The 88,231-nt window shown below is 63.8% G+C and carries 75 protein-coding genes, 1 other RNA gene and 3 pseudogenes (1 of these 79 running past the window's edge); 54 read left to right on the top strand and 25 right to left on the bottom strand.

Features of this window, described 5'->3' with window-relative positions; translation table 11 throughout:
• The coding region (locus QMA10_RS03830) for a TPM domain-containing protein (protein WP_290166304.1) at nt 1-1,957 on the bottom strand (1,957 nt) is incomplete at its 3' end.
• 266 nt (nt 1,958-2,223) lie between these two features.
• Between QMA10_RS03830 and QMA10_RS03825 the strand changes: the two genes are divergently transcribed.
• The 4 genes from QMA10_RS03825 (at nt 2,224) to QMA10_RS03810 (ending at nt 6,597) form a co-directional block, all read left to right on the top strand.
• Nucleotides 2,224-3,795, top strand: coding sequence for a trypsin-like peptidase domain-containing protein (locus QMA10_RS03825; RefSeq protein ID WP_290166303.1), 1,572 nt, complete (start codon nt 2,224-2,226; stop codon nt 3,793-3,795).
• Between the two features lie 171 nt (nt 3,796-3,966).
• A complete protein-coding gene (locus tag QMA10_RS03820; RefSeq protein WP_290166302.1) occupies nt 3,967-4,815 on the top strand; it encodes an electron transfer flavoprotein subunit beta/FixA family protein in 849 nt (282 codons plus the stop codon).
• Between the two features lie 56 nt (nt 4,816-4,871).
• On the top strand, nt 4,872-5,816 hold the full coding sequence (locus tag QMA10_RS03815; RefSeq protein WP_290166301.1) for an electron transfer flavoprotein subunit alpha/FixB family protein: 945 nt from the start codon (nt 4,872-4,874) through the stop codon (nt 5,814-5,816).
• 4 nt (nt 5,817-5,820) lie between these two features.
• A complete protein-coding gene (locus tag QMA10_RS03810) occupies nt 5,821-6,597 on the top strand; it encodes a PIG-L deacetylase family protein (protein ID WP_290166300.1) in 777 nt (258 codons plus the stop codon).
• Between the two features lie 53 nt (nt 6,598-6,650).
• On the opposite strand, the gene QMA10_RS03805 is transcribed toward QMA10_RS03810, so the two are convergent.
• The 7 genes from QMA10_RS03805 to QMA10_RS03775 all read right to left on the bottom strand — a co-directional run bounded on the left by QMA10_RS03805 (nt 6,651) and on the right by QMA10_RS03775 (nt 11,947).
• Nucleotides 6,651-6,938 (bottom strand): TipAS antibiotic-recognition domain-containing protein, encoded by a 288-nt coding sequence (locus tag QMA10_RS03805; RefSeq protein WP_290166299.1) that lies wholly within the window; start codon nt 6,936-6,938, stop codon nt 6,651-6,653.
• 171 nt (nt 6,939-7,109) lie between these two features.
• A complete protein-coding gene (locus QMA10_RS03800) occupies nt 7,110-7,952 on the bottom strand; it encodes an anti-sigma factor (RefSeq protein ID WP_290166298.1) in 843 nt (280 codons plus the stop codon).
• Entirely contained in the window at nt 7,945-8,595 is a 651-nt protein-coding gene (gene sigK / locus QMA10_RS03795) for an ECF RNA polymerase sigma factor SigK (RefSeq protein ID WP_290166297.1), read from the bottom strand. The genes QMA10_RS03800 and sigK overlap by 8 nt, the downstream gene beginning before the upstream one ends.
• Nucleotides 8,596-8,771: 176 nt before the next feature.
• Nucleotides 8,772-9,572: a class I SAM-dependent methyltransferase gene (locus QMA10_RS03790; RefSeq protein WP_290166296.1), complete on the bottom strand. Its 801-nt coding sequence runs from the start codon at nt 9,570-9,572 to the stop codon at nt 8,772-8,774.
• An 8-nt stretch (nt 9,573-9,580) separates the two neighbouring features.
• A complete protein-coding gene (locus tag QMA10_RS03785) occupies nt 9,581-10,048 on the bottom strand; it encodes a tRNA (cytidine(34)-2'-O)-methyltransferase (protein WP_290166295.1) in 468 nt (155 codons plus the stop codon).
• A gap of 22 nt (nt 10,049-10,070) precedes the next feature.
• Entirely contained in the window at nt 10,071-11,033 is a 963-nt protein-coding gene (locus tag QMA10_RS03780) for a J domain-containing protein (RefSeq protein ID WP_290166294.1), read from the bottom strand.
• Between the two features lie 155 nt (nt 11,034-11,188).
• Complete coding sequence (locus QMA10_RS03775; protein ID WP_290166293.1) at nt 11,189-11,947, bottom strand: uridine kinase; 759 nt, start codon at nt 11,945-11,947, stop codon at nt 11,189-11,191.
• Nucleotides 11,948-12,004: 57 nt separating this feature from the next.
• Here QMA10_RS03775 and QMA10_RS03770 point away from each other — a divergent pair, with 57 nt between their 5' ends.
• From QMA10_RS03770 to QMA10_RS03755, 4 genes are read left to right on the top strand one after another with little or no spacing between them, the layout of a single operon-like run.
• Nucleotides 12,005-13,252: a cysteine desulfurase family protein gene (locus QMA10_RS03770; RefSeq protein WP_290166292.1), complete on the top strand. Its 1,248-nt coding sequence runs from the start codon at nt 12,005-12,007 to the stop codon at nt 13,250-13,252.
• Entirely contained in the window at nt 13,249-14,403 is a 1,155-nt protein-coding gene (gene mnmA, locus QMA10_RS03765) for a tRNA 2-thiouridine(34) synthase MnmA (protein ID WP_290166291.1), read from the top strand. Before QMA10_RS03770 ends, mnmA begins: the two co-directional genes overlap by 4 nt.
• A 59-nt stretch (nt 14,404-14,462) precedes the next feature.
• A complete protein-coding gene (locus QMA10_RS03760) occupies nt 14,463-14,843 on the top strand; it encodes a chorismate mutase (protein WP_290166290.1) in 381 nt (126 codons plus the stop codon).
• A complete protein-coding gene (locus QMA10_RS03755; RefSeq protein ID WP_290166289.1) occupies nt 14,827-15,921 on the top strand; it encodes a hypothetical protein in 1,095 nt (364 codons plus the stop codon). The genes QMA10_RS03760 and QMA10_RS03755 overlap by 17 nt, the downstream gene beginning before the upstream one ends.
• 16 nt (nt 15,922-15,937) lie before the next feature.
• Here QMA10_RS03755 and QMA10_RS03750 read toward each other — a convergent pair whose 3' ends face one another.
• The 6 genes from QMA10_RS03750 to QMA10_RS03725 form a co-directional block, all read right to left on the bottom strand.
• Nucleotides 15,938-16,639, bottom strand: coding sequence for a DUF4166 domain-containing protein (locus QMA10_RS03750; protein WP_290166288.1), 702 nt, complete (start codon nt 16,637-16,639; stop codon nt 15,938-15,940).
• A gap of 3 nt (nt 16,640-16,642) precedes the next feature.
• Complete coding sequence (locus QMA10_RS03745; RefSeq protein WP_290166287.1) at nt 16,643-17,935, bottom strand: DUF58 domain-containing protein; 1,293 nt, start codon at nt 17,933-17,935, stop codon at nt 16,643-16,645.
• A gap of 13 nt (nt 17,936-17,948) precedes the next feature.
• Nucleotides 17,949-19,058, bottom strand: coding sequence for a MoxR family ATPase (locus tag QMA10_RS03740; protein WP_290166286.1), 1,110 nt, complete (start codon nt 19,056-19,058; stop codon nt 17,949-17,951).
• Nucleotides 19,055-20,185 (bottom strand): DUF4350 domain-containing protein, encoded by a 1,131-nt coding sequence (locus tag QMA10_RS03735; protein ID WP_290166285.1) that lies wholly within the window; start codon nt 20,183-20,185, stop codon nt 19,055-19,057. The genes QMA10_RS03740 and QMA10_RS03735 overlap by 4 nt, the downstream gene beginning before the upstream one ends.
• Nucleotides 20,186-20,250: 65 nt before the next feature.
• Nucleotides 20,251-20,946 carry a DUF4129 domain-containing protein gene (locus QMA10_RS03730; protein WP_290166284.1) on the bottom strand — a complete coding sequence of 232 codons (696 nt, stop codon included), beginning with the start codon at nt 20,944-20,946 and terminating at the stop codon, nt 20,251-20,253.
• The gene (locus QMA10_RS03725; RefSeq protein ID WP_290166283.1) at nt 20,943-22,205 is read right to left on the bottom strand and encodes a glycerophosphoryl diester phosphodiesterase membrane domain-containing protein; all 1,263 of its coding nucleotides are present in this window, start codon (nt 22,203-22,205) and stop codon (nt 20,943-20,945) included. Before QMA10_RS03725 ends, QMA10_RS03730 begins: the two co-directional genes overlap by 4 nt.
• Nucleotides 22,206-22,466: 261 nt before the next feature.
• Here QMA10_RS03725 and mtrA point away from each other — a divergent pair, with 261 nt between their 5' ends.
• The 7 genes from mtrA to secA all read left to right on the top strand — a co-directional run bounded on the left by mtrA (nt 22,467) and on the right by secA (nt 32,694).
• Nucleotides 22,467-23,144, top strand: coding sequence for an MtrAB system response regulator MtrA (gene mtrA, locus QMA10_RS03720; protein WP_104052552.1), 678 nt, complete (start codon nt 22,467-22,469; stop codon nt 23,142-23,144).
• Nucleotides 23,145-23,184: 40 nt separating this feature from the next.
• Complete coding sequence (gene mtrB, locus QMA10_RS03715) at nt 23,185-24,852, top strand: MtrAB system histidine kinase MtrB (protein ID WP_290166282.1); 1,668 nt, start codon at nt 23,185-23,187, stop codon at nt 24,850-24,852.
• Nucleotides 24,842-26,602, top strand: a complete 1,761-nt coding sequence (locus tag QMA10_RS03710; RefSeq protein ID WP_290166281.1) for an LpqB family beta-propeller domain-containing protein — start codon at nt 24,842-24,844, stop codon at nt 26,600-26,602. Before mtrB ends, QMA10_RS03710 begins: the two co-directional genes overlap by 11 nt.
• 91 nt (nt 26,603-26,693) lie before the next feature.
• Nucleotides 26,694-27,647: a phosphoribosyltransferase family protein gene (locus QMA10_RS03705; RefSeq protein WP_290166280.1), complete on the top strand. Its 954-nt coding sequence runs from the start codon at nt 26,694-26,696 to the stop codon at nt 27,645-27,647.
• Nucleotides 27,648-27,775: 128 nt separating this feature from the next.
• Nucleotides 27,776-28,504 carry a ribosome-associated translation inhibitor RaiA gene (gene raiA, locus QMA10_RS03700; protein WP_290166279.1) on the top strand — a complete coding sequence of 243 codons (729 nt, stop codon included), beginning with the start codon at nt 27,776-27,778 and terminating at the stop codon, nt 28,502-28,504.
• A gap of 136 nt (nt 28,505-28,640) precedes the next feature.
• A complete protein-coding gene (locus QMA10_RS03695; protein WP_290166278.1) occupies nt 28,641-29,849 on the top strand; it encodes a crosslink repair DNA glycosylase YcaQ family protein in 1,209 nt (402 codons plus the stop codon).
• Nucleotides 29,850-29,940: 91 nt separating this feature from the next.
• Nucleotides 29,941-32,694: a preprotein translocase subunit SecA gene (secA, locus tag QMA10_RS03690; RefSeq protein ID WP_290166277.1), complete on the top strand. Its 2,754-nt coding sequence runs from the start codon at nt 29,941-29,943 to the stop codon at nt 32,692-32,694.
• Between the two features lie 24 nt (nt 32,695-32,718).
• On the opposite strand, the gene QMA10_RS03685 is transcribed toward secA, so the two are convergent.
• Together QMA10_RS03685 and QMA10_RS03680 are read right to left on the bottom strand one after the other, a co-directional pair.
• Nucleotides 32,719-33,324, bottom strand: a complete 606-nt coding sequence (locus tag QMA10_RS03685; protein ID WP_290166276.1) for an Rv3235 family protein — start codon at nt 33,322-33,324, stop codon at nt 32,719-32,721.
• A gap of 85 nt (nt 33,325-33,409) precedes the next feature.
• Entirely contained in the window at nt 33,410-34,135 is a 726-nt protein-coding gene (locus QMA10_RS03680; RefSeq protein ID WP_290166275.1) for a LysM peptidoglycan-binding domain-containing protein, read from the bottom strand.
• A 224-nt stretch (nt 34,136-34,359) separates the two neighbouring features.
• Between QMA10_RS03680 and QMA10_RS03675 the strand changes: the two genes are divergently transcribed.
• A complete protein-coding gene (locus tag QMA10_RS03675) occupies nt 34,360-34,911 on the top strand; it encodes a hypothetical protein (RefSeq protein WP_290166274.1) in 552 nt (183 codons plus the stop codon).
• Nucleotides 34,912-34,939: 28 nt separating this feature from the next.
• Here the strand turns inward: QMA10_RS03675 and QMA10_RS03670 are convergent, their stop codons facing one another.
• On the bottom strand, nt 34,940-35,173 hold the full coding sequence (locus QMA10_RS03670; protein WP_290166273.1) for a helix-turn-helix domain-containing protein: 234 nt from the start codon (nt 35,171-35,173) through the stop codon (nt 34,940-34,942).
• A gap of 219 nt (nt 35,174-35,392) precedes the next feature.
• Here QMA10_RS03670 and QMA10_RS03665 point away from each other — a divergent pair, with 219 nt between their 5' ends.
• From QMA10_RS03665 to QMA10_RS03650, 4 genes are all read left to right on the top strand, one after another.
• Entirely contained in the window at nt 35,393-36,040 is a 648-nt protein-coding gene (locus tag QMA10_RS03665) for an SAF domain-containing protein (protein ID WP_290166272.1), read from the top strand.
• Complete coding sequence (locus tag QMA10_RS03660; RefSeq protein ID WP_290166271.1) at nt 36,037-37,401, top strand: chromosome partitioning protein; 1,365 nt, start codon at nt 36,037-36,039, stop codon at nt 37,399-37,401. The genes QMA10_RS03665 and QMA10_RS03660 overlap by 4 nt, the downstream gene beginning before the upstream one ends.
• 85 nt (nt 37,402-37,486) lie before the next feature.
• Complete coding sequence (locus tag QMA10_RS03655) at nt 37,487-42,331, top strand: NAD-glutamate dehydrogenase (RefSeq protein ID WP_290166270.1); 4,845 nt, start codon at nt 37,487-37,489, stop codon at nt 42,329-42,331.
• A gap of 21 nt (nt 42,332-42,352) precedes the next feature.
• Nucleotides 42,353-43,834, top strand: a complete 1,482-nt coding sequence (locus QMA10_RS03650; RefSeq protein WP_290166269.1) for a PAS domain-containing sensor histidine kinase — start codon at nt 42,353-42,355, stop codon at nt 43,832-43,834.
• Nucleotides 43,835-43,965: 131 nt separating this feature from the next.
• Here the strand turns inward: QMA10_RS03650 and QMA10_RS03645 are convergent, their stop codons facing one another.
• Nucleotides 43,966-44,214 carry a WhiB family transcriptional regulator gene (locus tag QMA10_RS03645; RefSeq protein ID WP_104052537.1) on the bottom strand — a complete coding sequence of 83 codons (249 nt, stop codon included), beginning with the start codon at nt 44,212-44,214 and terminating at the stop codon, nt 43,966-43,968.
• A 247-nt stretch (nt 44,215-44,461) separates the two neighbouring features.
• Here QMA10_RS03645 and QMA10_RS03640 point away from each other — a divergent pair, with 247 nt between their 5' ends.
• The 6 genes and pseudogenes from QMA10_RS03640 (at nt 44,462) to QMA10_RS03615 (ending at nt 52,133) form a co-directional block, all read left to right on the top strand.
• Complete coding sequence (locus QMA10_RS03640; RefSeq protein WP_290166267.1) at nt 44,462-44,899, top strand: hypothetical protein; 438 nt, start codon at nt 44,462-44,464, stop codon at nt 44,897-44,899.
• 261 nt (nt 44,900-45,160) lie between these two features.
• Complete coding sequence (locus QMA10_RS03635; protein ID WP_290166266.1) at nt 45,161-47,221, top strand: acyltransferase family protein; 2,061 nt, start codon at nt 45,161-45,163, stop codon at nt 47,219-47,221.
• Nucleotides 47,222-47,314: 93 nt separating this feature from the next.
• Nucleotides 47,315-48,514: pseudogene (gene glf / locus QMA10_RS03630) on the top strand (UDP-galactopyranose mutase); the annotation flags it as partial.
• A gap of 92 nt (nt 48,515-48,606) precedes the next feature.
• Entirely contained in the window at nt 48,607-50,523 is a 1,917-nt protein-coding gene (locus QMA10_RS03625) for a glycosyltransferase (protein ID WP_290166312.1), read from the top strand.
• On the top strand, nt 50,520-51,398 hold the full coding sequence (locus tag QMA10_RS03620) for an ABC transporter permease (RefSeq protein ID WP_290166310.1): 879 nt from the start codon (nt 50,520-50,522) through the stop codon (nt 51,396-51,398). The genes QMA10_RS03625 and QMA10_RS03620 overlap by 4 nt, the downstream gene beginning before the upstream one ends.
• Nucleotides 51,399-51,401: 3 nt before the next feature.
• Nucleotides 51,402-52,133 carry an ABC transporter ATP-binding protein gene (locus QMA10_RS03615; protein ID WP_290166264.1) on the top strand — a complete coding sequence of 244 codons (732 nt, stop codon included), beginning with the start codon at nt 51,402-51,404 and terminating at the stop codon, nt 52,131-52,133.
• Between the two features lie 64 nt (nt 52,134-52,197).
• Here QMA10_RS03615 and rfbA read toward each other — a convergent pair whose 3' ends face one another.
• On the bottom strand, nt 52,198-53,070 hold the full coding sequence (gene rfbA, locus QMA10_RS03610; RefSeq protein WP_290166263.1) for a glucose-1-phosphate thymidylyltransferase RfbA: 873 nt from the start codon (nt 53,068-53,070) through the stop codon (nt 52,198-52,200).
• A 301-nt stretch (nt 53,071-53,371) separates the two neighbouring features.
• Between rfbA and QMA10_RS03605 the strand changes: the two genes are divergently transcribed.
• The 4 genes from QMA10_RS03605 (at nt 53,372) to QMA10_RS03590 (ending at nt 58,056) form a co-directional block, all read left to right on the top strand.
• Nucleotides 53,372-54,658, top strand: a complete 1,287-nt coding sequence (locus QMA10_RS03605) for a hypothetical protein (protein ID WP_290166262.1) — start codon at nt 53,372-53,374, stop codon at nt 54,656-54,658.
• A gap of 65 nt (nt 54,659-54,723) precedes the next feature.
• A complete protein-coding gene (rfbB, locus tag QMA10_RS03600; protein WP_290166261.1) occupies nt 54,724-55,722 on the top strand; it encodes a dTDP-glucose 4,6-dehydratase in 999 nt (332 codons plus the stop codon).
• A 4-nt stretch (nt 55,723-55,726) separates the two neighbouring features.
• The gene (locus tag QMA10_RS03595; protein WP_290166260.1) at nt 55,727-57,154 is read left to right on the top strand and encodes a bifunctional dTDP-4-dehydrorhamnose 3,5-epimerase family protein/NAD(P)-dependent oxidoreductase; all 1,428 of its coding nucleotides are present in this window, start codon (nt 55,727-55,729) and stop codon (nt 57,152-57,154) included.
• Nucleotides 57,151-58,056: a glycosyltransferase gene (locus QMA10_RS03590; RefSeq protein WP_290166259.1), complete on the top strand. Its 906-nt coding sequence runs from the start codon at nt 57,151-57,153 to the stop codon at nt 58,054-58,056. Before QMA10_RS03595 ends, QMA10_RS03590 begins: the two co-directional genes overlap by 4 nt.
• Nucleotides 58,057-58,157: 101 nt before the next feature.
• On the opposite strand, the gene QMA10_RS03585 is transcribed toward QMA10_RS03590, so the two are convergent.
• On the bottom strand, nt 58,158-60,176 hold the full coding sequence (locus QMA10_RS03585; protein ID WP_290166258.1) for a DUF6541 family protein: 2,019 nt from the start codon (nt 60,174-60,176) through the stop codon (nt 58,158-58,160).
• A gap of 308 nt (nt 60,177-60,484) precedes the next feature.
• Here QMA10_RS03585 and QMA10_RS03580 point away from each other — a divergent pair, with 308 nt between their 5' ends.
• Genes QMA10_RS03580 through QMA10_RS03570 form a run of 3 tightly spaced genes read left to right on the top strand, consistent with a single transcriptional unit; the run spans nt 60,485 to nt 62,677 of the window.
• Complete coding sequence (locus QMA10_RS03580; protein ID WP_290166308.1) at nt 60,485-61,204, top strand: glycosyltransferase family 2 protein; 720 nt, start codon at nt 60,485-60,487, stop codon at nt 61,202-61,204.
• On the top strand, nt 61,201-61,644 hold the full coding sequence (locus QMA10_RS03575) for a DUF2304 domain-containing protein (protein ID WP_290166257.1): 444 nt from the start codon (nt 61,201-61,203) through the stop codon (nt 61,642-61,644). The genes QMA10_RS03580 and QMA10_RS03575 overlap by 4 nt, the downstream gene beginning before the upstream one ends.
• The gene (locus tag QMA10_RS03570; protein ID WP_290166256.1) at nt 61,613-62,677 is read left to right on the top strand and encodes a D-alanyl-D-alanine carboxypeptidase family protein; all 1,065 of its coding nucleotides are present in this window, start codon (nt 61,613-61,615) and stop codon (nt 62,675-62,677) included. Before QMA10_RS03575 ends, QMA10_RS03570 begins: the two co-directional genes overlap by 32 nt.
• Nucleotides 62,678-62,704: 27 nt before the next feature.
• On the opposite strand, the gene QMA10_RS03565 is transcribed toward QMA10_RS03570, so the two are convergent.
• Nucleotides 62,705-63,589, bottom strand: a complete 885-nt coding sequence (locus tag QMA10_RS03565) for a glycosyltransferase family 2 protein (protein WP_290166255.1) — start codon at nt 63,587-63,589, stop codon at nt 62,705-62,707.
• 256 nt (nt 63,590-63,845) lie between these two features.
• Here QMA10_RS03565 and QMA10_RS03560 point away from each other — a divergent pair.
• The 10 genes and pseudogenes from QMA10_RS03560 to QMA10_RS03515 form a co-directional block, all read left to right on the top strand.
• A pseudogene (locus QMA10_RS03560) lies at nt 63,846-64,346 on the top strand (CpaF family protein); the annotation flags it as partial.
• 68 nt (nt 64,347-64,414) lie between these two features.
• A complete protein-coding gene (locus QMA10_RS03555; protein ID WP_290166254.1) occupies nt 64,415-66,736 on the top strand; it encodes a restriction endonuclease in 2,322 nt (773 codons plus the stop codon).
• A gap of 232 nt (nt 66,737-66,968) precedes the next feature.
• The gene (locus QMA10_RS03550; protein ID WP_290166253.1) at nt 66,969-67,823 is read left to right on the top strand and encodes a hypothetical protein; all 855 of its coding nucleotides are present in this window, start codon (nt 66,969-66,971) and stop codon (nt 67,821-67,823) included.
• Between the two features lie 856 nt (nt 67,824-68,679).
• Nucleotides 68,680-70,596: a hypothetical protein gene (locus QMA10_RS03545; RefSeq protein WP_290166252.1), complete on the top strand. Its 1,917-nt coding sequence runs from the start codon at nt 68,680-68,682 to the stop codon at nt 70,594-70,596.
• 1,052 nt (nt 70,597-71,648) lie between these two features.
• The gene (locus QMA10_RS03540; protein ID WP_290166251.1) at nt 71,649-71,831 is read left to right on the top strand and encodes a hypothetical protein; all 183 of its coding nucleotides are present in this window, start codon (nt 71,649-71,651) and stop codon (nt 71,829-71,831) included.
• A 180-nt stretch (nt 71,832-72,011) separates the two neighbouring features.
• Nucleotides 72,012-72,515 (top strand): annotated as a pseudogene (locus QMA10_RS03535) (type II secretion system F family protein); the annotation flags it as partial.
• Between the two features lie 26 nt (nt 72,516-72,541).
• On the top strand, nt 72,542-72,763 hold the full coding sequence (locus tag QMA10_RS03530) for a hypothetical protein (protein WP_290166250.1): 222 nt from the start codon (nt 72,542-72,544) through the stop codon (nt 72,761-72,763).
• Entirely contained in the window at nt 72,760-73,173 is a 414-nt protein-coding gene (locus QMA10_RS03525) for a TadE family protein (protein ID WP_290166307.1), read from the top strand. The genes QMA10_RS03530 and QMA10_RS03525 overlap by 4 nt, the downstream gene beginning before the upstream one ends.
• Nucleotides 73,136-73,597 (top strand): hypothetical protein, encoded by a 462-nt coding sequence (locus QMA10_RS03520; protein ID WP_290166249.1) that lies wholly within the window; start codon nt 73,136-73,138, stop codon nt 73,595-73,597. The genes QMA10_RS03525 and QMA10_RS03520 overlap by 38 nt, the downstream gene beginning before the upstream one ends.
• On the top strand, nt 73,594-74,082 hold the full coding sequence (locus tag QMA10_RS03515) for a pilus assembly protein TadG-related protein (RefSeq protein WP_290166247.1): 489 nt from the start codon (nt 73,594-73,596) through the stop codon (nt 74,080-74,082). Before QMA10_RS03520 ends, QMA10_RS03515 begins: the two co-directional genes overlap by 4 nt.
• A gap of 35 nt (nt 74,083-74,117) precedes the next feature.
• On the opposite strand, the gene QMA10_RS03510 is transcribed toward QMA10_RS03515, so the two are convergent.
• Complete coding sequence (locus QMA10_RS03510; RefSeq protein WP_290166245.1) at nt 74,118-74,450, bottom strand: hypothetical protein; 333 nt, start codon at nt 74,448-74,450, stop codon at nt 74,118-74,120.
• 304 nt (nt 74,451-74,754) lie between these two features.
• Between QMA10_RS03510 and QMA10_RS03505 the strand changes: the two genes are divergently transcribed.
• The 9 genes from QMA10_RS03505 to QMA10_RS03465 all read left to right on the top strand — a co-directional run bounded on the left by QMA10_RS03505 (nt 74,755) and on the right by QMA10_RS03465 (nt 83,824).
• Nucleotides 74,755-76,413, top strand: a complete 1,659-nt coding sequence (locus tag QMA10_RS03505; RefSeq protein ID WP_290166243.1) for a DUF2142 domain-containing protein — start codon at nt 74,755-74,757, stop codon at nt 76,411-76,413.
• A 56-nt stretch (nt 76,414-76,469) separates the two neighbouring features.
• Nucleotides 76,470-77,588, top strand: coding sequence for a peptide chain release factor 2 (gene prfB / locus QMA10_RS03500; protein WP_290166239.1), 1,119 nt, complete (start codon nt 76,470-76,472; stop codon nt 77,586-77,588).
• A 155-nt stretch (nt 77,589-77,743) separates the two neighbouring features.
• Nucleotides 77,744-78,511, top strand: a complete 768-nt coding sequence (locus tag QMA10_RS03495) for an SDR family NAD(P)-dependent oxidoreductase (protein ID WP_290166237.1) — start codon at nt 77,744-77,746, stop codon at nt 78,509-78,511.
• A gap of 179 nt (nt 78,512-78,690) precedes the next feature.
• A complete protein-coding gene (gene ftsE, locus QMA10_RS03490; protein ID WP_290166235.1) occupies nt 78,691-79,500 on the top strand; it encodes a cell division ATP-binding protein FtsE in 810 nt (269 codons plus the stop codon).
• Nucleotides 79,497-80,408, top strand: coding sequence for a permease-like cell division protein FtsX (gene ftsX / locus QMA10_RS03485; protein WP_290166233.1), 912 nt, complete (start codon nt 79,497-79,499; stop codon nt 80,406-80,408). Before ftsE ends, ftsX begins: the two co-directional genes overlap by 4 nt.
• Before the next feature lie 53 nt (nt 80,409-80,461).
• Complete coding sequence (locus QMA10_RS03480) at nt 80,462-81,862, top strand: M23 family metallopeptidase (protein WP_290166231.1); 1,401 nt, start codon at nt 80,462-80,464, stop codon at nt 81,860-81,862.
• A gap of 42 nt (nt 81,863-81,904) precedes the next feature.
• On the top strand, nt 81,905-82,378 hold the full coding sequence (gene smpB, locus QMA10_RS03475; RefSeq protein ID WP_290166229.1) for an SsrA-binding protein SmpB: 474 nt from the start codon (nt 81,905-81,907) through the stop codon (nt 82,376-82,378).
• A gap of 86 nt (nt 82,379-82,464) precedes the next feature.
• Nucleotides 82,465-82,834: a transfer-messenger RNA gene (gene ssrA / locus QMA10_RS03470) on the top strand.
• A gap of 354 nt (nt 82,835-83,188) precedes the next feature.
• Nucleotides 83,189-83,824 (top strand): uracil-DNA glycosylase, encoded by a 636-nt coding sequence (locus QMA10_RS03465; protein WP_290166226.1) that lies wholly within the window; start codon nt 83,189-83,191, stop codon nt 83,822-83,824.
• A gap of 87 nt (nt 83,825-83,911) precedes the next feature.
• Here QMA10_RS03465 and QMA10_RS03460 read toward each other — a convergent pair whose 3' ends face one another.
• Entirely contained in the window at nt 83,912-84,313 is a 402-nt protein-coding gene (locus tag QMA10_RS03460; protein WP_290166224.1) for a hypothetical protein, read from the bottom strand.
• Between the two features lie 118 nt (nt 84,314-84,431).
• On the bottom strand, nt 84,432-84,923 hold the full coding sequence (locus QMA10_RS03455) for a DUF1269 domain-containing protein (RefSeq protein ID WP_290166222.1): 492 nt from the start codon (nt 84,921-84,923) through the stop codon (nt 84,432-84,434).
• A 263-nt stretch (nt 84,924-85,186) separates the two neighbouring features.
• Between QMA10_RS03455 and QMA10_RS03450 the strand changes: the two genes are divergently transcribed.
• On the top strand, nt 85,187-86,896 hold the full coding sequence (locus QMA10_RS03450; RefSeq protein ID WP_290166220.1) for an alpha-glucosidase: 1,710 nt from the start codon (nt 85,187-85,189) through the stop codon (nt 86,894-86,896).
• 36 nt (nt 86,897-86,932) lie between these two features.
• Nucleotides 86,933-87,379, top strand: a complete 447-nt coding sequence (locus QMA10_RS03445) for a DUF2568 domain-containing protein (protein ID WP_290166217.1) — start codon at nt 86,933-86,935, stop codon at nt 87,377-87,379.
• A gap of 3 nt (nt 87,380-87,382) precedes the next feature.
• Here QMA10_RS03445 and QMA10_RS03440 read toward each other — a convergent pair whose 3' ends face one another.
• On the bottom strand, nt 87,383-88,231 hold the 3' portion of the coding sequence (locus QMA10_RS03440; protein ID WP_290166215.1) for a glutamate--cysteine ligase. The gene runs 303 nt beyond the window's last position; the window shows 849 of its 1,152 coding nt (coding positions 304-1,152); its start codon lies beyond the right edge, outside the window — the gene reads right to left on this strand; its stop codon occupies nt 87,383-87,385.

The following is an 88,231-nucleotide window of genomic DNA, read 5'->3' as shown; positions in this document are numbered from 1 at the left end:
CCTGCGCGCCGAAGCCGCCGCCTCCGCCGCGCAGGATGGAGTCGATCAGGATACCGCCCAGGATCGCTCCGCCGAGTCCGGAGCCGCCGCCACGTCCACCGTACATGCCGCCCCCGCCGCCAAAGCCGCCGCCGAATCCGTCGACATCCTGCTGAGCCATATCGGCTGCCTGTGCCGCCAGTGCGTTGGCCTGCTGGGCGTAGGCCAAGGCGCTGACCGGATCCGAGGACTGCAGGGCAATGGCCTGCTGGAGGTTGCGTTCAGCCTCGGCCAGCCGGGTGCGGGCCTCACTGCCCACACCGCCGCGCCGGGCGCGGATGTAATCAGAGGTACCGGAGATTTGCGCCTGGGCGGACATCACGGCGTGCTGAAGCGCATCCCGTGCCCGGCGTTCCTGTTCCTGCCGGTCCCGGATGCCTTCCAGTGCACTGTCGAGCTGGGAGTTGGCTGTTTCCAGGCGGCGCAGCAGATCCACGGGATTGTTCCGCGCCGATGACTCGCGCTCAATGGCAGTCAGAGCAGCCTCCACACCGGCCATCGGTCCAGCCAGCCCGGCATTGGCGCCGTTGGCCGAGAAGGCCCTGGCCTGGGCCAGATCCTGCCGGGCATCCGCAACGGCACGCTGCAACTCGCTGCGCGCTGCGTCGAGTTCGCGTCCGGTCTTCTCAATGGCGTCCAGCAGGACGTTCGCCTGGTGCACGCTTTCTTCTGCCGCGCGGACGGCGACGACGGCGGAGGCCGTGTCACCTTCGTCGAGCTTAGCCTGGGCCGTTTCTTCGGCGCTGTCGACAAACTCTAGCCGCTGGCGTGCCTGTTCGATGTTGTCCGCGATCTGGGTCAGGGCGGAATCGGCATAACGCTGGCGCAGTCCGCTGAGGGAGGCCTCTGCCGCATCCAGGCGTCCGCCGGCCGACTGGGCGGTGCTTCGAGCCGCGCTCAGGGCAGCAGGAGCATTTTTCTCCAGCTCGCGGAGCGCATCAAAGTCTTCCTTGTGCGCCTGGAGGGACTCATTCACGGCTTGGCAGCGGCGGATGATGTCCTTGAGCCAGGTCCGCTGCTGCGCTTCAGTATCCGGAATATGGTCATCCAGCTGCTGCTGCATCTTGAAGGACTCGCTCATGTGGTTTTTGGCTGCTGCGAGATCCTCGGTGAAGGTCTTGACGGCGTCGTCCCCGTAGGAAGCCATGGCGAAGGCCAATTCCTGCTCGCTGGACTTGATGGCGTCGTCGGCGGCTATCAGGAGGCTGCCGGCGCGCTTGCGCAGGTCTTCCACACTCATTTGGTCCAGCGGATCCGCCGGCTCCTGCGGTTCTGACCTGCGCGGCCCGGCAGGGAGGGCACCCTTGCGCTTGCTGCGGACGAAGAGGAAGGCAGCTCCGCCGCCCAGCAGAATAATTCCGCCGATAAGAATGACCGGAGCAAGGCTTGCGCCCGAGGACGCTGACGAGCCGGTGGAAGAGCCGGTACGGCCCGATTCGAGCGTGTCCGCGGCGCTGACGGCTGCTGCGGCCCAGTCCTCGGAGGTGAAGCTCTCCTTGCCAACCAGCGGATCGGCTGCTGCATCAATTACGGCGTCGCCCTGCTCCCGGGTCAGCGGGCTGTTATCGGAGACCGAGACGTTGATCTGCCGGCTTTCCGTGGCAATGCTCAGCAGCACGTCCTGGGAGTTCATGCCCTTCTGCTCGACAACCTGGTCTCCCCAGGCAGCCGGGTCTGAGGGGTTCGTGAACTCATCCACGTACACGACAAAAAGGGTGTAGCGGCTGTTTTCCCGCACTTCGGAAATGGCTGAGCGGACCTCGCCGGCGTCCGAGCCCAGAACGCCGGCGTCGTCGACCAGGAACTGTCCGGGCGGGATGGTGACCGGCGGGACCGCGGACGCGGCTGCAGCCGGAACCAGAAGCGCCGAGACACTCAAACCGAGCACGGCAGCTAGCCGCATGGTCTTCAACCGCATAAATTTGTCCTCAGGATTGTGTGGTGCGTGGCATCTGCGCTTCGTTCCGCCGGATTCGGTTCCCTCCGCGGAGGAAGGCCGATTCCTGGTTCGATTCTATGGTTCGCCAATATATCGAGTCCACCATGGAGAAGGCTGTATGTCTTTCGGGAAGTTTTCAGGAACCGTTCAGGAACCTCCATCAATCGTCACAGAAAGTACTGTCATAGTTGAGGAAGCCTCACACACTTCCACGGCACCGGCACATGATTTGGAAAGGACAGCACATGTCTGAGCAATATGGGGGCACCGAGGGTCCGCAGCGTCCGCTTCCTCCCCGTCCGCCTGCCCCGCCTGCTTCCTCCGAGCATGCAGCGGCTGGTGAGGCCCGCGGGGACCAGACCCAGCAGCTTCCCGATGCCGCGGCCCAGCAGCCGCGCGCTTCCGCATACGGCGCTGCAGCTTCAGATGCTGACGGTGCCGCCCGGAATGCCCAGCCGCAGCCGCCCCGGCAGCCCCCTGCCCACGCGCCGTCGGCGTCCGGCAGCTACAGTGCCGGCAGCTACGGTGCCGGCAGTAATGGAGGCGCGGGCTCAGCGGGCGGTTATTCCGGGGGCGGCTACGGGCAGGATCCCTACGGCTCTTCCCATCAGCCGGTGCCGGCTCGGTCGCCGCGCAGGTACGGAGCCGGCGCCCTGATCACAGGCATGGTGCTGGCCGGACTGCTGGGCGGCGGTGTTGCGGTGGGAGCCGATGCACTGATGGACAACGATTCCTCGCCCCAAAGCACGGGCCAGGCACAGACTGTCGTGGTGAATAACGATGACAGCGTCAATGCGGTGACTGCGGCCGCCGTGAAAGCCTCCCCGAGCGTTGTCACCATCGATGTCTCCGCCAGCGGCAGTTCCGGCACCGGCTCCGGGATCATCCTGGACGATGATGGCCATATCCTGACCAACACGCACGTCGTCACCCTCGGCGGGACTGCCTCCTCGCCGTCCGTGGAAGTCCAGACCCATGACGGCAGGGTCTTCTCCGCCACAGTGGTGGGAACCGACCCGGTGTCCGACCTGGCTGTTATTAAAGTGGACGCCTCCGACCTGACCCCGGCGGACCTGGGCAATTCCGACGATCTCAACGTAGGGGACACGGTCATCGCCATCGGTGCTCCACTGGGACTCGCGGGCACCGTAACGGACGGCATCGTGTCCACGCTGAACCGCACCATCAGCGTGCAGTCTTCAGCGGCCCCGGAATCCCCCACCGACGGTGGGACGGGCCAGGAGAATGACGGCAACGGATTCCGTTTTGCTCCGCCGGACGGTTCCAGCCAAAGCCAGAGTACGGCTCAGGGCTCCATTTATCTGGACGTCATCCAGACGGATGCAGCCATCAACCACGGAAATTCCGGCGGGGCACTGGTCAACACTGACGGCGACGTTATCGGAGTCAATGTGGCCATTGCCTCGGCCAGCGAGGACAGCGGAAGCATCGGCGTCGGTTTTGCTGTGCCGATGAGCTACGCCGAACGGGTGGCCAACGAGATCATCGACAACGGTTCAGCGACCCACGGGTTCCTGGGCGTATCGGTCACTCCGGCAGTGGCCTCCAGCTCCTCGGCCTTTACCGTTGGTGCCGAGGTGGCCGAGAACCCGGCCAGCGGAACCCCTGCCGCCCGGGCAGGACTGAAAAAGGGAGACGTCATCACGGCGGTGAACGGCATTCCGGTCACCGATGCCCAGTCCCTGACCGCTGCCATTCGGATGCAGGCAGCGGACTCCAAGGTCACCATCGACTACACCAGCGGCGGCCGCGCCGACAGCACGGATGTGACGCTCGGCGACTCCGCGGATCAGTAACACCATGCACCACGGACCCGCTCTTCTTGGAGAAGGGCGGGTCCGTCCGTGTCCGGTGCCGGGCACGGGGCTGCCCCGCAGTGTGATTAGCTTAAGTTTGCCGCCCCGGCGGCTGGTCCCGGACCCGGCAAAGCCAGCCCCGGAAGGATCTCCCACGCAGAAAGGTTCCGCATGCAGGAATCAGCCGACAGGCCGCTGAACATTGTTGTCCTGGTAAAGCACGTGCCCGATGCCCAGTTTGACCGGCACCTTTCCGGTCCCGCCCACACGCTCGACCGCTCCGAGAGCATCCTCTCCGAGTTGGACGAGTATGCCCTGGAAACGGCGCTGCAGCTGGCCGAGGCACGCGGGGGCCAGGCGGCCGGGAACATGGTGACCGCGCTGACCATGGGCCCGGATGCCGCGGTTAATGCCGTGAAAAAATCCCTGCAGATGGGTGCCTATCAGGGCGTCCACGTGAACGACGCCGCACTGGCCGGTTCCGATGCGGCAGCAACGTCGCTGGTGCTTGCCGCTGCCGTGCAGCACGCGGCAGGCACGCCGGGTGCCCCGGCGATGCCGGACCTGGTACTGACGGGCATGGCGTCCACGGACGGAGAAACGTCCCTGGTCCCGGCGCAGCTGGCGGAGCGGCTCCAGCTGGCCCAGATTACCTTCGCCGCCGAGATTAACGTGCTGGATGTTGACGGCGCTGCTACGGTCCGTGCCCGCAGGGACGGCGATTCATTTTCCGAGACGCTCGAAGCGCCGCTGCCGGCACTGGTATCAGTCACTGATCAGGCCAACGAGCCGCGGTACCCCAACTTCAAGGGCATCATGGCCGCCAAGAAAAAGACCATCACAGTTCTCTCCCTCCAGGATTTGGGCATCGAACCGGAGCACACCGGTGTGGCCGGTTCCTGGACCTCAGTAGCTGCCTCCGCGCCCCGTCCGCCGCGTTCAGCCGGAACCATCATCACCGACGACGGCAACGCCGGGGTAGCGCTGGTGGACTTCCTGGCCGCCTCCAAACTGATCTGACAATCCTTTCACCGGCGTTGCCCCGGCGGCGCCCGAAGCACTAAGGAGAGCCCACCATGGCCTCTGTCCTCGTCTTTATTGATGTCCCGGGCCTGCCGCTGCCGCGGGCGAGCCGCGAATTGCTGACCATCGCCAGTGAGCTGGGGCAGCCGGCGGTAGCCAGCCCCCGCGCCCTCAGCGATGAGGTGCTGCAGGCTCTGGGAGACTATGGCGTCGCGTCCGTCTACGAGCCGGAGGAAGAACTGCCGGACGTCCTGATTGCCGCCAAGTCCGCTTTCCTGGCGGAGACCGCGCAGGCGGCGGAGGCCGCTGCGGTGCTGCTGGGTAATTCCTTTGAGGACCGCGAGGTGGCGGCGCGCACCGGCATCAAGCTGGGTTCCGGCGTGATTACGGACGCGGTGGCCGTTGCCCCGGACTTTTCAGTGACGAAGTCCGTGCTGGCCGGGTCCTACACCTCCACCTGCCGGGTGCAGACCGGGATTCCCGTCATTACGGTGAAGGCCAACAGTGTTGAACCGGTTCCGGCGCAGGCTTCCGCGGTCCCGGAACGCCACCGGGTTGCCGTCCCCGACGCCGGTCCCGCGGCACGGGTCACGGGCCGCACCGAGAAGCGGGTCAGCGGCCGTCCCGAACTCTCCGAAGCCCGGGTCATTGTGGCGGGCGGACGCGGGATGGATGGTGACTTCACTCCGGTGGAAAACCTCGCGGACGCCCTGGGAGGTGCCGTGGGTGCCTCGCGGGCAGCCACCGACGCCGGGTGGATTGAACATTCCGCCCAGGTAGGCCAGACCGGTAAGACAGTCTCACCGCAGCTCTACATTTCGGCGGGCATCTCCGGCGCCATTCAGCAGAAAGCCGGGATGCAGACAGCAAAGGTGATCGTGGCGGTCAATAAGGACGCTGACGCACCCGTCTTCGAGATTGCGGACTTCGGCATCGTGGGGGACGTGTTCTCGGTCCTGCCCCAGGCCACCGAGGAAATCAAGAAGCGCAGGTCCTGATTCCATGACCCAGCTACAGGGGCAGACACCCCTCCAGACGCCGGCCGCTTCCCGGGTGCAGCGTGTGCTGGCTTTCGCCGCCCATCCGGATGACATTGATTTTGGTGCAGCCGGAACAGTGGCGGGCTGGACGGCAGCAGGGGCTGAGGTCACGTATTGCATCATGACCGCCGGAGACGCCGGGGGCTTCGAGCCCGGGGACCGGAGCAAGGTAACGGAGCTGCGCAGCAGTGAACAGCAGGCAGCCGCGAAGCTCGCCGGTGTATGGGACATCCGTTTCCTGGGCGAACGCGACGGTTTCCTGGCGGTGACCCACGAAGTGGTGGAGCAGGTTGTTGCGCTCATCCGCGAAGTCCGCCCCGACGTCGTGCTGTCCATGCACCCCGAACGCAACTGGAACCGGATCCAGGCCAGCCATCCTGATCATCTGGCCTGCGGCGAGATTGTCACGCGGGCTGTCTATCCGGCCGCGGAGAATCCTTTTGCTTTTCCGCGGCTGGCGGAACAGGGCCTGGAAGCATTCAAGGTCCCCTGGCTGTGGTTTTACGGTGCTCCGCGGGAACGCGAAAATCATGCCGTGGATATCAGCGCCCTGGTGGAGACCAAGCTGGCGGCAATCCGGGTACATGCCAGCCAGCATCCGGACATCGCCGGGATGGAGGCTGCGGTGCAGTCGATGCTGCGCGACAACGCCCGCCGCTTTGGGCTTCCGGACGGTGCCAGTGCTGAAGTGTTCCACGTCGTGGGGATCAATACCGAGCAGACCATCGCCGGGTTCTGAGGCCCTGATTGGCCCCCGGTCCGCCGCTTCCGCAGCGGATCGGCAGGGATTTCCTAGAGGTTTGCTTCCGCCCGGGAGCCGCTGGCTTCGGCAAGGTAGGCCACCGGGCCCGGCGCTTCACTGTTGTAGAAGGCCGTGAAGCGGCTGTCCTGCACATACAGCTCGCCCAGACCCTTGTAAGCCGCCCGGTCGGGAGTCCAACCCGCGCAGACCCACGGGTAATAGCGGGCCACAGCGGCGCCAAGCCGAGGATCCGACGGCGCCAGTCCGGCAGGGTATCCAGTGTTGCCCGGACCGCCGCTGCCATCTGTGCCAGGCGCCTGCTCTGCTCCTGCAGCCACCGGTGGTAGTACCGGTACCCGTTGGGCCCGGTAAAGGCAGGCGGGAGAAAACCGCGGTGCTCCTAATGGCGCAGAGTCCGGGACGAAACCCCGGCCATGCGGGCTACGCCGGAGACGGCCCGGGCGTCCTGCTGCCGGAACGGTTCGGACGGGGATGCCCGGCAGCGGCTCTCAGGCTGCGAAGGGAATGACCGCCAGAATCGGCATGGTGGGGGTCGGCGAACCGCCGTCGGGTTCCACGGTGAGGGCCACGGCACTGTACGGGTCAATATCGGTGAGTTCCGTGGCCTTGGCGCCGGAAACTTCCTCACCCGTCATGACGCCTGCGGACACCGGATTGGATCCGTCCGCCGGGACACGCCACATCTGGTAGACGGATCCTTCCGGCGGGGCCGGCAGTCCGTTGAGAGTGACGACGGCGGCGTCCCTGCCCCTGGACGTGGCAACTTCCGCAGTCCCGCCGGCGGGCAGGTCAACGGTGTGCTGCTGGAGGTCAGAGGCCTCAAGTACTTCCTCGCGCACCGTATCCGGTCCGAGGTTGCTGCCGATGGCAACTCCGCCCACAACGATCGCTGCTGCCGCGGCACCGGCGAGAATCCAACGGCCGGCGCGGCCCAGGGGGGAGCGGCGGCTGCGGCGGGCGGCCAACTCGTCGCCGGGCTGCAGGGTGGGAGCAGAATCATCCCGCTCATGCGGCGGATCCTGTGGCTGAGGGGCCCGTGCAGGGGAGTTCTCCTGCTGCGGCAGCCGGGACATGATCCGCTCCAGCAGATCCGCGGGAGGAACAGCCTCGGCCCGGTAACCGCCGGCCAGGGCTTCGCGTGTGGCCCAGACACGGCGGAGGAAGGACGCACGCAGGTCCGGGTCTGCCTGCTCGAGGGCAGCATCCATGATCCGGCGGTCATCGTCCGAAAGGGCGTCCAGGGCATAAACCTCGGCCCATTCCAGCAGCCGGCCTTCGGCCGCATCGGTGCTGAGCGCATCCGAGGAGGCTTCAAAGTTGTTGTCAGGCATCTGCAGCCACCCCCAAACAATTCTTCAGTCGTATCAGTCCGTCACGGATCCTTGATTTGATGGTCGGCACCGCGGCATTCAGCTTTTCAGCGACCTCACGGTAGGTCAGCCCGCCGTAATAGGCTAACCGCACCGATTCCCGCTGTGTTTCGGTCAGGGAATCCAGGCACTGCACCACAGCCTCGGCATCGAGGCGCTGGGCGACGGTGTCCGCAACATTGTCATAGTCCGGTTCCTGCATGGCGGCGCCGAAGCGGGCCTCCCGGTTGGCTGAACTCTGTTCGGAGCGGACCCGGTCCACGGCACGGCGGTGCGCGAGGGTCAGCAGCCACGCCAGGGGGGAACCGACGGCGGGATCGAAACGGGAGGCGTTGGTCCACACCTGCAGGTAAACCTCCTGGGTGGTGTCTTCACTGAGCTCGGCATCAATGAGGACCCGGCGGGCCAATCCGTACACACGCCGTGACGTCAGTGCATAGAAGCGCTCAAAATCGTCCCGGCTGCCGCCGGCAATCCCCGAAAGGAGAGCTTCCAGCGAAGCGGAGGAAACGGGCTGCTGCCCGCTGTTATGGGCGGTCTCGGCGGCAGGCTCCGGAACGGAGGACTGCGAGGCGGGAGGCCGTCCCTGGTTGGGCGTTTCCATAGGTTTCCAGCATAGGGGGAAACCCTGTTGCACAGGTGCAGGAGCCCGCGGCAAGTCGCCCGCCTGCCGCGCTGCGGCGGGCGGGCGACGATCCGCCGCCACAAGTCCCTCAACTCCCATGCCCTGTATTCGCTGCCGCCGGGGCAACGGATGGGACGGGCTTCGGTAAACGGTGCTTAGGGACGCCGGGCGGAAGCAATCAGCGTGTCGGCATTCAGGCGGTATTCCTCACCCACCACCGCCAGGAACGCCGCTTTGACCCGGTCCGCAGCCTCCGGATCAGCGGGCAGGAGGAACCGAAGTCCGCTGCCCGCGACCAGCGACCAGGCCAGGGACTGGCTGAGCTGGACCTGGACAGGTGTGGACAGGACCTTGATGTCGTGAAGCCCCAGGCCTTCGAGCCACGCGGTGAGTTTTTCCGGCGTGTTAAGGCGCTCGGTGTTTTCCCGTGCTGCGGAAAAGTGTTCGGTCAGCTCCGGCCGCTCGCGCCGGCACTCCTGCAGTAAGAGCTCAGTGAACGGGGCCAGGGCGCCCTCCGCCCAGGTGCTCAGGGCCAGGCGGCCGCCCGGGCGCAGGTTCGAGACCAGGTTTGCTGCTCCCTGGTCCATGTCCGGGAGGAAGAAGATCGAGTAGGCGGACAGCACGACGTCGAAGGGTTCGTCGCTGCTCCACCCGGAGACATCGCCGACATGCAGTGCGACGTTCTCCAAGGACAGGGTGGTGGCTTTGGCCTGGGCGAGGGCGAGCATCTGTGCCGAAAGATCCACGCCGTCCACACGGCCGTCAGGACCGGCGTACTGCGCCGCCGGGATGGTGGTGGCTCCGGTGCCGCAGCCCGCATCCAGGATGCGGTTGCCAACCTCTATTTCCGCGGCTGCAACCAGCGCATTGCCCATCGGGTTCCACAGGGAAGGCGCCAGGCGTTCAAAGTCGGCGGCTCCGCCGTCGAACGCGGCGCCAATATTGGATTCGGGCATGGGAGTCCTTAGAGCTGGGCACCTGCGAAGCCGTGTTGGCGCCAGGCTTCGTAGACGGCGATGGAGGCGGAGTTGGCAAGGTTCAGGGAACGCAGGGAGGGCAGCATGGGCAGGCGGACGCGGGCGGTGACGTGCGGGTCCTGCTTTACCTCCTCCGGGAGGCCTACGGACTCGCGGCCGAAAAGCAGCACGTCGCCGGGCTGGTACGCGATGTCCGTGTAGGACGTGTCGCCGTCGGAGGTGAAGGCATAGACGCGTTCCGGTGCCAGCGCTTCCCAGGCAGCTTCTAGGTTGGGGTGCACGTGAAGCACGGCCAGGTCATGGTAGTCCAGGCCGGCGCGGCGCAGCTTGGAGTCCTCCAGTTCAAAGCCCAGGGGCTCAACAAGGTGGAGCTCAGCTCCCGTGATGGCGGCAAGACGAATGGCGTTGCCGGTATTGCCGGGGATTTCAGGGGCGTGGAAGAGAATGCGGAACACAACCCCATCCTAAGCCCGGCAGCTAGCGGACCGTTGCATCGAGGAGGCCGCCCAGCACGGGAAGCTGGACGGTATTGGGCTGCGGTCCGTCGCTGAAGAACCGCTTGAGTTCGCGCTGGAGGGTCCCGGCGTTGACGATGTGGACCATGGCCGGCGCGCTGCGGCTCAGCGACGGCGGATAGTCGATCACCGGTTCAAAGGGATTCCCGTTGGGGCTGTGCAGCACCACCCAGCCGCTGACGTTGCACTCAGGGAAACGGTCCTGAAGGGTGCGGACGGCATCCGGCAGCCGGCCGATGGACACTTCTTTGCCGCGGTAGCGCAGATGTCTGCCGTCCCAGCTGTAATTGCCGGGAGACGCCACCTGGGATTCGAGGACGGCCATCCGGTAGCCGCCCAGGAGCACATGGCCCACATTGAGGTTGCCGCCCCGGGGAGAGCGGTCCGGCAGGTGCAGGCCGTTGACCAGCCGTCCGGCCGGATAGTCCGGCAGGAAAGTGCGCTCGAGCAGGCGTACGGTGAGGCACTCGCCGTCGTACCGGGCGCCCGCGCCGGAGCCCAGGCGGGCCATGAACCCGGGCCTGCGGGGGGTCCCGTGGACCTGCTGTCCGGCCAGCGCCAGCGGCAGCACCGGCGGGGAGCCGGGGGAGAAGTCCGGGACAAAGCGCGGTGTCCTGGCCAGGACCTCGTCCGGGGACACTGATCCTCCGCCCGTGTAGCCGGTGCGGGCGGAGGACGCCGGTTTGGCGGCGCTTCCGGGCCGTCCGCCCGAACCGCGGCCCAGGCTGAGGTCATAGGCGGCCTTCTGCTCCGGGTTGGACAGGACCTCATACGCCTCGGCGATGACATGGAATGTTTCGGCGCTGCCGCCGTGGTCCGGGTGCGTGGCGCGGGCGGCTTTGCGGTAGGCCGTCTTGATCTGGTCCGATGTGGCCGAGGGGGCAAGACCCAAAACCTCATACAGCGTCTTGGGTGACGGGCTCACAGCGGGTCCTCTCATTGGGCCCGAAGGCCCCGGCAGTCAACAGCGCACGGATGGCGCCGCAGGTTTAACAGCGGTTGCATTCTCTCAGGTTGGCAGCAACACCTGCCACACCGGCAGCAACAAGGCTGCACCAGCTATAACGCTGGAACGGCGGACTATGTTTCCGGCCGGGTGCGGGCAGCGTTCCGGCCAGGGCGATAGCTGGCCGCGGCGGCAGGGATGAACCGCGGGCGGTCCGGGTCCGTGTTGTCCACCACCACCGTGGCCCGGCCCGCAGGATCCGTGTCAGCGAAATAGAGGCGCTGGCCGCCCACGTAGCGGCGCATGGCCGGATCATCCGGATCCGGCGGTGTACCGTCGCGCAGCGCCATGCGGGCTGCGGTCACGGCAAACGGCACGTCAAGGAACACCGAGAAATCCCATTCCGCCGCCAGCTCGCCGCGGTGCAGGAAGAGCCCGTCCACCAGGAGGACGGCGTTGGCAGGGGCGGGCAGCGCGGGTGGGGACAGGACGGCGTCGGTGAGGAGGCTGTGCCCGGCGCGCCGGTAGCGTCCGCCGCCTCCCGGCTTCAGCGGATCAAGGACATAGGCCCGAAACTGGTCCACATTGTAGGAATCATGGCGGAAGCCGGCTGCCGAATTCCGGCCGCGCCGGTACCGCATGCTTTGACGGTGATGAAAGTCATCCAGTGACACCCGGATCACCGGGCGCGGGTTCCCGGCAGCGGCCAGTTCGGCAGCCAGGGCGTCGGCAAAGGTTGTCTTGCCGGAGCCGTCAACGCCGTCCACCGCCGCGAATATCCGGCGGGCGGGGGACTTGCCGGACACGTTCGACGCCAGTGCCTGAAGGAGCACAGCCCGGGGGACAGAAGCCGGGCAGGCCGGGAGCGGCGGCAGGGGAGGCAGAGGAGTCACAACGGCATTGTGCCAGCACCGATCGGCATTGGTTGCGATCCCCGTTAGAATAATCAAGTGCCCGTGTACCTAGATCACGCGGCGACCACGCCTCTCTCGGCCTCGGCCCTCGCCGCACTCACGTCAGAACTTAGCCGCAGCGGTAATCCGTCCTCGCTGCACGGCTCCGGCCGCCGCGCCCGGATGGTGGTGGAGGACTCCCGCGAAGCGCTCGCCGCCGCCGCCGGCTGCCACCCCTCGGAGATCATCTTCACCTCCGGCGGAACCGAGGCGGACAATTTGGCCGTCAAGGGACTTTACTGGTCCCGGCGCGATGCCGACCCGCGCCGCACCCGCATTCTCTGTTCCCCGATTGAACACCATGCCGTTCTGGACACCGTCCAGTGGCTGGAGAAGCATGAGGGCGCCACGGTGGTGTGGCTGCCGGTGGACCATGAGGGAGTGGTCTCCGAAGAGGCCATCCGTGCCGAGCTTGCCGCCCACGCGGACAGCACCGCGCTGCTGACCGTCATGTGGGCCAACAATGAAGTGGGCACCGTTCAGGACATTCCCGCGATTACGGCGCTGGCGCACGAGTACGGGGTGCCGGTTCACACCGACGCCGTGCAGGCGTTCGGTTCGTTGCCGGTGAACTTCCGCGCAGCCGGCGTGGACACCATGGCCATCAGCGGCCACAAGATCGGCGGACCGGTGGGAGTGGGAGCGCTCGTCGTCGGACGGGCCGTCAAACTCACGCCCGTGATGCACGGCGGCGGACAGGAGCGGGACATCCGCTCCGGCACCCTGGACACCCCCGGCATTGCGGCCTTCGCCGCTGCAGCCCGGGAGGCCACGGAAAACCTTCCCGCTGAGTCCGCCCGCCTGCGGCAGCTGCGAGACACACTGATCGCCGGGGTCGAACGGGAGATTCCGGACGCCGTGCTCCGGGGTGCCCGGGAGGAACAAAGCGGGGACACCGATCGTCAGGGCATGCCCCGCCGGCTGCCGGGCAACGCCCATTTCACGTTCCCGGGCTGCGAAGGCGATTCGCTGCTGTTCCTGCTGGATCTGGCCGGAGTGGAATCCTCCACCGGTTCGGCATGCACGGCGGGAGTTCCCCGGCCCTCCCACGTTTTGCTGGCCATGGGGCTGAGCGAGACCGAGGCCCGCGGCGCCCAGCGTTTCAGCCTCGGGCATACAACCACGTCCGCGGACGTTGACACTTTGTTGAACGCACTTCCGGGAGCCTACGAACGGGCCAAAAAGGCCGGTATGGCTTCCCACGTCAGCAGCATCCAAACAGCAGGAACAGGTTTTACTTCATGAAGGTTTTGGCAGCAATGAGCGGCGGAGTGGACTCCGCGGTAGCCGCAGCACGCGCAGTGGAAGCCGGGCACGACGTCGTTGGCGTCCACCTGGCACTGTCCCGCATGCCGGGCACCCTGCGTACCGGCAGCCGGGGCTGCTGCACCATTGAGGATTCGCGCGACGCCTGGCGGGCGTGTGACATCCTGGGCATCCCCTACTACGTCTGGGACTTCTCCGAGCGGTTCAAGGAGGACGTGGTGGATGACTTCATCGCCGAATACGCCGCCGGCCGCACCCCCAACCCCTGTATGCGCTGCAACGAGCGGATCAAGTTCGCCGCCCTGCTGGAAAAGGCCCTGGCCCTGGGGTTCGACGCCGTCTGCACCGGCCACTACGCAAAGGTGATCACCGACGCCGACGGGAATCCGGAACTGCACCGTGCCGCGGACTGGGCCAAGGACCAGTCCTACGTGCTGGGTGTGCTCACCCATGAACAGCTCAAGCACTCCATGTTCCCGCTGGCGGAAACTCCGTCCAAGGCCGAGGTCCGGGCCGAAGCCGAACGGCGCGGCCTGTCCGTGGCCAACAAGCCGGACAGCCACGACATCTGTTTCATCCCCGACGGCGACACCCGCGGCTGGCTCGAAGAGCGCATCGACCTGACGGAGGGCGACATTGTCGATTCTTCCGGGGAGAAGATCGGCACGCATCCCGGTGCCAACGCCTTCACTGTAGGTCAGCGAAAGGGCCTGAAGCTGGGCCGCCCGGCCGACGACGGCAAGCCCCGCTTCGTGCTGGAAATCCGGCCCAAGGAAAACAAGGTGGTTGTGGGGCCGGAGAAGCTGCTGAACATTGACCAGATGCGCGGCATCAAGATCTCCTGGGCCGGTCTGCCGATCCCCGAGATTGCTGCCCGCACGCAGTTTGACTGCATGGTGCAGGTCCGTGCCCACGGCGACCCCGTTGCGGCGCGCGGCTGGATGGAGGATGTTGCCTCCGAGGAGGCCGAGGGCGGCATCCGCGAGGAGCTCGTGGTCCGGCTGAACGAACCGATGCGCGGCGTTGCTCCCGGCCAGTCCATGGTGGTTTACCAGGGCACCCGCGTTCTGGGGCAGGCCACGATTGACTCGGCACGTTCGCTGGAATGGGATCCCGCCGCCGTGTCCTGATCCGGGCAGGCCGGCGTAACGTGCTCTGCGGCACGCGGGCCGGACTCTAGACTGGAGCCATGACTGATACATCCGCAGATGAGTTTGACCCCGCTGCCAGTTCCCTCGCCGGGAAAGTCTCCGACGAGGTGATGCAGGAACTGCTGGCAGTCCGCAGCAGCATCGACAACATCGATGCAACGCTGGTGTATCTCCTCGCGGAACGTTTCAAGGCCACCCAGCGGGTGGGGTATCTAAAGGCGGAGCACGATCTTCCGCCGGCTGACCCGGGACGGGAAGTGGCCCAGATCGCGCGGCTGCGCAGGCTGGCCGAGGACGCCAACCTGGATCCGGCCTTCGCCGAGAAATTCCTGAACTTCATCATCAGCGAGGTCATCCGGCATCACCAGGCGATCTCCGACAACCATAACGGCGGCAACAGCAATGCAGCAGGACTCTAAGCAGGCGGACGCCCAGCAGCGGGAATCCGCCACTGTCACGGCCACCGCCCCGGGTCCCTGGCCCGGTCATGACCCGGTGGAAGCCACCCGGATCATCCGCGGTGAGCTCGGTGCGCCGCATCTTCCGTTCCTGGTGGAACTGCCGCACCGCGGTCCGGGCGCTGATGCCCTGGGCCGCACCGCGGCACTGCTCGTGGATCTCTCCGTGGACCTCCAGCCGCACGGGTGGCGGCTGGTGCCCCGGCCCGGAAAAGACCACCGCAGGGCAGTTTCGCTGCTGGGACAGGACCTCAACGCCCTGGCTGACGTTGCCGGCGGCGAGGAATCTCCGGGCAGCCAGCTGAAGATTTCGCTGCGCGGCCCGCTGTCCCTGGCCGCCGGGCTCTATCTGCACAACGGGGAACGTGCCCTCTCCGACTCCGGTGCCCGCCGGGAACTGCTGCAGTCGCTCACGGCCGGCGCGGTGGAGTTTATGGCGCGTGCCCGCACGGCCGCGCCGGATGCCGGCATCACGGTTCAGCTCGATGAGCCGGACATTGCCGAAGTTCTTGGCGGTGCCATTCCCACGGCCAGCGGTTACCGGACGCTGCGCTCCGTTCCGGCCACGGAGGTCTCCTCCGCCTGGGCACAGCTCATAGAAGCGCTGACCGGTGCCGGTGCTGAGCAGGTCATTGTGCGCCTGCCGGAGACCGGACGCTCCGCAGTGCTGCGGCCCGGAGCCCAGAGCCCCTTTGCACTCGCGCTGGGGGCGGGCGCAGACGGCGCGGCCCTGCCCGCTGCCGGGCTGACCGGTGCGGATTGGGAATCCATCGCGGAAGCGGTCGAAAGCGGAAAAGCACTGTGGCTGGGGATACTGCCGGAGCCGGCCCGGGACGCTGAGCCCCGCCAGGTGAAAGCACTGGTGGAGGATGTGCTGCGGCCGTGGGCCAAGATCGGCCTGTCACCGGACAGGCTCCCGGCGCTTCGCCTGATGCCGGCCGCTGATCTGGCGGCGGTGTCGCCGTCGTCCGCCCGGAAGATCCTCACCCGGCTCACGCAGACTGCGGAAGCACTGTCCCAGGTCGCCGCGGAGGGCTAGGCATACCCGCCGGAGTCTAGACCCGCCGCTCCCAGCGGGCCGGCACGGCCTCCGGCGGAAGGTTGCCGTCCCAGGGCTGCTGCCGGTACGTGAAGCGTCCGTCGTAGACGAAGACCGTGCCCACCTGCCTCTGCACCACCCGGGTGCGGATGCGGAAGACTCCCTCGCCGTCGTCGTACCACTGCTCCACATGTGCATCCGCAGCCGCAAAGCCGGGAAGCGGAAGCCGCAGCGGGCCAAGGAACAGCCGGCTGCGCGGGGAATCCATGAGCAGATGCCCCTCCCCGGTCACGGACAGCACCAAATCCGTGGCCAGATTTCTTTTCCGGCCCAGATAATCCGTCAGCTGCCGCGGACCGGTCAGCGTGGTGGTGTCCTCGAAGACCCGATTGCCGCCGGGGAACCGGAACGTCCGCACCGCGGTCAGCGAGGGCCTGCCCGCCGGGTCCTGATGCGGATAGTTGCGGATGGTGAAGGGTATGCCGGTGCCGTAATCAGGGAAGAACGCGTTGGATACCGGTATCAGCTTCAGCAGCGGCCGCAGCCAGGGACGGGGACAGCCGGCGGTTTCAAAGACACCCTCTCCCTCGCCGTACACGCCGCCGCCGGGGACCGCCGAGAAGTATTCCTGCAGTGCGGGCTGGAGCCGCTCGAAGTCGGCTCCGAGGACCTGGCGGTAGACGGAGCGGGGAACTGCTGCCGGTTCTGCAGAATCCATGATCTAGAGCCTTCCGGACGCTTTGAGTCGGATATAGAGGTCCGCGAGTTTGGGCGGCAGCTCCTGCGGGGTCTCATCAACCACCTCGGCACCCATGGACCGCAGCTGGGCGCTGACCGCCGCCCGGTCCAGCAGGGCACGCTCCGCGGCCGCTGCCCGGAAGACTTCGGCGGCTGTTGTCCGTTGCCGCCGAAGTTCCTCCAGCTCCGGGTCCCGGACCGAGGCAACCACCACCACATGCTTGGCCAGCAGCTGCGGCAGCACCGGCAGCAGCCCTTCTTCGAGTGCACCGGAATCCAGGGCAGTGATCAGCACCACCAGCGAACGGCGCGTGGAGACTGATTGGACGGCGCCGGGTACCAGGGAAAAGTCGGCTTCGATCAGCTCGGCGTCCAGCGGGGCAACCGCCGAAACGAGCCGGTGCAGCAGGTTGCCCTTTCCGCGGGACTGGACACGCGCCCGGATCCGCCGGTCAAAGGCCAGGAAGTCCACCCGGTCGGCGCCGCCGGATGCCAGCATGGCCAGCAGCAGGGCGGCTTCGATGCCGGTGTCCAGCCGGGGCTCATCAGCAATCCGGGCTGCTGACGTGCGGGAGGTGTCCAGCAGCAGCACCACGCGCCGGTCACGCTCGGGACGCCAGGTCCGCACCACGGTGTCCCGCCGGCGGGCAGTGGCACGCCAATCAATGGACCGGACATCGTCCCCGCGTACGTAGTCACGCAGGGAATCGAATTCGGTGCCTGCACCCCGCATCTGGACTGTGGTGTTGCCGTCCAGCTCACGCAGCCGCCTCAGTTTCGAGGGCAGGTGCCGTTTGGCGTGGAAGGGCGGAAGCACCCGCAGCGTTGCGGGGCACGGCAGGGTGCGCTGCCGGGCGGCCAGGCCCAGCGGGCCAAAGCTGCGCACCGTGACGGATTCACTGTGCAGATCGCCGCGGCGTTCGGGGCGGAGCTGCACGTCGAACCGGCGGGCTTCGTGCCCGGGGATCTGCACCCGCTGCACCGGGTTCAGGGCGCCGGCCGAGGGCTGCCAGCCGTCCCGGAAGCTGCCGCGAAGGGGACGGGAACCGGTGTTGCGGACAGTCAGGACTGCGGCGGCAGGCTCGGTCAGGCGAACGCTGCCCGGAACGGTGCGCTCCAGGGTGAGTGAACGCGGCGAGGCCGCCGCCAACAGATCAACGCCGGCAGCAGCGCATAAAAAGACGAGCCACAGCGTGATCGTGGCAGCGCCCGGAAAGAGCAGAACAGCCACGGAGCCCGCTGCGGCAAGGAGTACCAGCCGTCCGGAGATCGCCATCAGAGCCGGCGGCCTAGCGCGGTACCGGAACGGTGGCCAGGATGCTGCCCAGCACGCCGTCAACAACGACACCGTCCATCTGCGCCTCCGGGCGAAGCGACACCCGGTGCCGCAGCGCCGGGAGCGTGAGTGCCTGGACATCATCCGGCGTGACGAAGGACCGTCCTGAAAGCCAGGCCCAGGCGCGGGAAGTGTTCAGCAGGGCCGTGGCGCCGCGCGGGGAGACGCCCAGCTGGAACGACGGCGCGTTCCGGGTGGCCCGGACCAGGTCCACGATGTAGCCAAGGACCTCGGGGGAAACTTCCACCCCGGCGACGGCGCGCCTCGCAGACTCCAGATCGGCTGCCGAGGCAACGGGGCGGACCCCGGCGGCACCGAGGTTCCGGGGATCAAAACCTCCGCTGTGCCGGCGGATGATCTCGATTTCGTCGTCGCGTCCGGGCAGGTCCATGGTCAGCTTCAGCAGGAACCGGTCCAACTGGGCCTCCGGCAGGGAATACGTCCCTTCATACTCCACGGGGTTGGAGGTTGCCGCCACAATGAACGGATCAGGCAGCGGACGCGACACGCCGTCCACTGACACCTGCCGCTCTTCCATGGCTTCCAGCAGCGAAGCCTGGGTTTTGGGCGGGGTGCGGTTGATCTCATCGGCGAGGAGGATGTTGGTGAAAACGGGCCCTTCCCGGAAGGAGAATTCCGAGGTGCGGCCGTCGTAGATCAGCGAGCCGGTGACGTCTCCGGGCATGAGATCGGGGGTGAACTGCACCCGCTTGGTGTCCAGCGACAGGGCAGCGGACAGCGAGCGCACCAGCAGTGTCTTGGCGACGCCGGGAACCCCTTCCAGCAGCACATGCCCCCGTGCCAGCAGGGCAATGATCAGCCCGGTCACTGCTGCATCCTGGCCTACGACGGCCTTGGCCACTTCCCGGCGGACATCCAGCAGGGCCTGGCGGACCGGGTCTCCGCCCGGCTCGCCGCCGCGGCCGGCGTCCGGTCCGGAGAGACCGGCCCGCTCCGCACTTCGGGCGCCTGCTGCTTCCTCGGCAGTGAGGCCTTCTCGGCCGGCCGGGGCTTTTTGTGCCGGCGGGGGACCCGGGGGCTGCGGCTGGTACTGCTGGCTCATGATGCGGTGACCTCTTCCTCTAGGACTTGCAAATCCTGTGACCATTGAACAAATGCGGCATCGCCGGCAGGCAGGGCTCCGGTCAACAGCTCCTCGACCTCACCCTTCGGCCGGCCGGCGGCCGCGGCGGCTGCCCGCACCACCGTATCGGTGCTGCTGCCGGGACCCAGCCGCAGCCGGACAGCCAGGCGGGTGAGCGCGGCGGCGCGAAGCGTTTGGACCGCGCGGTCCGTTGCACGGGCATTCTGGTACAGCCGGGCACGGCCTTCCGCCGTCTCCGCGGACCGGACCACCACGGGCAGCGGTTCGGCAGCCAGGGGCCCCAGCCGGCGTCCGCGCCAAAGCATTGCCAGTGCCGCCACGACGAGCAGCCACAACAGCAGCGGATCCACCCACGGCGGCAACAGCGTGCGGAAGTCGGCAGGTGCCTCTGCCTGCGGGATATCCGAGGCAGTGGGCAAAAACCAGACCAGCGTCTGTGTGGAACCCAGGGTGCGCAGCGCCAGTGCCGCATTGCCCCGGCCGGCGAGCGACTCGTTGGCCAGCAGTCCTGAATTACCCAGAACAATGACAGAGCCGTCATCGTTGGCCGCATACGAACCTGGTCCGTTACCGCGGTCGGAGGCGGGAAAACAGGTGACCGGACCGCGGTAGGCCAGACCGCCGGCGTCGATGCTCCGGGCGGCGGATGGGTCCGCAGCTGAGCATTCAGCTTCCAGCCCGGCATCCTGCTCCGGAAGTACCCCGGCGGAGCGGATCTCCCGTGCCAGCTCGGTGAGCTGGGCAAAGCCCGGTTCCGCCAGCACCTGCCGGCGGGCAAGCCCGTTCAGTTCCGCCAGCTGGTCCGCTCCCAGGAAGCCGTTGGGGTCATACAGAAACAGCGTTGACTGCCCGCCGCGGTCTTCAAGGATGGCGAGGGCTTCCTGATAGGAATCCGGAGCCTGCACGTCCACACCGTGCTCACCCAGGATGGTTGCCGCTGCCATGGCGCCGGCAGGGGCGGGGTTTGCGGGGGAGAGGGCAGCATCGTCATCACCGGATTGTCCGAGGACAGCCAGGAGGACAACGAGGCAGAGCACCAGAGCCAAAATAATCCACAGGCGCCACGCCCGCAGCTTGGTACGCACGTTTTCCCGTAGCGCCGGACCGCGCTGCGGACCTGCCGCGGGATCCGCTCCAGCGTGTGCCGGGCTCACCGCGGGACCGCCGGTGCGTCGCGGACTAGCGGGGAAACGGCGGGAGACAGGCCTCCCAGCAGCGTGTCCAGGACACCTGCCCGTTCGGCGTCATCTGCGGTGGCGGGCAGATGGCCGTACCGGACGTCGTCGAACCGCCGGACCAGCCAGATGATGTCATCTGAGGCCGCAGGAAAAGACCCCGCCAGGACATGCCCTGCCTCGGCTGCGGTGCGACCCGGGCGGGGCTCGAGGATAACCCGTTCTTCCGCCGAACGGATGATGGCACGCAGGCGTTCGGTCACTGCCGTGTCCCATTCGGCGCGGGCAGCTGCCTCCTCGGCAAGCCTCCGGTGATCCACGGCAACGCGGACTTCCCCGGAGTCGAAGACCTCGCGGCGGTGCCGCGCATTCAGCCGCGGGCGGACCAGGAACACAGCTGCAGCCAGCACGGCCGCCGCACCGACGGCCAGGAGCACCACCCCAAGAGTGGGGTCAACTCCGGCAATGCCGTTGAGAAGTTCAGTAAAAAAGTTGCCCACCCACTGCCAAAAGCGCTCCAGCAGCGTGGGTTCAGCAGCCTGGTACACCGGCCGGGACAGTTCCTGCTCGGCCCACCGGCGGGCTTGATCCGCGTCGGGAAGCACCGGGACGTCCCCCGCCGGGAACACCTGCACCGGGATCACCTGCACCGGAGCTGCCGGCACCGTCATCCGCCGTAGCCGGGGCCGGGCGTGCCGCTGTGCCGTCCGGGTACCAGATCCGGTGTGGTCCCGGTGATCTCCTGTTCCTTCATCAGCGTGAGGTCAAAGCCCTCGCGCCGGATCCGGAGGTCAACGTACAGCAGCGAAGTCACCGCCGCCTGAAAGGCATAACCAATGGCGCTGAAGAAAGTGGTGATGGCGGCGTTCAGGGCAAACAGCGCCACCGCGGTTCCGGCATCCGTGCCGGAGCCGCTGCCGAATGCTCCAACAAGGCTGGTGATGAGGAGCACCGGAACACTGATGACTGACGAAATGATGGACACGAGGATGGCCGTCAGTGCAAGGATCCCGAAAGAGCGCCAGAAGTTGCGGTTGGTCAGCTGCCAGGACCGGCGAAGCGATGCGAAGATCCCTGCAGGTTCCAGGACCAGTGCCGCCGGTGCAAAAGCGAGCTTTACCCCCAGCCAGACAAACAGGGCAATCAGAGCCAGGAAACCCAGAATCAGGACAGGGAGGCCCGCTGCGCCCAGGATGCTTACCAGCAGTCCCAACAGCACACCGAAAACCGCGAGCCCGATCACGAAGGCAACTGTCAGCAGCAGCCCCATTCCTGCCAGCGCAAGCAGCCGGGAGCGGCAAAGCCGCCATGTCTGCGCAAAGCCGGTCTTGAGATTCAGGATGGACCGCGCAAGGGGCACCACCAGCACGCCCTGCAGCAGCAGGACTCCCACTACGGAAAGGACGCCCAAAAGGGACAACCCGGTCACGGACCAGCCGGCGTTTGACTCGACGGACTCAAAGTCCGTTTCGTCGAAGTTGGAACTGAACAGAGCATCAGGCACCAGGGTGCCGATGAACAGGTAGGTTAGCAGCGAGATGACGGCCTGGATCAGCAGTGCCGTTCCGAACGTTGCGGCAGGGTTCTTCCGGCAGGCCTGGAAAGCACCGTCCAGAAGCTCGCCCAGCCCGAGAGGCCGCAGGGGAATGATGCCGGGCTTGGGCGGAGGCGTCCAGCCGCCCTGCGGCAGGCTGCCGGGGAACCCCCAGGGCTGCTGGGGCTGCCGGGGCGCAAACGCGCCCGGCTGGTTCCACGGATTCTGCGGCTGCGGGGGCTGGTTCCACGGATTCTGCGGCTGCGGGGGCTGATTCCACTGCGGCGCATGCCATCCCGGGGAGCCGTCCGAACGCGGGGCCGGCGGGATGCCGGGGATCCCGCCGTCGTCATTTGGCTCCCGCGGATCGCCGCCGCTGTGATTGTCCTGACCCAAGGTGTCTCCCCAAAAGAGTTGTTTGCCCTTATCCCACCATAGTTCCAGAGCAATCCGGACAGGCCCTGCAGAAATGGCCGGAAACTCCGTCCCTTAGGATGATAGGGATATTGCCAGCTGTCGCGGTGTCCCGGGACACAACCGGGGACCCGCCTTTTCCGGACAGCGGGCTGAAGCGCGGTGCAGGCACCGGGCAGCCGGAAATTCGTCCGGCACCGCAACGATGGACCGGTGTGAGCAGTCATCCGGGGACAGGGAGTTATGAAGGCACGCATACTGGTCGTGGATGACGACGAAGCACTGGCCGAGATGATCGGCATTGTGCTCCGCAACGACGGGTTTGAACCTGTCTTCTGCGCGGACGGCTCGAAGGCCCTTGAGGTCTTCCGCAGTTCCAAGCCGGACCTGGTCCTGCTGGACCTCATGCTGCCCGGCATCGACGGCATCGAGGTGTGCCGTCAGATCCGCGGTGAATCCGATGTTCCCATCGTCATGCTCACCGCTAAGTCTGACACGTCCGATGTTGTGCGCGGCCTGGAATCGGGTGCGGACGACTACGTGCCGAAGCCGTTCAAGCCGGCAGAGCTCGTGGCCCGCGTGCGTGCCCGCCTGCGGCCCGGCGACACGAAGTCCCCTGAAACGCTCAGCATCGGGGAAGTCACCATCGACGTCGCCGGACACGTGGTGACACGCGGAACCGACATCATTTCGCTGACCCCGCTGGAATTCGACCTTCTGGTGGCACTGGCCCGGAAACCCTGGCAGGTTTTCACCCGCGAAATGCTGCTGGAGCAGGTGTGGGGTTACCGTCACGCGGCGGATACCCGGCTGGTCAACGTCCATGTGCAGCGGCTTCGTTCCAAGATTGAGCGCGACCCCGAAGCACCCGAGATTGTTCTGACGGTGCGTGGTGTCGGTTACAAAGCCGGTCAGAGCTAGGCGCTCGCGGACTGCGGTCCTAAAAAATGACATCCTGCCGGTGGTACTGCGGACGCTCCGGCGTCTTCGCGGCGGTCTGCGGAAAGCGACGTTCCACCGGGTTGCACGCCTCTGGCGGCGTTCCCTGCTGTTCAAGACCGTGGTCTCCACGCTGCTGCTGGTGACCCTTGCCTGCGGCGGCGTGGGTGCGTTTCTTTCCCACCAGATTGCCGGTGCGCTCTATGAAGAGCGGCAGAACCAGTTCCAGTCCGAAGCCACGGCCGGATTGATTTCGGCGAAGGAGAATTTCCGGACCACCGCCGCAACGGATCGTGAAGGCACTGAACGCCTGGTCTCAAACACCCTGTCGCTGCTGGAAGGACAGGGCGCCGATGCCCGGCGGCTGTACCTCCTGACGCCCATGCCGGACCAGGAACAGAACCTGTTCGTCTCGCAAACCCTCGGTGAAGGGATCACCGCCGGCAGCATTCCGCTGGCCCTGACCGAATCCGTGCGCAGCATCAACGTCAACGAGGACCTTGACACCATCCACTGGTCCCCGCTTGCACTCTCCCACGGGGAACCCGGCCTGGCCTTCGGCACCAAAGTCACGCTGCCGCCGGACAGCGCCGAGTATGCCCTGTACCTGATTTACGATCTGTCGTCCATGCAGCAGACCCTCGATGACATCCACCGCATCATGTGGATTGCCGGCGGGCTGCTCATGGTCATCATCGGAACCATCGCGTGGCTGGTCACCAAAGCCGGTGTGGGTGCCGTCAGCGACGCCGCGGCCGTGTCCGAAAAACTGGCAAACGGCGAGCTGCAGGAACGCATGGTGGTCAAGGGCGAGGATGACGTGGCGCGGCTGGCGGCGTCGTTCAACCGCATGGCTGCCACCCTCCAGGACCAGATCACCCAGCTGGCCCAGCTCTCACGCATGCAGCAGGTCTTCGTTTCCGATGTTTCCCACGAACTGCGCACCCCGCTGACCACGGTCCGGATGGCCGCCGAAGTGCTCTACGACGCCCGGGACGGCTTCGACCCGATCAGCAAGCGGTCCACGGAACTGCTGTATCACCAGGTGGAACGCTTCCAGGCCCTGCTGGCGGACCTGCTGGAGATCTCCCGGTTCGACGCCGGTGCGGCGTCACCGGATCTGGAACCCACCGACATTTTCACCGTGGTCCGCGACGTCATAGACGCCACGGAACCGCTGGCCCTGAACATTGGGTCCGAGATCACCGTGGTCTCGAAGGAAACCAGCTGCATGGTGGACGCGGATCCGCGGCGGATCGAGCGAATCCTCCGCAACCTGGTGGTCAATGCCCTGGAACACGGCGAGGGGCAGCCCATCGAGATCGCCATTGGCTCCAATGTCGACGCCGTTGCTGTCGCCGTCCGTGACCATGGCATAGGCATGACCGAGGACGAGGCTTCCCGGGTGTTCGACCGTTTCTGGCGTGCCGACCCGGCCCGCGCACGGACCACGGGCGGCAGCGGACTTGGCCTCTCGATCGCCGTCGAGGACGCGCTGCTGCACGGCGGCCTGCTGCAGGCGTGGGGGCGGCCCGGAGACGGGGCCTGTTTCCGCCTCACGCTGCCCCGCCGGCACGGCGTTCCGTTCTCTGATTTCCCGGTGCCGCTGTCACCCTACGACGGCGCAACCGTGCCGAGGGCACTGGACGCGCCTGCATCTGTGACACAGGAGATACCCGATGACCGGTAACAGTCCGGCCGCCCAGCGGCCGTTCACCCGCCTGATCCTGATGGCCGCACTGGTACTGGCTGTGCTCTCCGGATGCTCATCCATTCCCACCACGGGACCGGTGGGCACTGCCTCCGCGGACAGCGTCGGGAGCTCGCTGGTGGACACCTTTGCGGTGGCGCCGCGCGGCCCGAGCCAAAGCGGGGGAGAGACGCCGGAAGACATCCTTCAGGGCTTTATTACGGCTGGAACGGGAGCCGCTGACGATTACAGTGTGGCCCGCGAGTTCCTGACCGACAGCCTTGCCGACACCTGGGCACCCACCGAACGGGTGCTTATCTACGGCGCGGATCCCAATATCGTGGCCGCGCGGGATGGCGAAACCTACTCCATCCAGCTGGAAGTCGTGGGAGCGCTGGATACCAGAGGGATCCGGACCGACAAGGCCTCGGGGACTACGGAGACCGTTTCCGCTTCCATGGAGCAGGTGGACGGCCAGTGGCGGATCAGTGCCGTTCCCAACGGCATCATGATCTCCGAGGTCAATTTCTCCCTGCTGTTCCTCTCCCACAATTTGTACTTCTACTCCAGCAATTTTGAATTCTGGGTTCCTGACACCCGCTGGTTCGTGCAGAAATCCGGCATTGCCGCCAATGTTGTCAAGGCAATGCTCGAGGGCCCCGCCCCCTACCTGCAGGGTGCTGTGAGCAGTGCATTCCCCGCAGGCACGGCGCTGGCCCGGGACGCCGTCCCGGTGGTCTCCGGCGTGGCAACAGTGGATCTGTCAGCAGAGGTCCTGCAGGATTCCAGTGACCTGAACCGGCAGCAAATGGCGCTTCAGCTGCAGCAGAATCTGACCCACCTCAACAACGTGAATTCGGTCAGCATGACCGTCAACCAGCGTGAGGTGGATTTGGGCAAGGAAAGCGGCGCCCTGGTGGAGGCCGTTGCCGACCCCGAAGCGGGCGGCACGCAGATTGCCGTCTTCCAGAATGAGCTGGCGTACTTCAAGGGAGTGGAACCGCAGGCGATCGAGGGAATCCCCAGCGTTGCGGAGTACGCGCCCCGCGATCCGGCCCTGTCACTGGATCTGGCGACCATCGCCTTCCTCAACGGAGACCGGACGTCGCTGTTCCTGACCGGGCCCAACCAGGAGGTTCGAAAAGTGGCCGACGGAGCGTCCCTGACCGCACCCAGCATCGATCCCGAAAAATGGACCTGGACGGCCTCGAATGTCGGAACGGCCAGCCGAATCCTGGCCCTGCCGCCGGGCGGCGGGCCAGACCAAATCATGACGCTCCCCGTTCCCTGGCTGGACGAGGCAACTATCTCCGAGCTCCGGATCTCACGGGACGGTGCACGGGCGCTGCTGGTGACATACTCCGGCGGCCGCAGCCATGTCCTGGTGGCCGGCGTTGTCCGGGATGCGGACGGAGTTCCGAAAACCCTCACTACCCCGCTGGAACTGGCTGCCACAACCGAGTCAGGATCAGGAATTCCGGCAACACAGCCGGTGGACCGGGCAAAGTGGGTTTCCGAGGATGCCATCGCCGTCCTGAATACCTCAGCCGAGGGACAGGTGACTCCGTTGATTCTCCGGCTCGGCGCAGATCCCGAGCCGCTGGCCGGGCTGACCGGTATCACCGGCCTGAGCGTCGGCAAGGGTGAGCAGGAAATCTACGTGCAAACCCAATCCGCCATGTACAAACGCATGGGTAACAGCTGGTACGAGGTGGGGGAGGGGCTGCTGGATCCCGCATTCCCGGGGTAGGCACTCCTGCACAGGCCCGCGTGCGCGCGGCCTGTCCACCGACTGTTGTTTGCGCCCGGATTCGGCGCAAAAGTTGCCCAATGCTGGGCGGATGAACGTGTTTTCCCGCCTTCCGAATCTGGCCCGCAGCGCCGACCGGTGGCGGCTTCACCCCTGGGCAGCCGCGGCCGGGACTGCATGGGCAGACCTGCTGGCGGTGCTCCTGCCGACGGCGTGCGTGGTGTGCGGGACTGCGGACTGCTCGCTCTGCCCCGGCTGCCGCCGCACCGTTCGGCGCAGCGGCACACGCCCCTACTATGCGCAGGACGGTGCAGAGATGCTTCCCGGCGTTGAAAACGCCGCGGACGGCGTCTGCTGGCTCGACGCCGACGCCCCGGAGCTGCTCCCGGTCACCGCGGCCGGCCGCTACGCGGGCAGCCTGGCGAGGGTACTCCTTGCCTACAAGAACCACGGTCACACTGACCTCGCCGGTGTGCTGCGTCCAATGCTTGCCGGTGCGCTCCACCAAGCCGTAGCTGACGCCGGCGGCTTGACGGGTTCCGGCAACACCGGGCTGGTCCTGGTCCCGGTCCCCGCCACGGGCCGTGCCCGGCGCCGGCGGGGCTATAACCCGCTGGGCATGCTCCTCTCCGCGCTCCGGTCCGGAAGCCTCCTGCCGGCGGGTACGGCAGTGGAACCGCTGGTCACATTCACTGTCCGGCGTCCCCGGCAGCTTCTGCGCCCCTCCGCCCCGTCCGCCGCGGCAGCCGGTGCGCGAAGCCAGAAATCTCTGGGCAGAAGCGGGCGCCGCAGGAATGTTTACGGAACTATGACGGCCGGGGAGAGTGGTTCGCTGGCCGGAATTCGGTGCCTGGTCATCGATGATGTCCTCACTACGGGGGCCACCATCGCAGAAACCACCCGTGCCCTCAGGGCTGCAGGAGCGCGCGTCGAGGGCGCCGTTGTGCTGGCCGCAACCACAGCGCCCTCATGTGACGCATCTAACACACGGGAGGAGTGTAATCCAGATCCGGACACCTCGCGTAATCGGAATGTCCGGAGGTGAATAACGACCGGCAGTGATCTAACGTGTTGGTATGGACAGCTTCAAGAAGCGGAGCTGTCCTGCGGCAGCGGTCGCAAGGGTTTTGGCAGCGGCCGTTGCTGTGTCACCGAAATCTATTGGAGGGCACCATGGAATTCATGATCAGCGGACGCAACGTTGCAGTATCCGACCGGTTCCGGGAGTATGCCGAAGAACGCATCGCCAAGGTGGAAAACCTGGCGAACAAGGTCCAGCGTGTGGATGCGCGCGTGACCAAGCAACCCAACGTCCGTGAGGCCGACAGCTCTCTTACCGTGGAATTGACCGTTGTGGGGCGCGGACCCGTGGTCCGGGCAGAAGCCACCTCCGGGGACAAATTCGCAGCCTTTGACCTTGCCTATGCCAAGCTCCTTGAACGCCTGCGCAGGGCCAGTGACCGCCGCAAGGTCCATCATGGCCGTCATACCCCGGTAGCTGTCAGGATTGCCACCGCGGACCTGGACACTGTCAACACCAGCGAGCCGCTCCATGTGCAGCTGGAGAAAACCGCCGCTGAGGCTGAAGCCTTGGCCGATGCGGTGAACGAAGAGAACGAGGCCGCGGAAACTGCGGATGACTGCCCTGTATTGATCCGGCGCAAGGTTTTCCCGGGTGCCCCCATGAGCCTTGACGATGCCGTGGACAATATGGAGCTGGTCGGCCACGATTTCTACCTTTTCGTGGATTCCGCCACCGGAGCACCGTCGGTTGTGTACCGGCGCCGGGGCTGGACCTACGGCGTGATTACCCTCGACTCCCGGTGCGCGGAGGGCACGGAGGACATCAAGGAGGAAATCCGGCCTTACCGCGCGTCGGAAGGAACCGCAAAGACCGCATGATGAGCGGCGCGCCTGACAGGCGCCCGGCACCTTGACGCGGAAAAGGCCTCCGGAGCAGATGAACGCTATGACTGTCCATCGCCCGGAGGCCTTTTGGTGCCCGGAGCCGCCGCCCCCATGGACCTAGGATGAGCGTATGACAACAACCCTCACGCTCAGGCAGGCGCGGCTGGCAGCGCTGGGGGCGCAGGGGCTGGCCCGGGGACGGCCGGCAAAACCTGCCGCCGGATCAGTTGAGCGGACGCTGCAGAGGCTGCAGCTGCTCCAGATCGACTCCGTGAATGTTCTTGCCCGAAGCCACTATCTGCCCCTTTTCTCACGGCTTGGACGCTATGACACCGCCGTACCGGACCGGCTTTCTTCGCAGGCGCCCCGGCGGATGACGGAGTACTGGGCCCACGAGGCCAGTTACATCCGCCCCGAACTTTTCGCTGACCTTCGCGCGGTCCAGCGGCGGGTGTGGATGACGGCGCACTCCCTGCCGGCAGAGGTCCGGGACCGGCTGAGTCATGACATCATGGCAGTCCTTGACGGCGGCCCGCCGCTGACGGCCCGGGAAACCGCACGCAGGCTTGGCGGGGAAAAGACCGGGGACTCCGGCAACTGGGGCTGGAACTGGAGCGCGTCCAAGCGCGTGCTGGAGGACCTCTTTGCTGCCGGGACCCTCAGCTCAGCCGGGCGCACGCAGCAGTTCGAGCGGCTGTACGCGCCCACTGCCCGCGTCCATCCCGCCGGAGAAGCTGCACTGGAAGCCTCGGATCCCCGGGAAGCGGTGCTGCGCCTGACGGAGCTGGCAGCCCGGGCACACGGCGTGGGTTCCGTGCGCTGCCTGGCCGATTATTTTCGGCTTCCGCAGCGGGAAACGGCCACCGCCGTCGCAGACCTGGTGCGTTCCGGGACGCTGCGCCGGGTGGATGTGGCGGGGTGGAACACACCGGCGTACCTGCACACTGACGCCGTCATTCCGCGCCGCTCCGCGGCCCGTGCCCTCCTGAGTCCTTTCGATTCCCTGGTGTTTGAGCGGAACCGGCTCGAGGCCCTCTTCGGTTTCCGCTATCGCCTGGAAATCTATACCCCGCCGCCGAAGCGCCGGTATGGCTACTACGTGCTGCCGTTCCTGCTGGGAGAACAGATAGCTGCCCGCGTGGATCTTAAAGCGGACCGCTCCGGCAGGGCCCTGCTGGTGCAGGCCGCCCACCGTGAACCGGAAGCACCTGCCGGCACAGCCGTTGAGCTTGCCGCAGAACTACGTATGATGGCAGATTGGCTGGGGCTTGAGGACGTTATTGTAAAACCGTTGGGGAACCTCGCAGAGGAACTGAAACTGGCAGTATGCCGGGAATAGCCCCGCTGCGGGAATTCCGGCACCTCGCCAAACGTCTCTCACGTAGACTGGGGACGCCAGAATTAGGCAACACTAGATTGGGAGCAAATCAGTGGCATCACTACTCGAACGGGTTCTTCGTACAGGCGATAAGAAGACGCTGAAGACGCTGCGCAACTACGCCGATGCGATCAACGTGCTCGAGGACGAGTACAGGGGCATGTCCGACGCAGAACTCCGCGGGGAGACGGAACGCTTCAAGGAGCGGTACGCCGACGGCGAGAGCCTGGACGATCTGCTGCCGGAGGCCTTTGCCGCTGTGCGCGAGGCCGCGGGCCGTACCTTGGGAATGCGCCACTTCGATGTCCAGATGATGGGCGGGGCTGCCCTGCATCTGGGCAACATTGCCGAAATGAAGACCGGTGAGGGTAAAACCCTTGTGGCAACGGCACCTGCCTACCTGAACGCCCTGACCGGCCGCGGCGTCCACATTGTGACCGTCAACGATTACCTGGCCGAATACCAGTCGGACCTGATGGGCCGTGTCTTCCGCTTCCTGGGCATGACCAGCGGCTGCATCCTGTCCAACCAGGACCCCGCCACCCGCCGCGAGCAGTACAACGCGGACATCACCTACGGAACCAACAACGAGTTTGGCTTCGACTATCTCCGCGACAACATGGCCTGGAGCGCCGCCGAGCTGGTCCAGCGCGGCCACCACTTCGCGATCGTCGATGAAGTGGACTCCATCCTGATCGATGAGGCCCGCACACCGCTGATCATCTCCGGTGCAGCGAGCGGAGACGTCAACCGCTGGTACACCGAGTTCTCCAAGGTGGTGCAGCGGCTCACCCTGGACACCGACTATGAGGTGGACGAGAAAAAGCGAACCGTTGGTGTGCTGGAGTCCGGCATCGAGAAGGTCGAGGATTACCTCGGGATTTCCAACCTCTACGAGTCCGCGAACACGCCTCTGATCGGTTTCCTGAACAACGCCATCAAGGCGAAGGAACTCTTCAAGCGGGACAAGGACTACGTGGTCCTCAACGGTGAGGTCATGATCGTTGATGAGCACACCGGCCGCATCCTCGCAGGCCGGCGCTACAACGAGGGCATGCACCAGGCCATCGAGGCCAAAGAAGGCGTGACCATCAAGGCCGAGAACCAGACGCTGGCAACGGTCACGCTGCAGAACTACTTCCGGCTTTACGAAAAGCTTGCAGGCATGACCGGCACGGCCGAAACCGAAGCCGCCGAATTCATGAGCACCTACAAGCTGGGCGTGGTGCCGATCCCCACAAACAAGCCCATGGCGCGCATTGATCAGTCGGACCTGATCTACAAGAACGAAATTGCCAAGTTCGACGCCGTTGTCCAGGACATCGCCGAGCGCCATGCCGCGGGCCAGCCGGTGCTGGTGGGTACCACGAGCGTGGAAAAGAGCGAATACCTCTCCAAGCAGCTGGCCAAGGCCGGCATCCGGCACGAGGTCCTCAACGCCAAGAACCATGCGCGTGAAGCCGCAATTGTGGCGCAGGCAGGCCGCAAGGGTGCCGTCACGGTAGCCACCAACATGGCAGGCCGAGGCACCGACATCATGCTTGGCGGAAACGCCGAGTTCAATGCCATCGCCGAGCTGGAACGGCGCGGCCTGGATCCGAACGAGAATCCGGAAGAGTACGAGGCAGCCTGGCCCGATGCCCTCGAAACGGCACGCGAAGCCGTGGCTGCCGAGCAGCAGGAAGTCATCGAGCTGGGCGGCCTGTATGTGTTGGGCACCGAACGGCACGAGTCCCGGCGCATCGACAACCAGCTGCGCGGACGGTCCGGCCGCCAGGGCGACCCGGGGGAGTCGCGCTTCTACCTCTCGCTCACCGATGACCTGATGCGCCTGTTCAACTCCGGTGCCGCGGAACGCATCATGAACAGTTCCTCGATGCCCGACGACGTCGCCCTCGAGTCCAAGCTGGTTTCCAAAGCCATCCAGAACGCACAGGGACAGGTGGAGGGACGGAACGCCGAGCAGCGCAAGAACGTCCTGAAATACGACGACGTCCTGAACCGCCAGCGTGAAGCCATTTACGGCGACCGCCGCCGGATCCTGGAAGGCGATGACCTGCAGGAGAAAATCGGGTTCTTCCTTGAGGACGTCGTCACCTCGATCGTCAATGAAGCAACCGCCGAGGGGCACGGGGACGATTGGGACTACGAGCAGCTGTGGACCAACCTCAAGACCCTGTACCCGGTGGGACTGACCATTGACGAGGTCATCGAGGAAGCCGGCGGACGGTCCAAGGTCACCCGAGAGTTCCTGCAGGAAGAGATTCTCTCCGACGCGAGGCTTGCCTACCAGGCACGCGAAGAGGCGCTGGGCGCACCCGCGATGCGTGAACTGGAACGCCGGGTGGTTCTGTCGGTGATTGGGCGCAAGTGGCAGGAGCATCTCTACGAGATGGATTACCTGAAGGAAGGCATTGGCCTGCGGGCCATGGCTCAGCGTGATCCCCTGGTGGAATACCAGCGCGAAGGGTTTGTCATGTTCCAGACGATGACCGAAGCGATCCGGGAGGAGAGCATCGGTTACCTGTTCAACGCCGAAGTGAAGGTCAACCAGCCGTCAACAGAGGTCCCGGCCGCGCTGGCCGGCCTCAAGGACGGCCGCGGCGTCGTCGGACAGCCCACCATTACGGCAGCCGGCCTGGAGGAACCGCAGCGCCCGGCCAGCCTCCAGTTCTCAGCTCCGAACAGCGAAGGCGGAGTGGAAACCCGTGTGGAGCGGGCAACCTCTGACAAGCCTGCGAAGCCGGAAAACCAGTCACGGAAGGGCGGAACCTCCGCTCCGAAGAAGAACAAGCGCCGCAAGTAGGTCCTGAAGCTCTCCGGGGGCCGGTCAGCCGATCTCCAGGGCCGTGATCTTCCAGAGTCCGCGCCGCAGCTCTATTCGCAGAGCGGCCGCGCGGACTCTGTTTTGTTCTGCCGCCACGACAGCGGCTTCGTAGATCCCCTCCGATACGGGGCAGAGCCGGCAGCCGCGGATCACCACCTGCCGGTGCAGGCGCACCGGAACGGTGGCGGGAGTTCCTCCCCGGGGGTTCCTGCGGTTCGCAGCGGCAGCTTCCCTGCTGCGCACCAGGTTTGCCCGCAGCTGGAGCCTTTCGAAACTCTCCGGATCCAGCCACCGAACCATTTGCTGCAGCGGACGGGTTCCGCCGAGCACTTCCAATGCGGCCTGCGTGACGGATCTTGCGATCGCGTCCACCCGCGCGTCATCAACCGGGTCGCTGTGCCAGTGATCCTGCTCCGGGGGATCCGGAGGCGGCACCGACCCGGAAAGCTCAGGCTGCACGGGCCGCGGACGCAGCTTGACCGGCGGCGCGCCCAGCGGCGCATGGCCGGTTACCGGAATCCGGTGCACCGTGAGCGGACGGGGTGCTCCGGAGGCGGCGGCCAGGTGGCCGGCTTCTTCCTGGACGGGAAACGTGATCACGGTGGTCATGGGACTGTCCTTTCCTGCAGGCTGCTCCGGGGAGCGGCAGTGGCTGGATGTACGTCGAAACTGGCGGGTCGCTCAACCGTGCTTGTTACTGCCCGGGATCTTCCGGGACTTCCGGGACTTCCAAAACCTGGCCGGGGAGAATCAGGTCAGGGCGATCGCCGATGACCGTCCGGTTGACCTCATACCACCGGGGCCAGTGGGCAGCGATCCGGGCATCAGCCGCGAGTGGTCCGAGCTGGGCCGCAGCCAGGCTCCAGAGGGAGTCGCCGGCCTGGACCGTGGTCTGCGCCGGGGTGTCAGCCCGGCCCGGGCGGATGAAAACGTTCTCCGCGGACGGCACTTTTCGCGGCTTCCAGTGCGGGGAGGGCGGCTCGCCGTCCTGTCCTGCGTCCGCTGCGGCACTGGAACCGGCAGCCGGTGCCGAGATGCTCTGTGCCGGGCTGTCCGGTGCGAAGGATTCGGCTGCAGAAGCCGCTCCCATTCCGGAAACCAGGTTCAACCCGATCGCGGCTGCGGCCAGCCGTTTCATGAACGAGGGGGCCAAGGCCCCGGCGGCTGCGGCAGCTGCCGCATGCCCGGCCTTCTGCAGAGCTGTGGAAACAACAGCCAGGATTAGTCCAAGACTCCACCACAGCGCGACGGCCAGGCCGGCGGCGGCGGCAGCGAATCCGGCGGCCTCCTGCAGGGAGGACACGGAACCCCTGAAGAGGGTTGCCGGGTCCGGCCGGGTTGCCAGGCCAGCCCAGATCAAGATGGCTGCTGCAATGCCGACGGCCGCAAAAGTCATCAGGTCCTTTCCATGGTTACGCAACGTGCTGCCTTCCTTCCGCCGGTTCTAACCCTGGAGCACCCGGTTCTTGGGTGCTTTTGGAGCGATGTGATGCTTTTTGATGCAGTTTGACGTTGTTTGATGTCAATAACTTCGTTTGGTGGGACTTGTCTACATGTCGGGAGGCAGCGTGTCTAGGGTGATTTGGAGAATGTTTGTTGAGCTCTTCGCTGGGTGACACTGATGGGAGCCGTTAGCCTGTGCCAATGCGATGGGATGCTCTTTTTGCCGATATGGAGGCCCAGCTGGCCTCCGCCCGCGATGCTGTCCGTGATTCCGAGGTGGCAGAGCGTCTTCGGACGGACTTCGCCGCAATGGAGATGTCGGGGCGCCTGCAAAGCCAAATGGGAAGGCCGCTGAAGGTGGATGTTGGACTTCCCGGGTCTTTTCAGGGGGTACTGAGCCATGTGGGCCGCGGGTGGATGGTCCTGGAAACAGGCGGACAGTCGTCCGTGATTGCCCTGAACCACGTGGTGTTTATCGCCGGAATGGACCGTTTCTCCGCTTCCGGGACACCGGCGCCCCGGTTAGGTCTCGCATCCGCGCTCCGGGGGCTCTCCCGGGACCGTGCGTCGGTACGGGTTTATCCCGCTGGACAGCAGCCGGCCGCAGCCCTGGAAGGCAGCGTTGATCGGGTCGGCAAGGACTTCTTTGAGCTGTCGCTCATACCCCGCGGAGAAGCGCGCAGGCCGGAAAACGTGCGGGGCGTTTACGTTCTTGCCCTGCAATCGGTTGCCGTGGTCTCGTCACTGCTGTAGCCGGCCGCAGGCGGCGGGGCCAGGCGGGTTACTGCTTGGCAGCGTGGACCTGGGACGCGTCCTCGCGAATGGCGGAGGCCGAACGGCGGTATGCATCGGCAATGAACTCTTCGAGCACGCGCGATTCCACCCGCCACTGGCCCCGTCCTCCAATTTGGATGGCCGGCAGCTCTCCGGAACGCACCAGGGCGTACGTCTGTGACGAGGATATGTTCAGCACCTCACCGACATCAGCCAGTGTCAGGAACCTCTTTTCATCCACGTTTCTACCTCTGTGTTTCTCTGTATTCCTCGGGCGCATGTTCCTTTTTCAGAACGCTGCCATTAGTCTCCCATCTCCGGTATCGGGATGGGCGGGTTATCCACACTTTGAACATTTCCCGCAAACACCGTGTTCTTCCGCAGATTTGTGGTTAACAATGACACCGATTGCCAATCCGGAGCTTTTGCGGCCCGGATTCCGGTGCCACCAGGGGGAAGAATGAGTCTCGCAGCAAACACGCAGGCGTCCGCGCCGCGCCTGAAAAAACCGTCATGGAAAGATCCCCGGCTGCTTCTGGGGATACTGTTGGTCCTTGCCTCAACGGCAGGTGTTGTCGGGCTGGTCGGTGCGGCGGACGAAACCACCGACGTGTTCGCCGTCGAGGACGCCATCCCGCTGGGAACCCGGGTCACCGCTGAGGACTTCGCGGTGGTGCCGGTTCGCCTCGGGGAGGTTTCAGGGGCTTATCTTCCGGCGGCCGAGGGCATTCCGGACAACATGGTGGCTTCGTCCCTGCTGAGGAAGGGTGAGCTGCTGTCCCGGGCTGATCTGGGCAAAGCGGATGAACTGGACCGGAAGCCGGTTGGTCTTCGCGTTGATGACCCGCTGCCGGCCGGAACCGAAGCCGGGTCCAGGGTTGACGTGTGGGTGTCCCTGCCGGATGAACGCAACGGATTCAAAGAGCCTCAGCAGATTCTGACGGCAGCCGAAATCTCTGAGATCAGCATTGATGAATCCGTGCTGGGGGCAAACCGCGCCACGCAGATACTGATTCTGGTCGGGGATGACGATCTCCCGTCGCTGCTCAGCGCCCAGTCCAACGGTGCCCGGATTTCGGTGGTCCTCAACCCGGCGGCCGGGTCATGAGTATTCCTGTCGTCACGGTGGGCAGCGGTGTGGGGAACCTCGTGCAGGATCTGGAACGGCTGCACGGTCCGGTCACCGTTGTGCGCCGCTGTGCTGAGCTGCCCGAGCTGATTGCGGCGTGCCAGAGCGGGATAGCACGGGCAGCCATTGTGTCCGACGACGCCGGGGAAGTCACCGCGGCCCTGGCAGAGCGGCTGGCGGCATCGGGCGTGGCGCTGCTGGTGCTTGCGGATGAGGAAGGAGCTCTTCGCCGCCTTGACGCACTGAACATTGTCCATGCGCCCCGGGGATCGGCCCCTGAAGCGCTCTCCGACCTCGTCGCGGCTGCAGTGGAAGGCCTGAAGGCCGGAGACGGCCCGGCCTATCCGGCAGATCCGGCGGCAGCCCTGGATACCTGGGCAGCGGGGGCCCACAGCGGGCACGGTTTCCCGGGGGCGGCGGGACGGGCTCCGGGACAGCGGGCGGACGGGGACAACTCGGAGCAGGCACAGGAAACCGGGGCCGGCGGCAGCCGCGTGGACGGTTCGGTGGTGGCAGTCTGGGGACCGGCGGGAGCGCCGGGCAGGACCACGCTCGCCGTCAACCTGGCAGCCGAGGCCGCGGCTGCAGGCAAAACCGTTCTCCTGATTGATGCTGATACCTACGGTTCCTCCGTTGCCGCGCATCTGGGACTCCTTGATGAATCAGCAGGAGTGGCCCAGGCCTGCCGTTTGGCGGATCAGGGACTGCTGGACGCAGACTCCCTGATCCGCAGCACCCTCAGCGTGTCGCTGAAGGGGGAGCGGCTGCTGGTGTTGACGGGCATCACCCGCTCGGACCGATGGATCGAGCTGCGTCCCACGGCACTGGGCCTGGTGGTGGAGCAGGCACGGAAGGCCATGGAACTGATCGTCATTGACTGCGGGTTCAGTCTGGAGACGGATGAAGAGCTCAGCTTCGACACCATGGCCCCGCGGAGAAACGGTGCCACGCTGCGGGCACTTGAACTGGCGGACACCATCTTTGCCGTCGGCTCAGCGGATTCAGTGGGGGTGCCCCGGCTCGTCCGGGCCCTCACCGAATTGGAATCCGCTGTACCAGGCTCGGCGCCGAAAGTTGTGCTGAACAAGGTTCGCGCCTCATCCGTGGGGCGTTCCCCCGAGCGGCAGCTGCGGGATGCGTGGGAACGCTTCGGCCCGGGAAACCCCGTGACCGCTTTCCTTCCGGCAGAGTTCGCCGCGGTTGATGCGGCGCTGCTGGCGGGGTCGGCGCTGCTGGAAACGGCGCCCTCATCGCCGCTGCGACACGCGATAGCAGCGCTCGCGAATGTGCGGGTCTCCACCAGGCGGCGTGCCGGCCGGGCGGCAGCAGCTGCAAAGTGACCTTTTCATTCTTGCGGGATAGGCTCGGGTAAGGCCATCCGCAAAGAAGCGGGTTGCAAAGAAGGCTATAACGGAGGCGTATTACATGTCGTCTGGATCCCGTATTCCGGATCTACCAGGTACCGACGATTCCCTGGATGAATTCATAGGGAACTACTACGAACATCTGGCGGGGGAAGACGCAGCCGGATATCCGCCGTCGGCACTGCAGGAAAGGGCCCGGCGCCACAGAGCGCTGGGCGCTGTTCGGCCGGAAGGCCAGGCATCCGTGGAGATGTTCGATCAGGATGATGCCAGCATCATCCTGATCGTTACTGATGACATGCCGTTCCTGGTGGATTCGGTGACCGCCGAAGTGGTGCGCCGCAATGCTGCGATCCGGCTGGTGGTGCACCCGACGTTCCTGGCCAGCCGCGACCGCGGGACCGGCGAACTGCAGTCAGTCCACCGCGTTCCTTCCGCGGCCGGTGTCTCCAGCGGAGACACCGCAGCCCTGCCCAATCTTTCCAGCCTGCTGGGCAGCCAGGACGAGACCACCCGGGTGGAGTCATGGATTGCCGTCGAAATTGGACGCGTGGGCGACGAAGCCCAGCGCACCGAGCTGGTCGAGGGGCTGCGTAAGGTCCTCGAGGATGTACGGCTGGCTGTCACCGATTGGCCGGCAATGCGAGCGAAGGTCCATGAAGTTTCCCGTTCCCTGGAAGCTGCCGGCAACGCAGGCAGCATTCCCGATATCCAGCAGGCCCGTGAGCTTCTTTCCTGGCTGGACAACGGAAACTTCACCTTCCTCGGCTACCGGGAATATGACCTCATCACCGAAAACGGCGAAGATCTGCTGCAGGTCAGCGAGGACAAAGGCCTGGGGCTGCTGAGCCGCGCCTCGGGTGCCCGCCGTGTCCAGCACCTGACCAGCGCCGGCCGGGCCAAGGCACGCGAGAAGCGTGCGCTGGTGATTACCAAAGCCAATTCGCGTTCCACCGTTCACCGTGCCGCTTATCTGGACTACATCGGCGTCAAGCGATTCGACGCGCAGGGGAACGTCAACGGTGAGCGCAGGTTCATTGGGCTTTTCTCCACCGGCGCCTATACCGGTTCGGTGCGCAACGTGCCGATCGTTCGGGACAAGGTCCGTGAAGTCATGCGCCGGGCAGGCTTTCCCGCGGATTCGCATTCAGGAAAAGACCTGCTGTCCATCCTGGAGACCTATCCGCGGGACGAGCTTTTCCAGATTGATGTGGAAACACTGCTGGAGACTGCCCGGAGCATCCTGCGGCTGCAGGAACGACGCCGTACCCGCCTGTTCCTCCGCCCCGATGTCTACGGCCGGTTCATGTCCGCGCTGGTCTTCCTGCCGCGGGACCGGTACAACACCTCGGTCCGCCTGCGCATCCAGGATGAACTGCGTTCAAGCTTCAATGCCGAATCCATCGATTTCGAAGCGAGGCTGACCGAGTCCGCCCTGGCCCGCCTCTTCTTCCGTATCCGCCTGCCGCGCGGCGTCGAGATGAAGGATCTGGACCCGGCTGCCCTGGAGCAGCGGCTGGTTAAGGCTGCGCGTTCCTGGAGCGAAGGGATCAGCGAAGTTGTCCGGGCAGAGTACGGCAGCGATGCCGAAAGGCTGGCAGGCCTGTGGGTTGAAGCCTTCCCCGAGAATTACCGGGTGGGTTATGAAGTCGAAGACGCCCTGGAAGACATTGCACGCTTTGAGGCGCGGCTGGCAGCCCCTGACTCCGCCCCCGAACTGTTTGTCTATGTCCCGGAGCGCACCGGTGTTACCGGTGATGAAGACGCACGGCTGAAGCTGTACCTTCTCGAGCCGCGCTCCCTGACGCAGCTGCTGCCCACCCTGCACAACCTGGGACTGGAAGTGCTGGACGAACGCCCCTACGAAATCCGCCGGGGAGACGGCACCACAGTGTTCCTGTACGACCTGGGACTGAAGTACCCGGCAGGGATGGATCCGGTGAAGACCGGTTCGCTGCTGGCCGAGGCCTTCCGCGCCGGCATGTCGGGAGCAAGCGAGTCCGATTACTTCGACCGGCTCATTCTCGAACAGGGACTCTCCTGGCGCCAGGTAGTCATCCTGCGCAGCTACGCCAAGTACATGCGCCAGCTGGGCAACACCAATTCCTACGGTTTCGTTGCGGGCACGCTGCGCCGAAATCCGGACGTGGCCCGGGCGCTGGTGGCCCTGTTTGAGGCCAGGTTTGATCCGGACCTGTCCGGGGAAGAGCGCCCTGCCGCCGAGGAATCGGCCCGTGCCGCGCTGGACTCGGGCCTGGAGCAGGTGCCCACGCTGGACGCAGACCGCGTCCTGCGCACCATAGCGAACCTGATCAACTCGACCCTGCGCACCAACTTCTACCAGGACAAGCCGTACGTCAGTTTCAAGCTGAACACGGCCGCCATTGAAGGCGCTCCGTTCCCGCGGCCCAAGTACGAAGTGTGGGTTTACTCCCCGCGGGTCGAAGGCGTGCATCTGCGCTTCGGCGAAGTGGCCCGCGGCGGGCTGCGCTGGTCGGACCGGCGCGAAGACTTCCGCACCGAAATCCTTGGTCTGGTCAAGGCACAGACAGTAAAGAACGCGGTGATCGTTCCCACCGGCGCCAAGGGCGGGTTCTACGCCAAGCAGCTGCCGGATCCGGCAGCGGACCGCGCGGCCTGGATGGAAGAGGGCAAGGAAAGCTACCGCACCTTCATCCGCGCACTGCTGGACATTACCGACAACCTGGTGCTGTCCGAAGACGGCGAAGAACGCGTGGTCCCGCCGCAGCGCGTGGTGCGCCACGACGGCGATGACAGCTACCTCGTGGTGGCAGCGGACAAGGGCACTGCTTCCTTCTCCGACATCGCCAATGCCCTGTCGGCCGAATACGGTTTCTGGCTCGGCGACGCCTTCGCCTCGGGCGGCTCCGTTGGCTACGACCACAAGGCCATGGGCATCACTGCCCGCGGTGCCTGGGAATCCGTCAAGCGGCACTTCAGTGAGCTGGGTGTGGACACGCAGACCGAGCCCTTCACCGCCGTCGGCGTGGGGGACATGAGCGGCGACGTCTTCGGCAACGGCATGCTCCTGTCGGACCAGACCAAACTGGTGGCGGCCTTCGACCACCGGCACATCTTCCTGGATCCGAACCCGGATCCGGCGGCATCCCATGCGGAACGCCGGCGGCTCTTTGAGCTTCCGCGTTCCTCCTGGGCGGATTACGACGCGTCGCTGATCAGCGAGGGCGGGGGAGTCTTCCCGCGCCAGTCCAAGAGCATTCCGCTGAGTCCCCAGATCCGCAAGGTGCTGGGCCTGGATGACCACGTCACCAAAATGAGCCCGCCGGACCTGCTCCGCGCGATTCTCAAGGCGCCCGTGGACCTGCTGTACAACGGCGGTATCGGCACCTATGTGAAGGCCTCCACGGAGACCAACACCGAGGTGGGGGACAAGGCGAACGACGCGATCCGTGTGGACGGCTGCGACCTGCGGGTAAAGGTGGTTGGTGAAGGCGGAAACCTGGGGATGACCCAGCGCGGCCGCATTGAAGCCGCCCGTGCCGGAGTCATTCTCAACACTGATGCGATCGACAACTCCGCCGGCGTCGACTGCTCCGACCACGAAGTCAACATCAAGATCTTTGTGGACCGGATGGTGGCTGCCGGCCGGCTGGACCCGGAAGAGCGAGCCGAGTTCCTGCATTCCATGACGGATGAAGTGGGGCGCCTGGTTCTGCAGGACAACAAGGACCAGAACATGCTCCTGCTCAACGACCGCCGCCATGTCGTTGAATGGAGCCCGAGCTTCGAGCGGCTGATGGACTGGCTCGAAAAGCATGCGGACCTGAACCGCGAGCTCGAAGCCCTGCCCTCCAATGAAGAGCTGCACGCCCGGGTGGCTGCAGGCGAGGGGCTCACCTCGCCCGAGCTGTCGGTGCTGGCTGCCTACGCCAAAATCGAGCTGACCAAGGCACTGACCAACTCGGACCTGGCCGATGACCCTTACTTCAGCGGCACGCTGCGCCGGTACTTCCCGAAGCAGCTCGTGGAGCGGTTCGAGGATCAGCTGGACACCCACCCGCTGCGCCGGGAAATTATCTCCACCGTGGTGGCCAACGACATCATCAATATCGGCGGCATCACGTTTGCGTTCCGGGTCATTGAAGAAACCTCGGCCACCGAATCCATGGTGGCCCGGGCCTTCACCGCGCTGCGGGAAATCTACGAGATCGACGGCGTCGTGGAGGAGCTGAACCATCTGCCGGCCAGCTTCCCCACGGAGAACTGGACCACCATCCATCTGGACATGCGCAGGCTGCTGGACCGTGCCGTGCGCTGGTTCATCAACCATGTGGGACGCGGAAGCTCCATCGATGAGGACATCGAAGCGTTCAAACCCGTCATGACCCCGCTTCGGGCGGACCTGCTCGAGTACCTGCAGGGAGAGGACCTGGAGCGCTTCCGGAGCGCCCTCGACCGGTCCCGCCAGTGGGAGCTCCCCGAGGATCTGGGTACGTACTGGGCTGAGCTGTTCGAAAGCTTCGGCCTGCTGGACATCGCGCTGCTGGCTGCCAACCGGGTGGACGAACCGGCCGCCAACGTCGCGGGCGTGTACTTCGCCCTCTATGAGCGCTTCGGCGTGGATGACCTGCTGGAACGGATCACCAAGCTGCCGCGCGGTGACCGCTGGCAGGCTCTGGCCCGCGCTGCGCTGCGGGATGACCTGTACTCGACGGTGGCTGACATGACGGTGGCTGCGTTGACGGCAACAGCCGGCCAGGCGGGGGATGACCCGCTGAAGCGGGTGGAATTGTGGGAAGAGCAGAATGCCGACAATTTGGAACGCGCCCGTGTCATGTTCGAAGATGTGAACAAGCTGGAGCACGAAGACATGGCATCCCTCTCGGTTGCCCTGCGTCTGCTGCGCTCCATCGTTCGACGCTAGAAACGAAAAGAAGACGAGACTGTGGCCATATTCACCGACCCCATCAAGGATCACGCCGATTTTGGACCGGGAGACGCGGAATGGCTGCACCTCTTGGTCGGCGACTGGCAGCTGGTCGCCGACCTGGCCTTCTCTGACCTGGCGCTCTGGTTTCCGGTTCCGGACGGAAGCTACGTGGCGCTGGCACACGCCCGCCCCTCGACGTCGCACACTGTTTTCCACAGTGACTTCGTCGGGGAGCGGATCCGTGCCGACCTGCAGCCGCTGGTCGACAGGGCCTGGACCAGCCAAGTCATTGAGCGTTCACCCGAAACCAACTGGACTGCTGAAACGGCCATGCGGGTGGAAGCCATCCCCTTTGTCCGCAACGGGCGGACGCTTGCCGTGGTCACCAGCCACATGGATCTTTCGTCTTCGCGGATGCCGTCACGGCTGGAGCTGACCTACCGGCAGTGCGCCTACGACCTGCTGCGGATGGGCACCCTGGGCCTCTGGCCGGACTTTGCCACACCCACCGGTTCCCGCCGCGGAGCTCCGCGGGTGGGGGACGGGCTCATCCGCATGGATGCTGACGGCGTTGTGCAGTATGCCTCGCCCAACGGCGTCTCCGCCTTCCGCCGGCTGGGGGAGATGGAGAGCCTGGAGGGGCGCGCCCTCGCGGAGATTACGACGGCGCTGCTCAAGGACCGCCGGATGGTGGACGAGACCCTGCCGCTGGTGGTGACCGGCCGGATGCCGTGGCGCACCGAGATTGAGTCCCGCGGAGTAAGCCTCTCCCTGCGGGCGATCCCGCTGCGCGACGAGAAGGAGCGCTTCGGGGCCCTGGTCCTGTGCCGAGATGTCTCCGAACTGCGCCGCCGGGAAATGGAACTGGTGTCCAAGGACGCCACTATCCGTGAAATCCACCACCGGGTAAAGAACAACCTGCAAACCGTGGCAGCCCTGCTGCGGATGCAGTCGCGGCGGATGGAGAGCGAAGAAGGCAAGCAGGGGCTGGCGCAGGCCATGCGCCGGGTCGCCACGATTGCGCTGGTGCATGAAACGCTGTCCCAGGGCCTGACCCAGAACGTGAACTTTGATGAGCTGATCGACCGCCAGTTCCGGCTTGCCGCGGAGGTCGCTTCGCCCACGCAGCAGGTGAGCACCGAGAAGGAAGGCTCTTTCGGAGAACTGCCCAGCGATTTTGCCACCCCGCTGGCCCTGGTCATCAATGAACTGGTGACGAACGCCGTCGAACACGGTCTGTCGGACCGCAAGGGGACGGTATGGCTTAGTGCCGCCCGGCAGCGGGGCGCCTATGCCGAGGAAATCCTCACGGTTACAGTGGCCGACGACGGCGCCGGGCTGCCTCCGGAGCCGCGGCGGGAAGGGCTGGGACTGCAGATTGTGCGCACCCTTGTGCAGAGTGAACTGGACGGCACCATTGAATGGTCTGCCCGTCCGGGCGGGGGAACCGAGGTCCGGATTGAAATGGGACTGGACAACGAATCGCGCAGGAGCTGAAGCCCCGGCGATCCGTGCCGGGACGGGGGAACGCCAGAGGAAAACAAGAACGGCCGCTGCTCAGGCAGCGGCCGTTCTGAAGTCTTTTGGACAATTCCGGTCCTGCGGGACCGGCAAACGTCCGTGCTGAATTACGAAGCGCGGCGTGCTCGTGCGGCACGACGCTTCAGTGCGCGGCGTTCGTCTTCGCTCATGCCGCCCCAGACGCCAGCGTCCTGACCGGTTTCGATGGCCCACTGGAGGCAGGTGTCCATCACCGGGCACCGCCGGCACACACTCTTGGCTTCTTCGATCTGAAGAAGAGCCGGGCCGGTGTTGCCCACAGGGAAGAACAGCTCCGGATCTTTGTCCAGACACGCTGCGCGGCTCCGCCAATCCATGTTAATCACAATCTCCTCTAAATAGTTGACTCCCACGTGTTTGTGAAAACATTCACGAGCAACTCCAAACGAAAGGGGCCGGCTCCGGCCCCTGATTTCCCCAGCTACTAGGATTCCACGTTACGGAAACTCAAACAAGGGTTAACCTGCCCTCAATCTGGCCAAAGGCGTGAGGGATGCGTCACAGCATCCGCTATCCGGGCCCATGGGCCGGACGCTCTCCGACTATGTCCGGTAGGGTGCCAATGTGTCAAGACCCCAAGAACCACAGCCCCCGGCCGGTCACCCGGCGTCCGTTCCGGCGGCAGTCATTGTCATTTCCGCAGTCCTCGTCCTTGAAGCAGCGGCCCTCCTGGCGCTGGCAGGCTGGTTTGTCTACAACCTCTTCACCACGGCAGCGACGTCCCTGGGCGGAGCCGTGTTCACGGCAGTCGTCCTGGCGGCCGCCGGGGTGTGGCTGCTGGTCCTCGGCCATTTCTTCTTCCGCGGCTTCCGCTGGACCCGTGCCGGAGCACTGGTTTTCCAGTTGTTCGCGATAGTCCTTGCGGTTCCCACTCTTCAGGGCGGAGTAGTCCTGACGGGCCTGCTCCTGCTGCTGCCGGCAGCCGTTGTGCTGCTGCTGCTCTTCACCCGCCCGGTGCTCGATCACACCAGCCGGGTCTCGGGCGAGCCGAAGGCCTTCTAGGAGGAGCGCCGGCAGCATCAAAGAAGCAGGTCCGGCTGTCTAGTTGGACACACGCGCAGGTGCTCCGCGGAGAGCCTGCCACAGTCCCTGATGATGTGAATACTCGCGTGTTGGTCGCCGGAACCGGGCCGGCAAGCCACTTAAAATAAAAATGGCGTGGACTGCGGACGGTCCCGCACCCGAAGTCCATGCTCAGGGCCGCCAGGCTTAGCGGGTAAGGTCTATGGCTGGAATGAATGCCTTTACTGACGAGAGGACTACGTGTCTAGGCTAGAAACGGAAACACCGCCGGTCTCCCCTGACACCCGAACTCCGTCGGCAGTCAAATCCACCTTCCGCCCCGAGGTGCAGGGACTCAGGGCCCTCGCCGTGCTGATGGTCGTCACCTACCACATTTGGTTTGGGCGTGTCTCCGGCGGCGTGGATGTCTTCCTCCTGATCTCCGCCTTCCTGCTGACCCTCTCCTTTATCCGCAAGGCGGAGGGCGGGCGGGCCTTCCAGCTGGGAAAGTACTGGCTGCACCAGTTCAAGCGGCTGCTGCCTCCCGTGGTGGTGGTGCTGCTCGGAACACTGACCGCAACGGCGCTGTTTGTTCCGCAAAGCAGATGGACCGAAATTCTGTCCCAGAGCTGGGCGTCGCTGCTCTACTTCCAGAACTGGCTGCTGGCAGCAGAATCCGTGGACTACTATGCCGCGGACCACAGCACGGCGAGCCCGCTGCAGCATTTCTGGTCACTGTCCATTCAGGGCCAGGTTTTCATCCTCTGGCCGCTGCTGCTCGCAGGTGCGGCACTATTGGCCAAAGCCTTCCGGCTCCGTTTCCGTGCCGTGGTGCTGTGGATTTTCGGTGTTGTCTTTCTCGCGTCACTGAGCTTCTCGATTGTGGAAACCTACGGGAACCAGGCGCATGCCTACTTCGACACCCGCACCCGGCTGTGGGAATTCGCGTTCGGAACGCTGCTCGCCCTGGCCCTGCCGTACCTGAAACTGCCCCGGGGCCTTCGTGTTGTCGCCGGATGGCTGGGGCTGGCAACGATGCTGAGCGTCGGCTTCCTGCTGGACGTCCAGGGCCAGTTCCCCGGCTATGTTGCGTTGATGCCGCTGCTGGCGGCTTCGCTCGTGATCGTCGCCGGGCAGACCGGCAGCCGCATTGGCGCGGACCGGTTCCTGTCCTGGAAGCCGCTGATGCGTCTTGGCGACATGTCCTACGCCTTATACCTGTGGCACTGGCCCGTGCTGGTGATCTACCTGATCTGGCGGGACCGCCAGGAAGTAGGCCCGGTTGGCGGAACGGCGATCATCGGTCTGTCCCTTATCCTGGCCTACCTGACCACCAGGCTCGTCGAACGCCCGCTTCGTTCTTCAGCCTGGGTGAACCGCAACTCGGCGCGGGCCGCTGTCGTGATTGGTTTGTGCGTCGCCCTGGTGGCGGCCCCGGTAGCAGGCTGGCAGTACGGCTTGAAGGTCCAGGCCGAGAAGCTGGAGGCCGAAGCGGTCAGGGACAACCCGGGTGCGCGTGCGCTGCTGGCGGATTTCACGGATCTCAGCGACCCGGATGCACAGCCGATTCCCCTGCTCAGCGCCCTTTCCAAGGAATGGGGTGTCCTGGAAACAGATTGCTCGGACCTCGAAATCCAGCCCTCCGACCCCGTACTGATGGAATCCTGCAATGCCTCGGTTCCACCGGCTGCCCCGGAAAAAACCATTCTGGTAATTGGCGATTCCCATGCGGAACAGTGGCTGGGCGTGCTGGAGCCTATGGCCGAGGAGCACAACTACCAAGTGGTTTCACTGCTGCTGGGTGCTTGTTCCTTCGGGGCGAGCTCTGAAAGCAGGGGCGCAGGATGCAACGACTTCAACGCTGCGGCGCTCGAGTACGCCCTGGAACTGAAACCCGACGCCGTTTTCACTGTGGCGACGGCTGCTCACCCGGTCAACGCGCTTGATACACCCGTCGACGGGCTTCCGGAGGCGTCAGCTGCCCTGCAGCAGGCGGGAATCACGGTCGTGGGTGTCCGGGACAATCCGCGGTATGCCTTCAATATGATCAGCTGCGCCGAGGCCAACGGATTGGACTCGGAAGCATGCACCGCGGATGTAAGCGAAAAGCTTTCCGACCCCCGCGACATCGCATCCTTCTTTGCGGCGGTGCCTGGCGTGGAACTCATGGACATGACGGATGTGATCTGCCCGAACGGTACCTGTGGGCCTGTGGTGGGCAACGTTTATGTCTACATGGACGACAACCATTTGACGACCACTTATACGTCTTCCATGCTCGAACAATTTGAGCAGCGGTTCCACGCAGCCGTGAACTGGTAGCCGGCAGGCCGTGTTGCCAAAAGTGCCGGTGCAGCGATTCTCGGATAACCTAGACCGTCGGGTGCGTGCACGCATGGGCCGTACCGAAACAAACAGGAGAAACAAGTGAACGTTGACCTCGTCGTCGTCGGGTCGGGATTTTTCGGTCTGACCGTAGCCGAGCGTGCTGCAAAGGAACTGGGCCTGAAGGTCGCTGTCCTGGACCGCCGCCACCACATTGGCGGCAACGCCTACAGTGAAAAGGAAGCGCAGACGGGCATCGAGGTGCACCGCTACGGGGCGCACCTCTTCCACACCTCCAATGAGCGCGTGTGGGAATACGTCAACCGGTTCACTGAGTTCACGAACTACGTTCATAAGGTCTACACCAGCCACAAGGGCGAGGTGTACTCCATGCCCATCAACCTGGGCACGATCAACCAGTTCTTCCGTTCCTCCATGGGGCCCGCCGAGGCGAAGGCCCTGATCCAGGAGCAGGCCGGCGAACTTGCCGGAACTGATCCGGCCAACCTGAATGACAAGGGTATTTCCCTGATCGGCCGCCCGCTCTACGAGGCATTCATCAAGCATTACACCGGCAAGCAGTGGCAGACGGATCCCAAGGACCTGCCGGCTGAGATCATCAGCCGCCTGCCCGTGCGGTACAACTATGACAACCGGTACTTCAACGACAAGTACGAGGGCCTGCCGGTTGACGGCTACACCGCCTGGATCGAGCGGATGGCAGACCATCCCAACATTCAGGTGCATCTGAAGACGGACTTCTTCGATGACGGCCACGAGTTCTCCCGCGACGCCACCCGCGGCCAGGTTCCCGTTGTCTATACCGGCGCAGTGGACCGCTACTTCGACTACGCCGAGGGCGACCTCTCCTGGCGGACCATCGACCTCGAAGAAGAGGTCCTGCCGATGGAGGATTTCCAGGGAACCTCGGTCATGAACTACCCGGACGAGGACGTCCCGTACACCCGCATCCATGAGTTCCGCCATTTCCACCCCGAGCGGGACTACACCAAGGATGCCACGGTCATCATGCGGGAGTTCTCCCGTTTCGCCGAAAAGGGCGACGAGCCGTACTACCCCGTCAACACGGCCGAAGACCGGGCCAAGCTCCTGGCCTACCGCGACCTCGCCAAGGGTGAGAAGGAAGTGCTCTTCGGCGGACGCCTGGGCACGTACAAGTACCTGGACATGCACATGGCCATCGGATCGGCATTGTCGATGTACGACAATAAGATCAAACCCCACTTCACCGGCGGGGCAAAGCTCGAAAGCGGAGGAGTTGACGCGTGAGCCAGCTGAAGACTGAAGAAAAGCAGGTCACCACCGGGGAGTCGGAGCAGTGGCATACGCTGCAGCGCATTATTTTCCCCGACCAGAGCCAGATGGACACGGCACTGCTGTATGTCGACAGCGGCTCCGCCATGGGTGCGCAGTTCAACACCATGGACGGCTCCATGATGAAGTCCACCAGGATGCAGAGCACCGAGGCCGCTGCAACCGGCGGTGAAGTGCACGTTGAGGACTTCCTCTCCCGCACGGGCACCATTGCCCGGCCCGGGCAGCGGCTGTCCTTCGGCACCTATTTCAACGCCTTCCCCGCCAGCTACTGGCGCCGCTGGACTGACGTCGAAAGTGTTCGCCTGCACGTGGAAACCAAGGGTGCCGGCGCCGTCAGCGTCTATAAGTCCAATGCGCGCGGCTCCCTGCAGCACGTCGAGACCCGGCGGGTTGACGGTGACACGGTCTCCGACTTCGACCTCACGCTGAAGCCCTTCGGCGACGGCGGCTGGTACTGGTTTGACCTGGTGGCGGGCGCCGAGCCCATGGCCCTGATTGAGGCGAACTGGATGGCCGCGGGCGAGGCGAAGAAACCCGGTTCCATCACGCTGGAAATCACCACACTGAACAAAAACGAGTTCTGCCTGAACAACCTCAAGATTCTGGCGGACAACCCCGAGGCACTGGAAAACGTTGCCGAGGTGCTGATTGTTGACCAGGGAACAAAGAAACTGGTTGATGCGGAGGGCTTCGCGGAAGCCGAAGCCGCGCTCGGCGGCAAGCTGCGGATGATCCACCAGGGCAACCTCGGCGGCTCCGGCGGCTTTGCCCGCGGCATGTATGAAGCCGTGGAGAACGGCAGCGACTACGCTCTGCTCCTGGACGACGACATCGTCATGGAGCCGGAGAGCATCACGCGGATGCTGACCTTCGCTGACCACTGCAAAACTCCCACCATCGTCGGTGCGCACATGTTCGACCTGTACAACCGATCGGTCCTGCACACCTTCGGCGAGACGGTGAACGTCTTCCGTTTCCAGCCCGACCATCCCTTCAAGGAGCAGGTGCTCGGCCACGACTTCGCGCGCACCAACCTGCGCACCACCTCGTGGATGCACCGCCGGGTGGACGTGGACTACAACGGCTGGTGGATGTGTATGATCCCCACCGAGGTTATCCGCAACATCGGGCTTTCCCTGCCGGTATTCATCAAATGGGACGACGCCGAGTACGGCCTCCGCGCCAAGGCTGCCGGTTACAACACCGTCTCGCTGCCCGGTGCCGCCGTCTGGCACATCACCTGGGCTGACAAAGACGATGCCGTGGACTGGCAGGCGTACTTCCACAGCCGGAACCGCATCATCACTGCCCTGCTGCACAGCCCCTATCCGCGGGGCGGACGGGTGGTGCGTGAAGGTAGTTTCATCGATATCAAGCACCTGATTTCCATGCAGTACTTCACCGCGCAGGGGCGCGTCATGGCGCTGAAGGACCTGATCGCCGGTCCGGAGCAGCTCCACGACATTCTGCCCAGCCGGCTTCCTGCCATCCAGGCGATGCGCAAGGAATACTCCGAAGCACAGTTCAAAGCGGACCCCGAAGCGTTCCCCCGTCCGGGCATGGTCAAGCCGCCGCGCCACGGACAGGGCTTCAAGGCGCCGTCCTACGTCACGCTCGTGCCCTGGGCAGCCAAGACCATTGTCCGGCAGCTGACCAAGCCGGTGGCGAAGTCCAGCATGGAGCGGCCGCAGGCCCAGGTTGCCCACATTGACAATCGGTGGTGGCGCATGTCCCAGTACGACAGTGCAGTGGTCACCAACGCAGACGGCACTGCGGCCTCCTGGTACCAGCGCGACCCGAAGAAGCTGCGGGCGCTGCTGGCCGAGGGCGCGCGCCTCAATGCGGAAATCCTGCGGGACTGGCACAAGCTGAGCCAGAAATACCGCAAGGCGCTCCCGGAAATAACGTCCATGGAGGCCTGGAAAGCGACCTTTGAAAAGCACTCGGAAGAGAGTAAATAAGCTTGTCCACCGGCGCGCTTGAAACCCCGGGGCGGGGAGCGGGACTGGCTGATATTTTTCGGTCCCGCTTCCTGCTCAAATTGCTGGTTTCGAAGGAACTGAAGGTCAGGTACCGGGGATCGGTGCTGGGTCTGCTCTGGTCTTATGTGAAGCCCGGCGTCCAGTTTGTGGTCTTCTACATTGCCCTGGGAGTCTTCCTCGGACTGGAACAAAGCGACCGGAACCCCAACGGCCTGCCGAACTATGCGATCTATCTCTTCTCCGGAATTGTCCTGATCAACTTCTTCACCGAAGCCCTTGGCAACGCGTCCCGGTCCATCGTCGGCAACGGAGGCCTGATCAAGAAGATCTACCTTCCCCGGCAACTGTTCCCGATGGCCTCCGTATGGGTGTCCGGCGTGCACTTTGTGCCGCAGATTGTCATCCTAGTGGTCGCCTGCCTTTTCAACGGCTGGCGGCCCTCGCTCCTGCAGCTGGCAGCTGCCGTAGCGGGATTCATCATCGTGACCCTGCTGGCCACCGGCCTGGGCCTGCTCTTTGGGGCGGTGAATGTCTACTTCCGCGATGCGGAGAACCTCGTGGACATGCTGCTGATGATTGCCACCTGGGCCTCTCCGGTGCTTTATTCCTGGATCATGGTCCGGGACAAACTGGGGGAGACGTACTTCAACATCTACCAGCTGAACCCCATCACAGTAGGCGTGGAAACTTTCCACTACGCGTTCTGGCTTCCCACCACGGACGGCGCGGAGGCAATTCCACCGCATCTGCTGTCCATGTGGATCCCCGTTGCACTGGCTATTTCGGCAGCCGTGCTGCTGCTCGGCCAGCTCGTCTTCCGTCGCCTTGAAGGCCGTTTCGCGCAGGAGCTGTAAACCGTGGTAAATGCCATTGAAGTTCGCAATATCAACAAGCAGTTCGTGCTGCGGCACACCCGCTCCATGAAAGAAGCGTTTGTCTGGCTCGTCAAAGGACGCAAAGGCGACCTCTCGGAGAAGTTCCACGCGCTCAAGGGCGTAACGCTGGATATAGAGCAGGGCGAGACGGTGGCGCTGCTGGGCCTGAACGGATCCGGCAAGTCGACGCTGCTCAAGCACATCTCCGGGGTCATGCGCCCCGACAGCGGAACCGTGGGAACCAGGGGGCGGGTAGCCGGGCTCATTGAGGTGGGAGCGGGTTTCCACCATGACCTCAGCGGCCGGGACAATGTGTACCTGAATGGTGCCATCCTGGGGATGACCGAGCAGGAGATCGACGAGAAGTTCGACTCGATTGTGGAGTTTTCGGAAATTGGCCAGTTCATTGATACCGAAGTGAAGTTCTACTCCTCGGGAATGTATCTGCGGCTGGCCTTCTCCGTGGCGGTGCACACCGACCCCGAGGTTTTTCTCGTCGATGAAATCCTCGCGGTGGGAGACGAACCGTTCCAGAAGAAGTGCATTGCCAAGATCCGCGAGCTGGCCGATGAGGGCAAGACCCTTGTTGTAGTGAGCCACGACCTGGACCTGGTGTCCAAGATCTGTGAACGCGGCGTACTGCTTGAACACGGTCAGGTGGTCATGGACGGACCGGTAATCGACGTCGTCGCCCGCCTGCGCGGCCAGGGCTAGGGAAACCAGACAGCAAAGGGCGGACCTGCCGGGTCCGCCCTTTTTGCTGCCCTGTGGAAGCGCCCTAGTTCTGACCCGAATGAAGCAGGGAAAGCAGGTAGTCTCCATAGCCGCTCTTTACCAGCGGTTCGGCCCGTTTGCGCAGGTCATCGTCCGAGAGGAATCCCTGCCGCCAGGCAACCTCCTCCGGGGAACCAATTTTGAGACCCTGCCGGCTCTCCACTGTGCGGATGAAGTTGGAAGCGTCATTGAGCGAATCGAACGTACCGGTATCCAGCCAGGCGGTGCCGCGGGGAAGGATGTCCACACTCAGCTTCCCGCGTTCCAGATAGACCCGGTTGACGTCGGTGATTTCCAGTTCCCCGCGGGGGGAGGGCTTCAGGGACTTGGCGATCTCCACAACATCATTGTCGTAGAAGTACAGGCCCGGGACTGCGTAGTTGCTCTTGGGATGTGCAGGCTTTTCTTCCAGGGACAGTGCCTTGCCGGCGGCGTCGAACTCCACCACACCGTAGGCGCTGGGGTCCTGGACCCAGTAGCCGAAAATAGCTCCGCCGTCCACGTTTTCGAACCTGCGCAGCTGGGTTCCCATGCCGTGGCCGTAGAAAATGTTGTCTCCGAGGACCAGAGCCACGGATTCTTCGCCGATGTGTTCTTCGCCAAGGATGAAAGCCTGGGCCAGACCATCGGGGGAGGCCTGCTGGGCATAAGTGATGCTGATCCCGAATTGGCTGCCGTCTCCGAGCAGCCGCTCAAACTGATCCGCATCGTACGGGGTGGTGATGATGAGGATGTCGCGGATGCCGCTGAGGATAAGGGTGGAGAGCGGGTAATAGATCATGGGCTTGTCGTAGACAGGTACAAGCTGCTTGCTGATGCCGTGGGTGATGGGGTGCAGCCGGGATCCCGTGCCGCCGGCCAGTATTATTCCGCGCATGGAATCATCTTCTCCCAGCCCGCGGCACCGGCAAAATTGCCCGGCGCCCTTTGAGCCGCGGGAGCTTGGGGCTGGCGGCGGGTGGTGGAGGCGCCCGGTCCGGTGCCTCCGGCGTGATGCTGGCGGTAAGGTTGACCGGGGAGTTACGAGTCCGTGGCTGATCCCCGCCCGGAGGCATCCGGATAGTTGCCGCCCTCCCGCCCGGGATGGCAGGTTCCGCTGACAACGAGGTGAGAAGCACATCAGGTTCAAGTTGGGTAAACCGGTCAAAGCCTCTGAATCGGAAACCGCTGAAAAGGGTATGGGTCAGGCTTCGGCCGCAGGAGTGGGCGCAGCTTCGCTGGCTTCCGCAGCCGTAGGTTATGTCGTAATCGTGGTGGCGGCCCGCACGCTGGACAAACAGGACAACGCCGCCTTCCTGACCTTTTGGTCTGTGGTCTTCCTGGTCATTGGAGTGCTGGGCGGCATCGCCGTCGAGACAACCCGCGCCGCCAGGACCGCACGCAGCCTTGAGGCTTCCGGTTCCGCGTCCGTGGAAGCGTCTGACGGGAGGCGCCGGCCGCGCATGGGCCCGGTTGCTCTGGCAGTGGGCCTGGGGACAGGCCTTGTCCTGGCTGCGGCTTCCCCTCTGTGGGCGCCGCCGATCTTCGGCAGCTACGCCCCGGCACTTGTTCCGGCGGTTTGCGTCACTGCTGTCTTCTACTCCGGTCACGCGGTGATGATGGGGCAGTTCGGCGGGCTGGGACGCTGGGGGACGTACTCGCGAATGATTGCCTCCGAGTCGGCGGTTCGTCTCGCCGTCCTGGTCGCGGTGGTCCTCATCGGCGCAACGGTAACGGGTCTGGCATGGGCAACCGCCGCGGGCACAGCAGCCTGGCTGCTGTTTGTGCTTTTCTCTTCCCAAAGCCGCAGGGCCTTTCTGCAGCGGTCCGATGCAAGCCTTCGGCCCTACCTGCGGACTGTCTGGCATGCCTGCATGGCCGCGGCGGCCAGTGCATCACTGGTGGTTGGTTTTCCTGTCCTGCTGCGCCTGACCACAACGGATTCCGTGTATCTGGAATCTGCCGCCCTTCTCATGGCGCTGTCGCTGACTCGTGCGCCCCTGATGATCCCTCTGCAGGCGTACCAGGGCGTTGCCATCACCCACTTCATGTCCCGGCGGTCCGAGGGGCTGAAGGCAGTGGCTCCCATTTTCGGTCTGGTGACTGGAGTGGCAGTGGCGGGCGCCGCCGCGGCATGGCTTCTTGGCCCCTGGCTCATGGTGGCCTTCTTTGGCGAACACTATGAAATGTCGCCGGCGGTGCTGGCTGCACTAACGTTCGACGCCGGATTCCTGGCGCTGCTCACCCTGACCGGCGCGCTGACCATTGCCTCCAACCGGCACCGGGCCTACTCGCTGGGCTGGGTCACCGCCTGCGTGGTGTCCTTCGCCATGCTCTGGCTGCCGCTGGACATCGAGACCCGGACCATCATCAGCCTCGCGGCAGGTCCGCTCTGCGGCATCGCGGTGCACCTGTGGGTCATTGTCCGCTCAGGGCCGGCGTCACCGGCCTCCGGCGGGACCAAGCGCAGCACCACGGCCCCCTGAACGCGGGGCTGTCAGCGGGGAAACCCCCGGACAACGGTGCCCTGACGGGCAGGTAGGGTTAAATTATGCAGAAACTTCTGGTGACCGGCGGTGCCGGTTTTATTGGGTCAAACTTCGTCCATTACGTCCTCGAGCACACCGATGCGCAGGTTACGGTGCTGGACAAGCTCACCTATGCCGGCAACCGTGCCTCCCTGCAGGGCCTGGACCCGGCCCGTTTCACCCTGGTGGTGGGGGACATCTGCGATGCCGCCCTGGTGGACCGGCTGGTGGGCGGGGCCGACGTTGTGGTGCATTATGCCGCGGAGTCCCACAATGACAATTCGCTGCATGACCCGCGTCCGTTCCTGGACACGAACATCATCGGCACCTACACGCTGATCGAAGCGGCCCGGAAGCACGGCACCCGCTTCCACCACATCTCCACGGACGAGGTCTACGGCGACCTGGAACTGGATGACCCGGAACGGTTCACCGAAGCCACCCCGTACAACCCTTCCAGCCCGTATTCCTCCACGAAGGCCGGTTCGGACCTGTTGGTGCGTGCCTGGGTGCGGTCCTTCGGGCTGCAGGCCACCATCAGCAACTGCTCCAACAACTACGGGCCGTACCAACACGTGGAAAAGTTCATTCCCCGCCAGATCACCAACGTGATCGACGGCGTCCGGCCCAAGCTCTACGGGGCCGGGGAGAACGTGCGGGACTGGATCCACGCCAATGACCATTCCTCCGCGGTGCTGACCATCATCGAAAAGGGTGAGATTGGTCAGACCTACCTGATCGGTGCTGACGGGGAGAAGAACAACAAAGACGTCGTGGAGCTGATCCTCACGCAGATGGGCCAGCCGGCGGATGCCTATGACCAGGTCATTGACCGTCCAGGGCATGACCTGCGCTACGCCATTGATTCTGCCAAGCTGCGTTCCGAGCTGGGCTGGGAGCCGCAGTTCTCCAACTTCGAGCAGGGACTGGCCGACACCATTGCCTGGTACCGGGACAACGAGGACTGGTGGCGGCCGCAAAAGGATGCCACCGAAGCCAAATACAAGGTCCAGGGCCAGTAACGCCATGACCGTCGAATTCTCCAAGCCCCTGGCCGCCCGTTCCACGCCCATTCCCGGGGTTGTGCTCTATGACCTGCCCGTCCACGGGGACAACCGGGGCTGGTTCAAGGAAAACTGGCAGCGGTCCAAGATGACCGCGCTGGGGCTGCCGGACTTCGGACCGGTGCAGAACAATATTTCCTTCAATGAGTTGGCCGGCACGACCCGCGGCATCCACGCCGAACCGTGGGACAAGTACATTTCCGTGGCCACCGGACGGATTTTCGGCGCCTGGGTGGACCTGCGCGAAGGCCCGTCCTTCGGCACGGTCTTCACCGCGGAGATGGGCCCGGACACGGCGATCTTCATTCCCCGCGGGGTGGGCAACGCTTTCCAGACCCTGGAAGACAACACCGCCTACACGTACCTGGTGAACGACCACTGGAGCGCTGATGCCCAGGGCCAGTACACGTTCCTGAACCTCGCGGACGAGACCGCGGCCATCCGGTGGCCGATCCCGCTGGAGCAGGCGGAGCTCTCGGACAAGGACAGGGCCCATCCCCGGCTGGCCGATGTGGTGCCGATGCCGCCGAAGAAGATCCTGGTCCTGGGGGCGGACGGTCAGCTGGGCCGTGCCCTGCGCGCTGAGTACGACGGCGCGGGGAACGTTGAGTTCGCTGCCCGCACCGACTTTGACCTCACCGATCCCGAGTCCTTCGCGTCCCGGAACTGGAAGAACTACTCGGCGGTCATCAACGCCGCCGCGTACACGGCCGTGGACGCCGCTGAAACAGCCGAGGGCCGGGTTGCGGCCTGGGCGATTAACGCGGCTGCAGCGGCCCGGCTGGCCCGGGTTGCCGCCCAGCACCGGATCACGCTGGTGCAGGTGTCCTCAGATTATGTTTTTGACGGCACCGTACCGCTGCACGGCGAGGACGAGCCGTTCTCTCCGCTGGGCGTGTACGGGCAGTCCAAGGCTGCCGGTGACGCGGCGGTCTCAGCGGTGCCGGCGCACTACATTGTGCGCACGTCCTGGGTGATCGGGGACGGGAGCAACTTCGTGAAGACCATGGCCTCGCTGGCCGCCCGGGGAATCTCGCCGTCGGTGGTCAATGACCAGATCGGCCGGCTGACGTTCACCGGGGACCTGGCCGCCGGTATCCGGTATCTGCTGGAGTCCGGTGCCCCGTACGGTACGTACAACCTGACGAACAGCGGGCCCGAGGCTTCCTGGGCTGAGATCGCCGCCGAGGTTTTCGAGCTTGCGGGACGAAGCCGAACCGACGTCACGGGTGTGACCACCGCGGAGTACTTCGCGGGCAAGGAGGGCGTGGCTCCGCGGCCGCTGCGCTCCACCCTGGACCTGGGCAAGCTAGAGGCGGCCGGGTTCGTGCCCGAGGCCGCGTCCAAGCGCCTGGAGAGCTACGTACGGAATCTGGGAGAAAATTCATGACCGCCGAGCCGGAAGTGCTGGGCATCTACATTCCGTTCTGGGGAGATCTTGGCTATTTGCGGACTGCAGTGGAAAGCGTCCTCAGCCAGACGAGTCCCCATTGGCGCCTGACCGTTGTCAACGATGCTCATCCGGACCTCGCCGTTGATGACTACTTTGCCGGGCTGGCGGGGGAACCGCGGATCCGGTATATCCGCAACCCGGAAAACTGCGGCATTACGGAGAACTTCCGCCGCTGTGCACAGATGGCCACCGAGCCGCGGGTGGTGATCATGGGCTGCGACGATTTCATGCTTCCGGGCTACGTCGAGGCGGTTATGGCCGCCCACCGCGCGGCTCCCCGGGTTGGGATCATCCAGCCGGGAGTCCAAGTGGTGGATGAGCACGGCAACAGATCCGTCACGCTGGCGGACAGCGTGAAGCAAAAGGTGCTTCGTCCGAGGACGCCGCCTGTCCGCACGCTCCACGGAGACCGCCTGATGGCAGGCCTGATGCACGGAAACTGGCTCTACTGGCCGTCTCTGGCCTTCCGCCGGGACGCCATCCAGACCCATGACTTCCGCAACGACTTCTCGGTCATCCAGGACCTGGCCCTGATTCTGGACCTGATCCTGGACGGCGAAGACCTGATGGTGCTTCCGGACACAGTGTTCTGCTACCGCCGCCACAGCTCCAGTGCGTCTTCGCTGGAACTGGTGGACGGCAGCCGGTTCGAGGGGGAGCGCCGCTTCTTCTCTCTCGCTGCCCGTTTGACGGCAGACAAGGGGTGGTCGCGCACCCGGCGGGCCGCGGGGCTGCACCTGACCTCCCGTGCGCATGCTCTGGTCCTGGTTCCCGGTGCCCTCCGCTCGGGGAACACCCGTGCTGTGCCGATCCTGCTGCGGCACGCGTTCGGCAGCTGACCCGTCGAGTCCAAAGACATTAAAGAACGGCGGCCGCCCCCAGGGGGACGGCCGCCGTCGTCGTTCTGCGCAGGTGCCGGCTCAGTGCTGCCGGGACGGCGTCAGCACCCGATGAATTCGTAGAGCCGGACGTCGCCGACACTGCTGATCAGCTTGAAGTCTGCGTCGGTTTCCAGATCGTCCAGTCCGGGATAGGGGTGGTCACCGCCGTGGACCTCCTGGTCACCGAAGTCCAGAACATACCCCACGCCGGTTGCTTCAACCGCTTCGCAGACGCCCGGGGCATCTTCGGCCTCCCTGAGGCTGGTATCGATAATGTCCAGCTCCGGCGTACTGGTGGAGAAGATGTGCTTGTGGGTGGTTTCGCGGTCGCCAAGCGCATACGCAAGTGCTCCGCCCGTCCAGGGATTGACGGCGATGACCGCGTCATCGGGAGTAAGCTCGTCCAGCCTGTCAATCATTTCCAGCTCATCATTGGTCAGCAGGGACGCAGTGTCGGTGGGGATGTAATTGACGCGCGCCTTGGCAACTGCCGTGTCCATGCTGTTGCCCTGGGTCAGGGGGAAAAGCACCAGGGCCGGAACCACGGTAAGGACCACGGATGCTGCCGCGGCGGTGGTGCCGTTCATCCGGCTGCGGGCGATGGCAGTTCCGGCGAACGCAGTCAGCGGCTTGAGAATAAAGTTCAGTCCCAGTACCGCCAGGGGAGCAGCGGCCAGCGGGAGGACCGCAGCGAGCCGCTGGGAGTCGTTATACCAAACCCCGGTCAGGAACATGCGGGTGTCCGAGATGGGAGTTCCGGATGACACCGCGAAGAGGGCAACGGCAACGGCAAGCGAGCCGGCAACCCACAGCAGGCGCGGCTGCCGGAAGCAGGCAACGATACCCACGATCACGAGGATGCTGGCAGTCCAGGCAGCCGGTGCGCCAAGGGGGCCGAGCAGGAGAGCCTCACCTACGGCGCGGGGAACTGTTTGTACATTGCCCCAGAAAGCATCCTCCGGAGCGGGACGGACAAGGTTCCACAACACGATAATGATGCCCCAGGCCGCGGCAAACAGAACGGTCGGAAGAACATAGCGGACTGGTGCGGCCTTGGAGGCCGCCAGGTCCCGGAGACGGAAAACGTAGGCGGAGATCAGGACGGGCAGCGCCAGGGCGATCAGCGTCATGATGCCGTTGGGGTGGGCCACGGCAATGCCGGGAAGGGTCAGCGCAGCCAGCAGCCAGGCGCGCGGGGCATCCAGGACTGCTGCCGGGGCCTGCTTTAGCACGATGGCACCCAACGCCAGACCCGCCGGGACCATCGCCAATGACAGGAGGTTGGGATAAAGGACGCCGAAATCCAGCAGGAGAAGGGGGAACGCCGCGAAGCTGCCGGCAAGGATCCCGGCACCCAGAACCGCAGCCGGAACCAGCCGGACGAGCTGACGGACTGCGAAGAGAAGGCTCAGCGGCCAGACGGCAGCGGCTATGGCAATGCTCACGGCGCTGACTCCCACCGTGAGGTGTGCACCCGACAGTTGGATGACAAGTGCAGTCAGCCCGTGCCAGGCAGCAGGGTAGAACGTTGCAGGCTGATCACCGGAAGTCATCGAATTCAGGGTCAGCGAGGAGGCGTCGGCGGTTTCCAGCACATAGCGCACTGCGTTCAAATGGAAGTTGTTGTCAAAGGTCTGGGAGAAGTTGTCCGGCACACCAATGACGCGGGCAACCTGCCAGCCAATGAGCAGGAAGGCTATCAGGGCACCGCCGGCATACAGGAGCTCACGGGAAAACGGGGTTTGCTTCCGGGGCAGTGGCTTCGTCCGCAGCCGGCCTTCTGCCAGCCGGAACAGGAAAGCGATCACGAGGGCGGCCAAGGTGGCCGCAGCAACCACGCCGATGTTCCATGGAAGGCCAATAACGGACGCTACAATGGCCGAGACGCTGATGAGGGTCACCGTGATCAGGGGCGCCAGCGCAATCGCGTCGAAGATCCGGATGCGAAGCACCAGCCCGACGGCAAAACCGGGGATAATCAGGATGAGCAGGGCGATCATCAGGGCGGGTGCGGCGCTAAGCCAGTCCATGTAGGGAGCCTCCGGGGCGTAGACGGTGAGCCATAGGGCCGCGACCAATTCTAGCCTTTGGTGCGGTGAATCCCGGCATTACGGGTGAGCGGGACCGGTTGCCGGTACGTTCCGGCTGTGGCACGCGGCAGGTTCCGGGGACACCCGATGTGCACGGTACAGCGCCCTGAGATACGTTATCGATCTGCACGATGCAGCGCCCTGAGATACTTTAGTAGGGGACGCCGTTATTTTCCCGGAACACAGCGGGGAAGCACCACGCTTTCATCACTATGTAGGAGTTGGAACCACTGAGCGGGCAGAATAATCACGAGACAGCCACGGACAGGCGTACTTCCCCGGCCGTTGAAGACCGCATTTTGGTCATCATGCCGGCATGGAACGAGTCGGAGTCCGTCGGCAACACGGTGACGGAAGTCCTGGGTGCCGTCCCCAACGCCGACGTCCTCGTCGTTGATGACGGGTCCTCCGACGGCACAGCCGACATAGCAGAAGCCGCCGGTGCCACCGTGCTGCGCCTGCCGTTCAACCTTGGCGTGGGCGGAGCCATGCGGGCCGGCTTCAAATATGCCAGGAGGCACGGTTACGGGCGGGTCATTCAGGTAGATGCAGACGGCCAGCATGATCCCAAAGACCTGATCAGCGTTGTTGACGGCCTGCAGCACGCAGACATCTCCATTGGAGCGCGGTTTGCGGACAAGGGCAGCTACGAAGTGCGCGGCCCGCGGAAGTGGGCCATGTCCTTCCTGGGGTGGTCCATCTCCAGGATCGCCAAAACCCGCCTGACCGACGTGACGTCCGGATTCCGTGCCGGCAACGCCCGTGCCATTGAACAGTACTGTGAGCATTATCCGGCCGAGTACCTGGGTGACACGATCGATTCACTGGTTGTCGCCGTCCGGTCCGGACTGACCGTAACCCAGGTGCCGGTGGAAATGCGGCCACGCCAGGGCGGGCAGCCCAGCCACAACCCGGCCAAGGCGGCCATCTACCTGGCACGCAGCGGCTTCGCCCTGCTCATTGCCATGTCACGCAAGAAGACCAGCGTGGTAACCGACCGGAGCGCAGCGAAATGACCACCACCCTCGTACCGTTCATCCTTGCCCTGGCAGTGGTCTGCTGGGTGGTCCTGCTGCTGCGCCAGCGCAAGCTGAAGGAAAAGTACGCTGTCCTGTGGGTCATTGTCGGCCTGCTGATCATCGTCCTGGCAGGCTTCCCGCAGCTCCTGGGCTGGGCCTCCGATCTGGCAGGGTTCGCTATTCCTGCCAACCTCCTCTTTACTTTGGCGATCTTCCTGGTCCTGGGCGTGTGCCTGCACCTGTCTCTGGAGATATCGGTGGTAGAGGACGAAACGAGAGCGCTGGCCGAAGAGGCAGCCATTCTCCGAGCGGCTCTGGACAAGCTCACCGCCCGTGTCGAAGCACTGTCTCCGCCGTCCGGCCAGGGCGGGACTGAGAACGAAAGCTCACCGGCGACTCACCACGGTGACGGACTGCAGGGGCCGCGCCACGGTTAAGACACCAGCGGCCGCCCGGACAGGACAGAGGTTCCCGGTCCTGTCCGCGGCGGCCTGTGCCCTGACCCTGATTGTGGGGGGAGCCACTGCCGCCGTCGCCTCTCCGGCAGCCCTAACAGGCGTCGAGCGGGCAGAAACAGCCATTGACCGGGAGTATGAGCGGCTTGGCGGAACGGACAGCGGGCTCGGCAGGCCTGCGGGCGCAGAGACCTGCGGACTGCGCGACGGCGGTTGTTACCGCAGCTATGAACACGGCGGAATTGTGTGGTCCCCGGCCACGGGAGCCCAGCCCTCGTGGGGTGCCATCCGCGACGCCTGGGCTGCACACTCCTTCGAGAACGGGCCGCTGGGTTACCCGGTCGCCGGCCCGGCCTGCAGCGACGGTATCTGTTCGCAAAACTTCCAGCGCGGCACCATTTCGTGGCGTCCCGCCGCGCCGGCCACAGCGGACCTGGACATCGACAACCCGGAGAACACCGCCGTCGTCGTCAACAAAGAACGCCCGCTGAACCCGGAAGATTATGCTCCTGAGGACCTCCTGAGTGTCGACGGACAGCTTCTGCGTGCTGAAACGGCGGAAGCGCTGAAGCTCATGCAGGAGGCGGCTGCCGCCGACGGCGTGACGGTCCGGGCCATCAGCGGGTACCGTCCCTTCGAGACACAGTCGGCGCTGTACAGCGGGTACACCTCGCAGTACGGGCAGGAACAGGCAGATGCCATCTCAGCCCGGCCCGGCTACAGCGAGCACCAAACCGGGCTGGCCGTGGACATAGCCGCCGCGGACGGCGCCTGTTCTTTGCAGGCCTGCTTTGCAGACACTCCGGCCGGAGTCTGGGCAGCAGAAAACGCCCACCGGTTCGGGTTTATTGTCCGGTATCCGGCCGGGTCCTCTGCCGTGACCGGCTACGCCTACGAGCCGTGGCACCTGCGTTACGTGGGCGTGGACCTGGCCCAAGCCGTTCACGCATCAGGTATCGGCACGCTGGAGGAGTATTTCCGTCTTCCGGCGGCTCCCGGCTACCCGGCCCAATAACCCGGACCCGCGGCCGGGCGGCTTTCGTCACCCGACGATGTGACGGGTCATGTTCTGTGCCGTGTGCACCGAGGGACGCCGCAGGGAAGCCAGAAGCACCGTCAGGGCATTGAGCCTTGACGTCCAGTGGAGGCGGGCCGCCCGTTCGGCACGAGGCCAGCCCTGGTCCCGGAACCGGTCGGTTTGTTCCCGAAAGTACCGGCGCTCTTCGTCGAAGCGGCGTCCGTCTGCTGCCCGCACTGAAGAGTCAGACGATGCGTGGCGCCGGTATTGGAACGAAACGGCGTCGTCCACCACGATGGATCCGCCGGCCGCGGCAATGTCCACCAGCAGTGCCAGATCCTGGACAACATCAAACTCGGGACGGAAACCAAAGCGGGCAATGGCCTCCCGCCGCCAGGCCATGGCTGGAAAATAATGCCAGCCGGCCCTGAGGAGGCTGGCAGCCATCCGCTCACCGCCAACCAATGCCGGATACGGCCCGGAAGGGGCGGTCAGGGACTTCACGGAGTCGGTAAGAGTTTTGGCGCGGTGTCCTGTTTCGTTGATGATCTCCACGCCCGGCTGCGCCACTGAGGCTTCCGGATGCTTTTCCAGCAGGGCAACAACGTGCTCCAGATAGGACGGCAGCATAACGTCGTCGGCCCCCATGATGACGACGATCGGGGCCCGGGCCATGTCCAGGGCTTTCCGGTAGTTTCCATTGGCGCCGAGGTTGGTTTCGTTGCGCAGATAGGTGACGCGCGGATCTTCCAGCGACGCGAACCAGCGCTGCGGCTCCGGGTCCGGGTAGGCGTCATCCAGAACTGTCAGGCGCCAGTCCCCAAGGGTCTGCGCAAGCACGCTGTCCACCGCTGCTTTCATGAGCTTTACGTCGCCGTAGTAGGGCAACAGGATATCGACGGCATGCATGTCAGTGATACGTCCTCTCTCCGGTGTCCAAAGTCCCCTCGGGCTGGTCCAAGAGTAGGAGCGGGCTGCTGCACGGACAATGCCCCTGATCGGGAACGAGTAGGAACTACCTGCTTATCCACAGTTCCGAAAACACTCTCGTATCTGCCCGGTCAGTCTCCTAATCTGACCCCCGTGGCCGCAAACAGGCTGCACCAGTCTCACGGCCGGGATGGAAACAGCCGTCCTGTCCGTGCTTTAGTCCGGGGGAACGTTAGTGGACGCCGTTGCAATTGTGGAGGATGAGGTCCGGGAGCTGATCCGGCTGCGGGGCCTTGACCCCGCCAGCCAGCCCGCGGAGGTCCGCCGCCTCGTCGAGGACGCGGTGACCGATTACGACGAGCGTTCCCTCCTTGGCTCGCTGCCGCCGCTGGGTGCGCTGGAGCCTGCCCGCCGGCGCGTACTTGATGCCGTGGCCGGGTTCGGAGCCCTCCAGCCGTTGCTGGATGACCCCACGGTGGAGGAAGTCTGGATTAATTCACCCGCTGAGATCTATGCGGCACGCGACGGGCGGTCGGAGCTGACCTCGCTGGTCCTGTCCGCGGACCAGGTGCGGGACCTCGTGGAACGGATGCTCAAGAGTTCAGGCCGCAGACTGGATCTCTCCTCCCCGTTTGTTGACGCGTCGCTGCCGGACGGTTCACGCCTGCACGTCGTGATTCCGGACATCACCCGCCGCCACTGGGCGGTCAACATCCGCAAATTCATTGCTCGCGCCGTGTTGGGTACTATCTGATTTGGGCGGTGTGAATATCCGTTTGCTACCAGACGAGAAAGTACCAATATATGCCAGTCCGAAACGGTGCTGCGATCGCGGTGGCCAGTCCAAATTTTGCCCTTCATACGCTGGGCTGGCGAGCGTTTCAGGACCTATGTCTGGTTGTGATGCGCGAAGAGTTGGGCCAGACGGTTCAGTCTTTCGCTGACTCCAACGATGGTGGGCGCGATGGCGCTTTTGAGGGTGTGTGGAACCCAGATGGAGATCCTGCCAGCGCTCTAAGCGGAAATGTGGTCGTGCAATGCAAGGCAACGACTAGGGACGATGCTGCCATATCCCTTTCGCATCTCACTGGAGAGATCGATAAAGCCAGAAAGCTAGTCAAAGACGGCCGCTGTGATTCATACATCCTGATGACTAATGCAACAGTTTCGGGAGACGCCGCCGGAAAAATAGAGACGGCTCTCAAGTCTGCTGGGGTTCAGCATTTTATGCTTTTTGAGCGTAGCCGCATTAGCTTAGCGATTTCAAGTAATTCTAATCTTAGACGCTTTGTTCCTCGCGTGTATGGTTTAGGTGACCTCTCAACAATTCTCGATGAACGACGACACGATCAAGCGAAGGCCCTACTTGCCTCACTTGGTCAAGATCTAGCGACCTTCGTACCAACAGATTCCCACAGACGAGCTGTGGAGGCCGTACAGAGACATGGGTTCGTTCTTCTTTTGGGGGACCCGGCCTCAGGTAAGTCTGTTATAGCCTCAACTTTAGCTGCTGCCGCAATGCACGAGTGGGACTGCCTTGTCCAAAGACCAACCACCCCTGAGGCGCTAGTAAGCGGCTGGAACCCCCACGAACCAGGTCAGTTTTTCTGGCTCGACGATGTGTTCGGCTCTGTGCGGTTTGACCCATCGAAAGCGGAGAATTGGATTTCTCACGCCCCTGCGATCAGGGCCGCTATTTCTGGAGGTGCAAAGGTGGTCCTAACCTCGCGCGGATATATATGGAATGAAGCGCAGAGTATGGTCAAGACGTACACGTTTCCTCTATTGAAAGATAAACAAGTAATTATTGATCTTGCTGATCTGAGTCTCATCGAAAAAAAGCGAATGCTGTACAACCATATAAAACTGGGAAATCAGGACAGTTCCTTCAAGGAGGAGTTGCGCCCCTTCCTGCATGAAGTTGCAGAGCTATCATCGTTCAAGCCGGAAATCGCTCGGCGCCTAGGGGCGAAAGAGTTCACGCGAGGGCTATTGATCAGTCGGACAACAATCCACCGCTTCTTTGAACGTAACAACGAGTTTACTGCGGAGATTTTTGAGGCTTTAGATGTTCATTATAAGGCTGCATTGTCGCTTGTATATATGAGTGTCGACGGTTTACCGTCTCCGATACCAAATCTGGGCATATACCGAGAGATCTTGAATAATCTTGGAACCAATGTTGGCCAGGTCAGTGCCGCTCTGCGTGCTATGACGGGTTCCTTTGTTCGTTATGTCGAAAGCGTTGATGAGCCACACTGGCAATTCTGGCACCCAACCCTTAGGGAGGGATTTGCTGGATTGATCTCGAACGATCCGCAGCTCCTCGGCGTATTTGTGGAAGGATTGTCTCCGTCAAACATTGTTGAAAAGCTGAGTTGCGGGGGACAAAGAAAGAAGACCGGGCTTGGAAATGTTGTGAACGTACCTCGAAGTCTTTATAAAAACGTGGTCAAACGCCTCTGCGGATACGTTGCAGACAAGGACAACTTATCCTCCATTGGGCTTCAGGAACTACGGTATTCCAGCTTCCTCTATGAGGGGACTTCTGACGAGTTCCTTCGCCTGATGATCGAGGCGGACCCTTCTTTAGTCTCCCGGCTGCTACCGAGGGGCGAACGATTCGACCAGTCGATGGTGATAAGGCTGTGCGCCCGGCTGCACAGTTTGGGCCTGCTCGAGGAAGCATCCCGCACTTGGATTGTTCGCGAGTCGTCAGAGAGGGCCTTGGATGTTCCCGACGACAGCTGGCTCAGTGACCACGTTCTTAGCCTCCATACACATGAAGAGACATTGGCCCTAGTGGAACGTTTGCGGGAAGAACTGTTGCCGGATATCAATGGCGTTGTTAACTCTTGGTCCGATGATTGGAGTTCGGAAGATGATCCCGAAGAGTACTTCGCTCCATTAATCGAATGCTTCGACAACTACGGCGACTACTTCCAAGGTCTCGGAGATCCTTCGGCTACCAGAGAGTTCCGTAAGGCCTCGAAGTCTGCGGAAAGTGACCGCAACGACCTCATCGAATTTTATGAGCCTGCTCCTGAGGAAGATTGGGAGAGACCTTACGAGGAGCCTGGATCCACCGAGGACGGCCGGGATATGTTCGACGACGTACATCGATGACTAAGACCCGGGTGGAAGGTCGGTCACGACCTTCCCCACACAGTTGAACCATTGGGAGATCCTCGTCATGCACTGCATTTTGTGATACTCCGGCCTAGCGAAGTGGCGAGCAACTCCGGTGGTACTACAGGGCGTCAGCCCTGGTTAGTAGGCTTATGCGAGTGGACCTCAACCGGGGTGATCACTTCTACCGTGGAGGCTAGCTGCCGCCACGCAGAACTATGGGGGTATCTTGTCCGGAAGCATCGCACCTTGGACGCCGCTGGGGGCGTCTGAGGAAGAGGTAGAAGAGTTCCTCGCCCTCAGGGAAGGGGTGCCGCCCTATCTCTACGAATCCATAATCAGGTGGATACGCGCCCGCAAGGCTAGGGATCGTTGGGTGTATTGGGAATTTCTGGTCAATTTTCAAGCAGCGTCCAGGATGTCCTTAGGGGTTACTACCGGAATGTACACACCTGTCGACGACCTTGCGATCTTTCTTAGGACACTCAGCCCGGAGAAGATGGCTAACCTGCTGGACTACATGCTGGGAACTTTGGAGTCCTACCATGCTGATGATGAAGCCCAGGAGCTGGAAAAGTCTCTTGCTGCGGGTGGCTCCTCGTGGGCCGTGGGGGTGCGCGGTGGGCGGACTGGCCTCGTTGCCCGGATGCCTGCCTCAGTAGTTGATGTGGTCGCCTCCGTAACAAGTACCAGTGATAAGGCAGGGGCGAAGCTTTCCCAAGCTTGGGACAAGGCTTACGGGCCGGACGCTCAGCCCTCTGATGCGTATGTTGCGGCTGTTCGGGCAGTTGAGATTCTCCTCTGTCCCCTGGTTTCTCCCAATAACGACCGGGCTACTCTGGGCACGGCGATACGCGACCTAAGGAACCAAGGTGGTTCCTGGACCTTTGCTATGAAGCACGGGGACGGCACCGACACTTCCCTGGAGATTGTAGGGATACTGCAACTCCTCTGGAAGGGGCAGAACGACCGCCATGGCAGTGGCGAATACGCCGACGTGACAATCGAGGAGGCGCAGGCCGCAGTGCTTCTTGCCAGTACCATCGTCGGCTGGCTTGCTAAGGGAATGCTCCGACGGAAGTAGGTCCTGTAGCCGGGGGGACAATCAAACGACCTAGGGTGAGTTACGGGCCTGCCCATTTTCCGGAGATATGCACGACGCCGCGCCGTTGTGTCGGACAGGGTTGCTGTCTGAGCGAGCATGAGCGGGATGCACTAGACGTGCATCTCGCTTTTCTCGTCAGGGACAGGGGCAATACGGCAGATCCCAACGCGATCGCCGCGATCTGTGATGACTTCCGAAAAAGTTGGTTACCTTTTACTAGCCTCGATCGAGCGGGGGGGCTGACTCTGGGTCCAGCACTTCACGGACGAAAAGGAATCGGACTACCCGGCTCGCGGAACTTCGCATGCTAGGCGCCACTTCCATCGACTATCTGCGGCAGACCGATGGCGTTTGCATATCCGACATTTCGTTCTGCGGCAATCCCAAATGGAGGGACGCGTAGATCACTACGATAAGTGGTCTAACCCTGACTTGGCGGCAGTGTGGAAGGACACTGTATCGGGCGTTGGCCGTCCGCCCGTACTCCTCAAGGCCCGGCGACTGCCACGGAATGAATAGGTTGCGTTTCAGCATCCTCCGGCCTTCCCGGGATGTGCAGCGTCCATGCGAACAGTGCCCATGATGCGACATTGTCAACAACGCATACAGGTCGTAACCCCGTCCTCTGGCACACCTCAGGTGGCTGGCGCCTCCTGAGAGCAGCATAGGTCGTATGGGAGCGGCAGCTTTCGGGTATTAGTCGGCACTTCGCTTGCTGGTTTAATTCGCAATACGTCCCTGTCTGAAAGAAGGATACAAACTGTTGTATACACGACTGTCGCTTTATGGTCGAGGCAGAGATGAAGGCATTTGCGCTTTACAGTGAGCATGGAACGTGAAGGATGAAAAGCTTGTGATGATCGAATACAACGTCAGCGATCACTGGTCTGCTGACGATCCCGACTGGCTAAAAGCACTCGTTTCCTCATTCGATCTCCGCCGGGGTAGGAGCGTGATCCTTCCGCTCACAACCATCGTGAGTGAGATCTCAGAGTGGGTTCAACTCGCGCACGGCACCGAGGCTTGGAAGCCAAGACCGAACCGTGACTCGTTGCGGCTCGACCTGGATGAGTCCATGAAAGCGATAGGCCCATCGCTCAAAGCACACATCGCTATGCCACTGGTTGCATTTAGTGAGGCCTTTGATCGCCTAATCGGAAGTCTGAGGGTCGTCCTTGAGCAGCCGCCTGGCACTCGAACAGACTCCGTATGGACTGATGTAGACAGGACCGCAACCCATCTGCAGGAAGTGCTGGCCGAGGATGATGCAGCGCGCGCGAGTTGGGACGACCTAATTGCGGTGTCACAAAATAAAGCTCTGGTTCGGCGCGAGTATCGGCAGATTGTTGAGCTCCTATTCGATCAGCTGGAGCGACGAGGGATAAGAGCAGAACAAGCCGCGCGCGATCTCATCTCAATCGTTGCATTCGGTCGGGATCCCGAAGACTTTCCAAGCGGAGAGAAGGACACGCCTCTTGACCAGCGTCTCTTGAACGCAAGCGTCTTGGTGGGGACGCCGGTCGAAGTCCAGACCACCGTGGTCTGGTTGGCCTTCAAAGGACGCATGGACGTACGTTTCGACGCTGGGCGGGTTACGTTTTACATGGCGCGGTGGGCAATTCCGAACGCTGAGCCAGGCCGATTCGACTTCAACCATAAGGACGAGCTTTGGAGGCTTGTGCAACTTGGCAACAGCTTTCGCGTATCGGAGCCAGGGGACGAAGAAGATGGCGTCGATACCCTTGTGCGCGTTGATCTGGGCATAACCACTCCCGTGGGAGCATTGGAGCGAGCCATTGAGATCGTCGACATGATTCTGAGCGTTTCGATCCACCGTTCTGGTGGTAGTTTTCCGCAGCTCGCGCAATACGCGGTTCTTAGCTCGGGGCAGCCGCGGCGGTACGGGCGCTGGGCTAATCCAAAGCAGGCGAGCATCCCTCACGACCCTTGGGGGGAAGCCATGACTGCTAAAGCAATTGAGCGGCACGGGCCACAGATTGCGGAAGCGCTCGCTCGCGAAGAGTTGCCTCGGTTCCTGGCTGCGGCAATTCAGGTACAGAGCACTCTCGACCATCCGTTCAGTCGAGACATGGTTCTGCGTAAACCATCGGAGACAGACATCAGCAGCGTGGTTTCGCTCTCAGATCGCGTCGTTCAACACGTGGCATCACATGCAGCGATGAAGCCAAGCGATTTGTTCAAGCTCCTCGGCAAACAGTGGGCCCATGACCGATGGAATGACGACGTTCACCGCGCCGCTGCCATGTGTCTGGTCGGCCAAAATGGCCGATCCGAGCTGCATGATGAACTGATGTGGGAGTTGACGTCCGATCATCCGACGCAACCTCGCCTTATGATGCTCTCTGACCGGGCTAATGACTTCCTTTCTCTCTGCCGCCTCGAGCACGAGCGCTCCTGGATCGAGCGCATGTTTACGAGCATCAGTCATAACTCGTCATATGCCGCTCTCATTATTGACTACTCGGAGGAGGGCGCAGTCTTGGAGGCTCGCCGGAGCCGAGTGCGCAACGCATTGGTGCATGGCAATCCTGTGAGTTTCGCCGTAGTGCAATCAGTGCGCGAGTACGCAGAATTCCTAGGCAGGCGCTCACTCAATGTTGCGCTAGAGGCCTTCCTCGAGGATGCAGATCCCGCCACGGCATTGGCAGCCAGGACGGATGAGTTCCTGGCGATGCAAGCCGGGCAGGACGCTGCAAGCTTCTGGCTCGCAACAACCACCACGGAAGAATAAAAACGATTCCCATCGGAAACGTCGCAGTGCAGCTCCTGGGGCTCATCCCTCCCAAGCCGGTTCCTCGGGAAGGACTGTCTCACTCGAATGAGAGACCGAAGGCTTGCGATCGAGAAAGGCAAGGGGGTTCAAGGAAAGCTATCTGCTTCGCAGCGCGGGCGCACCAGTAAGCTGCATGAAGAAGTGAACGCGAAAATTTCAATCGTTATCATTCCGTGATCATTATCGGCTGGTTTGTACCGGATATCTACGCATGTCCGTAAGGGAGAGAACATCTCAGCCCGTCTGCCAGGAGTCGAAAGCTCCTCTGCAGTGGGTATCCCTCAACAAAAGCGGTGATATTCGATTGAAACGCCTCATCCTGCCTCACGGCATCAAACACCTCGGGCAGACCGTTGCCCTGGCGTGCACACCTTGGACCCGCAAGGGTTCGACAGAACAGATTACGGACAGGGCTGGGGTCCCGTTCTGGAACGTCCGCCTCAACTCTCTGCTGGGCGGTGAGTTTTGGGTTCGGGTGCCCTCGGCGCTCCAGCCCGTGGACTTGCTTCCATCTTACGTCCAGGTGGAAGGGATCACGGTATCGGCCTTCCGGGACGAGCTCAGCTTCGAAGCGACAAGTCTGACTGTCCTTCCCGAGTCGGTTGCAGGCATGGATGCGTAGCCCATGGGTCCTGGTGACGTCGGGCGTCTTCGCGCTCCTGCAGCTGGCGTTCTTCAACTGGAGGAATGATCTCCAGCCGATTCTTGGACTCGACCCGTGGGCCGAGTCTGCTCCTGCGTTCCTGGCCCTTCTCATCCTCACAGCGTGGGGCATTGTCCGTTGGGCCGATCACCTGAGGTTCAGGAAGGATGCTCCACTTCTCCGGAGGCTCTCTATCCGGGTACCTGATGGCCTTCGGGCATGCGGAATAGTCGCTCCGGCCAGGGTCGAGCGAGGGGAATCTCGACCTGGCATGCCTTTCAAGGTGCGTCCAGTGGTCAGGCGCATCAGAAATCGGAAGCTCGTAGGTTTGTCGGTGAGGTTGCCTGAAGGTTTGCGTAGGCAGGTATTGACCGATGAACTGCTGGCGGAGGCTGCCGGCTTCTACAGACGCCGGGGTGAGACGTACACGATCTGTGCCGATCCGAGCGGTGATCGCGGGCGTTGGTTCTTCTTCCAGGTGCTCGTGATCGATATCTCCGAGGTAGAACCGGCAAGCATGAGTCAGTGGACGGAGGAGGAGGGACACTAAGGAGCGTTAGCGACGGTGTGGCCTCCTCAGAGTCCACACCGTCCGTTCCTCCCCTCTAGATAGGCCCAGCAGGTGCTGTGGACCGGATCCGGTTTCCTGGGCGGCGGCCTGATCACGGTGTGGCTGGCCAGCATGGATCGATTGGGTGTGGGCGGTGTCATTTTCGGCACTGTCATGGGAGCGGTACTGGGGTTCATCCTCCGGGACTACCGTTTGAGCTCCCAGATCAAAAGCCGCGAAACCCGGATGCTCGCCGAGTTCCCCAGCCTGGCGGAGATGATGGCGCTTGCCGTGGGCGCCGGAGAAAGCGCCAACGGTGCGCTTGAACGGATCGCCCGCACCGCCAGCGGTGAACTGGCAGGGGAGTTTGCCCGCATCCTCGGTGAAACCCGTTCCGGAGTGCCCCTGACCATCGCGCTGCAGCACTTCTCCGATCGGGTTCGGCTCGCACCGCTGTCCCGGTTTGTGGACGGACTGACGGTGGCGATTGAACGCGGCACACCGCTCGCGGACGTCATGCGGGCACAGTCCCAGGATGTGCGGGACCTGGCCAAACGCGAACTCATGGAGAGCGCCGGAAAGAAGGAGATCGCCATGATGTTTCCCCTGGTTTTCGGTGTTCTTCCGCTGACAGTGCTCTTCTCGATTTTTCCCGGTCTGTCCCTCCTGGGAATCGGACTCTAGGACAACCCCTATGAAAGGAACATCCCATGCGCACCATTCACGTACCAGGGCTCCTGCTTCTGCTCGGCACCTCGCTGATCGTCCGCCTCGGCCAGACACTCAGGAGCGAGGACCGCGAACGCGGCGACGTTCCCGGGTGGGTCATGATCACGCTGATGTCGGCCACACTCGTGGCCGTGATCATGTTCCTGGCCGAAGAAGCGCTCCGCAACATGTTCAACGCGGCGATGGCCAAGGTCAATCCCTGACCGTCCAGCCGCCTCCTGCCCGCGGCCGGGACTCAGGATCAGCCGTGGTGGACTTTGTCATGGTCGGTGCGCTGGTGACCCTGCTGTTTATGTCGATTATCCAGCTGGCTCTGGTCCTGCATGTGCGCAATACGCTGATTGACGCCGCGGCTTCCGGTGCGCGGTACGGCACGCTGGCCGACCGCACCCCGGCCGACGGAGCTCAGCGAACCGCAGAGCTGATCCGGGTGGCGTTAAACGACTCGCTGGCTGAAGACGTGACCTACAGGGAAACGACGGTCAGCGGAGTCCGGATGCTGCAGGTCACGGTCCGGGCACCGCTTCCCGTGATCGGTTTCCTGGGGCCGAGCGACGGGCTGGAGGTGACCGGTCATGGGTTCTGGGGGCAGGAAGGTGCCGCCGCGGGCTGAGGGTGAATCCGGCAGCAGCGAAGAGGGCAGCGCGCTGGTGGAATTCATCTTCCTCGGACTGGTGCTGCTGGTGCCCGTGGTCTATCTCATTGTCACGGCCGGGCAGGTTCAGGGTGCAGCGTTTGCCGCAGTGGGCGCTGCCGAATCGGCGGCGAGGGTGTACGCCGATGCAGAGGATCCGGTCAGCGGCGAGCAGCGGGCCAGGGCGGCGGCTGAGCTGGCGTTCACTGATTTCGGGTTCGAGCCGGCAGGAATGCTGCTGGACATTTCGTGTTCGGCGGAATGCCTGGCAGCCGGGTCCACGGTGACCGCCCTGGTGCAATTCGACGTTCCGCTGCCCCTGACACCGGGAATTCCGGGGCTGGAATTTGCACCCGTGACCGTGGACTCGGCGTCCACCCAAGCAGTGGAACGCTACGGATGAGGAAAGCCGCGGATGCTGCTGCCGCACCAACAGACGTCAGACGGTCCATTCTTCGGGGAGAGGAAGGGCAGATCGGCGTGCTGATCATCGGTTACATGCTGGTCAGCCTGCTGGTGGTCTCCGTGGTCATGGGTGCCTCGGCCCTCTATCTGGGACACAAGAAGCTGCTCGCCGCCGCGGACGGAGCCGCGCTCGCGGCTGCCGATACCTTTTCGCTGGGGGATGTGGCCGCGCCGGGGGAGGGGCCGGCAGCCGTGCTGGCCCCGGGTGCGGTACAGACCGAAGTGAACCGCTACCTGTCACTGACGGACGCAGCAGAACGGATTCCGGGCCTGACCGTTGACTCTGAGACCGGAACTGCCGACGGCCGCACTGCCAAGGTTGTGCTGACCGGCGTCGTGCACCCGCCGCTGGTAAATTTCCTGGTGCCGGACGGCATTCCGATCACCGCCGTGAGCGAAGCAAGGGCACGTCTCAGCCAGTAGGCCGCAGATCCGGTGCGACTGGGACTTCGATAATGCTAGGACGCTTTGGCCTGGACCTCAGCAGCGGGCGGGTGGCCCCAGCCGCCGTGATCGACGTCGAGCAGTTCGCCGTCCTCCCCGTAGCACAGGGTCACCGGCTCGCCGTACTGGTCGCACTCCGGATCGGGGCAGCGGTCCGTCAGCGAGCCCTTATATTCGTCGGCGAAGGACAGGTCCCACTCGTCCATTTTTCCCAGTGCCCAGGGATCGCCTTCGGCGGCCAGCGCTTCAAGCTCTTCAAGGGAGTAGCGGCGTCCCGATTCGGGGTGGCGGACGGGCAGGGATTCGACGTCTTCGGCGACTGTCTCAGGTGCGTTGCGGTTGCTCACATTTGGCTCCTTCGGCATGTGCTGACACTTCCAATTTACTTCGATGCACCGGCGAAACCTGAAACGGGGAGTGCGCATGTCGGCCCCCGCAGCGTTCGGGCGGACAGGGGTTCAGGGGAGGCGGCTCAGATCCCTCCACGAACCGGCAAACAGGGCGTCCGGAGTGCACTGAGAGCAGCGCATGCCCGGAAATCTGCTGAACCAAGGCGTGACCCTGCGGCCAAGTAGACTGGACATCCTCCAAGGCATCGGACCCCAGCGCCGGGGGTCGACCGGACCATTTCACTGAGTAGGACACCGACGAATGAATGTGCTGCACCGCCGTGCGCGCCCACTGCCCATTGCCGGGAGGCTTTTTCTTCCGCTGACCTTCCTGGTCCTCGCCGCGCTGTCTACCCTGTGGGCGCTTGCCTCTCCGCTGATGGCGGTGCCGGACGAGCCGGCGCACGCCATCAAAGCAGCATCCGTGGTCCGCGGAGAGCTTCTCGGTGTCTCCGGCGGCGAGCAGGGGGACCGCGCCACCGTTCAGGTTCCGGGCTACATTGCCGACCTCCCGGCGCAGGCCTGCCACGCATACGACGGACGGATCACCGCCGACTGCGCCCCCGCGGTGGATGCCGAGGACACGGCAATGACTGCGGCCGAAACGAGCGCGGGCAACTACAACCCGATGTACTACTTCATGGTGGGCTGGCCTTCCCTGTTCATGTCAGGTGCCCCGGCGGTCTACGCCATGCGGATTGTCAGCGGAATCATCGGTGCCGCCTTCCTCGCCGTATCACTCGGGGCTGCTGCGCGCCTTCGCCGCCCCCGGTGGCCGGTGGCCGCCGCCATCGTTTCGATCACTCCCATGGTGCTGTTCCTGAACGGATCGATTAATCCCAACGCCCTGGAAATTGTCACCACTGCCGCGCTCTTCCTCAATCTGTGTGTTGTCCTCGAGAACAGCGCGGCGCTGAGGTCGGTGCGGACCAACATCATCCTGGTGGGACTCTCCGGAGCCGTCCTCGCCAACACCCGTTCGCTGTCACTGGTCTGGCTGGCCCTGGCCGTACTGGTTCCGCTCATCATGTACGGGTGGAAGCCGATGTTCGCCATCCTCCGGAACCGGCTCGGAATCGCCATGACCGCCCTGATCGGTGTTGGCTGCGTACTGGGTCTCCTCTGGGTGCTTCAGGCAGACAGCCTCAAGAGCCTGACCGGCCGTCCCATGGATCTGAGCCGCTGGGACGCGGCGCAGATCATGCTGGATCGAAGCTTCGATTATGTGTCCGGTTACATCGGCTACATGGGATGGCTGGATACGCGTCTTCCCATGGGGGTCTACATTTTCTGGCACGCCGCCATGGCAGCAGTCCTGCTGGCCGGGTTGGCAGCGCCGCAGCTGAGGGACCGGCTGGCGGTACTGGGTCTGGTGGCAGCGGCCATCGCACTGCCGCCTATCCTTCAGGGGCAGGTTATTGCACAGCTCGGCTGGATTTGGCAGGGCCGCTACCTGCTGGCGGTCATCGTGCTGTTGCTTCTGGCCTGCGGCGTAGCCTTCCGCACGGTTGCCTTCCCCACCGGCCCGGTAGCCCGCAGGGCCGGTGCGTGGCTGCTTGCCGGCACGGCTGCGGCGCAGCTCTACGCTTTCATTTACGTCCTCCGCCGGTACACCGTCGGGCTGGAGGAAAGTATCCGCTGGGCAGGCATGTTCGAGGACACGGTCTGGCAGCCGCCGTTCACCTGGCCCGTGCTCGTCACACTGTATGCGCTGGTGATGGCCGCCGCTGCACTCCTGGCCCACCGGTTCCTGTTCCATCCGATGCCCGAACCTGCCGCTTCGGCGGACGACGGCGGTCAGCCCGGTGTGGAGAACCCGGCTGTGCCGGGGCCGGCAATGACAAGTCCTGCTGCGGGGCCGCCAACAGGCTCCGCCGGGACAGGTGAACGGCTCCGCGGATCGGACGGAAACCGGAGCTAGCCCGGCGTAATCCCCGGAAGCGCTCGGCGGGGCGCATGGCGTAGGCTGTAAGAACCATGGCTGAAATTGATTTTCCCGCGGAGATCCGCGCCCTCAGGTCCACTTTTGCTTCCATCGAGGAGGTCTCCGATGTAGCCAAAATCAAAGAGGACATCGAAGAGCTCAGCGAAATGGCCGGCGTCCCGGACCTCTGGGATGATCCGTCCGAGGCGCAGAAGATTACCTCCAAGCTCTCGCACCGCCAGTCGGAGCTGGAGCGCCTGGAAAAAATCCAGTCCCGAATCGATGACCTCGAGGTACTGGTGGAACTCGCCCAGGATGAGGCGGACGCCGATTCCAAGGCCGAGGCCGTGACCGAACTGGAATCACTGCGCAGGTCCCTGTCCCAGCTCGAAGTGGTCACCCTGCTCTCGGGAGAGTATGACGCCCGCGAGGCCGTCGTGACGATTCGTTCCGGCGCCGGGGGAGTGGACGCCGCCGACTTCGCTGAAATGCTGCTGCGCATGTACCTGCGCTGGGCCGAGCGCCACGGTTACCCCACCACCGTCCTGGACACCTCCTACGCTGAAGAGGCCGGCCTGAAATCAGCCACCTTCGAGGTCAAGGCTCCCTATGCGTTCGGCACCCTGGTGGTGGAGGCGGGCACGCATCGCCTGGTCCGGATCAGTCCCTTCGACAACCAGGGCCGCCGCCAGACGTCTTTTGCCGCCGTCGAGGTGATCCCGCTGATTGAGCCCACCGACCACATCGACATCCCGGACAACGAGATCCGCGTGGACGTCTTCCGTTCCTCCGGCCCCGGCGGACAGTCAGTGAACACCACGGACTCCGCAGTGCGGCTGACCCACATCCCCACCGGAACCGTGGTTTCCATGCAGAACGAAAAATCGCAGCTGCAGAACCGTGCCGCGGCCATGCGCGTGCTGCAGTCCCGCCTGCTGCTGCTGAAGAAGGAACAGGAGGATGCCGAGAAGAAGGCGTTCGCCGGGGATGTCAAAGCCTCCTGGGGAGATCAGATGCGCTCCTACGTGCTCAATCCTTACCAGATGGTCAAGGACCTGCGCACCGAGCACGAGGTGGGCAACACCTCAGCGGTGTTCGACGGCGAGATTGACGATTTCATCGACGCCGGCATCCGCTGGCGCGCCCACGGCAGCGTGTCTGCCCGCAAGTAACGCCGGCCAAAACTGCTGCCAACGGCCCCGCTCTCCACGAGGAGGACGGGGCCGCTGTCGTTCAGGCAGCAGGACGCAGCCACCATTGACCCACAGGGAGCTGCGTCATACATTTTCCTGATCCGCCTTCGCTGCCTCTGGAAAAGGAGCAGGAAATGACTGCTGAAACACTTGGCGGCCCGTTGCTCGACGGGCGCTCAGCCATCATCACCGGTGCGGGTTCGGGCATCGGTGAAGCCTGCGCCAGGGCCTTTGCGGCGCTGGGGGCGAAGGTCACCGTTGCGGACGTCAACAAGGAAGCTGCCCACCGGGTAGCCGCAGACATCGGCGGGACCGCCTGGGAAGTGGACCTCAGCGAGACACGTCCCCTGGAAACCCTCGCGCTGGACACCGACATCCTGGTGAACAACGCCGGAATCCAGCGGGTGAGTCCGATTCATGAGTTCGATCCTGAAACGTTCCGCCTGATCCACCGGCTGATGGTCGAAGCACCTTTCCTGCTGATCCGCGCAGTTCTGCCGGGCATGTATGACCGCGGTTTCGGCCGGATCATCAACATCTCATCGGTTCACGGCCTGCGTGCATCGGCGTTCAAAAGCGCCTACGTCAGTGCCAAGCACGCCCTCGAGGGGCTCTCCAAAGCGGCGGCTCTGGAAGGCGGGCCGCGCGGAGTGACATCCAACTGCATCAATCCGGCCTACGTGCGCACGGCGCTGGTCGAAGCGCAGATCGCGGACCAGGCCAGGATCCACTCGATCCCGGAGGCTGACGTTGTTGCCTCTGTCATGCTCACGGAATCAGCGGTCAAGCGGCTTGTGGAGCCCGGTGAAGTCGCGTCCCTCGCAGCCTGGCTGGCGGGCTCCGCGGCCGGCATGGTCAACGGCGCCTCGTACACCATGGACGGCGGGTGGAGTGCGCGGTGAGGATCTGGTCCGCAACAGCCGCCCGGCAGCAGTAACTGCCCGATGCGCAAACGCTCCGACGGCGACACACCGGCCGGAATCGTCCTTTGTGGAAGGTGGCGCCGATATAGTCGAACAGCCGGCGCCCTTTTCCCAAACCAAGCCCCGTGTTCCGGCCGATTGATGGGCGCTAAGCAGACATGATCACTTTTGACAACGTCACAAAGGTCTACGACCGCACTTCCAGGCCGGCGCTGAACTCCGTGAGCCTCGAAGTGGACCGCGGCGAGTTCGTGTTCCTGGTCGGGGCGTCAGGGTCCGGCAAATCGACCTTCATCCGCCTGGTCCTCAAGGAGGAGCACGCGTCCCGGGGAACCGTTTACGTGGCCGGATCCAACGTGGCGAAGATCCCAAGCTGGCGGGTGCCGCGCCTGCGCCGCGGAATCGGCGTCGTTTTCCAGGACTTCCGGCTGCTGCCGAACAAGACAGTCTTCGCCAACGTAGCTTTTGCCATGCAGGTGATTGGACGCAGCCGGGCCGTCATTCGGGATTCCGTTCCCGAGGTCCTGAAAACCGTTGGCCTTGAAGGCAAGGACAACCGGTTGCCGCACGAACTCTCCGGCGGTGAGCAGCAGCGCGTGGCTATCGCCCGCGCCATCGTCAACAAGCCCGGCATTCTCCTTGCCGACGAGCCCACCGGCAACCTGGATCCCAAAACGTCGCAGGGGATTATGAAGGTCCTGGACCGCATCAACCAGAACGGAACCACCGTGGTGATGGCCACCCACGATGACGACATCGTCAACATGATGCGCAAACGCGTGGTCGAGCTGCACCACGGCAAAATAGTGCGCGACGAGCGTGAAGGCATCTACCTGGGTGCACCCCAGACGCAGCAGGGACCTGTGATTGAGCAGGCTGCCGTCATCAAGACGGCCGACGGGGTACCGGCCGACGGCGTCCGTTCACCGGGAGGGACCGGTACAGCGGGCACGGGGGACGCCGAATGAGGCTGGCATTTGTCCTGGGAGAAATCGGTTCCGGTATCCGCCGGAACCTGTCCATGGTGGTCTCGGTCATTCTGGTGACCTTTGTATCCCTCACCTTCGTAGGCGCGGCCGGACTCCTGCAGCTGCAGATCGGCCAGATGAAGGGTTACTGGTACGACAAGGTGCAGGTGGCGATCTTCCTTTGCGGAGACACCGTCACCACCGCTTCCTGCGCATCAGGGGCAGTGACCGATGAGCAGCGGGAAGCCATTGAAGAACAGCTTCAGTCACCGGCGTTCTCCCAATACGTGGCATCGGTGGATTATGAGGACCAGTCCACGGCGCTGAGCCATTTCCGTGAGCAGTTCGCGAACTCCCCGCTCGTTGATTCCGTGACTGCCGAACAGCTGCCGGAATCCTTCCGCGTATCCCTCGTGGACCCGGAAAAATACGAAGTTATCGATGAAGCATTCTCATCGATGCCGGGAGTGGAAACCGTCAGCGATCAGCGTGAGCTTTTGGAGAAGGTCTTCTCCTTTATGAACATGGCATCATTGATTGCCCTGATTATCGCGGGCGTCATGCTGGTCTGCGCGATTCTGCTGATTGCCACCACTATTCGCCTCTCAGCCTTCAGCAGGCGGCGTGAGACCGGTATTATGCGGCTGGTGGGAGCGTCCAAGGCCGTCATTCAGCTGCCCTTCGTCCTGGAAGGGGTCATTGCTGCTGTCATTGGCGCCGTGCTGGCATCGGGTACGCTGTGGGCAGTGGCACACTTCTTTATCGGTGCGCTGGCCGAGGCATATCCCGCAACTGCGTTCATTTCCGCGCAGCAGGTACTGGTTTTGAGTCCGGTATTACTCCTTATTGGGGCTTTACTGGCCGGTGCATCCTCGCTACTGACGCTTAGACGCTACTTAAGGGTTTAGAGTGTTGCTCACTTTGAAGAGAAAGCTGACAGACTCCATGGACGGTTCTATCAATGGTTAGTGCCCAGCCGGCCGCGAGGCCGGTCCTGCGCAAGACCACGGCAGGCGTCGTTGCCTCAGCCGTACTCGCCTTGACGCTTGCTTTTAACGGAGCTGCCTCCGCCGACGAGCTGGACGACCGCAAGGCTGCCATCGAGGCTGAACAGCAGAAGGTTCAGGAAACGTACGAGTATCTGGATGCTGAAACCAGCCGGAAGGTCGCCGAGCTGGCGATCTACCAGCAGCAGCTCCCCGCAGCCCAGAAGGCACTGGCAGATGCGGAAGGCAGAGTTCCTGCTGCGGCCGGAAAAGTCAGCGCTCTTACCGACCGGGTTGCGTTGGCGCAGGAGACCCGCAACACCATTACTGCTCAAATCGAGCAGGATCAGGCGGCCATGGATGACACGGAAAACGTCATCGGGCAGATTGCCGCCCAGGCTTACAAGAGCGGCGGGGTCCCCTCCAGCTTTTCGCTGATGCTGGGTGCAGACGGTGCAGACAGCCTGACCGACTCCATGGGTCTGGCGGAACAGGTGCTGCGCAACCAGAACGCCGCGATGCAGCAGCTCTCCCAGCAGAACGCCACCAACCTGAACTCCGAGGCACGTCTGGAGGCCGTGGAAGAGGAGATCTCCAACCTGAAGGCCCAGGCTGAAGCAGCACTGGTGCTGGAGCAGGAAGCCCGGGACTCCGCTGCGGCGGAAAAAGCCAAAGTGGATGCGCTGATTGAGCAGACCGCGGCTGCGAATGCGGCTCTGGAAGCGCAGAAGCCCGCCATTCAGGCACAGCTCGCCTCCCTGGAGACGGCCAAAGCCAAGGCGACGGCGGATATCGCCGAGCGCCAGCGCCGCCTGCTGGAGGAGGCGCGGAAGGCTGAGGAAGCACGGATCGCCGAGGCCAACCGGCGTGCAGCCGAAGAAGCCGCCCGCAACAACCGGCCCGTGCCCCCGGCGGAAGTGCCCTCCGTAACGCCCACCAATCCTTCGGCCTTCGGTCTGAGCCGCCCCGTGCAGGCATCCATCTCCTCCGGGTTCGGCTGGCGTGCTACGCCTCCGGGCAGCATCGATTTCTTCGGGACCGGCGGATATCTGCACTCCGGAATCGACTTTGCCGCCAGTTGCGGCACCCCTGTTTATGCACCGGCATCCGGCGAAGTGTGGCGCGCAGACCAGGGCCAGTCCGACGGCATGATTGGCACCGGCAACCGGGTGGTCCTGAACCACGGTGTGATCGGCAACAGTGCGCTGGCCACCAACTACTACCATCTGACGAGCTTCGTCGTTTCTCCGGGTCAGTGGGTGGACGCCGGCCAGTTGATTGGCTACGTCGGCACCACCGGCAACTCCACCGGGTGTCACCTGCACTTCGAGACCGTGCTGAACGGTGCGCTGGTTGACCCCATGGGCCTGCTGTAGGCCTACAATAGAGTTTTCCGTTTATCGACAAGGAGTTCCCCCGTGCCCAAAGAAAGTGGCCGTAAGGTTGTGGCCACCAACCGCAAGGCCCGGCACAACTATGAAATCCTCGATACTTACGAGGCCGGCATGGTTTTGATGGGTACCGAGGTCAAGTCACTGCGTGAAGGCCGTGCGTCACTGGTGGACGGATTCGGCACCTTCTACAACGATGAGCTCTGGCTTGAGGCAGCGTATATTCCGGAGTACCTCAACGGCAGCTGGACCAATCATTCGGCCCGCAGGCGCCGGAAACTCCTGCTGCACCGCGAACAGCTGGACAAGATTATGCAGAAGACGCGGGAATCCGGTTTCACGATCGTCCCCCTTCAGCTGTATTTCCTGGACGGCCGGGCGAAGGTGGAGATTGCCGTTGCCCGGGGCAAGCGCGACTACGACAAGCGCCAGACCCTGCGGGAGAAGCAGGACAACAGGGAAGCGCTGCGCGAGATGCGGGCGAAAAACCGCGGCGCCTGACCCGCCGTCACACATGGGCTACACTTAACGCACCGGTCGGGCTTGCCTGCCGGTTTTGGAAAGTACATATGGGTTAGCAACACATTGGGGATGACAGGTTTCGACGGTGTTTGTCGAGACAGGTGAAGCGGGCCGAGGATACAGGGTTATCTCGTAAACGCTCCTTGTAAAACAATAAGTGCCGATTCAAAGCGCACTGACTTCGCTCTCGCTGCCTAAGCAGCGGGCATAGTCCGTCAGCCCGGGAATGCTCTCGTCCCGGATCCTGGCGTCATTTAGAGGGCCACTGCTGAGTATGCTCGCCGTTGGCGTGCTCGGGACTTTTAGACGGCTGGGCCCGGATCAGCTGCTTGTCTGCATGACAGCTGGGGCCGAGAAATTCCACCGCAGACTGCGCCCGGAGAAGCCCTGACAACACGACATCGGACGGGGGTTCAATTCCCCCCATCTCCACCCAATAACAAAGAAGCAGGGACGCTGCCCAAAGCAGCGTCCCTGTTTTTTGTGTTAACGGGCTGTTTGTTCCGCCGCGGGTGCTGATTGCCGCTCGGGGGGAGTTCTTGGTCACAGCACCCCGGTTTTTCCGTCCCCGTCCTGCAGAGCCGGGAAGGAGGGGCGGCTGGAATTGCTAGACTTGCAGGAGCCGGAAACCTGTTGCCAGGAACCGCGTCCGGCCTTCCGCCGCCGGCGGTCCCCGAATACAGGCGCATGACAGCGCTGCGGGACACGGCAGCACCCGCCCGTACGCGCTCCGTCCGGGCACACGAGCTATAACCGGTCGATACGACCTTGTAGGAGACGCACCACCTTATGCAAAGCCTGGACAATGGAACACAATCCGAAGAACTCTGGAACCGTCGCTATGACGACAACGTAGCTGAGGTTAATCAGCTCTGCGATTCACTCAAAGCGCTGAAGCCGGGCACCGAGGTGCCGTACGTTGATCCCATGCACGACGTGGGCGAGACCCGCATTGTGAGTCTTTACTCCAACATTGGCACGGCCCACAAATCGGGCTTCATCACCGCAGGTGACGACGACGCCGTCGCCCGCCTTCTCGGCGTCCACTGGCAGGTTGGGCTGCGCCCGGAGTACGTCATGCCGTGGAACACCTACCCCTGGTACGTGCCCGGCGAGGCTAACGGCAAACTGACCAAGGAACAGATCCAGGAAGGGCTCAAGCCCCTTCTGCGCTTCCTCGCACTGGTACCCCGCGCCTCGGTGATCGTAGCCCACGGTACTGAGGCCCAGCGTCTGTGCGCCGCCTTCCTCAAAACCGAGAACCGGATGATCTACCGGCGCAGCTTCAAGATTTACAAGGCCCGCTCCGTTGACGGACGTGCGTTCGGCGCTACGGCGGAACGTCAGGAAGAGGGCCTGGCGGCCATGCGCATCGCATATAAGGATGCGATGGCTCGCACTGGCCTGGCCATTCCCGGCAACTGAGGGGCCCGCGTCCCCTGAACCATGAAAAGACCAGGTGCCCCGGAAGGGGCACCTGGTCTTTGCTGTCCGGGGGAGAAACCCCTGGCGTCAGTAGCTGTCCGAAGATTCCGGCCGGCGGGGAACCTGATCCGCCGGCACATGAACGTACCCGGTGAAACGGGTTCCGATGCCGTCGTATTCTCCGAGCGCGTGCCCGGCAGGTACCGGGGGAAGTTCGGAAAGGGTGTGGTCGGCGCAGGCCAGGAAGGAAAACTCCGGCCACCACTTCTTGGGGCGGGCTTTTTCGCGGTAACCGCACACCTCGCACTCCAGGTCCACCCAGACGGGCCGCTTGCCCGTCCGGTTTGCCCGGGACTGGAGCAGCCACCCGGGCGGGTCCGTCTGCAGGCGGTCCAGCTCCTCCTCGCTAAGGCGGGCAGGGATACCATGGCGTGCGGCCATCTCAACGGGGATATCTAAAGCAAGTGCAGCTTGGCGTCTCGTAATCATCCCCATCAACGATACGGGAACCGGGACGGAGCCGCTCCACGGGCCCGCGCACACGCGAAGGCCGGACTGTCACGCAGGACAATCCGGCCCCCTCTTTTTCAGGGCTTCGTCGAAGGAGCTAGTCCGAGAAGGCCTGGCGCAGGTTGGCTTCCTGCTCCTTGGAGAGGTTGGTGAAGATCAACTTCGCATCGGGGAAGCTGCTCTTGAAGGCATCCAGAACCCGGTCCTCCACCGCATCCGATGTGAGGACAAACAACGCCGACGTTCCCGGAGTGACTTCGCTGCGCACCTGCTTGATGAAGTTATCGTCAATGCCCACGTCAACCATGGAAGCGGAGAGCGCACCTACCGCTGCTCCCACTACCAGGCCAATCAGGGGAATGAAGAAAATCAAACCGAACAGGAGGCCCCAGAAACCGCCGCCCAGTGCGCCGGCCCCCACCAGATGATGTTCCTGATGGGTGCGGGGCTTTTTCTTATCTGCGGGCCAACTTACGTAGGCCTCATCCTGGACATTGATCAGGCCCTGCGACTGCAGGCTGGAGAGTGTTTCGGTTGCTTGTTCGGCAGCACCTGAATCCGGAAATTTCCATACGGTCAGTGTTGTCATGGCGTTGTCTCCAAACATCGGGATCCGGAAATCGTCCACCGTAAGGGGACGAAGTAGCGCCCACACTAACGACGCCCGATTCACGGGGGCAAGGAAATTGGCCTGACCGGGAGGGCACACTAGTGGAGTAGCGGGAACCCCTGTCTGCCGGCCGGACTTCGACGTAGAATGCACCCATTCCCGTGTCTGCATCATTCCCCTGGTCGGACGGCAGCAGGACCGCCCGCGGCCGGTCTCCGAAGGAACCAGCGAAAGGCGTCACGATGAGCGATCCGGACCAGCCGGCATGGTGGACCAATGCCGTTGTTTATCAGGTCTATCCGCGCAGTTTTGCTGACAGCACCGGCACCGGCACCGGTGACCTCGCGGGAATCACGGCGCGGCTGGATTACATCGCCGAGCTGGGCGTGGACGTCATCTGGCTTTCGCCGGTGCATCAGTCGCCGCAGTTCGACAACGGCTACGACATCAGCGATTATCGGCGCATTGATACCCTGTTTGGCTCCGAAGAGGATTTCGATGAGCTGCTTAACGGCATCCATGTCCGGGGCATGAAGCTCATCATGGACCTCGTGGTGAACCATACCTCCAGCGAGCACGAGGCGTTTCGTGTTTCGTCACGGTCCCGGGACAACGAGGAACGCGAAACCTATTGGTGGCGTGATCCCCGGCCGGGTTTCGAACCCGGAGAGCCCGGGGCCGAACCCAATAATTGGGGCTCGCACTTCAGCGGCTCTGCCTGGACCTACGATCCGGTGACCAAGCAATATTATCTGCACCTCTTCACCCCGCAGCAGCCCGATCTCAACTGGGAGAACCCGAGGGTGCGGGAAGGCGTCCATGACGTCATGAACTGGTGGATTGACCGGGGTGTGGACGGGTTTCGAATGGACGTCATCAACTTCATTTCCAAGGATCCTGCCTTGCCGGACGGCGTGGTGGAGCCCGGGGGAGTGTGGGGCGACGGAGCTCCCTACTTCACCTCCGGCCCCCGAATCCATGAATTCCTCCAGGAGATGCGGCGGGCCGTTTTTGCGAACCGCACAGGGGACTACCTGACCGTCGGCGAGACTCCAGGGGCCACCGTTGAGCAGGCACTGCTTTTCACTGATCCGCACCGCGGGGAGCTGGACATGGTCTTTCAGTTTGAACATGTCAGTCTCGACCAGAGTCCAGGCAACAAATGGGACTACCGGAAACTGGATCTGAGGGACCTCAAGACAAGCTGGAACCGGTGGCAGCGGGGGCTGGCGGAAACGGGCTGGAACAGCCTGTATCTGGGAAACCATGACCAGCCGCGCCAGGTCTCGCGGTTCGGAGATGACGGAAAGCACCGCTATGAATCGGCAACCCTCCTGGCCACCCTGCTGCACCTGCACCGGGGAACACCCTATATTTACCAGGGCGAGGAGCTGGGGATGACCAGCGCCGGGTTCACCTCCATCGATCAGTACCGCGATGTGGAATCCCTGAACTTCTACGCCGATGCCCTCAGCCGGGGGTCCGCCCCCGAGGCTGCCCTTGCTGCGCTGGCGGCCATGAGCCGGGACAACGCCCGCACCCCCATGCAGTGGAACGGTGAAGCGAATGCCGGATTCACCACCGGAACACCGTGGATTCCGGTGAATGCGAACTACCGGCACCTCAATGCGGAGGAAGACCTGGCCTCCGAAAGGTCCGTCTACCGCTATTACCAAAAGCTGATTCGGCTGCGGCACGAATCCTCCGTGGTGGCACTCGGGGACTTCCACCTGCTGGATCCTGAACATCCCACGCTGTACGCGTTCCGGCGCGGCCGCGGAGACCAGCAGTTCCTGGTGGAATGCAACGTGTCCGGCGAAGCCCTGGACCTGCCGTCCAACCTTGGCAGCGGGGATCTGATCCTGGGCAATTACCCGGAACCGGGGGATCCGCACCGCCTCCGCCCCTGGGAAGCACGGATTCTGGATATTTCCACCTATGAGGCCGGGTAGCCGGATTTCTGAGCGGGTGGGACTACAGTTGCCACTGTGAATGAGTACACCGCATCACGGAACCGTACCGCCGCAGAGCCGGCAGCGCAGACTCACCTGCGTCCGTGGACGATCCTTCTTCGGCAGATTCTGGCCTTCGCCCTGGAGACAGGCCTGCTCTTCGCCGTGGCGTACTGGGCCATCAACGCCTTCCCCGCGCAGCGGGCCGCAGCCGCGGCCGTAGCCCTGGCAGTGTCGGTAGTTCTGTGGGGACTCCTGCTGGCTCCGCGCGCCAAGTACCGGCTGCCCTGGCCCGTGCTTCCGCTGGTAGCAGGCGGAGCCTTCTTCGCCGGTGCCGGCGCCCTCGTGGTCAGCGGGATGCCCCGGGGCGCGGTGCTGCTGGCTGCTGCCGCCGTCGTTAACCTGATCTGGGACCTGGCTGCCGGTCACCCGGCTGTTCGCTCTGCAGCGCGTCCTGCCGGGCGGCGTTCCGCAAAGCGCTGAGCTTCAGGACGCAGTCAGCGAACCGGCAAAGAGGGGGCGGAGCGCGGCGAATCCGCCGCTTCGGACTGCCTCGCGCTGCCGCTGCGCACCCGTTCCCGCGGCCAGCATGCGGGCCATGCCGGTGCGGACAAAAATCTCGTCTCCGGAGTCCTCCAGAGCCGGCCGGACGTAGTCCAGCAGCGCGGACACCTGTTCCGGGGCGGCACGGCTGAGGTCAGCGCCGCGGGGGCCGTGATCCAACAGGTTGCCCCGCAGTCCGAACCGTGCAGCCTGCCAAAGTCCGGCGTCAAGGATTTCGGGATCGGCCGGCGCGTCCGGACCTCCGCCGGAACCGGCGGGATCGCGGGAGAGGACCGTGCTCACCAGCCCCCGGATGAGCAGAGCCAGCAGGACCGCGTCCGCTGCCTCCAACTGGGTATCAGCCACCCGGATCTCGACGGTGGGGAAGCGGTCGGAGAGGCGGGCGAGCCAACCGATATGGCCGGGATCAAGGACAACGTCGGTTGCTACGAGTTTGGCCAGCCGCGCATCATAATCAGCTGATCCATGGAAATACGGGGGGCAGCCCTGGATGGACCAGCGGCGGTACTGGATGAGCCGCCAGCTGGCAAAACGGGTATCCCGGCCCAGCCAGTACGGGGAATTGGTGCTGATGGCGCCGAGCGTTGCCAACCAGGGGCGCAGATGATTCAGGACACGGACCCCTGCCTCGCGGCTGGGAACCGCCACGTGGACGTGGGTTCCATTGACATAGTGCTCGTCCGCAACGGCCCCGGCCATTTCCCCCATACTTTGGTAGCGTTCGGTGGCACTGACCACCGCCGGCCCGGGCCCCATGGAGGGGGCTGCCCC

Origin of the sequence: Arthrobacter sp. APC 3897 (genome assembly GCF_030407495.1) — a bacterium.
Classification (GTDB): Bacteria; Actinomycetota; Actinomycetes; order Actinomycetales; family Micrococcaceae; genus Arthrobacter_B.
The sequence above is the reverse complement of the archived record's forward strand: the minus strand, read 5'-3'. Positions and strand labels throughout refer to the sequence as shown.

Excerpts from the sequence above, each read along its gene's own strand:
- QMA10_RS03825 (WP_290166303.1), top strand. The coding sequence starts at position 2,224 with ATGTCTGAGCAATATGGGGGCACCGAGGGTCCGCAGCGTCCGCTTCCT.
- QMA10_RS03820 (WP_290166302.1), top strand. The coding sequence starts at position 3,967 with ATGCAGGAATCAGCCGACAGGCCGCTGAACATTGTTGTCCTGGTAAAG.
- QMA10_RS03815 (WP_290166301.1), top strand. The coding sequence starts at position 4,872 with ATGGCCTCTGTCCTCGTCTTTATTGATGTCCCGGGCCTGCCGCTGCCG.
- QMA10_RS03810 (WP_290166300.1), top strand. The coding sequence starts at position 5,821 with ATGACCCAGCTACAGGGGCAGACACCCCTCCAGACGCCGGCCGCTTCC.
- QMA10_RS03800 (WP_290166298.1), bottom strand. The coding sequence starts at position 7,952 with ATGCCTGACAACAACTTTGAAGCCTCCTCGGATGCGCTCAGCACCGAT.
- sigK (WP_290166297.1), bottom strand. The coding sequence starts at position 8,595 with ATGGAAACGCCCAACCAGGGACGGCCTCCCGCCTCGCAGTCCTCCGTT.
- QMA10_RS03790 (WP_290166296.1), bottom strand. The coding sequence starts at position 9,572 with ATGCCCGAATCCAATATTGGCGCCGCGTTCGACGGCGGAGCCGCCGAC.
- mnmA (WP_290166291.1), top strand. The coding sequence starts at position 13,249 with ATGAAGGTTTTGGCAGCAATGAGCGGCGGAGTGGACTCCGCGGTAGCC.
- QMA10_RS03760 (WP_290166290.1), top strand. The coding sequence starts at position 14,463 with ATGACTGATACATCCGCAGATGAGTTTGACCCCGCTGCCAGTTCCCTC.
- QMA10_RS03755 (WP_290166289.1), top strand. The coding sequence starts at position 14,827 with ATGCAGCAGGACTCTAAGCAGGCGGACGCCCAGCAGCGGGAATCCGCC.
- QMA10_RS03750 (WP_290166288.1), bottom strand. The coding sequence starts at position 16,639 with ATGGATTCTGCAGAACCGGCAGCAGTTCCCCGCTCCGTCTACCGCCAG.
- QMA10_RS03745 (WP_290166287.1), bottom strand. The coding sequence starts at position 17,935 with ATGGCGATCTCCGGACGGCTGGTACTCCTTGCCGCAGCGGGCTCCGTG.
- QMA10_RS03740 (WP_290166286.1), bottom strand. The coding sequence starts at position 19,058 with ATGAGCCAGCAGTACCAGCCGCAGCCCCCGGGTCCCCCGCCGGCACAA.
- QMA10_RS03730 (WP_290166284.1), bottom strand. The coding sequence starts at position 20,946 with ATGACGGTGCCGGCAGCTCCGGTGCAGGTGATCCCGGTGCAGGTGTTC.
- mtrA (WP_104052552.1), top strand. The coding sequence starts at position 22,467 with ATGAAGGCACGCATACTGGTCGTGGATGACGACGAAGCACTGGCCGAG.
- QMA10_RS03710 (WP_290166281.1), top strand. The coding sequence starts at position 24,842 with ATGACCGGTAACAGTCCGGCCGCCCAGCGGCCGTTCACCCGCCTGATC.
- QMA10_RS03705 (WP_290166280.1), top strand. The coding sequence starts at position 26,694 with ATGAACGTGTTTTCCCGCCTTCCGAATCTGGCCCGCAGCGCCGACCGG.
- raiA (WP_290166279.1), top strand. The coding sequence starts at position 27,776 with ATGGAATTCATGATCAGCGGACGCAACGTTGCAGTATCCGACCGGTTC.
- QMA10_RS03695 (WP_290166278.1), top strand. The coding sequence starts at position 28,641 with ATGACAACAACCCTCACGCTCAGGCAGGCGCGGCTGGCAGCGCTGGGG.
- QMA10_RS03685 (WP_290166276.1), bottom strand. The coding sequence starts at position 33,324 with ATGACCACCGTGATCACGTTTCCCGTCCAGGAAGAAGCCGGCCACCTG.
- QMA10_RS03675 (WP_290166274.1), top strand. The coding sequence starts at position 34,360 with ATGCGATGGGATGCTCTTTTTGCCGATATGGAGGCCCAGCTGGCCTCC.
- QMA10_RS03665 (WP_290166272.1), top strand. The coding sequence starts at position 35,393 with ATGAGTCTCGCAGCAAACACGCAGGCGTCCGCGCCGCGCCTGAAAAAA.
- QMA10_RS03660 (WP_290166271.1), top strand. The coding sequence starts at position 36,037 with ATGAGTATTCCTGTCGTCACGGTGGGCAGCGGTGTGGGGAACCTCGTG.
- QMA10_RS03655 (WP_290166270.1), top strand. The coding sequence starts at position 37,487 with ATGTCGTCTGGATCCCGTATTCCGGATCTACCAGGTACCGACGATTCC.
- QMA10_RS03645 (WP_104052537.1), bottom strand. The coding sequence starts at position 44,214 with ATGGATTGGCGGAGCCGCGCAGCGTGTCTGGACAAAGATCCGGAGCTG.
- QMA10_RS03625 (WP_290166312.1), top strand. The coding sequence starts at position 48,607 with ATGGACACGGCACTGCTGTATGTCGACAGCGGCTCCGCCATGGGTGCG.
- rfbA (WP_290166263.1), bottom strand. The coding sequence starts at position 53,070 with ATGCGCGGAATAATACTGGCCGGCGGCACGGGATCCCGGCTGCACCCC.
- QMA10_RS03605 (WP_290166262.1), top strand. The coding sequence starts at position 53,372 with ATGGGTCAGGCTTCGGCCGCAGGAGTGGGCGCAGCTTCGCTGGCTTCC.
- rfbB (WP_290166261.1), top strand. The coding sequence starts at position 54,724 with ATGCAGAAACTTCTGGTGACCGGCGGTGCCGGTTTTATTGGGTCAAAC.
- QMA10_RS03595 (WP_290166260.1), top strand. The coding sequence starts at position 55,727 with ATGACCGTCGAATTCTCCAAGCCCCTGGCCGCCCGTTCCACGCCCATT.
- QMA10_RS03590 (WP_290166259.1), top strand. The coding sequence starts at position 57,151 with ATGACCGCCGAGCCGGAAGTGCTGGGCATCTACATTCCGTTCTGGGGA.
- QMA10_RS03575 (WP_290166257.1), top strand. The coding sequence starts at position 61,201 with ATGACCACCACCCTCGTACCGTTCATCCTTGCCCTGGCAGTGGTCTGC.
- QMA10_RS03565 (WP_290166255.1), bottom strand. The coding sequence starts at position 63,589 with ATGCATGCCGTCGATATCCTGTTGCCCTACTACGGCGACGTAAAGCTC.
- QMA10_RS03555 (WP_290166254.1), top strand. The coding sequence starts at position 64,415 with ATGCCAGTCCGAAACGGTGCTGCGATCGCGGTGGCCAGTCCAAATTTT.
- QMA10_RS03530 (WP_290166250.1), top strand. The coding sequence starts at position 72,542 with ATGCGCACCATTCACGTACCAGGGCTCCTGCTTCTGCTCGGCACCTCG.
- QMA10_RS03520 (WP_290166249.1), top strand. The coding sequence starts at position 73,136 with ATGGGTTCTGGGGGCAGGAAGGTGCCGCCGCGGGCTGAGGGTGAATCC.
- QMA10_RS03515 (WP_290166247.1), top strand. The coding sequence starts at position 73,594 with ATGAGGAAAGCCGCGGATGCTGCTGCCGCACCAACAGACGTCAGACGG.
- QMA10_RS03505 (WP_290166243.1), top strand. The coding sequence starts at position 74,755 with ATGAATGTGCTGCACCGCCGTGCGCGCCCACTGCCCATTGCCGGGAGG.
- prfB (WP_290166239.1), top strand. The coding sequence starts at position 76,470 with ATGGCTGAAATTGATTTTCCCGCGGAGATCCGCGCCCTCAGGTCCACT.
- QMA10_RS03495 (WP_290166237.1), top strand. The coding sequence starts at position 77,744 with ATGACTGCTGAAACACTTGGCGGCCCGTTGCTCGACGGGCGCTCAGCC.
- ftsE (WP_290166235.1), top strand. The coding sequence starts at position 78,691 with ATGATCACTTTTGACAACGTCACAAAGGTCTACGACCGCACTTCCAGG.
- ftsX (WP_290166233.1), top strand. The coding sequence starts at position 79,497 with ATGAGGCTGGCATTTGTCCTGGGAGAAATCGGTTCCGGTATCCGCCGG.
- QMA10_RS03480 (WP_290166231.1), top strand. The coding sequence starts at position 80,462 with ATGGTTAGTGCCCAGCCGGCCGCGAGGCCGGTCCTGCGCAAGACCACG.
- QMA10_RS03465 (WP_290166226.1), top strand. The coding sequence starts at position 83,189 with ATGCAAAGCCTGGACAATGGAACACAATCCGAAGAACTCTGGAACCGT.
- QMA10_RS03460 (WP_290166224.1), bottom strand. The coding sequence starts at position 84,313 with ATGATTACGAGACGCCAAGCTGCACTTGCTTTAGATATCCCCGTTGAG.
- QMA10_RS03455 (WP_290166222.1), bottom strand. The coding sequence starts at position 84,923 with ATGACAACACTGACCGTATGGAAATTTCCGGATTCAGGTGCTGCCGAA.
- QMA10_RS03450 (WP_290166220.1), top strand. The coding sequence starts at position 85,187 with ATGAGCGATCCGGACCAGCCGGCATGGTGGACCAATGCCGTTGTTTAT.